The organism is Sinorhizobium sp. RAC02, from assembly GCF_001713395.1.
In the GTDB taxonomy this organism is placed as follows: domain Bacteria; phylum Pseudomonadota; class Alphaproteobacteria; order Rhizobiales; family Rhizobiaceae; genus Shinella.
In genome coordinates this window covers 57,672-167,515 of sequence record NZ_CP016452.1, presented here as the reverse complement: position 1 = coordinate 167,515, position 109,844 = coordinate 57,672, and the positions used below count along the sequence as shown (strand labels likewise).

Sequence of the window (109,844 nt, the reverse complement as noted above, 5' to 3'; positions counted from 1 at the left end):
AAAGAGGTCGTCGCCGAGACTGTCGCGCATGTGTCCGACCCACTCCTTGAAGAACCAGGCCGGAACATGTTTTGCAGCATCAAGCCGAAATCCTCCAACGGGCACCTGTTCGGCAAGCCATCGACCCCAGAATTTGAGCTCTTCTGACACTGCTTTGTTGCGAAACTCGACATCTGCACCGAGCAGGAAGTCGTAGTTTCCAAATTCCTGGTCCACATCCGCGTTCCACTGACCCTCGCCGTACGCGTTGACCAGTCTGTAGACACCGGATTCATCTGGCTCCTCGATCACATCCACGCCGCTGAAACAGGACTTGTCCCAGATGAATTTTGAGTGCTTGCCTTCCCGGCCAGGAAATGTGAACCGGGTGTGAGCGAAGGCCTCGAAAGCCTCGTCTTCGATCTGAGTTCTATCCTGCTCATTGACGCGGCGGACGGTTACGCGTTCCCGCTCATCCGCGCCCATCTTGTGGTTGAAAACGACATCATGAATAACGCGGATACCTTGGTTCCGGAGAGCAGTACAGGCCCTTTCCAGACTGGCGCGATCTCCATACTTGGTTGGCACGCTGCCCTTCTGATCAAACTCACCCAGATCAAACAGATCGTAGGTGTCGTACCCGACAGACTCTGCCCCCGCAGCGCCTTTATACGCTGGCGGCAGCCAAACGTGAGTGATCCCCATGGCCGCAAGATCACGCGACTTCGCGTCAATGTCCCTCCAGAGCGACCCTCCACCGTGAGTGTACCAGTGGAACGCCTGGAGAAGCATCGGAGCAGACATCGGTGACCTTTCATTTGTTTTGAATGGTCTCCTAACGGGCTTTTGCATGTTTTGTTTCCTGCTGCCAGTTCGCTTGCTTATTCTGTCCTCGCGCTGGCCGTCTCCAGGCTTGCGGCTCGATTGGGGCTTCACTCGGCCTCACTGTTCGCCCGCTAGTTCCGAAGACCCCGAGGCCCGGAAAATATCATTTCGATTAATTCCAAGACCGGCCGGAGCGGGTCTGTTGGTTGGTTGGTGCAAGCCATTCAAGAGGCGGCACATTCATCGCTTCGGACGATTTGGCGTGGGTCGCAGTTCGGATCCGCTCAAAGGCCATGCCCGCAGTCTGGGCCTCCACCACAAAAACTGCGTTTCTCACCAACGTGGGAATTTTCCGTAAAGCGCATTCTCGAGTCTAACCCTGAGTGTTGATTACCGTCTGAATTTGACCCATTTTTTCATTTCACGGTAATCCACTTAGACCGCGAAAAGTCGTTTGCGAACAATTTGCTGCGCCGGATTTTGTGGGTCACCGCGAAACGGAAAAATGGATCAAACGCGGCTGAAACTCGACCGCCGGGCCTTAGCGGGGTGCGGAATGATCGTTCAAAGTAGGATCGAAGCACAAGAACTAAAGTTTACTGCTGATCGTCATTAGTGGAAGCCCGCAATTCCGAAACCATGAGGTCTTCGGCCCGTTGTCACACTTTGCGCCTACAATTGACATGCCCGCGCTGGTTAAATCAGCCAACTGCTCTCAATATCGATTGCGTTCTTCTGGCGAAAGGTTCGACACATGGAAAGCGATGCTCAACTAGCCGAGATGTGCTTGTTGGTCGGCATTATCTCGTTTGCCGCCCTTCGTCATGGGGTGGTGGCTTATCCGCCGCCGCTAAAAAGCGTTTTACCGCACCGTGCGCCGCTAACTCCCTTGCCGGGTAGCGGGCGACCCCTCCACCACTGCGGTTTTTCGACGATCTGTGTAAGAGGACGTCTGCTTCGTCGTCCGTCGCCCAACGTCTCTCACCGGAGGAGCGCCAAACATCCGCGCATACTCCCTGCTGAATTGGGAAACGCTCTCGTAGCCTACCGCAAATGCCACACCGGCGGCATCCCCGGCCTTTTCGAGCAGCAGACGGCGCGCTTCATGCAGCCTGAAGCTCTTTTGGTACTGGATGGGTGTGAGCGACGTCGCGACCTTGAACTGTCTGTGGAAAACCGAGACGCTCATACCCGCCATCCGGGCCAGGTCCTCGACCTTGAAAGGCTCCGTGTAATTCTCGCGCATCCAGCCAAGCGCGCGTCGAAGGTTTGACTGGCGGCTTCCAGCATATGCGATCTGGCGAAGCTTGGTACCCTGCGGTCCTTGAAGGAGCCTGAACAGGATCTCCCGTTTTAACATTGGCGCAAGCACATGGATCTCGTCAGGTCTGTCAAGTAACCTGATCAACCTGAGAAAAGCGTCCGCGAGCTCCGGTTGGGTCGGACTGATGCCGAGACCGCACATGAGGTAGGGATCGTCGCTTTCGGGCATCTCGGCAATCAACTCGGCCAGCGCGGCCTGATCGAAATTGAAACCAATTCCGAGAAAAGGTTCCCTACCGCTCGCCCGCGAGATCCGGCCCACTACCGGGATTTCGATGGTGGCGACGAAATAGTTACCTTCGCCGTAGACGAGGGAGTTGCCGCCGCAGGAGATATCCTTTTCGCCCTGGAGCACTAGGCACATCGTCAGTTCGGTGATGCCCGCCGTTAGCTCGGTCGTGGTCCGCGACTGCAGGAGGGACACCCCGCAAATCGTCGTCTCCGTGCGTGGGCCGCGGGCGTGTTGCGTCACGAGCGCCTTGAGTTCGTCTACCGTGTCAGCCATCCGGTTTAGATCGCACCGCTTCAGGTCAACTGCAAGGGTCCGGCAGGAATAGGCAAAAAGTCAGCAGAATTCGGCACGCTCGCTGACGGTGCGGTCCCCATTCTCCTGGTGTCGAAACAATCTGGAGAATACGAATGTCGAAGAACGCGCTGATCACGGGGGCAAACAAGGGCATCGGCTACGAGACCGCCCGCCGCCTGGGGGAGCTTGGTTACAGGGTGTGGCTGGGCGCGCGGGATACGGACCGCGGCGAGGCTGCGGCAAAAAACCTGAGAGAGCTCGGTCATGATGTCCGCCATCTGTCGCTGACCGTGGATGACGAAGAGAGCGTCACGGCGGCCGTCGATCGCGTCGGACTGGAAGACGGCAGGCTTGACGTGCTGGTCAACAATGCCGCCGTGCCGGGCCAGTTCGTCGACCCAGCGGAGCAGGAACTGGCCGACATACGGCGGGTTTACGAGGTCAATGTCTTTGCACCCATACGCATTATACAGGCATTCCTGCCGCTCTTGCGGGCATCTCCGGCAGCCAATGTCGTCAATGTAAGCAGCGAGCTTGGCTCGCTCGGCGCGCTCTCGGACCCCACCAGCGAGTTCTACGGCGTCAACGCGCTGGGTTACAACAGCTCGAAGAGCGCGTTGAACGCGGTGACCGTCGCCTTTGCCAAGGCGCTGGCCGAAAGCGGAATCCGCGTGAATAGTGCGGATCCGGGATACACCGCGACAGATTTCAACGGGGGTGAGGGGCATAGAACCGTGGAAGAGGCGTCAGAGATTATCGTAAGACTTGCGTCGGCTGAGGGGGCGGGTTCTCCCAATGGGAGCTTCGCCAACGACAAGGGCAAGCTGCCGTGGTGATCGCGTTGGCCCTTGATCCGATGCCAGGTTTCGAGGTGTGACGTGTAGCACCGGCATGTTCGACCTGGACGAACATGCGGGTGCTCACCCTTGAAAGTGAGCGGCTGGGCGCGAACGGGATTGTCCACCATTGCTAGCTCGTAGGGATCGACCCAAGGGACCGGACGCCTGAACCAGAGATCTAGGATTGAGGGCCTGCCTATGCATAGCTCTATCTGGGAGAGACTAATCCAAAGGCTCATTGCGGATTCGCACGCGGTGCTGAGAGTGAGACTAAGTTCATTTCAAGTCGCTCTAAACCCATTCAATAAGCTCCCCACCATAGGCACACATAGTTGCGGCACGACCATCCCTCGACGGGCCGCTGCACCTCGGTTCGCTACAGTCACCAGCGCCTGATCGCGCTGAATGAATGGCGACAAGTCGATGGCGAATTCAAGCTGCAGTGAACCTTGAATTTGATTTTTTCACTTCCTAGCTCACCAGGCGATCGAGGCTCGATGACCCCGGTCGCGTGACCACATGTGAATGGAGTGAGACCCGAATGGAAGAGAACATCAAAATCATCAAGAGTGCGAGCGTCCCGGAAAGGGAGGAGATCATCGTGGATTTCGCCCGGTGGCTTGAGACCACCTCACGGGAAGCGCTCGTCCATGGCGAAGGGCGCTTTGCCGCAATGTCTGCGAATATGGCAGAAGCAATACGGGTCAATGCAGACGATCTTGCACGTGACAATCCAGAGGCGGCCGAGCGGGTCCTACAGCAAGCGTGCGCCATGATATCGCAATTCAAAGCTGCCAACCCTCATCGCGTTCTCAGTCGGTCAGTCCATTAAGTTGCGGTCTTTAAGCAAGACTAGTTCTAACGCTCGCGGCAGCCGATGAAACAACCTCGCCTCAAGCGATCGTTATGGCCGCAGGGGAAAGGGCTATCTGCCGTAGAACGGTGGGTGACCAGGCGTCTTTGAGAGCTGAATGCGCTTCCGGTAAAATCGGCCCCTTTAACCTCGCTACGCGGATAGAATGCTGAAGAACACAAGCCAAATTCTGACGCGCTGGTATGGCCTCGAAAGGGAGGCACATTTTTTCTGTCGCGGATCTTGAATCCGAATTCGGCAAAACCAAATCGAGTGTCGCCAGCCGCTGATAACGGGCTGGCATCGCCGGGAGCGCTACGTGTGGCATTCCCGTACCCATGTTGCTTCAAGGAGGATATGGCTATGGCAACATCTTACGATTACGCACCTCTCTACCGCTCGAGCGTCGGCTTCGACCGGGTATTCAGTCTCCTGGAAAATGCACAGCGCGCCCGCTCGACCAACGACTGGCCACCCTACGACATCGTCAAAACCGGTGACGACACCTACCGGATCTCGATCGCGGTGGCGGGCTTTGCCCAGGACGACCTCGACATCAGTTTCCAGTCCAATCTGCTGACTGTTACCGGCAAGAAGCAGGAGACCCCAACGGATGGCTACCTACATCGCGGCATTGCTGGCCGTCCGTTTGAACACCGGTTCGAACTAGCCGACCATGTCAGGGTGAATGGCGCGGATCTGAGCAACGGTCTCCTGTCGATCGAGCTTGTTCGTGAAATCCCCGAGGCATTGAAGCCGCGGAAGATCACGATCCAGAGCACACCTACTTTGACCTCGGTTGCTCCAACGCAGATCGAGGCGCAAAAGGCGGCTTGATATCTAAGCCTATCCACTAAATCAGGGCGCCGTCGGGACGGCGCCCGTCAACATTCCGGGTTGGGAAGGAGAGAGCAATGAAACCCGATATGTTCAGAAAACCTGTCACCATTCTCGTCGGTTTGGGTTTCCCTGCGGAAGTTCAAAGCGTCATGGACGCCTACCGACACCTTGTCGAGTGGCCGACCTCGTTCAGAGACACGGCACACACCATTGCCCTGAAAGCATGTCAGGCGGCGCTTGGCGGTGAAATCGAAGCCGAGACGGCGCGCGGCCTGTTCGCAGCCTTCGCGGAAAAGCATAAGATTCTTGCCCCTGAAACGCCCGCGATCACGGGTTCCCGCATGCGGGACGACAGTGGTCCCCACGCGCAGTGAGGTCGTTGAATGAAAGACATCAGGTTGCAGCAGTTGGTCGACAGTGCAGTGGCGATGGGACCGACAGTTCTGATGCGAGGCATGCAGCTTCGACGGCCGATCGATGTGGTGAAAGCCCCATCCCTGTCAATCGATGACAAACGGGCGATTCTTGCCGCATGGGCATCCGGTTTCTATGCGGTCGACTCGAAACCGACGCTTCGGCAATTGCCCGGAACGCCAGAGCCTGTCCCGATCGATGAGGTCCAGTCAGCCCTTATCGAACTCGATCGGCGCTGAGCCTGAGATGTTTCGCGTTGGCTCGGCGGCATTCTGCCTCGGTCGAAGGAAACGGGCCTCCCAGTTCAAGCGTCCACTTGTCGGGATACACACTAGGATTCTAAAATCTTACACCGCTGTTTTGCGATGATCTAATAAAGCAGCAAGGGAACAATTTCGGGCCCTGCGCATTATTTGGTTGAGTCGTGTAACCGTTCGCGCGTAAGAGGGGCGATAGTGATTTCGGCAGACAATTTGAACCTCGCTCAAGCTTCGGCGTCAAGGCGACGCGTGTTGATCGCCGAAGATGAAATCCTTATCCGCTTGGACGTTGCAGACACCCTCCGTGAGCAAGGTTGGGAAGTCGTGGAAACTGGAACGGCGGATGATGCCCTTGCCGTGCTGGCGCGCGACGAACAGTTCGAAGTGGTGCTGACCGATGTTCATATGCCCGGTGCCCATACGGGCCTGGACCTGGCAAGGATGGTGAAACAGTCTTATCGTCACATCAAGGTTGCCGTGATGTCCGGCCAGCATCGACCATCCGACGATGAGCGGCACTTGTTTGACCTGTTTCTGCAAAAGCCGATTCTAAACATCGCAAGCGCGTTATCTCCGCTGGCAGGCAACATCGATGACTGACACACCAGCATACGAAACGATCCTACTTGTCGATGCCGATCCTTTACAGCGCTCGACAGTTGGTCAATATTTGAGGGACTGCGGATACCGGGTTATTGAGGCGACTGATGTCGCAGAGGCAATCACTGCTCTGTCCCATCAAGATATCGAAATTTTGGTAACAGACATAGCATTACGGGATGAGTCCGGGTTTCAGCTTTCCGCCAAAGCCAGAGAAATTCGGCCAGATCTCAGGGTGGTGGTGACACACTCGGCCGAGAGAACGGCCAAGATTGCGGGCGACCTTTGCGAAGATGGTCCGCTGGACCACCCCTACCATCCCCAGCAGCTTGTCGAGCGCATCAAGCGATTGCGACGATCCTGACGGTGCAACTGCCATAGCATCAGATCCGTTAATGAATATGGTCGTGGTCGCTCCATTCCGTGTCGAGCGGCGCGCCGATCATGCAGTTTACGCCCAGAACATCGTAGTTGAGATCGACGTTGCCCCGAAGATGGCCAGATGACAGGGCTTCGATCAACCGGGATCCAAAGCCTTTACGGCTGGGCGGCATGACTTGTGGCCCTCCGGTTTCTTTCCACGACAGAGTAAGTTGCGCTTCTGATACGTTCCACGACACTGTCACCTTTCCGGAGTTCACTCCCAAGGCACCATATTTTGCGGCATTCGTGGCAAGCTCGTGCAATATTAGTGTTAGGGCGACCACTGCCTTGGGGGAGACGTCGACATTGGGCCCGCTGATCTCGAATTGTTCGGGCGGATAGGGAGACAGCGCCTCGCTGACCGCCGCGCGAAGGCTGGCTGCTTTCCAACTCCCTTTCGTCAGCAGGTCGTGCGCTCTGGCCAGGCTTTGTAAGCGGGCGTCAAAGGTTGTCCTTGCTGGTTCGACGTCCGGCAAGCCGGCAAACGTCTGACGAGCGATCGCGGCGACCGTCGCAAGGACGTTCTTGACACGGTGGTTCAGTTCGCCGACCAGGAGGTCCTGAACGCGCTCAGCTTCTTTTCGGGCTGTAATATCGCGGGCAATTTTTGAAGCCCCGACGATTTTGCCATCGGCGTCATAGATTGGTGAGACAGTCAAAGAAACGTCCAGGAGCCGTCCGCTGCTATGTCGCCGGACGGTCTCATGGGTTTCCACCCGTTCTCCCGCCTTGATGCGGGCGATGATGCGAGCCTCCTCGTCGATGCGGTCGTCTGGAACGAGGAGGGTGACAGGCCTACCCACGATTTCCTCGGCGCAAAATCCATAGAGCTTTTCGGCGCCACTGTTCCAATCGGTAACCGTCATGGCGAGGTCAATACCGAGGATCGCATCTTCCGACGAGGCGATGATTGACGCCAGGCGCTTGAGTTTTGCCTCGTAGCCAACCCGTTCCGTCGTTTCATTGACGATGCAGAGCACGGCGAGAACATGACCCTGTTCGTTAGAAATGGGCGAGTAGGAAATGTCGAAATAGACGGTTTCCGGCACGCCATGCCGCTCGATATAAAAGGGCCGATCCTTGGCGACAACTGTGTCGCCGGCCTCACGCACCCTGAGGAGAAGCGGTTCCAGGTCGTCCCAAAGTTCGGCCCAGTTTTCTTTCGCCGGTCTCCCTAAGGCTCTCGGGTGCTTGGTTCCGATCGATGGGGCGTATGCATCATTATAAATGGCGATGAAGTCATCCCCGCAAAACATCACGATCTGCGCGCCCGACGGAATTGCGATGTCAACCGCACACTTCAATTGAGGCGGCCACGACGACATCGGTCCGAGGCTAGTGCTTGCCCAGTCGTGGTTGCGAATAATGTCAGCCATCGAGCCGTGATCGGGGGTGGCCGGACCGTGATTGTGCATTGAAACCCCTCGCGCCTCCCTTTTATTTGAAGAATTCCGGCCAGCAAGTCAACGCATATCAAGGCTGAAAATTTATACGTTTCAGGCGTAAAGCCCATTTGCTACATGGTGTTAGCGCACCAACTCGGGTGGGACTTAGCGATTTGATTGCGTTGAAGACTGTCAGGTGGGCCGTGGCGGGGGGCGTGGCAGACCGCGCCGTTTGCAGCGGCGCTTCCATGCTTGGACACCCGGTAAAGCGCGGACATATGGGCGCATGGTTGTTCAGCCCTGATCGGCAATTGCGAAGATGCGAAGGTGAGGCGCTTCAGACCCGATCGTATGTGAACGATGTAAGAAGGCTTGTGACGAAATTGCTCGCCTTCTCTTTGACGAGGACTTCGGTCCACTCGTCGGTCCCCCGCAGCATCAGCCCGGTGTAAATACTGTCGACGGCAGCCTCTTCGATCCGCTTGATATGACCGTGAAACGAAGCCTCGTCGCCGGATCTATAGAGGTCGCGAACGACCATCCTCAGAATTTCCTGGATCGCAATTTGCCATGCTGTGTTGATGGCCTGAAGTTCACTGGTTTTCTCGGTAATTGGATCACTCGTGATTTCTGGCAGGTCTTGCCGCAGGCGTGTGGCCGTGGGTGTCAGGCACAAAAAAAGGCCAGGCAATCTGCCTGACCTCGGTTGGTAATTGCTTTCGACAGTGCCAGTACATCCGTGGTCAAAGGAAAGCAGTTACCGATTATACAGCTTGCAGGTTGCAGGCAGACATCTTGCCCGACTTGTTGTCGCGCTCAAGGTCGAAACCGATCTTCTGGCCTTCGACGATTTCGCGCATTCCAGCACGCTCGACGGCAGAGATGTGAACGAAGGCGTCAGCGCCGCCGTTGTCAGGCTGAATGAAGCCGAAGCCCTTCGTGGAATTAAACCATTTTACGGTGCCAGTGGTCATGATGAACCCTTTCATAGCAATATAGACGACCGCAACGCATTGCGGATGATGATAACGATCGTTTTAAAGGGAGGGTTCGTTCAAAACGCGGTGCTAGTCGCGTGGTAACCAAAGCTCGGCAAGAAAAAATCGATAACTCATCTTATAGGCATCATGGGTCGAGGCGTCAACTTTTAGTTTTCTACGGCACTATCCCACAGGCGCCTCCCTTTAATCCGTGGGAAAAACTAATCCGGTTACCGCAACTGGTTTCCTCATAATGCGAGGGTCATGTTTGCACCCTCCACAGGGATCATTGAAGTTTTTAGAAAGGCAAATATATGATCAAAGTGGCTCTTCCCTGGATGGCGAGCGCCATCGATTTTAATAAGCGCCGAGCATCTTAGCGGAAGTCGAACATGCCCAAACCGAAGAAATCCACCGTCGTTAGCACCGGAATCGCAGGATTGAACGAAATTCTGCGCGGAGGCCTTCCTGCATCGAACCTCTACATGCTTCAGGGTGCGCCGGGATCGGGCAAGACCACAGCCGCGCTGCAGTTTTTGCGCGCCGGTGTCGAGGCTGGGGAGAGCTGCATCTACGTCACGCTTTCGCAGACAGCTGCAGAATTGGAAGCCATTGCCGTGTCGCACGGCTGGACCCTTGAAGGCATCCGTGTTGAAGAGCTATCGACATCAGGGACCGTCAGTGAAGCCGACGACCAGAGTATATTTCTGACGGCCGATCTGCGGCTGGACGAGACTAGGAAAGCCATTGAAGCAGCGATCGAGGCGCACAAGCCTCGCCGCCTCGTCTATGATTCTCTGCTCGAAATCCGGCTCATCACCGGCGATTCCCCTCGCTTTCGCCGTGAATTGATCGGTTTCAAATCCTTCCTTGCGAAGCGGAACGTGGTCGCGCTGTTACTGGATACCCAGACGCCCGGCTACGACCGCAGCGGCGAGGAGGTCGAGGGGCTCGCCCACGGCGTTATCCGGTTCGACAAGTCGCTGGAGGAATATGGTGGCGTGCGCCGCCGTATCGAAGTCTCCAAGATGCGCGGCGTGCCGATCGCCGACGGTTATCACGATATGGCAATCCGCGAGGGGCAGGGGGTCGTCGTTTTTCCGCGTATCATGTCCAGCGCCGCCGTAGAAACGGCCAAGCCGCAGTTGATCAAATCCGGTGTCGCCGAGCTCGACGAGATGTTCGGCGGTGGCCAGGAGGCCGGGACCACGACGCTCGTCATCGGGCAGTCAGGTACTGGCAAATCGACCATGTCGTCCCTCTATGCCACCGCGGCGCTCAAACGGGGTGAGAGTGTGGCGCTCTTCCTGTTCGAGGAGCGGTTGGAAACCTTCTTCCGTCGTTCTGAAGGCTTGGGCATGGAACTCAGGCAGTTCCACAAGGATGGCAAGCTCATCCTGCGGGACTTCAATCCCAACGAAATCTCCCCCGGCGAATTCGGGCAGATCGTTCAGGACGCCGTCACGCAAAACAAGTCACGGGTTGTGGTCATCGACAGCCTGACGGGATACCTGAATTCTCTGCCCCATCGCGAGAAAGCGGTTCGCGACATCCAGTCGCTGCTGAAGTACCTTGCCCGCTCTGGTGTCCTAACCATGTTGATCGTTGCTCAGCACGGTCTGATCGGACAGAATGTCGGTATCGATGTGGATGTCAGCTTTCTCGGAGATACCGTTCTGCTTCTGCGGATCATGGAGCACGAAGGGCGCTTGCGCCGGAACATCACCGTGGTCAAGAAGCGTCACGGTCCCCACGATCTCAACATCCGTGAGCTGATCATAGAAAGCGGAGGCGTCAGCGTCGTCGCCTACAATCCTCTCCCAGACCCGAAATGAATGGCCTCCCGGTCGATAGCGAGCTGGACTGGGTGCTCGTCCTTGCTCCGTTTCGAAAGGACGCCGATTACGTCGCTGCTTTCCTTCGAGAACAGAAGATCGAGGTCAAGGCCGCCAAGGTCGACGGGGAGCTGGTCGAGCATCTCGCTTTATCTCCCGGCATCATCGTCATTACTCACGAGGCCCTCAACCCGCAGGTTATCGTACGGATTACCACGCATCTCGCGGAGCAGCCCGACTGGTCGGAAGTACCGATCATCGTCCTTTTGGAGCGGACAGCGCCGATTGAACGGATCCGCAGCCAATTGCTGACTTCATGGCCGGGCTCGCGTCTTTTGTTTCACACGCGTCCGATCGCGCCATTGGAACTCGTGAACGGAATCCAGTCAAATTTGCTGGTGCGGTTGCGCCAACGCCAGGTCCGCGATTCTATCGAGCGGGAACGGGAGCTACGTCTGGAGCTCAATCACCGGGTCAAGAATATCCTGGCGAGCGTCACGTCAATTTTTCAGATGACACGGCGCGGCGCCACGTCCGTCGAGGGGTTGGCAAGCGATTTTGCCGGTCGGCTGCAGGCCCTATCCAACGTCCACAGCGCCGTCTTTGAAGCCGGCGGCGAGGAGGTTTCGCTTTCATCCGTCATTGACCTGACGGTTTCTCCCTACAACAGCGCCGGCGATAGCCGCATTCATATCAGCGGGCCGGATATCGTTGTTAGCCGGGACGCCGGAACGACGATCGCGCTTTGCCTGCACGAACTTATCACGAACGCCATCAAATATGGCGCGCTTTCGCGTCCGGATGGGCATGTCGGTCTCTTGTGGTCTGTTGCCACAAACGGCAGTTCCGAACTCTCTTTGGACTGGACGGAAGTCGGAGGGCCGGTTGTGCGGGAGCCGACGCGGCAGGGTTATGGCACTCGATATGTGCGTTCGGCATTGGGATCGCTATTCGGCGCGGTTCCGGAAATCATATTCGCTCCAGGTGGGTTTCGCTTGTCAGTGAGCGGGCCTCTGTCACGCATTTCGGCGCGAAAATAGATTGCGCATATCCTTAATCATGGGTTCAAATAGCTTTCTGCTGTAACTTGCTGAAAGATAAAATAGTTCTTCTCGGATCAATCTGTTGTTCCCCGCGTTCATCAGGTTCGCATAATCGAAAAGACACATGGAACGCGTCAACTGCGGAGAGTTTGAGGGATGACGCAAAAGGGGATCACAGTCGTTGTCGTCGAAGACGAGGCGCTCGTAAGACTGGATGTAGTTATATCGCTTGAGAACGAAGGGTTCATTGTGCTCGAGGCCACAAATGCCGACGACGCCATCGACATTCTGAACGCCCATCCAGAGATCCGGTTGATGTTCACCGATATCGACATGCCGGGCAGTATGGACGGCTTGAAGCTGGCCTCTGCTGTTCGCGACAGATGGCCCCCGGTCAAGATCATCGTGGCTTCGGGTCACCGTCAATTGAGCGACGAACTTTTACCGGTTGAGGGCAGGTTTTTTAGTAAGCCATACGATCATGCTCGCGTCATCGCGACCATTAGGGAAATGCTAGCCGCAGCCTAAGCTTTCACCCGAGGGAGAGCCTGGCCTTCCCGAGGCTTTTACAGATGAATGCCTGAAATTTCCGCCGGATCCTCGTTTCCATGAACAGACAAGTGATATTGACTGGCCGTCGGTTCGAAACCTTTCAAGGCGGAGACGACCGGCAGGGCCCATACAGATGCGGGGCTTGGTTTGCATCTGTATGGGCGATGTGGATCAGCGATTTATCCGAGCGACTATGCGGCTTCCCAAACCTGATTTAGGATCTTCGCCGCAAGTGCAGCTTTGTCCTGCGGCAGGAAGCGACCGTAGTGCTGCTGAACGACATCTGGTGTGTCCTGGATTGCATAACTCGCCTGCTCGTATGACCCGGTCTGCTTTAGGATATGGGTTGCCAGAATATCCCGAAGATTATGCGGTCCGTGCGGCAGCAGGCCCTTGATGGCTCCGCGGCCGGTATAGGGATTGTAGATGCCGTAGCGTTGGACCACGGTCCGCCATGCTTCATAGAATTTGGTGGAATCGTATGCCGCGTCCAGACTGGTCGTCTTCACCGTCTTGACGAAAAAGGTGCCGGGATCTTTCGCTGAACCGAGTAGCACCCCGCGATGGCGATCGATATAGGCTTCGAGGTATTTGTAGAGGTCGAGCAAATCCGGCAGGATCAGGCGAAACGGCTTTTGTCCGAAGAATGATGAGCCTGAGTTCTTGAAGGCGATCGATGGGATGAGGACCTCCCATCCGTTTTCCCGATCGCTCCAGCATATCTCACCGCATTTCATGTCCTCCAGCCGCCGCTCCGATGTCGGAAAATGCCCGCGCGGGCACAAGCGAAGCTGGCGAAGGTTCTTTTGTCGAAGCCCAAGATGCAGGCCGAGGCGCAGCAAAAGGAAAGAGCGGACCGCTTCGGCTGCTGCCCGAGGATAGCGGTTTTCATCCGGCATACGCTTCAGGATCTCATCTGTGACCTTGCGGTATTCCGACAGTGGGCTGTCTGCTTCAAGGACCACCATGATCGGCTCGAACGGATCGCGGTGCACGCGCATGACACGCTGGATTTCCTTCGAACGATTGGCAGCGTGCCGGTGGAAAGCATCGCAGGCGCCGTGCCAGTCACGCTTCGCAAAGTCTATCTCCTCCTGCACGATCAGCCCTTCGATTGGCTGAACCTTCTTCAGGAGCTCCGGATGCTGGCGGATCCAGCCCACCTCTGCCCGCGTGAGAGCTTGCGCCACCATCAGCATGTCTTCTTCCCATTTGGTGTAGAAGCCGCGGCGCTGCTCCCGCCATTGGAGGTACCAGTCCCAGACGCCTGGGAAGATCAACAGGCCAAAGGTTAGTTGTCTGAGCGGCACACCGCGCCCTTTGACGACGCAGGCGGGTGAGGCAGCTAGTGCCCCGAACATGAGGCCGAGATGCTCGACCTTCTGGGATGCGGTTTCCTCTCCCCAAACTCCATTTCGTTGGAAGCCGATTGCGGTCAGCGTCGATGTCTTGAAACGGATCAGGTCGGCCATCTCCATACCCAGTTGCGGCGGCGCATCGACGACCCCGGACAGGATATCAGGATCTTCAAAGGCCTCGGGATTGTGGCTCGTGCTGTCCGGGTTCATTTGTGGTCGTGGAGACAGGGTGCCTCCGCCATAGGTGATCCCCGGAAATCATATTGCATAACGCTGTTTGGTTGCCGCCGCCTGATAGCGACGATAGTCGGTTGAGCCCGAGATGATGACCCGGCGCACCCATTCGATGATTTCCTCCCGCTTGGAGAACGGCAAGCTGCTGAAATTATCCGGAAGATGCCACGCAAGTCGTCGCCGTTCCGCCGCACTGATGTCACCCATATCATGGCCGTAGAGGGAGCGAGATTGGTGCGGCAGCTTCGCTTTGAAATACCTCTGTCCCAGTCGATAACGCCGTTCGATGCGGGAGAGGATCTCGAAGCTCGTCAGAGATCGTGGCACGCGCTCGCCCTGAACCCATGACAGCAGGGTCTTGTCATCGAACGTCTCGCCCAGGCGAATGACGGAACGGTAGAGTTGCCAGTAGCTCTCGCCGAATCGGCGCATGTGATAAACGAGTGCATCGTGAAAGCTCGCCGGATCATCGGTCGCCTCGAACAATGGCTCAGGAAAAGGACTGATCGGTTTCGGTTGTGGTCCCCTCGGCACTGACGAAGATGTAGCCGGGGTCTTGTCGCAAACGATCTGTCGCGGCCTGGAACGCGCCGCAGTTTCCGCCTTGCGCCGAGCGGTATTGCGCGATTTCGTGCGTGTTTTCATCGACTGTATGTTGTCGGCGGCAGGTGGTTCGCCGAGCCAGCGGATGATCGCGTCCAATCCCGGACGGAGCGCCTTCTTCAATTCGGCCGTCAATTGGTTTTCGATCCCGCATGCCTGGCCAAGGGCCGTCCAATCCATACGGCCACTAACGATCGGTGGTGGCCGGCGGTGGATGACAAGACCTATGAGATAAGGCCGAATGCTGTCCAGAACTCGCTGTGAGGCGATTGGCGCGATGCGCACCTCGCAGAAATCCGAGATTTTTCGTTGAAGATGATGAGATGAAAGATAGTGTTTTGCCATGCTCTTATTCCGTTTTCTCGGCACCAGTGCCGAGCGCGGGCGGAATAGAAACAGACGTTTAAAAATAGTTTTGCGGCGAACTGACTCCCAGTCGGGTTTAGGCTTAGGCCAAATTTCAAATGAAGCATCGAGAGGGCCATGCTACAGATTGCAGATGGGATTCGGGGTTTTCATTCACCGGTCAGATTCGATCTACGACGATAGCCCGGCTGAACAATACCAGTTCCCGGGCCAGTATCTCGGTCGTGTCCAGGCGTGTGTGGGTGACTGGATCGTCTACTACGAGCCTCGGAAAGTCGCAGCGACCCGCGGCTATTTTGCTGTCTCCAAGGTTGAACGGGTTATTCACCGGGAAGGCGATTGTGCCTGGCAGGGTTTTCGAGCGGCCACATCCCCAGTTCCTGAGATGGCACCGTGAGAACTGCTTCAAGCAGTAAACATTAGGGTAGTCCCGCGGTGGTGTAGATTCATCCTGAGCGGGTCTATTTCGGTCCGTTGGCGCCAATAATCCTAAAATCATCCCGATCGGTTCTTTTGACTTCCCTTCATGTCGTCTGGTGATATAATCATCCCGATAGGGGTGATTATGGAAAAGATCAAAGATACGAAAAGCCTTGGCCTGCTGATCCGTCAGGAGCGCAAAGAGCAAGGGTTAACCCAGGAGCAACTCGCCGGGGTAATTGGCGTGGGCGTACGTTTTCTGCGTGAACTCGAGGCCGGCAAAGAGAGCTGCCAGATCGGCCGTGCGATGCAAGTCCTAGCCGGTCTTGGTCTCGTCGTTTCCGTCGGCCGTCGCCAGGGTTCGCGATCATGACCCGCGTATTGGACGTCTATTTTCGCGAGACCAAGGCCGGCGTACTCAGCCGGCTCGAAGACAGCCTGCTGACTTTTGCCTATGACAGCACGTATCTCCTGGACCAAAAATCGCGGGCGATATCGTTCTCAATGCCCCTGCAAGAAGAATCATTTGGTGATCAGGTTGTGCGCCCGTTTTTCTCCGGGCTATTGCCGGATGAGGGCGCGCGGCAACGGCTTGCTGGGGCGCTGGGCCTTTCGGCAGGGAACGCCTTCGGACTGCTGGAAGTTATCGGGGGCGAATGTGCAGGGGCCCTGTCACTCTATCCTACAGGCACGGCGCCCGAACCTTCAGGCCAGTCCAACGCCGAAATTCTCACCTCAGAACGTCTGGATGAAATTCTCAGCAGGCTGCGGACCCGGCCTCTGCTTGGTGGAGATGAGGGCGTTCGTCTGTCGCTGGCCGGCGCGCAGGACAAACTGGCGGTCATTGTGGATGACGGTTACATTGCCTTGGCAAAAGACGGCAGACCAACGACCCATATCTTGAAACCAGTCATCCAGGCGTTGGAAGGCACGGTGGAAAACGAGTATTTTTGTATGCGCCTTGCTGCCCGCCTCAAGCTGCCAGTACCCCATGTCGAGATACGCCTTAGTGGAGCCACTGCTTTTCTCCTAGTGGAACGCTATGATCGGACGAAGGCTGCAGATGGCATCATCGAGCGCCTGCATCAGGAGGACCTCTGCCAGGCCCTTAGCGTACCGCCGGAGTTGAAGTATGAGGCTGAGGGCGGACCGGGAACAGAACGATCTCTCGGGCTGATCGACCAGGCCTGCGCGAGGCCCGTCGCGGATCGGTTACAGTTCATCCGCATGCTGATCTTTCATTATCTCGTGGGCAACGCCGATGCCCACGGCAAGAACTACGCCCTGCTTTACGGCTCCGATGAATCGGATCTGGCGCCGATCTACGATGTCGTTTGCACGGCCGTTTATCCCCGCTTGTCAAAGAGGCTCGCCATGAAAATTGGTGGCCGTGATGTGCCCGACACTATCCAGCTGAAGCATTGGAAGACATTGGTGCCCGAAACCAAATCTTCTCAGCGCATCCTGGTTCGCGATCTTGCCCAAATGGCGGAAAGGATTGTGAGCGAAGCCGATGCCCTTGTCGCAGAGTTGGCCGAAGACGGGATCAAGCACCCTATCCTGAGTGCAATTCGCAAGGTCATCTCAAGTCGGGCTGGTTCGCTGCAGAGGGTCACGGAGCAGGTGCCTTAAGAAACTGAATGTTCTCAAACATCATCGCTCTGTCCTTCGAACACGGGCCGGTGGTTCAGATCCCTTCAAGACCTCCGGCCGGAAGGGATGTCCTGCTGTGCCTCAGTGCAAGAGGTATATGCGTGCTTTCTCCATGACCTCTCGGGTGAGTTCGTGCAGCCGGTCTGCGGCGAGCCGGTTGATCTGCCAGTAGAGCGGAATGTCGAGCGGGGATTGCGGACACAATTCGACCAGGCGGCCCGCCGCGATGTGTTCTCGCACCAGGAGCGCCGGGTTCATGCCCCAGCCCATGCCGGCCAAACTCGCTTCGACGAAACTTTGCGTCGACGGCAGCCAGTGGGTCGGGCAGGTGACGTCCCTTCCGAGGGTTTGACGGATCCACCGGGTCTGCAAACGGTCTTTCTGGTTGAAGATGAGCGATGGTGCGCGCATCAGAGCTTCGGGCGACAATTCGTCGGGGAAGTGGCGTGCCATGAAATCCGGACTCGCCGTTGCATGATAGCGCAGCATGCCGAGGGACAGGCGGCGGCAACCTCGGACCGGCTTTTCGTGGCTGGTGACCGCCGCCAGCACCCTCCCGCGCTCAAGCCATTCGGCCGTATGGTCCTCGTCGTCGATCGCCACGTTCGCGAGATAGGATGTCTGTTTCGTGAACGTCGCGATCGCCGCCAGAAACCAGGTTGCGAGGCTGTCGGCATTGGTCGCGATGTGCAGTGTCACCCGCTGGCGGGATTCGTCAGGCGAAGCCAGGGCCGGCAGATGCCGCAGCAACTCGCCTTCCAGGATGCCGACATTTTCCATGTGCCGGCAGAGCCACTCACCCGTCTCCGTCGCCGCGCAGGGCGCACCGCGAACGATCAGCACGACGCCCAGGCGCTCCTCCAACTGCTTGATACGCTGGGAGACGGCCGAGGGCGTCACGTTCAGGAGACCTGCAGCCTTTTCGAAGCTGCCGGTCTGCACCACGGCCGCAACGGCGCGGAGAGCGGAATAGTCGAGCATGGATTAATTCTGCTTAATTTGAGTTAGTAGCATTAACTAGCCTGAACCTGCCCGCCGCGATACGGAAAAGCGCAGCGAAGAGGGAGCATTGCGCGGCACATGAGTTTTTCCGTTTATTTCACTGGGTTCACCATGGGCCTCAGCCTGATAGTGGCGATCGGAGCCCAGAACGCCTTTGTGTTGCGGCAGGGCCTGCGCAACGAGCATGTTTTTGCGATCTGCCTTGCCTGCGCGCTGTCCGATGGGGTGCTGATCCTGATCGGCATCACGAGTTTCCAGCAAATCGCCGCGGTGTTGCCATGGCTCGATCCTCTCATGCGCTATGGCGGGGCCATCTTCCTCGTCTGGTATGGCGCGAAAAACCTCTATTCCGCTTTTCGCTCGTCCGGCGCGCTGGCGGCGGGGGAGGGCAACGCCTCCAGCCTGCGCAAGGCGCTGCTCACCGGCCTTGCGCTCACCTGGCTCAATCCGCATGTCTATCTCGATACCGTGGTGCTGCTCGGCACGATCTCGACGCGCTTCCCGGGCCTTGAAGCGTCCTTCGCGGCCGGCGCGGTCACGGCTTCGTTCCTGTTCTTCTTCTCGCTTGGTTATGGCGCCACGAAGCTGCGGCCGGTCTTCGCCAATCCGGTGGCCTGGCGCGTTCTGGAGGGGATTGTCGCGGTGACAATGTGGCTGATCGCTTTCAAGCTCGCCAGTGGTCTATGATCGGTGGCGGCAGGAGAAGACCATGACCCTCTTCAACGGCCTTTCGGCCTTTTCCATCACACCGACGGATGCGGCGGGCCGCGTCGACACGGCGATCCTTGCGCGCCTGCTCAAACGCATCCTGCGGGCCGGCGCGAATTCCATCGGTCTTCTGGGCAGCACCGGCTGTTATGCTTTCCTGTCGCGGGATGAGCGGCGGCGCGCGGTCGAGGCCGCGATGGAGAGCGTCGGCGGCAGGATTCCCGTCATCGTCGGCGTCGGCGCGCTGCGCACGGACGAGGCGGAAGCGCTCGCCCGCGATGCGAAGGCGGCCGGGGCTGATGGCCTGCTGCTCGCACCCATGTCCTATACGCCGCTCACGGAGGAAGAGGTCTTTCAGCACATGTCCGCCGTCGCTGAGGCCGGCGGCTTGCCGCTGTGCATCTACAACAATCCCGGCACCACCCGGTTCATCTTCAGCGACAGCCTGATCGCGCGGCTTGCAAAGGTAGCCGGTATTGCTGCCATCAAGATGCCGCTGCCGGCGGATGGCGACTTCCGCGCCGAGCTTGCCCGGCTGCGCGCCGTGACACCTGCCGGTTTTTCCATCGGCTACAGCGGCGATTGGGGCGCGGCGCAATCGCTGCTGTCTGGCGGCGATGCCTGGTACAGCGTCGCCGCCGGCCTGCTGCCGGCCGAGGCCTTAGCGCTGACCCGAGCCGCCGTGGCCGGCGACAGGGAAGAAGCGGAGAGGCTCGACCAAGCGTTCCAACCGCTCTGGAGCCTGTTCAAGGAATTTGGGAGTTTTCGCGTGATGTATGCCATCGCGGATATTGTCGGTCTCTGCCGCGTCGTTCCACCACGGCCGATCCTGCCCCTGTGTCCTGTCGATATCCTGCGGGTGGAAGCGGCGCTCGAAAGCCTGGAAATCGAACCAATGGGACGTGCTGCGGATACCTGAAGCCATGCTTCGGCCTGCACCGAACTATTTTCGATATGCGTCCGCTAGGGTGTGCACGCAGATATAGGCAAGGACGAACCTGAATGAGATCAGAGCAAACAAACCGGGCGGCCGATCTATGCCTGCTGGTCCTTCTGTCGACGCTGTGGGGCTCGTCTTACACCTTCATCAAGATCGGTGTCGAAACGATCCCGCCGATAACGTTGATCGCGGCCAGAACGCTGATTGCAGGAAGCCTGCTCCTCGTTCTCGTGAAGGCACGCGGCCTCTCGCTGCCGCGGGACCGCACGAGTTGGGGCCGCTTTCTGTTTCAGGCCTGCCTCAACAGCGTCATCCCGTTCACACTGATTGCCTGGGCGGAGCAGACGACCGATGCCGGACTCGCGACGATCCTCAATTCGACCTCGCCGATCTTCACCTTCCTGCTGACGGTTCTCATCACCCGTCATGAGGCGGTGTCAGGTCGCAAGCTATTCGGGGTTTTCGCCGGTCTGTTGGGCGTTTGCCTCATCGTCGGCTTCGAAGCATTGGAGGGTCTCGGACAAGAAACCTGGGCACAGCTCGCCATCGTCGCAGCGACGATCTCCTATGCGGGCGCCGCGATTTTCGGGAAGAATTTCCGGGGAATGGATTCGATGCTGCCGGCTGCCGGGTCGATGATCTGCGGCGCGGTTCTCCTCATTCCCGCCAGCCTGATCGTCGATCGCCCGTGGACATTGACCCCCAGCAGTAGTTCCCTGGCCGCGCTCCTCGGGCTATCCGTTTTTTCGACGGCGCTCGCCTTCGTGATCTATTTCCGGCTTATCCAGACACTGGGCTCGGTCGGGACGACGGCGCAGGCCTATATGCGCGTGCCGATCGGCGTGGGGCTCGGCGTGCTGTTTCTGGAAGAGACGTTGATGCCGATGGCTTGGCTGGGCTTTGTCTGCGTTCTCGCGGGCGTGATCGCGATGACGTGGCCGGTGCGCCACATCGCCACGACCCCGTCCCGCTGAGAAGAAGCCTCCTGTTGGAGCGCATAATCGTCGTTTCAGCGCGATCCTGAAATCTTAAAGTACGACCGTCCCAAAATCGGTCCTTCAGCCCCAAGTTTTCGTGTGGGCGGGCAATTGAGTACAATTAGGCTTTTACCCACCAGGGTCAGCGGTTCAGATCCCATCAACGCCACCAGCCGGAACGCATGGCCTATTAATCCGTTCCGATGAAGCGCTCCACGCTGTCGGGATGACTGCAGGTCTTTCTCACGACCTCGCACTCTTGTTGGAAAAGCTGGAGGTGACCGCATCACGCTCTATCCAGTCCTCAATTCAATTTCTACGATCACCAGTCGTTAGGCGGTATACTCCCCTGCCTTATCCTCTGACAGGAGGCCTCATGCCATCCGAACCCGTTCGCCCCGCCTTGCCGTTCTCATCGATGCCGACAATGCTTCTGCGAAGATCGCGGATGGCCTGTTCGAGGAGATTGCCAAGATCGGCGAGGCCAGCGTCCGCCGCATCTACGGTGATTTCTCCAGCGCGCGCTCGAAGACCTGGGCCGAGATATTGGCCAAGCATGCGATCATCCCACAGCAGCAGTTCGCCTATACGACGGGCAAGAACGCCTCCGACATCACCCTGGTGATCGACGCCATGGACCTCCTCCATAGTGGTCGTTCCGACGGGTTCTGCCTGGTTTCCTCCGACAGCGATTTCACGCGGCTTGCCGCGCGCATCCGCGAGCAGGGTGCCGATGTGTTCGGTTTCGGAGAACAGAAGACGCCGGAGAGCTTTCGCCAGGCTTGCCGGCGGTTTGTCTATACCGAGAACCTTCTGCCTTCCGCGCCCGCGAATGAGGTGGAATCCACCTCCGCGGCGAAACCCCTGCAGCAGCCATCGGCCGCAGTGCCAATTATCCGCAAGGTTATCGCGCAGATGGACAGCGAGGACGGCTGGGTACCCCTTGGCGCGGTCGGGACGCAGCTTGCAAATCTCGCGTCCGATTTCGATCCGCGCACCTACGGCTTCCGGAAACTCAGCGACCTCGTACGTAAGACGAACGCCTTCGAGATCGACCATCCGCAGGGGGGAGTGGTGCGTATCCGGATCAAGCCACAGGCCAAGTCAAAACCAAAAGCAAATCCGTCGTAGAGCTGCCGGCGTCCCCATAAAGTGGGGGTGATTGGTGAAGAGCATTGCTGACGTAGTCGCGGAACTGACGAGGGCAGCCGACTAGGTGCAAACAGTCTCCGAAGGAGAAATGCTTCGACTGCTCGGACGTGCCTACGTGACGATCAAGGAGGGTTGGGATTTGCTCGGGGAGCCCGGGCGACTTCAGGAGTCCGCCGAGGCCATGGATCTCATTCAAGCCGGAGGGATGCCGTTGCATCTGAAGGAGGATGAGATGAAGGCAATCTTGCTCGAGGCGGCCAAAGTGATCAAGCAGATCGAAGCCGCGCTGAAATCGAAGAAAGCCGAGGGACGGCGCGCGATCCCGGCGACGGATTCCTGATGACGCATGTTGGCGCCCCAGCGAGTTTGGGCCCCTACTGTGCGTCGTCTGCCTTTGCTCGCTTGCGCGACGCGTAGATCCTCTTCCGTAACATGAAGGAGATTGGTGCCGGTCGCGCCGTCTCGACTGCCAGGGGGACCAATTCGTGATGCTTTTTGCATGCCAACATGAAACTATACCGCCTCGTGCCAAAAGAAATTGACTGAGGGTGCAGGAGCAAATCCATCGATTGCAGATCCCGAAGGATGCATGGCGGGCGACGGTCTTTGCCTTGAGGGATAGGGGATGGCGCCTGAATATGGGCGGCGGCCTTGATCATTCGTGGGCCGTGCTTGAGCGGGACGGCATGCGCATCGACATGGAATACGATATCTGGGGCGAGGGGGCGCTGGTCATGGCCGCGGGCGATGCGGCGAACGTTACCGCCGATCTTCCAGCCAACCTGATTGCCGAACTAGGCTTGCCTTGACCGAGGAACCGGGCGCCGGAATGCAGGAACGAAAGGACGATATCGTCACGGAGGCGCGCGCCGTGCGTCCTGCGCCTCGAAGCGGCATGCTTCTCCTTCTCGCCGCCGGCATTTCCTTCACGACGGGAGCGGGAACCGGCCTTTGGCATAGCATTATGTACGATGAGCATCACCCGGACCCCACCCTGGCGGTGCCGTTCAATTTGATCTTGGGCATATTGGTCAGCTTCGGCACCTTCATGGTCCTCCCCGGCATATTGTTCGCAGCGCGTTGGCTGTTCTGGCCATCGGCGCGTACGCCCTGGTTTCAAGCGCAAACTGCGTTGTTCGTGGTCACCGCAGGGGTTTTTCTGGCGATTTTTTTCGGTTGGTTCCGACACCTCGGTCGGGAAAAAACTTTCGGAATCCGAAGCGCTCAGAAGTAGAACCATTTCTTCACGAGCACGAGGAACAGCGTCCACAGGATGACGTTGATCCAGAGAGTGATTTGGCGTTTCCGCGCAACGCCCATCCTGCCCTTTAAGAATCCCCACACCGCGGCAGCGATGGTGGAATGCGCCAGGATGCCCGCCACCAGCCAGGTGGAGATGTATAGCAGAATGCCGGTGGGGTTCGGCCCCATCCCGTCTCCCCCGCGTGGGGACGTGTAGGTCGATAAGGCACAAATCCACAGCGCGAGAGCCGAAATGCTGATGGCAAGGCTGATCCGGCTGTAATACTTCATTTCCACCCTTTCGGTTCGATGGCCTGCCAGCGGTCGTCTTTACCTGTGACGGCCGCACGACGGTATTGCAGGCGGGAGTCCGCGCGATGCGCCAGGAAAGTGCGGGCCTGATCGAGCGGTGGGCGGATTTCGCTCAACCGCTGGGCCTCCTCGCTGTTGGAGAAGGTGCCCGGCCCGTCGTCGGGGGAGACATCGATACGGCCTTCCATGTGAACCAGGTAGAGTGCATGGTCGCTGAACGCCTGGAGCTGGGGGAGGTAAAATGTCTCCTCCACCCATTCGACCGACCCGGTTTCGGCATTCAGCACCCCAATGCGATGCGGAATGGAGGGCGCGGGATCATAGGCGACGAGGGCGGCGTGTGTGCGGTTGGCCGACAGGCGGTGATCCAGCAGCCATTCCCCATCCAGGGGGTGGTCGCCGAACGCGCAGCTATAGACATGGCGAGACAAATCCATATCTGTGCGCAGATAGCGCCAGGACAGCGTCAGGCCATTCCTCAGCGGTTCGCTTTCGAGGCGCTCGCGGTCCGGGTCGACCTCGTCCAGAAGTACATGCTGCCGGACGATCGGCTGAGGATGGAGCCGGCCATCGATCTCAAGGGCTGAATGCGTGTAGCCGTCGAGTTGGCCGAAGTCGTCATGGCTCAGTCTTGGCTGCGACAGCGACCACTGAACGGTCAGGCTCTCGGGACCGAGACCCGCGAACTTATCGCGGGCGGCATAAGGGATGTCGTCTTGCAGGCCGCGTCCTGGCGGGATCCTTCGCCATCCGGAGGATGAAACCCACAGCCAATAGCCAGCCTCGCCGCCATCGCTCTTGGGGGTCGCCTCGCAGACGAAGGCACCGGCATCCTGCCGCCATGCGAATTCCGCCTGCTCCGTGGCGATGAGCAAGCCGCTCGCCACGCCGTCGACGAACAGTTCCGCTTTCGGATAGTAGAGCGGATCGAGCGGTGCCTCGAGCGCCATGAGGCTGGGCGGGAGATACGGTGTTGCCGCGAGAACGGGGCCACCGGGCGGCGAGGAAGGGCAGGAAACATCCTGGCGCATGCGTATATATTGCCAGTCCCCTTCGGGAATCCATAGGTCGGCGACGCAGACCAGGCGTTCTGGGCTGGAACTGGTGATCAGGTCGTCGATCATGACCGTATAGGTCTGGTTCGAGGTGAGCGGGCTCCGCCGGCCGGTCACCGTATTGTCTCCGACAAGGTCGATTTCCCAGAAAGCGTTTGCCTCATGGCAGCGGTACAGCAGCCGGTGGTGACGGTCGAAGAGCAGCAAAGACCATTTCTCACGCGACGGGCTCGGCGAAACGAAATAGCGGCCATCGGGCGAAAAGCCGGTCGATGCGCCGGCGCCGAGGATGACGCTGCCGTCCGCAAACAGGTAGTCGCAGATGACCGGGCCGCCCATGGCGAATTCGCCGCAGGACAGAACCCGTAGCGTCTCGCCTTCCGGAGTGACCGGCGCGGGGCCGCCCCATGCGCTTGTCCCCGTGAAAGGCACCGGCTCCGTTTCGGTCAGGCGCGGTCCTGGCCGTTTTCGCACGATCCTAAGCTTTGCGAATTTTTCCCAGATCGTTTGCAGCCAGAGCAGGACGACAAAGCATGCAAGGCCGGCGATAAGGCTTAATATCGTCCACGGCACGAGTTGGGCTGTCGCATAGCTGAGGCCCCAGCAAGCACCAAGCATCCATAGGAAGGTATGGTTCACTTCACCGAAAAGCCTGTCCTCCACACATTCGATGATCATGGCCGCGACCCAGTACAGGGGGACGAGTTGCAGTGGAAGGTAAAGCGGGACGAGGAAGGGGACGACGAGAAGAGCAAGGCCGAACGACAGCCGCAGAACGATGAGGAGCATCCCACGGGCGGGGCGTTCGTCGCTCATGCCGCCACCAAGCGAATGCCGCGCGCGAAGAAACGGACGGGATCGGTCATGGGCATCGTCTGGTGGCCGTGCTTTTCCGGATAGGACGCTGAAATTCGATCATGCTTCAGCCACGCTGGACCAACAAGGCCCCAGCGACGATCAATACCAGAAAGAGCCCCGCCGCGGCCGCCGCTATGCCCAAGATGGCCAACCAGGTCTTCGCGCTGCCGAGGTTGGGCCGCTGGCCGTCGGCAGACTTTGTGCCGAGATACGCGAGAACGCCGAAGACGATCGGCGTGCCTCCTCCGACCGTCATAGCCATGGCACTTTCCGGGGCAGTGCGATGCCAGATTGTTGCGAACATGTAGATGCCGGCGACCGTTCCCACGATCAGGGAGCCGAGAATCATGAGAATGCGCATTATATGTGTTTCGGGACCGCCTGCTGGGACCGGGATCTCCGAGTTGACGTTGACATTCCGTCTACTCGAGCACGCGGAGACATTGTAACATGACGGTCGATTGAGAACTCCATCGTCCACGAACCCGCGGAAATTTGCGAGGTAACGACCGGCGATTGCGATGGGGGCGCCTACCACTCGTGGTCAGGGTCGACAAGGAACGTTGGGATTTCTGCGTCTCCTCCGTTTGCGCAGCGCAACAGTTCGACACAGCGCCTGCGCTCTTCCTGTATGCCCTCGATAATCATCGCGACAGGATCTTTATGGCCGTTCGCAAGATGGCGCGCGGCGATGTTCCACGCCATGCGCTCCGTACTCGATGCAAAAATGCTCGATCCATTGTCCAAGGGTTTCTCCGTGTCGGCACTGCGGCCGCGCAAGATGCCTCAAGGTCCTTGCGCGAAGATTGCAGGCTTGCTCAAGTACCGGCGCCGATCGCGTCGCCCGCTTGCGCGGCGCGGAGATCTTCATGCGTAATATGAAGCATATAGGGGCCGGTCACGCCGTCTCGGTCGAATTTCTCACTCGCGATGCTTTCCAGCAAAGTTCTATGCCGTTTTAGCAACCCGACCGGGCCAACCGAGTCCGGATCAAGCTGCTGCAGTGTGCTGGCATAGACGAAGACGTCGACGGTCATTCCGTCGGACGTCTGCATTGGCCAGAACAGCCCGAGTTCCTTTGGCGCCGATGCGCCCTGCTTTCTGATAAGCGGCATTTCGTGTCCTGCATGCATTCATGTTGATGGAGAGATCCGATGCAGCGGGGGCTGCGAGAACCTCCCCAGTTCCTCCGCTTGAGTCGGACGAACGGTGCTCATCTGGTGCGCTACGACAGGAAGTCAAACGACCGTCGCGATCATGGTCGGCATCCTGCCGAAATGACGAAGGGCGCTCGACCCTTTCGGGGAGCGCCCTTCGGACCCGGACGACTACGAACGTGCGACTGAGTTCAATCGCTGTAGGTAGTCATCGATGACGGGCAGTGAGCGAAAGATGGGGGGAGGATGTCGGGCATTCAAGGCCGTCCGAAGCATCGGTTGCTCGAATGGGTAAACCAAGGCACGCATCGCAAATGCCGCAGCCGTCGTCGTCCATCGGCTGGTCCGCCCGCTCGCAACAGAGGCAGACGACAGAGCATCGGAGCCGGCCTCTGTTTCCGCTCGGCATCAAGATTTCGACCGCATCATTCGATACGATATTTATGACGGATTCCTGCATCACAGCTACGCCAATGACCTCCGCAGCAAGAAATAAGAGCGGTGCGGCGCTTTGCAATAGCGCGCGCTCGCGAGATCACGCGCGAGCGCGCAAGGGGATGGACTCTCCCGGCTTCACATGCTGTTCTGGCGTTCGGAGGGACAGGGTATGGCGTATGAATGGGATCCTCGGCGCGCGAGACGCGCCCGCCTGATCAGGCTTGCGGCGGCGGTCGCGATCAGCGCGTCGGCAATCACGGTGCCCGTCGCGGTCCTCCTGGCCGCCGCACCGATCTGACGGCGTCATCCGAAAGGACGATCGATGGCGCAGGACGATCCTTTCGAGCTTTCCCGCTTCGTGCAGCACAAGACCGCATCTTCGAGACGGTGCTCGCTGAACTCAGGGCCGGACGCAAGCAAACCCATTGGATGTGGTTCATCTTCCCGCAATTGCGCGTACTGGGCAGGTCTCCCACCGCGGACTTCTACGGCATCGGCTCTCTCGAGGAAGCCCGGGCTTATCTCCGACATTCGGTACTTGCTGACAGATTGGCGCGGGCCACTGATGCGGTGCTTGGAGTAACCGACCGTTCCGCCCATGATATTTTCAGTTCGCCCGATGATCTGAAATTCCGCTCATCCATGACGCTGTTTGGCGAAGCTGCCGTGGAGGACGGGGAACGATTCCGGCTCACTCTGGAGCGCTTCTTTGCCGGCGAGCCAGATCGTCGTACTCTCAAACTCACAGGCGGCGGCAAATAGCCGCCGCGTGGCGCAGAGGTCGATCAGATCGCGCGAACGTCTTCCGCTTTCGACTTTCCGGCCTTGCGATCCTGGCCGATGTCATAGCTGACCTTCGTGCCATCTTTCAGAGGCCCGCCCGACAACACCGCCGAGACATGGACGAATACATCCTGGCCGCCATCATCGGGCGTGATGAAGCCAAAACCCTTATCCTGATTGAAAAACTTAACGGTACCAGTTGCCATTGTGATCCTCGCGACTGAGCGGCGTTCGCGCCGCCGGCGGTGTGTTTCGGCGTGGTGTTGACCCCACCATCGGCGCCGACGGTTGACCTCAGTCACATTTCCCAAACCACAAATTAATCAGCATGTTAATCTACCAAGACCGGGGTCATTCGTCCGCGCCGAAAGGGGTCAAACCTCAACGCTTAATCACACAGAAGGCGCGATTTAGTGTCGTCGAGATAGACCTTGATTTCCATTTGCGCACTCGTCCAGTCATTGGGTGACGGAATACTCCCAGGGGTGTCCCTCGGATCATTGACTCTGCGGTAGGAGCCGCCGGATCAAGGGTGCTGAGGCATGCACGAGGAAAATGGTCACACCGCCGACCAATATGGCCAGCACGGCCTGGAGCGCGGATGTCGTCGTCCAGTGCAGGGCCTCCGGGAGGTAGGCGGACACGGTGCTAACGCCCCCAGCTATCCTTTCGATGACGTGTTCCGGGCCGTGGTAGCCCAGTTCGGCCATGCCGTGTACGAGAATGCTTCCTCCGACCCAGAGCATGGCGGCCGTACCGATCATGGCGAGTATACTGAGGAACACCGGGACGCTGACGACGAGGCCACGCCCGAATGCTCGCAATAGGCCGACCGAGGAACCAGCAAGCGCCAGCCCCGCATCGTCCGCCTTCACGATAAGGGCGACGACGCCGTAGACGGCCAGGGTGATCAGAATGCCGACTGAAGCCAGGACCGCCGCCTGCGTGTAGATATTGGAGGCGGCGACGTTGGCGAGCGTCAACGCCATGATTTCGGCGGAGAGTATGAAATCTGTCCTTATCGCGCCCGACACTTTCTGGTTTTCCATAGCGACCGGATCGGAAGTTCCCGACACCGCTGCCTCGTGTTCGTGGGCGTCGTGAGGCATGACGGCCTCGTACAGCTTTTCGGCCCCTTCGTAGCAGAGATAGAGGCCCCCGACCATCAGGAGGGGCGTGATCGCCCATGGCGCAAAATAGCCCAAGAAAATTCCGGCCGGAAGAAGGTAGAGTAGCTTGTTCTTCAAGGACCCGAGCGCGATCTTGGCGATGATCGGCAGTTCCCGCGCCGGCGAAAGGCCGACCACGTATCTCGGCGTCACCGCCGCGTCGTCAATCACGACCCCAGCCGCTTTCGCTCCTGCCTTCGCGGTCTGGGCGGCGATGTCGTCCAGAGACGCGGCCGCGAGCTTCGCGATCGCGGCGACGTCATCGAGGAGTGCGATCAGTCCGGTTGCCATATGATTTCCCATTCGTTCAGCCGCAAGGGGATATCGGTTGCCTTGTAGGGATTGTCCAGTCCGACATCTCGTCAACCGTGAGATCAAGGTCGCAAATGCGTTAAACTTGTATCGGAGCCTCCGCTTTCCCTCGTCGCTGGTTCGATTCCCTTCAAGACCCGAGAAGTGTGCAATCTGGGCATGCCGATGTGCCGGTCAGCGTCGCTAAGTCGATTTCACTATTGAGCCTTTTGGTTCATTTTCTGGTTTCGAGGGAAGAGTGAAGACGACCAAACTTGCTGCGGCACATAGCCATACACCGAGTGCTCCGTAGAGCATGACCCAGCCAAAGCCGTCGCGCAAAGCGGCATGCACAACACTGTCTTCCAATCCATAATGGGATGCGATTGTGCTACCGGCCGAGATTTTTTCGGCGAGCATGCGCAGCTCCGTATCGAGAGTTTGCTGTGGAAGGGAACGTTTCAGCACGAAAAGCACACCTTCAACCAGTATGAGGCCCATGAGTGCGATGTTGATGGCTAGCGAAATCATCCGTGCGCTGGTGTCGATACCGGAAGCCATGCCAACGCGCTCGGACGTGACTGCGCCTGTCGCCGCATTGGTAACAGTTGTATTGGTGAACCCAAGGCCGATGCCCGCCAACACGCATCCCGGCAGCATTGTCAGCCAACTCGCATCAGAGACGCTGCTACCGATCTTCATGATGACAAAGCCGAGCCCGATCGTGAAAAGGCCAGCGGGGATGACGATTCCAGGGCTGAGGCGAAGCATCATACGTTCTGCCACGGGCGGCACGATAAGCGTGGGAAGTGTGTAAGCCAAAAGAGCCATGCTTGCGACAACGCCGTCGTAACCAAGCCCCGCCTGAAACCATATCGGTAGATAGATCATGAACGGCCAGAAGCTGATGTTCATGCCTATCGAACCGAACAGTGCGCCGGAGAAGCGGCGGATGCGAAACACCGAAAAGTCAAACATCGGCCGGGCGCTTGTTCTTTCGGCGATGACAAAACCAATCAGGCTGAGAATGGCAAAGCCCAGGATCGACAGTGCAGTTGGGCTGGTAACGCCGAGATCGGGGCCTTGAGTGATGTAATAAGCAAGGCTAAAGACCGCGGCAGCGAGCGTGACAATGCCGGCGATATCAAGGCTGTCGGCATTCGGATCGCGCGAGCCCTGCACACCGGCGAGCGCAAGCGCCGTCGTTACGCCTGAAAGCAAGACATGGACAAGAAACACCCATTCCCAACTCCAAAGCGCGACAATTGCCCCACCGACGATCGGGCCAAATCCGAGGCCTACGCCAAAGACTATTCCCCACCAGCTGAAAGCGATCCCGCGAAGCCGGCCAGATTGGAACTGGTGCGAGAGCACAGCGATCTGGCAGATGAGCATGACACCGCCGGCCATGCCCTGGACGAAGCGAGCGATGATCAAAACTTTAACGCTATCTGTCAGACCACAGATGAGCGAGGCGATACCGAACGTAACAATGCCAGTAACGAAGACCCGCTTTCGGCCATAGCGGTCGGCCAGTGCGCCAGCCCCCATCAGAACCGCGGTGACAGCGATGGTATAGGCGTTCATGATCCATTGTAGCTGCTTGAAGTCCGCTTTCAATACCTGTTCCAGCGTTGGCAGGATGGCCGGGATGCTCGAGATTTCCAATCCGAACATCAGAGACGAAAGACAGACGGCCGCCAGCGTCAGCGCGGTGCGGCGACTAAAGGATTCGTTCATTTATTGACCTTTCGACGTAATCGCGAGCCGGGAGGGAAACGTTTCCCAGTCCAAAGGCTCACCCAAGTGATTTCTCTTGGATCAGCGCACGATAGTCGGGACTTGATCACAACGTAATTGGATGTTTAAATATATCAGAGACAACAAAACGGGATTATTGAAGTGACGACGCTCGAAGTGGACGCAGTCCAGGCATTTGTCGCGATTGCCGATTTCCAGAGCTTTACGCGTGCCGCGCAACTCCTTGGCACCACACAAGGCGCCATAAGCGTAAAGTTGAAAAGACTGGAAGACCGGCTCGGTGTCAGGCTGGTCGAGCGGACCCCGAGACAGGTTCGTCTCTCGGCTCAAGGTGCCGTGTTCATCGAAGGTGCGCGCGAATTCCTCGCTGCCCACGAGAGAGCTTTGGCGGGACTGTTGTCGTCGCGGCGCCGCTTTGGTCTCGGTATTGCGGCCCATGTCGCTGGTCCGGAGCTTCCGACTTTGCTCACCCGGCTTTATTCTCATGATCCGGGCCTGTGCATCGAGGTTCGCCTCGAAACCTCGCGAAATCTTCTTGGCGCCTTCGATCGCGGCGAGCTTGATGCCGTTATCATTCGTCGTGAGGAAGACCGGCGCGACGGCGAGACACTTGGGCCGGAGCATTTTGGCTGGTTCGCTTCGCCGGGATTTCAGCAAGCTTCCGGGGAGCCGCTTCGGCTCGCAGCGCTTGCACCGCTCTGCGGTGTGCGCGGTATTGCGACCCAGGCCCTTGATGCAGTCGGCATCGCCTGGATAGAGGTGTTCGTCGGCGTATCGACCGCCGTTAACGCCGCAGTCTCGGCGGGACTGGCCATTGCCCCATTTTCCTGCCGCCTGGCGCCGGCCGATACGATTGAAGTCAGCAAGCGCTTCGGCTTGCCGCCTCTTCCGTCATCAGAGATTGTTCTCCATTCGTCGTTGACCGACATGCGGTCTCGCAAAGCCCTTCAAACACTTGCCGCCGCCTTTAGGGAGAAGAACACATCCGTGCGTGAAACCGCGTCTTCTGTTCACAACAACTGGCCTAAGATCGAGCTTCATGAAACCTGACCGGACGCTCCTCGATGTCAACGCGGGGCTTGCCTAACGGAAGTTTGGGGGTCCAGTTGGGGGGGGGGGGCTTTGGCGTTTAAAGGCGCGATGTTCCATAACAACAGCATACGCCTCAAATAGTCACTAAGCTATTGAATCTAATGAAAGACAGATCGTCTCGCGTTGTTCCGTAAGAGCGATTGCAGCTTTGATTCTGCTGGAGTACTGCCCGAGAGAGACACACTGCTTTTACAGCTTTTTCGGCCATTTCTGCGAGGCGTGCATCACCGTAATGATCTCGATGTCCTGGCGAACCCGATAAGGGATGATGTAGGGAATGTCGGACAATACGACTTCGCGCGTGCCGGTGATGCGACCGATGCGACCAACGGTCGGCAGCTCTGCCAACATGTCGACAGACGCTACTAGCCGGGCAACCACGCGTGCAGCGGCATCCGGGTCGTCTTTTTCAATGTACGCACCGATTTCATCAAGCCGCCGCAATGCTCGCACGGTCCAGCGGATGCGCCTCTGCGTCATGACCGAGATGTCGTCTTGAGATATTTACCGACCACGCGTGCCACGTCGTCGTCACTGGCGAATTCGCCGCGGTCTGCCTCGGCAATTCCGGCTTCAATTTCCGCTAGCTGCCATTCTTCGCGTGACACGAAATCTTCAATGGCTTGTGCTGCCATGTAAGAGCGGGAACGGTCGAGCTTTTGAGCAATCTGGTTCAGCCGGTCGGCCACTTCGTCCGGGACGCGGATGGTGAATGCGGTCATGAAAACCTCGCCTCTTGTTCACCTTGACTATCTTTGAACCATGCTGGTTCGTCAAGGTTCAATTGACGTCTGCCGCCGTTTGCTTAGTAGCGAAACTGCCGGGTTCCTCCGACCCAGAGCATTGCGGCCGTACCGATCATGGCGAGTATACTGAGGAACACCGGGACGCTGACGACGAGGCCACGCCATGTGTTCAATGTCAAAATTGGCATGCCTTCGGCATCCCGACCAACGATGCGGTCAGGGCCTATTGTCTGGACATGCGGTTCAAGTTTGAGCCTCAGACGCTCTTATCCTGCCGGAGCAGGAGCACACCTTCGGCCCTTATTCACGCCAGGTTATTGGACCCGGCGTAGACTTCAGGCGACACCGTCACGGCGCGCAATGCGTCTGACTTCGTCAGCCGCCGCATCAAGAATTCCTTGCGACATGGTCTCGTCTTCCATGATCCGCGATAGCGTCACGGCGCCCACCATGAGAGAAAGGATTGCCATGGCCTTGCTGCCTGGTTCGGAACTCTTGTCGTCGTCTGTCAGTTCATTCAGTACTTCGAAGTGGGCACGGATGCCGTCTTCGAAAGGTTTCCTGACCTCCGCGCTATGGCGAGCCGCATCCGATCCCAACGCCACCAGCGGGCAACCTTCCGCCTTTTCTCCCCTGTGGTCCGGGGAAAGATAGAACGCCATGACAGCCTCAAGGGGGGCGGCACTGTCATTCGCCGCCGCTGACCATCTGCGTGTGGCGCTTTCCATGGCGCGCCTTGACGCGAGAGCGGCGAGGTCGTCCTTCGACGCAAACTGCTTGTAAAACCCTCCTTGCGTGAGGCCGGCACCTTTCATCAGATCCTTGAGGCCGATGCCATCGAAGCCATGCTCGCGAAACAGACGGCTCGCGACATCAATCACCCTGTCCCGATTTTCTTCGGCTTGCGCGCGGCTCACTCTCATATTGACCTCCAATTAGATTTCATTTGACATCTATGCCTTGAATAGAGTTAGGTCGCAATCTAATTTGTTTGGATCGCTGGTCAAGAAGAGAACGAAAAAATGAAACGCAAACATGTCCTGTCTCTCGTAGGCCTCGTGGCAGCGGCTGGCGCTGCGGGAGTCTTCTCCCTGTTTTACGAACCGACAAGGCAGGAAGCTGTGGCTGCTGATCCAAGGACGGCCTCCCCCCTGGTTCGGGTTGCAGAGGCAACGACCACTGGAATGGCTGAGCGCTCTTTCACAGGCACGGTCGCGTCCCGTGTCCAGAGCAACCTTGGTTTCCGTGTTCCCGGCAAGATCGTCGAGCGGATGGTCGATGTGGGACAGCAGGTCAGCAAAGGCCAGGCGCTCATGCGCATCGATGAAACCGACCTTCAGCTGGCGCTCACATCCAGGCGCAACACCGTTACGGCAGCACGCGCCGTTCTGGTCCAGGCGCAGGCAGACGAGAAACGGTATGCAGCACTTGTCAAAAACGGCCTGGCAGCCACACCACAGCGATATGAACAGGCAAAAGCAGCGCTCGACACCGCCACGGCTCAGCTTGCGGCGGCAGAAGCAGACGCCAAAGTGGCTGAAAACGGCACCCTCTACACGCTTCTCGTTGCAGACGCTGACGGAACCATAGTCCAGACCCTTGGAGATCCCGGACAGGTCGTAGCAGCGGGCCAGACGGTCGTGCAACTGGCGCAGTCCGGGCCGCGTGAAGCGGTCGTCTGGCTACCTGAGACCCTGCGTCCCGCTCCCGGCTCCGAAGCTCGGGCCAGTGTCTATGGAGGCGGAAGTCTGAGTGGCAAAGCCAGGCTGCGGCAGATCTCCGATTCTGCCGATCCTCAAACCCGGACTTACGAGGCGCGTTATATTCTCGAGGGCGAGGCCGCCGCAGCCCCGCTTGGCTCGACCGTGACGATCAAAATTCTGGATGCTGACCGCCAGTCGGAAGTCGCCGTACCTGTCGGCGCAATTTTGGACGACGGAAATCGCACAGGCGTGTGGGTCGTGGACGGCACCACTTCGATTGTGAAGTTCACACCGGTCAAGGTAAGCCAGATTGGCGAGGAGACGGCATTTGTCACGGGGATAGGAACCGGAGAGCAGGTCGTTGCTCTGGGCGCACATCTTCTCGACGATGGCGTGACCGTCAGAATTGCCTCGCAACAAGAGGTGACGAAATAATGAACTTCAATCTTTCCGCCATCGCGGTTCGCGAACGCGCCGTCACCCTCTTCTTTATCGTGCTGCTAGCTGCTGCAGGCGCCTACGCCTTCGTCAAACTGGGACGCGCCGAGGATCCGTCGTTCACCATCAAGACCCTGACGGTCACGTCAGTCTGGCCAGGTGCCACCGCGCGAGAAATGCAGGATCTTGTTGCCGAGCCGCTCGAAAAGCGCATTCAGGAACTCACCTGGTACGACCGCGTCGAGACGACAACCCGACCCGGCTACGCTTTTCTGACGGTCACCCTCAAGGATAACACCCCGGCAAGCGCCGTCACAGATGAGTTCTATCAAGCGCGCAAGAAGCTCGGTGACGAAGCCCGCAATCTCCCGCCGGGCGTTATGGGCCCGTTCGTCAACGACGAATACTCCGATGTCAGCTTCGGTCTCTATGCATTGAAGGCAAAGGGAATGCCGATGCGCGATCTCGTGCGACAGGCAGAGGTCATCCGTCAGGACCTCCTGCACGTGCCTGGCGTCAAGAAAATCAACATCGTCGGCGAGCGTCCTGAACAGATTTTTGTCGAGTTCTCATACCCGAAGCTCGCGACACTCGGCATATCGGCACAAGATATCGCTGCTGCTTTGCAGCGACAGAACACGGTCACACCCGCAGGATCAATAGACACCAGAGGACCACAGGTCTTCATCCGCTTTGACGGAGCCTACAACAGTGTGCAGGCGATTGCCGACACGCCGATCGTAGCTGCTGGACGTACGCTCAAGTTGTCCGATCTGGCGGAGGTGCGGCGCGGTTATCAGGATCCTGCCACATATATCATCCGCCACGAGGGCGAGCCGACAATCATGCTGGGCGCCGTCATGCAGGCAGGCTGGAATGGCCTTGATCTTGGCAAGGCACTCGAGGCTCGTTCTGCCGCCATTTCACAGACACTGCCGCTGGGCATGACGCTGACCAAAGTCAGCGATCAGGCCGTCAATATCGATGAGGCAGTCGGCGAGTTCATGCTCAAGTTCGCCATGGCGCTCGGCGTCGTGCTCTTCGTAAGCCTGGTCGCTCTTGGCTGGCGCGTCGGCATCGTTGTCGCGCTGGCTGTACCGCTCACACTCGCTGTCGTCTTCCTGATCATGCTCGAAACGGGGCGTTTCTTTGACCGCATTACGCTCGGCGCTCTGATCCTTGCGCTCGGACTTCTGGTGGACGACGCCATCATCGCCATCGAAGTCATGGTCGTGAAGTTGGAAGAGGGCATGGACCGCATCAAGGCGGCCGCCTATGCCTGGAGCCATACGGCGGCGCCGATGTTGTCGGGAACCCTCGTTACGGTCATCGGCTTGATGCCCGTTGGTTTCGCTAAATCAACCGCCGGCGAATACGCCGGCAACATCTTCTGGGTCGTCGGTTTCGCGCTGATCGTCTCCTGGATCGTTGCCGTCACCTTCACGCCCTATCTTGGCGTCAAGATGCTGCCTGATATCAAGCCGGTAAAGGGCGGTCATCACGCCATCTATGACACGCCAAATTACCGTCGTCTGCGTTCCAGCATCGCTTTCGCCGTCCGGCATAAGTTCATGGTCTGCGCAGTGGTAGGCATTTCCATGGCCGTTTCGGTCGTTGGGATGGGCAGCGTAAAGCAGCAGTTTTTCCCGACATCGGATCGCCCGGAGGTGCTGGTTGAAGTGCGTATGCCAGAGGGTACCAGCATCGAAACCACAACAGCCGCAGTGGAGAAAGTCGAAGGCTGGCTGAAAACTCAGCCGGAAACCAAAATCGTTACCAGCTATGTAGGGCAGGGCGCTCCACGCTTCTTCTTCGCCATGGCGCCGGAATTGCCGGATCCCGCCTTCGCCAAGGTCGTCGTGCTCACACCCGATGCCCTTGCACGCGAAGAACTCAAGCACCGCCTCCGTGCCGCCATATCGGAGGGTCTTGTCCCCGAAGCGTCTGTGCGGGCGACGCAACTCGTATTCGGTCCCTACACACCGTTCCCTGTCGAATTCCGGATCATGGGGCCTGATCAGGACGAGCTCTACAAAATCTCCGAGCAGGCTCTGGCTATCATGAAGACCGTTCCCGATGTCCGGCAAGCCAACCGCGACTGGGGGAACCGGACACCAGTTCTGCGATTTGTCCCAGATCAGGAACGGCTCAATCTGATTGGTCTCTCGCCGTCTGAGGCAGCTCAACAAATGCAGATGCTGCTCAGCGGTATTCCCGTCACGCAAGTGCGCGACAACATCCGCAACGTGCCCGTCGTTGCCCGAAGTGCCGGCGACAACCGTCTTGACCCATCACGCCTTGCCGACTTCTCGCTGATGAGCAGGGATGGCCGTCAGGTTCCGTTGGATCAACTCGGGCACTCCGAGATCCGGTTTGAGGAGCCGATCCTGAAACGTCGCGATCGGATGCCGGTGATCACGATACGCTCCGACATCAATGAGGCAACGCAGCCCCCGGAGGTTTCCCAGCAGGTCATGAACGCACTCCAGCCATTGATCGCATCGCTCCCCGTTGGATACCGCATCGAAATGGGCGGAAACATCGAGGAGTCGTTGAAAGCCAATGTTGCGCTTGCGCAGGTTTTCCCGCTGATGATTGCTGCCATGTTGATCATCATCATCCTGCAGGTTCGCAGTCTCTCGACAATGACAATGGTGATGCTGACCGCACCGCTTGGTCTTGCCGGGGTGGTTCCGACCTTGCTGCTGTTCAATCAACCCTTCGGCTTCAACGCCATTCTCGGCTTGATCGGGCTCGCAGGCATCCTGATGCGAAACACGCTGATCCTCACGGAGCAGATCAAGGAAAATCAGGCGGCCGGGCTCGACGACTACCACGCTGTCATCGAGGCGACCGTCCAGCGAACGAGACCTGTTATCCTGACTGCGCTTGCAGCCATCCTGGCGTTCATACCTCTGACCTACTCGGTATTCTGGGGGTCGATGGCCTACACGCTGATTGGCGGAACGGCGGCAGGCACTGTGATGATCCTGCTCTTCCTTCCGGCCCTCTACGCTGTGTGGTTTCGGATCAAACCACCCAAAGCAGATGGGAAAGATGAAGCGGTCGAACATCGGGCGCCGCCAATGGCGCTGGCGGCAGAATAGGGGCGTCCGTGCCACGTATCGCAATCCCACAGGGCCGCTCGGGCACTGAAGTGAAGATTTGGCGCGAGCGTATGCTCGATGTGGCGGAGCAGCATTTTCGCCACATCGGTTTTCAGAAGACGACAGTGGCCGATATTGCGAAATGCCTGGAAATGAGCAGCGCGAATGTATACCGCTTTTTTCCCTCCAGGATGGCGATAAATGCTTCAATCTCTGGTCGGTTCTTCGAGGAATACATTCAAGTCGCAACGTTGACCGCGTGCATTCGTGGGTCGGCACAAACCAGGCTCGTAGAAACCCTGAAGCGACTGCATCAGAAGCGGAAGGCAACGTTTGTTGAAGAGAAGCGCATCCATGATCTGATGGTTGCCGCGGCGGGTGAAAAATTGGGAGATCAACAAGGCCCATACTGATGAAGTTGTTGGGATTGAAGCAATCGTAAGGGACGGAATAGATTCCGGCGACTTCAGAACTGAAGATCCAGAGCGCGGGGCCAGAAATGTCATGACTGCTTTCACGCCATTCTATCACCCTATGCTCGTCGAACAGGATGTCCGGGAGGGTAGTGATACCTCTTCACATCTTCTCGATCAGATAGAGTTTTACATCAGGGCTCTGGGTGGCTCGGCAACGAATGACCGCCACACCCATAAATAGAGGAAGCTAGCTGTGCGGAATTCGCCGCGACTTTAGGCCGTAAAGGCTGAGTTTCAACAGCCCATTGGTAAAACGGCGCGCGGGTCGATGGTTCACATCCCTTCAAGAGCAAACGGACGGGCCTTCTGCCTGCGAGCATGGGTGAGGTGCCAGTTTCTTGTCATCGTGGTCCGGTGTAGTACTTTGAACAGGGTAGCATCGCTTTTCCCGCTCAGCTCCCTGGAGCATCCCGCGTTGGAAGGGAGTTCGCGTGAGCAGCCGCTTCGCCAGAGTAAGGGAAATCATCTCCCATTTGACGGTCGCCCTCGTAGACCTTGAAGGTAGGGCCCTCGACTTCAATGATCTTGTATCCGTTCACGTATTCGATCTTTGGCGTTTTCCAACCCATGATGAGTTCTCCTATTCAAGGTCCTGTATTCTCTACCTGGGGAAATGCTATCGACAGCCCATGCCCGCCGATCTATCGGAGCACATTTGTGGTTGCAGGGTCTCAATGTGGTAACTCGCACTGCCGATTATAAGATGTTCGCGCAAGAGACTGACTTCCTGGAGTCGGGCCTGCGGTTCGATTCGGTTCAAGGCGTTAACAGCTCGCCTGTAATCCCCGGGGACACCGGCAGCTACTGGCCGGCAGGCCCCGCGCCCCTCAGGCACAACTTGCGCGAAGGGCCGCCAAACGACACACTTCGATCGTGACCGAAGCTTTGCTTCCGGGAAGCTGCCATAAGAGCCTGTCGCCATCGGAGCCCAGGTCATGACATCTTGCCAACCATCCAGGATAAAACCCTTTTTCGGCTGGCACGTGGTCGCCGCGACCTTCGTGCTGGCAGTCTTTGGCTGGGGTGTCGGTTTTTACGGACCACCGATCTACCTGCAAATGGTGGTTCAGCGAACGGGATGGCCCGTTACGCTTGTCTCGGCCGCCGTAACGCTGCACTTTCTGGTCGGTGCGATAGTCGTGGCGAACCTTCCTCGACTGTATCGGCTTGCGGGCGTTCCCGCGATCACCGTCATCGGCGCGATTCTCCTCGCAATCGGCGTCGTCGGTTGGTCTCTGGCCGATCGGCCGTGGCACCTGTTCGCCGCCGCTCTCCTGAGTGGAACAGGCTGGGTTGCGATGGGCGCTGCGGCAGTGAACGCCATCATCGCGCCCTGGTTTGTCCGGGCCCGCCCAGCAGCACTGTCCATGGCATATAATGGAGCAAGTGTGGGAGGTGTTATCTTCTCGCCCCTGTGGGTCGTGCTCATCGCGTCAAGCGGGTTTGCACAGGCAGCCGTCATCGTCGGGATCTCGATGGTCCTAACCGTGGCCGCCTTGTCTGTTGTGGCATTTTCCAAATCTCCCGACGTTCTCGGGCAATTTCCAGACGGAGCGTGGCCAGAGCAGGGGATGTCCCCGACGGCTCCGTCGCTCACTGAGCCCAGGGGAGGCGCTTCGCTTTGGCGCGATCGCCGCTTCCTGACGCTAGCGGCGGGTATGGCTGCCGGGTTGTTTGCACAGATCGGGCTGCTGGCCCATCTGTTTTCGATCATGGTGCCGGTCTTCGGATCAAAGGCGGCGGGCCTGCTGATGGGAGGGGCTACCGTTGCGGCAATCCTCGGGCGCACGGGCATCGGTTGGCTGATGCCGGTTTCCGCGGACCGCCGTCTGGTCGCATCCGCGAGCTACGGGGTCCAGATTATCGGCACCCTGATGCTTTTGGCGACGGACGGAGAAAATGCCGCCGCGGTGGTTATTGGAGTCCTGCTGTTCGGCCTCGGCATCGGCAACGCCACGTCGCTCCCGCCTCTCATTGCACAGGTGGAATTTACCAGGAGCGACGTCTCCCGCGTGGTGCCGCTGATCGTGGCTCTGAGCCAGGCGACCTATGCACTCGCGCCCGCGCTGTTCGGCATTGCCAGGACGATCTCTGACCCCGCCGTTTTCATTCTGGCGTTGGTGATTCAGTTTCTGGCGGTTTTAGCGTTTTTGACCGGACGGCATGGATGACCGCCAATCGGCGATCCCGGATTGCCGGTCTGGCGCGTCGGCGCTGGCGGTGGGCTCAGAGGGCGAGAGCACACAGACAGCCCGAGATCGCTGTTCCCGGCAGCTAAGTTGCTTACGCTTCCGTTTGTGGCGTGAGCAACTGCTGGCCACCACAGGTGAGGGACCGAGACGTACGCCGCGCCACGGTATTTCAGGATCGGGGGGCGTGGCTGGGATCTGGGAGGACTGGTTCTAGAGCTTGATCCGTTCCGAGCCGGCTGCTGGCGCGCGGCGCGGCACCTACTGCGGTTGCAGATGTTCTGCCATGAAGTCGATGAACACTCTGAGTTTGGGCGTGATCTGGCGGCTGGCCGGCCAGAGAACGTTGAACTGATCGGTTTCTTCCACCCACTCATCCAAAATCGACACGAGACGGCCATCAGCGATCTCGCTCCGGATCGCAAAGGGCGGCAGACAGGCAATGCCCATTCCTCGGATGGCCAACTCGATCAGCGGATCGACCGCCGTCGCGCTCATCCGTTCGGGCAGGACAATCTTCCCCTGCGGTTGTCCGCGAGCAAACGGCCAGGGTCGTAGCTTGCCCGTGCTCGGCGACCGTTGGTGTAGACACTGGTGATGCGTCAAATCATCAAGGGTTTCCGGCACGCCGCACCGTGCCAGATAGCCTGGCGAGGCGACAATCTTCAGTTTGAACCTTCCAACATTGCGGCTCATCAACCGGCTGTCCGAGGGCTGCCCGGTGCGAATGACCGCATCGAACCCTTCCTCCACAACGTCAACCAGCCGATCGCTGAAATCCAAATCGAGCTGCACCTCGGGCCAGGCGCGCATGAAGTTGGCCATCACCGGCGTCAGGAGCATGCCGACCAGCGGCAGACTGACGCGTAGCCTCCCTCTCGGCGTCCGATTGGATCGGGCAAGCTCGGCTTCCGCTGCCTCGACCTCCTCGAAGATGCGGCGGCAGCGTTCAAGGAACAGCCGCCCTTCCTCGGTCAGCGTCATGTTGCGCGTGTTGCGATGGAACAGGCGCACATCCAGCCGTTGCTCGAGCCGCACCACCGCCTTGCCAACCGCAGAGGCAGATAGGCCGAGCTTGCGACCAGCTGCAACGAAGCTGCCTGTTTCAGCCGATTGCACGAAGGCGTCGAACGCTGTGAGTTTGTCCATGCACTGACTATTATCGGAATTTTATTCTGTAGTCATCGGAATGACGGCCTGTTTTTCCGCAACAAACCGTCCGCTATCGCTTGGCCTTCCGAAACAAGGAGACGAACATGATCCCCGCCTTCACGATCCAGCCCGCCGCAACGACATTCATCGTCAATGTCATTCACGTTCATCCTGGCAAGCAGGAGGAAGCATTCCGATTGATCCAGGATGTCGTTCACTACGTCGCCGAGCAGAAGCCCGGTTTCCTGTGGAGCAACCTTGCCAAGAGCACGGATGGGCTGACCGTCGTGAACATCGAGGCGATTTCCGATGCTGGCGATGTCGGGATCTTCTTTTCCGATCCGGTATTCCTCGAAAAGTTCCGCAAGCTCGACACCGTCTCGTCGAGCGAGTTCCACACCTACACCGTTGCCGACCTGGTGCTGCCGAAGGCCTCAGCATGACGACGCAGGTCGGACGGCTGCCAGTCGCGGGGCTATGCGCGCTGGCGATTGCCGGTTTCCTCACCATCCTGACCGAGGCTCTGCCTGCCGGTCTGCTCCCGCAGATCGGGGGATCGCTGGAGGTGAGCGAGGCGATGGCCGGACAATGTGCTCTGATCCCCAAAAACTGGACCATTCATAGTTGGAGTTTTCCGCGATAATTTCCCGGCTGGGATAAGGAGCGGAAGCGATGAAGGCATCGAATTTTCGGGCGCGCAGAAGGCGTTCATATTGAAGCAGGGCGACGACGGCGTGCCGGTTGCGGAGATCTGCCGGAAGGCAGGTATCAGCCAGGCGACGTATTTCAACTGGCGCAAGAAGTATGCGGGCCTGTTGCCCGACGAGATGCGACGTCTGAAGGCTTTGGAGGATGAGAATTCCCGGCTGAAGAAGATTGTCGCGGACCTGACGCTTGACCGGGAGATGCTCCAGGACGTCATCCGCCGAAAGCTCTGAGGCCTGTCCAGCAGCGAAAGCTGATCGACGGGATGCTGGCGGACTGGGGCATATCGATCCGACGGGCCTGCAAGGTCCTGACATTCGATACATCGACTTATCACTACAAGTCCCGGCGCACCGGACAGGCCCCTCTCGAAAGACGGATCAGGGAGATTTGCGAGGCACGCGTCCGTTATGGATATCGGCGTGTCCATATCCTCCTGCGCCGTGATGGATGGAAGATCAACATGAAGAAGACACGCAGGATTTACAGTGAGTTAGGGCTTCAACTGCGCAACAAGCACCCCAAGCGGCGGGTCAAGGCAAAACTACGGGAGGATCGCCAGGAAGCCGCCGGGCCGAACGACGTGTGGGCGATGGACTTCGTTCACGACCAGCTTTCGACCGGCAAGAAGCTGCGCATCCTGACCATTGTCGATACCCATGCGCGTTACTGCCTCGCAACCGATGCGCGGTTCACCTATCGCGGTGAGGATGTTGTCCAGACGCTGGAACGCATTTGCAGGAAGACTGGGTCTCCGAAGACGATCAGGGTCGACAACGGCAGCGAATTCATCTCCCGAGATCTCGACCTTTGGGCCTATGCCAACAACGTCACGCTGGACTTCTCGCGGCCCGGTAAGCCGACGGACAACGGCTTCATCGAGGCGTTCAACAGTAAGCTCCGCGCGGAATGCCTGAACGCTCATTGGTTCCTGACCCTTGCGGATTCAAGCGAAAAGTTGGAGACTTGGCGTCGATACTACAACGAGGAACGTCCTCACTCGGCGATCGGTTACAAACCTCCGATCCTGCTGCATAATCCCGGTGGCGATACCAGCCAGCCATCGTGATAAGAGCCGGAAAACTCCAACTCCCGGCGGTCCAAGGTTTGGGCTCAGAGCAAGACCGCCGAGGCTCTAATCGCTGCCGGATGAAAGTTCAGGGGCAGGTCAACGTGACTTCAGGCGTTCGTGGGAAATCTCAAAGGGAGCTTCACCGGACGCTTACGAAGCTTCCTCGGCAAGTCATTGCCTTCATCCGGGTTAGGGTTCGGCAATTCGTCCGGAAGGACGTCCGGGTCCGGTTCCTTGATGGGCGGCTCGGGCAAATCCGGCGGCAGATCAGGAATGACATCCGGCGGTTGCTTGGGCGTAGGATCGATTGGGGCAATGGCCATTCTGGTCTCCTTGTCACGAAACCAACTTCGGCCGGCGCGGAAAGGTTCCAATCGGCGGGCGAGGTGGCAGCATGAACTGGCCATTTGGGAAGAGAGGCCGCAATCGCAGCCTCTCCCAATCGTTACAGACTCTACGCGGACAAGCGCCCGCCGCCGGAACGCGAACGGATCATCCACGGCATGACGCCTGGGGATTTCACCAATATGCCCTTCTTTTCCCCAAAGGAGCGGATGGCATCGCGTCCGATTTTTACGGGTTTGTGACCGTCAAAGGCCATGTAGCATGTCTTAAGGGCCGCATCGTGCACGATGTCACGATCTCTTTCCGGCCATTCTTCCAGAAAGTCGATGGCGTCTTCCAAGCACGTTATCTCTCGGATGAGTTCCCTGCGTTCCTTCAGATAGACGGGCTTATCAAATACCTTCGAGTTCATCTCTACCTCACTGAAAACGTTGGTGATCAACAAGGGTGGCGTCAGAATCGTGCGCCGGCCGGAAATGTATTTTCGAACTTTTTCGGTTTCAAGATTGGTCGCGGTCGGAAGGTCGAATTTTTTCAGAGGGCGGCCGCAGGATCCGCATCGCTCTTCCCATGCCTCCATCAATGGTCTCTTTGTCAATAAGAAGGCAGGAGGCCGAACGAAGACGGCCGAGTACAAAGCCTGGCAGCAACTCGCTGGCACCTTCATTGTGATTATGGAGTGCCCCCATTGCCGGATAGGCCCGTGTTCGAGAAAGGCAAGCATCGTCGGTCTCGACATAGAACCCCAGCGCGCCGCTCTTGATGAGGCGCCGCGGTCGCTTCGAGCTATCGCCCGACCACCGCTCGATGCTGCTCCGATGACGGCGGTTTCGTTGCAGGCGCGTGCGCCTTTTCTTCCATTGATAGCCAGCGTGTTCCAGTAGAGACGCGAAGATATTGACTCGATCTTCAAGCCGACGGACAAAGGCGATCAAGGCTTAGAGGGAGACAATTTATGGCTGATGTAAACAACACGATCGAGAACGGTGAAGTGGCATCGACAGAGGTGAATGCTCCGGTGCAGAAGAAGCAGCGAGCTCCTCGGCGCGCGAAATCTACTCCTGACTCGAAGGCTGCGTCGCTGGAGACTGCGACTGTTGCAAAACAGCGTAAGAAGCACGGTGCAAACGCTGGCATTGATACCAACGTCGCGGTGATCACGGAAAAGCCGATCAAAACCAGGGCCAAAAGAACTCCTGCCGCTGTCAAGCCGGCGAAGGCCATAGCGAAAGCCTCCGCTCCTGCTCTGGACGAGATGGCGGAACTTCTGCAGCTGGAAGAAGAGAACAAGCGTCTTCGCCAAACGCTGGCCGAGAAACTGCGTTCGGAAAACGCGGATCTGCGTAAACGGCTCGGTCTGGCCTGATGTAATGACAGGGTCGCGTCCGAGCCAGTTCGGTTGCAAGCGCGATAACACTTCTCGCGCCTCGGGTTCGCCGCGAACCCGCGGTAGAATACGTGACGTCATGCTGCGGACGCCAGAGGTTGAAGCACAATGAAGTCACCGTGGAAAATGATTGGACAACTGGTCTTCCGGCGGCGATCGCCGGAAGAGGCGCAGGAATTGGCCGATGGGCAGGAGACTTCCTCGTCTTCTTCGGCGCCGGTTCAGCCCTTCCTTGAACTCAAGCGCGAGAATGTTACGCACGCCGACGAAACGATCTTGGCGGACGCCAAAGCCGATGACGGCATTTCTCTTGCGAACCTCGACGCTATCGATCGTGTAGCGACGCGTTCATCCAAAAGATCCAATCAAGGTCTTGCTCAAAAGAGCAAAAGGGAGCCCGAAGCGGCGATCGCCAGCACACCGCCAGTTACGCGGCCGAGACGAGGCAAGAAGCCGGCTCCAACCGAGCCGGTGAACCAGGAGGTGGAGGCCGCGGCCGACCGTCAAACCTCCACCAGACCATCCGGCGCCAACATCCATGCGGAGGTCGCCGGGGTTGATGTGGAGATCCGGGCGTTAACGCGCCAGCTGGCGGAGAAACTGAAGCAGCAGAATGCTCAACTTCATAAAATGCTGGAGCGATTTGGCGGTCCTGACGCTTAAGGCGTGATCCCGAAGCGTTGGAGCGCAACCTAGATCGTACCTTGACGAGAAGGGTACGGAAGACAGCCTATTGAAAGCGCAGAAGCATGGCTGCTAGCTGTGCGTGTTCAGCAGAGAGATGTTCCCGCAACAGCGCTTTCAGCCGCCTGTTTTCCCCTTCAAGGGCGGCGAGATCGGTAGCCGAAGCGAATGCCTCCTGCGCATTGAGGCCGCCTGCTGGCGCCGTTCGTGGCGCGGCTTTGCGCTCGGATTGCACTGCGCGCGTTTTTATCTTGCGTACCGTCATGCGTTGAGGCGCAGGAGCCGCTGTTTCGGAAGCGGCAGGTGGCTGCCCGGCCGTTTCGGGCGGCCCATTTTTAACATCCTTCGCCATCGTGTTGTCTGCGAGCCGAACGTCAGTGACCTGCGATTTGGCCATTGGGGTCTCGGACTCCGAAGGTAAAGTCGAACACTGCAGCGCGGAGGGGACCTGAGGTGGCGCTTCCAACCGGGAAGCTGCAGCCTTGGCCGCCTCTCTATCCGCTGACTGATCGAACAGATGTGCGGATTGCTCTTCGACCTGCCGCGCGACTGCCTTCAAATCCGTGTCAGCCCAGATTGACGCGGGCTTGCTTGCTTTAGTTTGCCGGGAACGCGAGTTGAATTCAACGACGAAGCTGCGCTGCGGCATTCTCATGGGTCGATCTCACGTAAAGGATTGTGCGATCCCCCTACGGGAAACGCGTCCAAAAAGCAATTCGCCGAGCTTTAAATGCCTCGGGAGGTGATCGTCCGTTTGGATCAATGCGTTTGCGAGGCTCGTCGTTCTCAGCCGCAGCTTGCCGGTGAATCGGGAGCGCAAAGGCTCTAGTTTTCCGCTTCGAGTTAGCTGCCGGACCAACTCGGTCATTCGTACTCAAGGTCTTGTGTAGGCTGTGAATTTCCATATGAGTTGGGATTTTCACGGGGCCACCGGTTCTGATTCCATCAAGACCTAATGTAGCGGGCGAGAGACCGCGGAGTTTCCAGGCAGCTTGCTGCGCGGTCATGCCGCCGACAAGTTCGCGAATCGAATGCTACACCGCTCTCCTGTGGCTCCAGTGTCAAGCTCGTTAGCACTGCCCCAATGAACCAGGCACTTGATTGGTGCGGCGGAGAAATCTGTTGACCGCATGCTGATTTTCCGGAGCCTCTTCTGAGCAAGCGTGCGCCAACAACCAGCAATAGCTACTGCAATGAGTGGCCCCGCTTCAATTTCGGATAAGTAGATCTCACGATTCCGGGATGTTCTCTCGGAAAATGACCTGAAGTCGCGGCGGGTGGTGGTCGAATTTCCCGCCGAGGATCGTGTTTTTCAGCATGGAAATGGCTTCGCGCGCCTCTACGCGCGGATTTTGGTCGATGACGGCATCGATGGTGCCGTCGAGAAGAAAGCGCTTGGTGCTCTCCGTCAGTTCGTGGCCGACGAAGATGACCGAGGATGCGATGCCGGTCTCCTGTAGCGCCAGGCCAATCCCGGCATTGCCGGCGCCGATATTGTAGATCCCGGAGAGATCGGGGTGGCGCTTGAAAAGGGAGACCGCTTCCTCATAGGCGCGTTGGCGGTCGTCGCGGACTTCGCGCAGTTCGACGACATCGAGATCTGGGAATTCTTCCGTGATGACGTGACGGAAGCCCATTTCGCGCTCTTCGTGCCCGCGATAAGACAGCGACCCGGCGAACAGCGCGATCTTCCGCTTCGTACCACTGCCGAGGAAACGGCCAAGCAGATAGCCGGCAAGCCTGCCTGCCGCACGGTTGTCGATGCCGACATACCCTGCGCGAGGCACGTGAAGGATATCGGAGACAAGCGTCACGATCGGCACGCCAGATAGCGAGAGTTCGCGCATGGCCTCTCGTACGGTGGGATGGTCGAGGGCGATGACGCCGACGCCCTGCGTTAGGCCCACCAACGAATTGAGCGTGCGTGCAAGCGTATCCGGATTAAAGCCTTCAATTGAGTGAACGCGGATGTCGAGGTCTTCCTGAAGGGCGCCCTGATTGACAAGCTGCGTGAGAAGGTTAGCGACGAAGGTGTTCGTGCCGGCCGGAAGTACGAAGTCTAGCCGAATTTTCCCGGCCGCAGTCGTCACTTCCGAGAACGGTCCGGTGAGATAGCCTAGTTTGCGGGCGGTCTCGAGCACGGCGTCGCGGGTCCGATCCCGCACGCCCTGACGATTGTTGAGGACCCTATCCACTGTCGCCGGTGAAACGCCGGCTTCACGGGCAATGTCCGTCAATGTCGAGCGCAAAGCGTGTCCTTCCACAAAATGACGCGAAATGATGTATTTCTCTCCATCCGAAATACAAGGGGTATGCGTAGGCAAATCAGCTTTTCCTCAGAAAACCACGCGTGTGGCGCGGGCCTAGCCCATCATTTTCCGTCAGTTTTCGCTCCTAGACGCCTACTGACTTAAGCAATTGAAGCCAAAAGACGCAATATGAGGTAAAATGATGTTGACGCCAATCAATGATGCCGCCATTAATCATCACGCTGACGGGTGAGGAGACCTCTCGGCATGGAGGAGAACATCAATGAGCGAGTTTCTGACGGTCTCGCGCCGTGGCCTTCTGGCAGCCGGCGCGAAGACATTTGCATTGACTGCTGCGGTCGGAATTGCGCCGCAGTTCATCCGTCCAGGCCGGGCCTTTGCGGCCGACGCGCTCGCGCCCGGCATGATCGGCGGTCCGACCGGCTTCGAAGGGGCTGAGCGCTACCAGTACGGCGCCGACACGCCGGAAGGCCGCGCCGTCGAAGCTGCCAAGGCACTGAAGAGCGCCGGCAAGGCACCAGAGCGTATCGTGCTCGGTCTGTCCGACGGTTCGATCGGCCAGCTGACGCAGGCCTTCCCCGCCGGTGCGCCGTCCATCAAGGAGCTCTGGGAGAAAGAAACCGGCATCACCCTGGATATCGTCGGCGTGCCGAACGGCCAGGAATTCACCAAGACGATGCAGGATATCTCCACCAAGGGCGGAGCGTTCGACATTTATGCCGTGGAGTGGAACCGCCTCGGCGATCTCGTCGAAACGGCCGGCATCATCAAGCTCGACGACTATGTCGCCAAGCATAAGCCGGAATGGGACGATCCGGAACGCGGCTATGTCAACGGCGCCAAAGGCGTTTCGCTTCTCAACCAGTATCGCGGCTCGACCTACGGCGTTTCGCTCGACGGCGACTTCCAGACCTGGAACTACCGCACCGACCTGTTCAACGACGAGGCGGAGAAGAAGGCCTTCTCCGACAAATATGGCTATGCGCTCGCCCCGCCGCGCACCTGGAAGGAACACTCCGACGTTGCAGCATTCTTTCACCGCCCGGACAAGGGCCTTTTCGGCTCGACGGACCTGCGCAACCAGGGGTGGGGTTACACGAACTGGTACCAGCGCTTCGTTTCGATGGGTTCGCCCAACCAGTTCCTCTTCGGCGACGACGGCAAGGCTTTGATCAATTCGGAAGCCGGTTATCTCGCTACCCATGAGTATGTCGATTCGCTCAGCCACCATTCGCCGGACGCAATCTCGTGGGGCTGGCCAGAGCAGTACGGCAACTTCGCCTCGGGTGGTGCGGCGATGACCTGCGCCTTTTCGAACCTGCCGAAGTTCCTCGACAACAAGGCGAACGAGGGCTCCAAGGTCACCGGCAAGATCGGTTCCATGCTGCCGCCCGGCCGCGATGTCGGCGGCCAGCTCGTCAGCCGCTCTGTCCTGTGGCTCAACCTCTCGGCGTCAGTCTCGGCGCAGAGCAAACATCCCGAGGTCTGCTACCTGCTGCTGCAATGGCTGGGTTCCAGCCGCATCTATTCGTGGATGACGGCCAATCCGGGCGGCTACTTCGACCCGTTCCAGCTGTCGAACTTCGCCGACCCGCTGGTGCGCCAGACCTATCACGACTACCACATGGACGTCGTGCGGGAGACGGTGGCGCGCACCGTGCCCTCGATCAACTATCCGGGCGCGACCGCATTCCACAACGCGCTAGACGAAAACCTCATGGCAGCGCTGACCAAGGCGAAGACGCCGGAGGAGGCGATGGCCGATACCGAGAAGCAATGGCAGCGCATCGCGCGGCGCACGGGTGAGGACAAGCTGCTCGAAGCCATCAAGTCGAACAAGCAGGCGTGGCCGACGGTGCTCGATCCGCTGGCCGGCTGAGCCGGCATGACCCGATCGCCGGGCGGCCTGTTCGCCCGGCGCCTTCTTCCTGTTTTCGACAAGTGACCTTTGCGATCATGAACCGCTCGCTGACCTTCGAGATCTTCCGCTACACCACCATTCTTCTGGCGTTGGCGGTCACGCTCATTCCAACGCTCTGGATGGCCTCGATGGCCTTCAAGCCGATTGCCGAATGGTCTGCCGCCGGCGCCGACCTGACCTGGTGGCCGAAGAACCCGACGCTCGATAACTTCCGGTTCATCTTCGGAACCTCGACCTCGGATCTCATCGTCGCCCTCGATCGCACTGCGGGCAAGCCGATCCTCGCCTCGCTGTTTTCGGCCGTCTTCGGCACGCTGATTGCTATAACAGCGGGCACGGCGGGCGCCTATGGCCTGTCGCGGTTCGGTTCCGGGCGGAACTTGCCGTTGGCGCTCATCCAGCTGAGGCTCTTTCCCCCGATGGCGGTTATGATCCCCGTCATGATCATGTGGGCCTTCTTCGGCCTGGTCGATAGCTGGTGGGGCCTTGCGCTGATCTACGGCATTGTCACGTTGCCTTTCGCCTTTTGGCTGATGAAGACATTTTTCGACGATATGCCGCGCGAAATCGAGGATGCAGCACTCGTCGAGGGATGCTCTCGCCTGCGCGTTTTCCTGAAAATCACGCTGCCGATCATGCGCCCGGCACTCGCCAGCTCCGCGCTCTTCGTCTTCATCCTGAACTGGTCGGACTATCTCATCGCGCTACTTCTGACGACGCGCGAATGGGTGACCATCCCGGTCTACATGGCCTCGCTCTCGTCCTCCATGACCGGCCAGCTTTATGGCGCCAAGGCCGCGCTCGGCCTGATCGCCGCCGTCCCGCCTGTCATCATGGGCATCGCCATCCAGAAGCATCTGGTCCGGGGTCTGACCTTCGGAGCGCTCAAGCAATGAGCATACTCGCAACCGAGGAGAAAATCTCCGTGACCGGCGACCGTTCGACGCCTGAGACCCGCATCGAGGACGGTGGACGCCGCCTTGGCCTGATGCTGACGCTACCGGCCCAGCTATTGGTGCTCTTCATCGCGGTCTTTCCGCTCTTGATGCAGCTCTATATCAGCCTCACCGATTGGTCGCCGCTCGACGGCATCGGCTGGTGGCAGGCCTATGAACTGTGGAACAGCTTCGCCAACTATACCGACCTTGCAGCCGATAGCCGCTTCTGGGATGCCCTAGGTCGCACGGCGCTGGTTATGGCGATCTGCGTGCCGGCCGAATTCCTGCTGGGTCTCGGCCTTGCCATCCTCTTCATAGACAATTTCGTTGGCAAGCGCCTGTTCTATTCCGTCATGCTCATTCCCATGATGGTTGTCCCCGCCGTCGCCGGCTACATGTTCTTCATGCTGTTCCAGTCCGGCGGGCCGGTGAACGACATCGTCTCGACGCTGATCGGCCGCCCCTTCGCGCTCGCCTGGCTGTCGAGCCCCGGTACGGCGCTGATCGCCGTGATGATCGCCGATATCTGGCAGTGGACGCCGCTGATGTTCCTCATTCTGCTCGCTGGGCTCGTCGGCGTGCCTGAAGATCAGATGCGCGCCGCGACACTGCTCGGTGCGAGCTGGTCGCAGCGCTTCCGCACCATCGTCATGCCGAAGATGAAGACGATCATCATCATCGCGCTGTCGATCCGCGTCATCGAGAACTTCAAGATCTTCGACACGCTCTACATCATGACAGGCGGCGGGCCGGGTGTCGCGACGGAAACCATCTCCGTCTATATCTACAAGGTGACGCAGCAGGATCTGATCTGGGGCTATGTCGCAGCTATCGCGCTCGTCGTCCTGATCGCGCTTTCCATTCTCGTATCGCTTGCCATCAGCCGCATGAATGCGGCGAAGGAGGCTTGAGCCATGACCGCCATCCACCTTGAAAACCTGGTCAAGCGTTTCGGGGCCTTCACGGCGTTGAAGACAATGGATCTCGAAATCCGCGACGGCGAGTTCATGGCGCTGCTCGGCCCGTCCGGCTGCGGCAAGTCCACGACCATGAACATGATCGCCGGCATGGAGCAGCCGAGCGGGGGGCGTATCACCTTCGATGGCCGCGACATGAACGGCGTCGCCATGGGCCGGCGCGGCGTCGGCTTCGTGTTCCAGAACTACGCGATCTTTACCCATATGAACGTCTACGACAATCTGGCCTACGGCCTGAAAGTGCGTGGGACCTCCGCATCCGAAACCGACCGCCGCGTCAAGGCGATGGCCGATTTCCTGCAACTGACGCCGATGCTCGACAAGCCCTCGGCCAAGCTCTCGGTCAATATCCTCCAGCGCCTGGCGATCGGTCGCTCGGCCATCGTGGAACCGGCAATCTTCCTGCTGGACGAGCCGCTTTCCAATGTGGACGCGGCCTTCCGCGCCGTCATGCGCACCGAGCTCAAGCATCTCCAGCGCCAGTTCCGCCAGACCATGGTGTATGTCACGCACGACCAGCTCGAGGCGATGACCATGGCGGACCGCATCGCCGTTATGGATCACGGCGTTTTGCAGCAGGTCGGTACGCCGCTGGAGGTCTACAACGACCCCGTCAATCTGTTCGTCGCCGATTTCATCGGCTCACCGGGCATGAACCTGCTCAAGGGCGCGCTTGCCGATAGCGACCGCGGCCTAGTGATCGATCTCGGTGCGCTCGGTGTGACCGCGCCGCTCGATCCTGCGCTCTCTGCCGTGGCGCGGAGAAACGGCGTGCGTGAGATCGTCTATGGCTTCCGCCCGGAGCGTGTGGTGCTGGCGACAGCGGGGCAGGGACTTGCCATGCCCGTCACCTTCATCGAGCGCATCGGCGCGCGCACTGTCGTTCACTTCGGCGACGGGGAGCAGAGGGTGAAAGCCGTGTTCGACAATGATATCGCCGTCCAGACAGGCGAGACCGTCCATGTCGCTGTCGAGCCGGGCTTTGCCCGTCTGTTCGATGCCGCGACCGGCGTCGCGATCCGTGAGGTTTGAGCATGGCCGGTATTTCCTTCCGCAATGTCACGAAGCGTTTCGGCAAGACCCTCGCCGTAAACAATGCGAGCTTCGATATCCAGCCGGGCGAGTTCTTCTGTTTCTTCGGGCCGCCGCTTTCTGGAAAATCCACCGTGCTGAAGCTGATCCTCGGACTGGAGACGCCGGACGAAGGCGAGATCCTGATCGGTGGCAAGCCGGTCAACCGCATCTCGCCTGCCGACCGCAACGTGGCGATGGTGTTCCAGAACCTCGCGCTCTTTCCGCATATGACGGCGGGCGAGAACGTCCGCTTCCCGCTCGTCGAGCGCAAGGTGCCGGAGGACAAGATCCGTGCCCGTGTCGAGGCCGTCGCCGCGAAGCTTCATATTTCCCACCTGCTGCACAAGCCGCCGGCGCAGCTTTCCGGTGGCGAGCGTCAGCGCGTGGCGATTGCGCGCGCACTCGTGCGCGATCCCGTCGCCTATCTCATGGACGATCCGATTTCGGCGCTCGATGCGCGGCTGCGCGAGGAAACCCGCGTCGAGCTGAAACGCATCCAGCGCGATCTCGGCCAGACGCTGATCTATGTCACGCACGATCAGGAAGAGGCCATGTCGATCGCCGACCGTATGGCGATCATGGAAGAGGGCGAAATCCGCCAGATCGGTTCGCCGACCGACATCTACGATACGCCGGTCAGCCGCTATGTCGCCCGCCTGCTTGGCGCCCCCATGATGAACATCCTGCCCGCCGTGCGCGGCAAGGCGCTGGAAATGGCGGACGGCACGATCAGTTTGCCGCTCGAGGCGGTTCCGGATGGTGCCGCACATGTCGGCGTGCGCCCGGAAGACCTCAAGGTCGAGCCGTGGAACGATGCGCGTCCGGGGCGACCGGCCACGGTCTACGAGATCGAACCGCTCGGCGGCTACACCGTGGTCACGGTCGATACCGGGGCAGAAAAATTGAAGGCGCTGATGCGTGGCCAACCGGATATACGGCTGGAAAGTGCGGTGGCACTCAGCTGCAATCCGATCAAAGCCCATTTCTTCAATCAGGCGGGGGAGGCCGTCAGCCTGTGAACGAGCATATCAAACGGGAGGTTACCATGAGCGAAGCCAGGGGTTTTGCACCCGACCCGCAGGTGCGGGTGCGGGACTACAAGATCGGCTGCATCGGCGCCGGCATGATCATGGCGGAATGCCATCTGGCGGCCTACAAGGAGGCCGGCTTTCCGGTCGTCGCCATCGCCTCGCGCACGAAGGACAAGGCCGCGGCCGTTGCCGAGCGCTGGGGCATTGCGACCGTGCACGACACGCCGGACGCGCTGATCGCTGATCCCACCATCGACATTCTCGACATCGCCTTCCCGCCGGACCAGCAGCCGGAGCTGATCCGCAAGGCGCTCGCGCAGCCGCATATCAAGGGTATCCTCGCGCAGAAGCCGCTGGCGCTGACGCTGGAGGACGCCATCGAGTTGCGCGATGCCGCAGCCAAGGCCGGCAAGATCCTCTCGGTCAACCAGAACATGCGCTACGACCAGTCCATGCGCGTGCTCAAGCAGATCCTCGACAAAGGTGAACTTGGCGCGCCTGTCATGGCGACGATCGAGATGCGCGCCATTCCGCACTGGCAGACCTTCCTCGAAGACTATGACCGGCTGACACTGTCAAACATGAGCGTGCACCATCTCGACGTGCTGCGCTTCCTGTTCGGCGACCCCGAGACGATCACGACGCTGACGCGGGCCGATCCGCGAACGACATTCGCCCACAAGGACGGCATCACCGTCTCGACGCTTACCTTCCCGAGCGGCGTCATGGCCGTTTCCATGGAGGACGTGTGGTCCGGCCCGCGCGAAGAGGGTTTCGACAGCGACATCTACATCAAGTGGCGCGTCGAAGGCACGGACGGCGTTGCACAGGGCACCATCGGCTGGCCCGACGGTTCGCCCTCGACGTTGACCTATGCCTCGAAGACGACGACCGGCGGCAAGTGGGTCACGCCGACCTGGGACACGATGTGGTTCCCGCATGCCTTCGTTGGTGTGATGGAGCAGCTGCAATATGCGGTCAAATCCGGCGAGCCGCCGGCGCTCTCCGTCGCCGATAACGTCAAGACCGTGGCGCTGGTTGAGGCCGGCTACAAGTCGATCGACGAGGGCCGCACGGTCAGGCTTTCCGAAATTTCCATCAATTCATGAATAACGAGGGAGGATTCTCATCATGATGCAAACAGGTATTTTCACCGGCTATTTCCCCTATGCGCTGGAAGAGACGGCGAAGAAGATCCGGGCACTCGACTTCAACACCGTGCAGCTCGACATGCACTTCAAGGATATCGATCTCTCGGCGGGCCAGATCACCAAGGACAAGTGCGTCAAGATCCGCGAGACCTTCCGCGATCACCACCTGCCGATCTCCTGCATCTCGGGCTACACGAACATCATCCATCCGGACAAGGCCGAGCGCGAGCGCCGCGTCGGCTATCTGAAGGAAATCATCCGTAACGCGCGCCATCTCGGCACGCCCTATGTCATCTCGGAAACCGGCACCTACAACACGGAATCCGACTGGGTGCATCACCCGAAGAACAAGACGGAAGAAGGCTTCGAGGAATGCCGCAAGGTCATCGCCGATCTCGCCCAGCATGCCTATGACCACGGTGCGGTCTTCCTGCTCGAAACCTACGTGAACAACGTCGTCGGCTCCGTCGAGGAGACCGTCAAGATGTTTGCGCAGGTCGATCATCCCGGCCTCGGCTTGCTGATGGATCCGACCAACTATTTCGAGACGCACAATATCGACCGCATGGACCAGATCCTGAACCAGGTGTTCGATACGCTCGCCGACAAGATCAAGATCGGTCATGCCAAGGACGTGAAGCGGTCCGGCGACGACAAGTCGGAAAAGCATGCCGATATCGGCGATGCGGATGCGCTGGAAAGCCACACCTTCCGCGGCGTCGGCGAAATCGAACTGCCGGCCCCCGGCCTGGGTTCGCTGAACTACGATCTTTACCTCAAGCGCCTCAGTGAGAAGCACCCGAACATCCCCATGATCATCGAGCATCTCGACGAGAGCGACGTGCCGCGCGCCAAGAAATTCCTCGACGGCAAGCTGCGCGCCCAGGGCCTTTGACAATCCGGCGGCCGGGCTTCGGTCCGGCCGCCTCTCGAGACAGCATGACCTGCCTGGCAGGGAGAAGGAACAACACGATGGTCGAACTATTCGGGGAAGCGAAGTCGCGCCGCGATATCGCTGCCAGCGCAGGAAGTTTTTCGCAGTTTGCCGGTGTACGGCTGATGACCTTGTCCGACGGTCTCGAGCGCGGCATCCGCATGCTCGAGTTCCGCAGCGGCACGGGCCTGCGTTTCACGGTTCTGGTGGATCGCGCCCTTGATATTGCGGACTGCGAATATCGCGGCATGGCGATCGGCTGGCACTCGCCGTCCGGCTTCCGCCATCCGGGCCTGCACGAATACGAGGGCGAGGGCGGTCTCGGCTGGATGCGCTCCTTCTCCGGCCTGATGATCACCTGCGGCCTCGACCATATCCTCTTCATGTATGACGAGCCGGCCGACCACTATGTCTATGGTCCGAAGAAGACGGTGAAGCATTCCATCCACGGCCGCGTCGGCACCATCCCCGGCAAGCTGGACGGTTACGGCGAGCGCTGGGACGGCGATGATTGTTTTCTCTGGTGCGAAGGCACCGTCACGCAGGGCACGGTGTTCGGCGAACACCTCGAACTGAAGCGCCGCATCGAGATCAAGGCCGGCACCAACGATATCCGCATTTCCGACAGGGTGGCCAATCGGGGTTTCTACTGCACGCCGCACATGTTCTGCTACCACATCAATGTCGGCCATCCCGTGCTTGCCGAGGGCTCGCGCTATCTGGCACCCGTGCGCGACGTCGTGTGGGCGGCGCATGCCGGAGCGGATTACGAGAAGCAAGGTGTGGGCTACCGCGCCATGCCGGCGCCACAGTTCGGTTTCCACGAGCAGGTTTGGCAGCATGAAATGGCGGCGGATGAAAATGGCGAGGTGCCCGTGGCGCTGGTCAACGACCGTCTCGGCCTCGGCTTCGAAGTCATCACCCGCAAGGACCAGTTCCCCTGCATGTACGAATGGCAGAACCTGCAGGCCGGGCAATATGCTGTCGGCATCGAACCTTCGACCAACCATGTGCTCGGCCACGGTGCCGCGCGGGAGCGTGGCGAGCTGATCTGGCTAGAGCACGGCGAAGAGCGCCACTACGACACGACGTTCCGCATCCTTCCCGATGCCGCAGCGATTGCGGCGAGCGAGGCCAGGATTACGGCGATCGCCCGTCAGCCGGATGCCGATTTCCCAGAGCCTTCCGGCAACCATGTCCCTCTGGAGGGCCGGTCATGAACATGCAGGCGAAGCAGCTAGTGCAGAAGGAAACCCCCATGATCTCGGTTGCCGGCAAAGTCATTCTGTATACCGGCGCGGCTGGTGGGCTTGGTGCGGAAACGACGCTGAATTTCCTTCGGGCCGGGGCGACGGTTGTCGCGCTCGACAACGATCCCGCAAAGAATGCCGCCTTGCAGGCATCCGCCAACAAGGAGGGCCTCGAAAACCTGGTGATCCGGGCCATCGATCTTTCCGATCTTTCGGCCCTGCGTTCGTGCCTGGAAGATATTTCGCGCGAGGCCGGCGGGTTCGACGTGGTCATCAACAATGCCGCGATCTATCCTTCGAAACCCTTCGAGGACTATTCGATCGAGGAAATGCAGCGGGTCCAGCGCATCAATGTGGATGCGGGCATCGTCTGTGTTCAGGTCGCCTTGCCGCATATGCGCGATCGCGGCTGGGGTCGTATCATCAACATCGCCAGTGTCACGTCCAATGGCGGATGGGCCAATCTCTCGCCTTACGTCCAGTCTAAGGGCGCGCTCATCGGTCTTGCACGCGCCTGGGCGCGTGAATTCGGCGCCCATGGCATTACGGTCAATGCGGTGTCGCCCGGCGCTTTCCCGACGGATGCGGAAAAGATTCATCCCGATCCGGAGGGCTATACCCGCTTCGTACTGGATCATCAGGCGATCAAGCGGCGCGGCAGCGCCAGCGACATCGCCAACGCCCTGATGTTCCTCGCCTCCGACGCCGCCGGCTTCATCACCGGACAGACGCTGAACGTCGATGGCGGCTGGGTGATGAACTAGCGCTGCGGTTGCGAATATGCCATGTCGGGGCGCAGGGCATGGCCGTGCCCATGATGCCTATCGCCCTGGAGTTTTCGCGTGAGCCAGTCACTCTACCTTGCAGTCGGATCGCTCAATCGCGAGGCGCCCTATTTCCAGGGCGCACGCGGTGAGGGCCTTACCATCTTCTCCTTCGACGAGGACGCGTTGGAATGGGCGCGCCTTGCCGGCACGTCGACCATCGACAATCCCACATTCCTCAGCGTCGATGCGGTCTCCGGTGTCGTCTATGCCAATTCGGAGGTGTTCGGCTGGCATGAAGGCACGGTCAGCGCCTTCCGCTTTTCGCCTGAAACGAACGCACTGACCTATCTCAACAAGCAGCCGACGCTCGGCAGCATCGCGGCGCATAACATGGTGTCGCGTGACCGGCGCGTCGTGCTGGTCGCTAACTATTCGATGGGCGGTGATGGGCCGGACCAGTCGGTGGCGGTATTCCCGATCCGGGAGGATGGCGGTCTTGCGCCGGCGGTGGCATCGGTGCGGCTCGATGGTCCACTCGGCCCGGTCGCCGACCGGCAGGAACGACCGCATGCCCACATGGTAAGCGAGGTTCCGGAGGGCGGTGCGGTGCTGGTTGCCGATCTCGGCCTTGACCAGGTTGCAGAGTACAAGATCTCCGGTGACGGCAAGCTCGCGCAGGTCGCCAGTGTGGCATTGCCCGCAGGCGCCGGACCTCGCCATATCGCGCAACACGCGAACGGTCGTTTCGTCTATGTTTCCAACGAACTGGATTCCACCGTGACTTTCGTCCTGCGCCAGGCCGGCAAAATGACGGTGGAGCAGACGCTGCCGACCATCCGGCCCGGCGTGGAATCCCATGGTGCCGACATTCATCTGTCGCCCGACGGGCGTTTCCTCTATTGTTCCAACCGGGGCGAGGACAGTATAGCGTGTTTCATGGTCGATCAGACGACGGGACAGTTGGCGCTGCAGGACATCATCCCTTCGGGCGGCAAGACGCCCCGCAATTTCGCGCTCACGCCGAGCGGCCGCCATGTGCTGGTCGCCAACCAGAATGGTGATGCAATCGTGATCTTCCGGCGGAACGAAGAGACGGGTGCGCTGACGGACAGCGGAAAGCGCATCGAGATCGGCACCCCGGTATGCGTGAGGCCCTTCATCCTGTGACGGACGAAAAGCAGCCGGCAAAACGAGGCCGTCGAAAGGGCTCCGGAGTGACGATGGCGGATGTCGCTGCCGCTGCCGGCGTCTCCATGCAGACGGTTTCGCGCGCGCTGCGCTTTCCCGACACGGTAACGCCGGAAAACCGCAAGACAATCGACGACGCGATCCGGAAGACGCATTACGTCCACAATCTCGCGGCAAGCCACCTCGCTTCGCACAAGAGCAACACCGTCGCCGCCGTCATTCCGACACTCTCGGCCTCCGTCTTCGCCGAGACGATGCAGCATTTCTCCGAGGTCCTGCATCGCGAAGGCTACCAGATCTTTCTCGGCAATACCGATTACCGGCTGGACCGCGAGGAGGAAGTGATCCGCAGCCTGCTCGGGCGGCGGCCGGATGGTGTGTTTCTGATCGGCACGCACCATACCCGCGCCAGCGTGGCCATGCTGAAACGCGCCGGCATTCCGGTCGTCGAGGGGTGGGACATGACGGAAAAGCCGATCGACCGGCTCGTCGGCTTTTCCAATACGGCGGCCATTTCCGAGATGGCGCGGCATCTCGTGCGCTCCGGCCGGACGAACATCGTCTTTGCCGGCGTACTGCGCAAGGGCGACAGCCGCGCGGCCGAGCGGCGGGATGGCTTTGCCGCAGTCATGGAAGAACTCTTTCCCGGCAAGACGCCGCGCATTTCCATATCACGCGACCTGCCTTTGACCATGGCCTCCGGAGCGGACCTGCTGCGCAAGGCACTCGCGCGCTATCCCGAAGCCGATGCCGTGATGTTCTCGAGCGATATCATCGCCTCGGGCGCGCTACAGGAAAGCGTGCGCATCGGCCTGAAGGTGCCGGAGCGCCTTGCCATTACCGGCTTCGGCGACTTCGAACTTGCCCGGCATCTCATCCCATCGCTGACGACGGTCTCGGTGCCCTCGGCGGAAATCGGCCGCGAGGCCGGGCGTCTTCTTCTGGAGGGCATGCGCGGCATCGAATCCGAAACCACGCTCATCGATATGGGCTTCAAGCTGATGATCCGCGACAGCGGCTAGAATGCCGGAATTTCCGGCCGGTGCTCGAAATCGGTGAGCACCTCGCAGCCGGTTGCCGTCACGCGCAGCATATATTCGAGCCGCACGCCGCCGATTTCCGGATCAAGCGCGGTCGGCTCCACCATGATCACCATGTCTTCTTTCAGCGTCTCGCGTTCATAGGCGACGAGGCGCGGCCATTCATGCACGCCCGTGCCGATCGAGTGACCGGAATGGTGCGCATAGGAATAGCCATGCCGGGTGATCGCTGCCTGCAGGCTCTGGTCGAGCGCGTCGATACCGAGCCCCGGACGAACGGTTTCCATCGCCAGGTCCAATGCGGTGCGGGCGGCGCTGAAGAGCGTTTCGAAGCCGGACGACGGTTGCCCGATCATCGCTGATGCACAGCTGTCGCCCCAGTAACCGGCGACGCGCGGTGCGAGATCGCAGATCAGCGGATCGCCTCTTTCGAGGATGCGGTTGCCTGGCCACCCCATGAATCGCGACGTACGCTCGCGTCCGGAGATCAGGTCGCCGGTCACCGGCAGTCGTTCGCCGGCCCGGGTTTCCATGGCCAGGCGGACGGCGGCGAACACGTCAAGTTCACTCATCCCGCCACGGGTCGTTGAAAGGAACGCCTTCTGGCCCTCTGAGGCCGTCAGCCCCGCTTCGCGCAAGAGGGCGATTTCGGTTTTGGTCTTGATGGCGCGCTGGCGCCGGAAGGCCGGTTCTACGGGAACAATAGGATTGCCTTCCAGCAGCGGGAGGATCGAAGCGGGTAGAGCGTGGTGCTCGACCGCGATTTTTCCACCGACCTTGAGGCGTTGCAGCAGGGCCTTCGCCTCCGAAACATAGTTCGCGAAGATATTGGTCGGCTCCTTAAACGAGAAGCCCGTGTAGGTGACGACGAGATCGGCCCAACTGCCGGTTCCCGCCTCCAGATTGGTGACGAGCAGCCCGGTTTCACCGTTCACACCGACGATGCCGAGGCTGGGGCCTCCTGCGAAGGGCGAAGGGCCGGCCTCGATGCCGGAAATATGGCCAAGCGCATAGGCGACGCCGTCGGGACTGGTAAAGAGGCCCCAGTCCGCGCCGGACTGCCTGATCGCGGCGATGGTTTTTGCGAGCCGTTCGTCCATGGGCCTCTCCTCAGATCAGATTGCGGATATGCTGGTCGCGTCCGTAAGCCGCAACCAGCAGGAGGATCAACAGGCCGAGTGCGGACTGGACCAGCGCTTCCGACAGGCCAAAGCCGATCAGCAGCGTGCGCAGTTCGACGAGGACGATGGCGCCGGCGACCGTGCCGACGAAACCGCCGCGTCCGCCGATCAGCGCGGTGCCGCCGATCACCACCGCTGAAACCGTCTGGAACAGATAGGGCGTCCCAACGGTTGCGCTCGATGAACCGGTAAATCCGACAAGCAGGATGCCCGCAAGTGCGGCGAAGGCCGCGCTGAGTGCAAACGTCGTCGTCCACATCGCAACCGGTCGCACGAGGGCAAGTTCCGCCGCCTTCAGGTTGGAGCCGAGCGCATAGAGGCGACGGCCGTAGACCGTTCGCTGCAAGACAAAGACGCATCCGAGTGTCAGCGCGAGCGTGAACGGGATCAGCCAGGGAAAGGGCAGTGGGCCGATCGTTCCGCCGAGCGACACGAAGTCATTGATAAACGGCGGCGCCGAGCCAGTCGGAAGGCCGCGTGTCCAAAGCTGCACAACGGCTTGAACGATCGTGCCGACGCCGAGCGTGACGATCAGCGGGTGGATCGAGAGGCCAGCCGATAGCGCGCCGGACACCGCGCCGATTGCGCCAGCGCAGGCGATGACGATGAGAAAGGCCGGTAAAGCCGGCATGCCGCTGCCATAGAGGCTGGCGAAGACGACGTTGGCGAAACCGATCACGAAGGGGATCGAAAGGTCGATGCCGCCGAGGATCATGACGAGCGTCTGGCCCAGGGCGGCGATCGCCAAGAGCGATGCCAGGATCAGCATGGCACGCACCGAGAATGCGCTGCCGAAGCCCGGAATGAAGATCGTTCCGAGCAGGAAGACGACGACCACGCCGATGAAGGCGATCAGGGCGCGGTTGGAGAAGAGGGCGGTCGTCATCGGCTGGCCTTCCAGGTCTGGAACCGTGCTTTGAGCGTTTCGGAATTGAGGCAAACGGCGAGCACCAGCACGACGCCATAGGCGGCCTGCAGCATGAAGGTGGAGACGTTGAAGGAGGTCAGCACGTTCTGCAGCAGGAAGATATCGGCCGCGCCGATGAAGGCTGCCGCCAGCCCGCCGACGCCGCCGGCGAGACTGACGCCGCCGAGGGCGGCCGCCGCAATGGCGATCAGCGTATAGCCGGGCCCGATGTTCGGGTCGCCGGAACCGATCAACGCGGTTAGCGCAAGGGCCGCGACACCGGCAACCAGACCGGAAAACACATAGGCGAAGAACCGGATGACGGGCACGTTCACCCCGGCGGTAAACGCGGCGCGATCATCGCTGCCGACGGCCATCAGAAGCTCGTAGAATGGCAACCGCTTGAAGAAGAGCCAGGCGACGATGACGACACCGACGGGGATGAAGGACAATGGGCCTGATAGCGCAGACAGCCATCCCGGTACGGTGCCGGAGGGCGAGGGCAGAATGGAGAGCGCAAGGCCGCTATAGATAAGATAGGTGGCGAGGGTCGCAACGATCGGCTGGATGCGCAGGATCGCGGCCAGGAAGCCGTTCAGGGCACCGGAGGCAAGCCCGAGCAGGAGAGCGGCCGGAGCGATGATCCAGGGCGAGGATATGCCGAGATCACCGATGACCACCTTGATGAGGATGACGTTGATGAGGCCCATAAGTGGACCGACCGATACATCGATGGAGCCGCGACCGGCGAGGAACGGCAGCGTCGTCGCCATGGTTGCAAGGATCATCGGGGCGGCGAGGCCGAGCACGGTCGGCCAGTTTGCCGGCGAGAACCGAACGGGGTTGAGGACGGCGTTGAGCAGAATGAGTACAACGAAAAGGATCGCTGCGAGGCGTGTTTCGCTGCGATCCCAGAAGCGTGGTTTGTTAAATGTCATCGGATCGATGCTCATGCCTGTGCTCCTTCCTGGCCGAACATGGCGGCCATGACGCGGTCCATCGACATGGAGGCGCGGTCGAGAACCGTGCTGCATTCGAAATCCCGGAAGATCGAGACCGTGTCGCAAAGCGTGAGGATTTCCTCGATCTCGCTGGAGAGGATGACAAGGGCGATGCCGTTTTCGGCCGCAAGCTTGCGGAATGCTTCGTAGAATTTCAGGCGCGTGTTAAGATCGACACCGCGCGTCGGGTCGTTGAGCAGCATGACGCGCGGCTTGAGCGCGAGCAGGCGCGCCAGCAGTACCTTCTGCTGGTTTCCGCCGCTGAGTGCTGAAATCGGTGCATCGGCCGAGGGATAGCGGATCGACAGGAAGTCCGTATAGGCGGCGAGTTCGTCCTTCAGGCGCTTGCGGTTTAGAATGCCGGCCAGTGAAAAACGCGGCATGGACGGTATTGCGAAATTGTCCAGCACGGAGAGCACGGGGAAAATGCCGGTCGCCCGCCGGTCGCGCGGCAGAAAGACAACGCCGTGCCGCGCCGCTTCGTAGTGATCGCGATAGCCGAGCGGGCCGCGATCTGTCGTCTCGACGGTAATCGCGCCTTCGCGGATCCGGCCGAGGCCGGCCAGTGCCAACAGGAATTGCTCCTGCCCATGGCCTTCGAGGCCCGCGATGCCGGTGATCTCGCCGGCACGGATGGCACCGGACAGCGGCGCCCTTCCGGGCGCGAGGACGAGGTTGTCGTAGCGCAGAAGGGTGGTGTCGTCAGGCATGGATCGCCGCCTCCGGGGCCATGAGCTTCAGGAGCCTCTCGGCGGTAATGCCGTCCCGCTCGAGCGTTTCGACGATGTGTCCGCTTCTGAGCACGGTGACGCGGTCGGACAGACGGCGCACCTCTTCAAGACGGTGCGAAATGAAGATGACGATGTTCCCGGCAGCCGCATAGTTTTCGATCGCATTGAAGACGAGATCGCGGTCGGCATAGTCGAGGGCGGCCGTCGCCTCGTCGAGCAACAGGATGGACGGCAGGCGGACGAGGGCGCGGGCGAGAACGATGAGTTGCTGGCAGGCAAGCGGCAGTTCGCCGGCTGGCGCCGACAACGGAATGGGGAAGCGCGAGATTTCGGCAAGCAGCGCCTGGGCGAGCGGCGCGCGCGCGGATTTCGCGATCCGCCGCTTGAGCGGGCCGTCATAACCGAGAAAGATGTTTTCGATAACCGTGCGATGTGGCGCGATCAGCACTTCCTGGAAGACCGTGGAAAGGCCGAGATCGTGCATGTCGCGCGGCGTGCGCGGGTTGATCGCGAGACCGTTCAGGGAAACGGTGCCCTCGCTTTGCGCAACGACGCCGGAGAGGATCTTGAGCATTGTGCTCTTGCCGGAGCCGTTCTCGCCAAGGATCGTGTGGATGCCGGCCGTGAACGTTACGGATGCGTCGCTGAGGGCCAACGTCTCGCCATAGCGCTTGGTCAGGTGGCTGACCGAGAGCTCGACGCTGCCCCCGCGATGGGGCGTTGCCCCGCCGTTCTCGGCGACGACGCGATGGATCCGGGACGTCGCGACCGCCAGTCCGGATTGCGGATGTGTCGTAGCAAGCATTCACAGCAGCCTTCTCATTGCCGAACGCGGCGGGACCACCGCCGGGCATCCGGCGGTGGTCCTCGCACAGGCGATTACTTCGCGCAGGAGGCAGGGACCTTGGCGAAATCGTAGAGCGGCGTAGCCTGGCCGCTCGAGAAATAGCCGTTGAGCAGCTCTTCCGAGAACGGGTCCTGCGGCGGGATCGGGAAGATCGCGGCCGAATCCGGCTTCATGCAGTCCTTGTACCAGGTCGGCAGGTCGGCCTGCGTGATGGTGGGCATCGGGGCGATGATCGTGTTCACGATCGGCTTCTGGCCTTCGATGATGCGCAGGGCGACGCGGAACGCGTTCTGCGCGGCAACATGCGGCGAGACCTCGCCGCCGTAGAATTTAAAGGTGTCCTGGTTTTCGTGCCAGAAGCCGAGCGCATCGCCCGAAATGGAGCCTGCGATCAGCGGGAGAGGCCGGCCGGCCTGCTGAAAGGCCTCGGCAATGAAGCGGGCCTCGCTGCCGGTGGACCACACCGCATCGATCTGCTGCGGCGTCGTTGCCAGCGCCTGCAGAACGGCGGACTTGGTGGTCGTGCCGGTCCATTCGCCGCTCACCTTGCGGGCAATCGTCAGATTGCCGCTTTCGGCAACGGCCTTGTCGAGGCCTGCATTTTCCTGCTGCACCAGCGGGTGACCGGAAATGCCTTCGACCTGAAGGATGGTGCCGCCATTGGGCAGTGCCTCGGCTATGCCCTTGCCCATCTGGTAGCCCCAGAGGTTCTGGTTGTGCATGACATTGATGGCAGCGGGCGTCGTCACCGCGCCTGCGGACGTGATGACGGGAATGCCTGCCTTCTGCGCGTCTTCGATGACGGCATTGAGCGCCGTCGAGGAGCCGGCAATCGTTGTGATGACCGAGCAGCCGCGTTCGATGAAGGAGCGGATCTGCGAGATCTGCTGCGTGGCGTCGCCGTTGGAGTCGGAAACGATGAACTCCGAGACGTCGCCGGCTTCCTTGGCGCCGTTGACGAGACGGGCGAGCTCGTCATTGAAGGTCACGCGCCAGGGATTGCCCATATAGGATTCCGAATGGCACCAGCGCCACGGCTTGGCTGGTGCTTTGAAGTCGGCGAGTGCGCCCTGCGCCACATCGACGGCGTCGGTGTAGAGCGCACGCACGTTTTCCGGCAGAGCCTGCAATGCATCGGACCGGGCGTCTGAGTATGCGGGTACTGCGGCCGACGAAAGCAGCGCGGCGGCAAGCAAGCTCAGGCGAAAGCCTGATTGAAACGTCTTCATTGATTTCCTCCTCCAGCGGCACTTGGGCCGCTCCACCTTTACCAATGAATTATCTATTCATCATGTATCCGTTGGTCAATGTCAAAGTTAGCGCTCATTAGGTCGCGCTTGATAACTGCGATTATGATGCGATAATTTTGCCGGCGCAATTCAAAAATAGTTAGCGCTCACTCTGGACAGGCCAAATTTATCCGCTAAGTTCCCGCCAACTTAAAGACTTGCAGGAGAGCGACCGAATATGGGTGTTTTGTCGGGTATCAGAGTTCTGGATTGCTCTATCGCCATGGCGGGACCGTTTGCGGCCCAGCGGCTTGGCGATCTGGGGGCGGACGTGGTAAAGGTCGAGCCGACGACGGGTGAATGGCAACGCCATGTCGCGGCCGGCGGCGCTGGCGGTAATCGCGTCAACGTCTCGTTTTTGTCGCTCAATCGAAACAAGCGTTCGCTTGCCGTCGACCTCAAGTCGGACGACGGCAAGAAGGTCTTGCTGGATCTCGTGAAGACGGCTGACGTCTTCCTGCAGAACTATCGTCCCGGCGTCGCCAAGCGCCTCGGCGTCGATTACGAAACGCTGTCGAAGATCAATCCGCGACTCGTCTATGTGTCGATGTCGGGCTATGGCGAAGACGGCCCCTATGTGAACCGTCCGGGACAGGATCTCGTTCTCCAAGGTATGTCCGGCGCCATGCTGTCGGCCGGCCGTGAGGGCGAGCCGCCGACGGCCGCCGGTCAGTATCTCGTTGATGCGATCACAGCTTATACGGCCTTCGAAGGCGCGCTTGCCGCACTGTTTCATCGTGAACGGACCGGTGAGGGCCAGCTTGTGCAGGTCAACATGCTGGATGCCATCACGACGATCCAGATGCAGGAGCTTTCGGTCTTCACGGTGGGCGGCAAACCGCAGCAACGCTCCGCCGAGCCGCATGCCCATGTCTACATCCGCGCACCCTACGGCGCCTTCGCCACCAGCGACGGTTTTATCATCGTCGCCTTCCCGAAGCTGAAAACGCTGGGTGAGGTGATCGGTGAAGACAGTTTCCTGACGATGGACGACGAGGTCGATAGCTGGGCACGGCGCGACGAAATTTTCGCCAAGACCCGCGACCGGCTGAAGGCCCGGTCCTCGGCCGAGTGGCTCGAATTGCTGCGCGCCGCCGATATCTGGTGCGGCCCGGTCTACGGCTATGCCGATCTCGTCGAGGACGAGCAGATCAAGCACAACGGCACCTTCGTCGATTACGACCATCCGACGGAAGGCCGGGTCAAGACGCCGGGCTTCCCGATCAAGTTTTCTAAAACCCCGTCCACCGTCGAGCGGGGCGCGCCCGTTACCGGCCAGCACACGCACGAACTGCTGAAGGAGGCCGGCTACGACGATGCGGCGATCGCCGCGCTCGTGGCGAATGGCGCCGTCGCGACGGGAACGATCTGACCATGGCGACGATCAAGGCACTGACCTGGGAACATCCGCGCGGGTTCAACGCACTCGCCGCAGCCGCAAAGCGGGACGAGGTCATCGCGGCCGGCCTCGATATCCAATGGGAAAAGCAGCCGCTCGAAGGGTTCGAGTCGCATCCGATCGCCGACCTCTGCGCGCGTTACGATCTCGTCGTCCTCGACCATCCGCATGTCGGCGAAGCGGTCGGCGGTGAATGCCTGCAATCGCTCGAAAGCGTGTTCGGTGCCGATGTGGTCGAGGCGCTTGCCGCCGAAAGCATCGGTCCGTCCCTGTCGAGCTATCGCTATGCCGGCCAGCATTGGGCATTGCCGCTGGATGCTGCGACACAGGTAATGGCGCTGCGCGCCGATCTCGTCGAAGGCGCCGCACTGGAGACCTGGGCGGCCGTTGCCGATCTTTCCCGCCGTACCAGCAAGGTCGCCCTGTCGCTGGCAGGGCCGCATGCGGCCCTGAGTTTCCTGTCGATTGCCGCCGCCTATGGCGAGCCGCCGGCCGAAGCGGACCCGGATGTCCTGATCTCCGCAGAAGCCGGGACTGCGGTCTATGACCTGATGGCGGAACTGGCGTCGCGCAGCCCGCGTGTCGTCAGGGAAAAGAACCCGATCGGCATTCTCGGCCATATGGCCGCGTCTGATGACGTGGTGCTGTGCCCGCTCGTCTATGGCTATGTGAACTACTCGGCGCCCGATGTCGGAAAGCCGGTCGCCTTTGCGAATGCGCCGCGCCGTGTCGCGGGCGGTCGCCCCGGCTCCACGCTCGGCGGAACCGGCATCGGCATCTCGAAGCGTTGCGATCCAAGCCCGGAACTGAAGGCGCATCTGCTCTGGCTGATGAGCCGTGACGCGCAGATCAATTTCATTCCCGCCCATGACGGCCAGCCTTCGCGGCGGGAGGCCTGGTTCGACAATGGCGTCAACCGGCGCTGGAACGGCTTCTACCGTCAGACGGCGGAGACAATCGAGGTGGCTTACGTGCGCCCGCGCCATGAAGGCTACATCGCCTTCCAGAGCAAGGCATCCGCGCTCTTGCGCGACGCATTCGAAACAAACGCGGCGGCCGCGAGCGTGCTCGCCCAACTGCAGGACCTCTACCGCGCCCACAGGCGTGGCGGTGAGGAGCGATAGGAGACGACATGACGGAGGAGATCATTTTCGAGGTGGACGGCGCGATCGCGACGATCACCCTGAACCGCCCGGCCAAGCTGAACGCCGTCACGCCCGAAATGGCCGAGGCCATCGTGGCGGCGGTCGAGGAATGCAACGACAGTGACACGATCCGCTGCGTCATCCTGACGGGTGCCGGCACGCGCGCGTTCTGTGCGGGCTCCGATATCCGCGAACTGGATACTTACGAGACGCCCTGGCAGTTCCGCAACCGCGAGGACTATTGCGATGCCATTCACGCGCTGCTGAAGCCGACGATCGCCGCCGTCAACGGTTATGCCTTCGGCGGCGGGCTCGAAACGGCCATGGCCTGCGACATTCGCATCGCCTCGTCCAACGCGCAGTTCGCCGCGCCCGAAATCAAGCTCGGCTGGATCGGTGGCGGTGGCATGGCGGCAGGCCTCGCACATTCGATCGGCCCGTCGAATGCGGCATTGATGATCATGACGGGCGATCCCGTCAGCGCGGACAAGGCGCAGCAATGGGGCCTCGTCAGCGATGTGGTGAGTTCCGAGGACCTGCTGCCGCGGGCACGGGCCATCGCGGAAACGATCGCCTCCCGCGCGCCGATCGCGGCGGAAACCGCCAAGCTCAACCTCAAGGCCGCAGCCTCGATGCCACATGAAAAGGCTGTCGAATACGAGCGCGACCTCCAGACGATCTGCTTTGCGACCGCCGACGCCCAGGAAGGCCGCCAGGCCTTCAAGGAGAAGCGCCCGCCGGTCTTCCGGCGGCGATAGGAGCGCGCCATGAATACGGGACTTTCCACGCTCAAGCGTCTCGGGCGCCACCGCGAAGCATCGGTTCTCCTGATGCTTTTCGTAGTCGCCGCCTATCTTTCCTTTGCAAGCGAGTATTTTCTCGCGCCGCGCAATCTTTTGAACATCGGCAGGCAGGCGTCGGTCGTCGCCATCGTGGCGCTCGGCCAGGCGCTGGTCATCATCGGCCGCGGCATCGATCTGTCGGTCGGTTCGGTCATCGGCCTTTCTGCCGTGGTCGCGGCCGTCGTCATCAGGGATACGGGGCTGGAAAGCGTCGGCCTCATCGCGGGTCTTCTCACCGGCCTCGGCTGCGGCATCGTCAACGGCCTGCTCTATACGCGGCTGAAGATCAATCCGTTCATCGCCACGCTCGGCACCCTGTCGGTCGCGCGCGGTATCGCGCTCCTGATGACGGGCGGCATTCCGGTTCCGATGGGCGGCTTTGCCGAATTCGTCGGCGCGGGCCGCATCGCCGGCATCCCGGTCTCCTTCCTGCTGATGATTGTTCTGGCCGTCGTCGTGCATGTCTTTTCCGTGCGCACGGTGCGCGGCCGCGAGATTTACGCGATCGGCGACAATCCGAAGGCGTCGCGCCTCGCAGGCGTCGATCTGAAGGCGACGCGCCTCTTCATTTTCGCCTTCTGCGGCCTACTGGCCGGTCTCGGCGGAATCATCCTGTCCGGCAACCTGGCAAGCGCTGATCCCAATCTCGGCGTCGGCTACGAACTCGACGTTATCGCCGCAGTCATCCTCGGCGGCACGGCGCTCAGCGGCGGTCGGGGCTCGATTGCGGGCGTCGTCATCGGCGCGCTGCTGATGGCGCTGCTCAACAATGCTTTCGTGCTGCTCGGCATTTCCGCCTACTGGCAGGTCGTCACCAAGGGGTTGGTGATCATCTTCGCCGTGGCGTTGGACGGCCTGCAGCGCGGCAGCGAAGACGATTGATCAACCCAGTGGAGGAGATGAACATGATCAGAAAAATCACGAAATTGACGGCTGCGGCCGCATTCGGTGTCGCATCGGTATTTTCCGTGGCGAACGCGGCGGAACCGCCGAAGGGCGGCACGGTCGCCGCCGCCGAAAACACGAAGGGGCCGATCAAGATTGCCTTCCTGTCATTCCAGAACAATCCGTTCTGGACCCCGGTGACCGACGGCGCCAAGGCCGCCAACGACTATCTGAAGGGTTTCAACGCTACGGTCGATTTCGTCGATCTCGGCAACGAGCTTTCGGCCGAAGCGGTCGTCGCCGGTATCGAGGGCGCGCTGGCCAAGCAGTATAACGGCATCGTGGTCGTTCCGATCTTCGACGGCACGGCCCGCATCATCAACGAGGCGACGGAAGCCGGCGTGCCGGTCTTCAACATCGTCGCGGAAGGGGCCGCTCCCTCCGAGCGCCTCGCCTTCATCGGCCAGGATGCGACGTCCGCTGGCGAGCAGATCGGCAAGTTCATCCAGGAAAAGATGAACGGCAAGGGCAAGCTCGGCGTGATCACTGGCTATTTCGGCGCCACTCAGCACACCCAGCGCATGAACGGTGCTGTCGACTATCTGAAGGCCAATGCGCCAGATATCCAGATCGTCGGCCCGTTCGAGAACAAGGACAAGGCGGAAGAGGCCTATTCGCTCGTTCAGGACATGATGACGTCCAATCCCGATCTGTCGATGGTCTATGTCACGGCGGGTGGCCCGTTCGGCGCGGCGAAGGCCGTCAAGGACCTCGGCCTGACCGGGAAGGTTGGTGTCGTCGGCTTCGACCATACGCCTGACAACATGCAGTATCTCAAGACCGGCGAGATGGTCGGACTGCTCGACCAGGCGCCTTACCAGCAGGCTCTGGATGCAAGCGTGCTGCTCTATAACTACCTGGCCGCCGGCACTGAGCCGCCGGCCAAGGTCATCCCCGTCGTCGGTAACCTGCTGACCCCCGCCGATGCCAAGTAACGTCATTGAAAACACGACCGGCGCGCCTCGCGCCGGTCACGGTCAGCCGCTCGTTCGTGCCCGCGCGGTCGCAAAGGCCTTTTCCGGCAATGCGGTGCTGCATTCCGTCGATCTCGATCTCCATCCGGGCGAGGTGGTCGGGTTGCTCGGGGAAAACGGCGCCGGCAAATCGACGCTGATGCATATCCTGTCCGGCGGCCTCACGGCCGATTCCGGCACCTTCGATCTTGCCGGCGAGCCGGTGCGGTTCGGCAATGTCGGCGATGGCATCGCCGCCGGCATCAGCTTCGTCCACCAGGAGCTTTCGGTGGTCGGGGCACTTTCGGTCGCGGAAAATCTGTATCTTGGACGCTTTCCGCGTACACCGCTTGGCTTCGTCGACAAAGCGCTGATGCGCGCCTCGTCCAAGGCCTTGCTCGAAAGGGTCGGCGCCGGGGCACTCGACCCTGAGCAGGAAGCGGGCGGGCTTCGCGCCGGCGAGCAGCAGTTGATCGAGATCGCCAAGGCGGCCGGGCGCCAGCCGCGCCTGCTGATCCTCGACGAGCCGACCTCATCGCTGACGCCGCACGAGGTAGAGAGCTTCTTCTCCTACGTCCGCAATGCGCGGGATGCCGGCACGGCGATCATCTTCATCACGCATCGTCTCGAGGAGGCGCTGGGCCTCTGCGACCGACTGGTGGTTCTGCGCAACGGCGCCATCGTCAGCGAGCGCAGACCGGCAGAGACAAGCCGGGAACAGCTCATTGCCGACATGACCGGAAAGCCGGCGATTTATGATTACAAGCCGCGCGCCATCGATGAGAAGACCGTCGCGCTGTCGCTGAAGAACGTCTCTGATGGCACGCATCTCGAGGACATCAGCCTTGAGGTGCGGCGGGGCGAGGTCCTCGGCCTGTTCGGCCTGGTCGGGGCCGGACGCACCGAACTTCTCGATGTGATTCATGGCGTCAGATCCGTGAAATCAGGGCAGTTGACCCTCAATCAGCAGCACTTTGCGCCTCGTTCTCCGAGCGAGGCGGTGAAAAGCGGCGTGGTGCTGGTGCCGGAGGGGCGCAAGACGGCGGGCATCCTCCCGCAACATTCCGTGCGCGACAATGTGGCCATTTCTAGCCTGCGGCGTTTCGCCGTTCGGTTCCTCTCCGATCGCAGCGGGGAGGCGGACCGCATGGCGGCCTTCACCAAAAGCCTCGGCATTCGCATGGCGAGCGACACGCAACCGATCTCCACGCTGTCGGGCGGCAACCAGCAGAAGGTCATTTTCGCTCGCGCGCTCATGGCCGAACCGCAGCTACTGCTTCTCGACGAGCCGACCCATGGCGTGGACGTGGGAGCGAAGGCTGATCTGTACACCATCATCGCGCAGGCTGCCGAACGGGGCCTGACCGTGCTCATGGCCTCGTCCGAGGTACCGGAAATCCTTGCGCTCTGCGACCGCGTGGCGGTGCTGTCGAAGGGCCGGCTTGCCGGTATTCTCGAGCGGGCGGAAATGAGCGAAGACCGAATATTGACATTGGCTTTCAGGGAGCATTGATCGTCGTGACCGATACTATTTCAAGCTTTGCAACAGGATGTTTCGTCGGCCGGGTCTGGTCGCCGGAGGCCGAAGGGCCGGTCCTCGTGACGATCCGCGACGGCCGCGTCTACGATATCACGGCGAAGGCCTGCGCTACGGTGCGTGATCTTCTGGAGCTGGAGGCACCGGCGGATTTTGTCCGCAACGCGCAAGGCCGCGAACTCGGGCCGCTGGAAAACCTGCTGTCGCACAGCGAGCCGAGCCGCTCCCAGCTTCACCTGCTGGCGCCGATCGATTTTCAGGCGATCAAGGCCAGCGGCGTCACCTTCGCCCGTTCGATGATCGAGCGGGTTATCGAAGAACGCGCGGCGGGCAATCCCGAGCGCGCTGCAAACATCCGGGAAAAGGTGTCGCAGATCATCGGCGCCAGCCTTCGCGACCTGAAGGCAGGATCGGAAGACGCTCAGCGGGTGAAGTCCGCGCTGATCGAGGAAGGCCTGTGGTCGCAATATCTCGAAGTCGGCATCGGCCCTGACGCCGAGATCTTCACGAAATCGCAGATCATGTCTTCCGTCGGGACGGGTGCCGCCGTCGGCCTGCATCCGATTTCGAAGTGGAACAATCCCGAACCGGAAATCGTGCTTGCAGTCGATAGCGAAGGCCGCGTCAAGGGTGCGACGCTCGGCAATGACGTGAACCTGCGCGATGTGGAAGGGCGTTCGGCCCTGCTGCTCGGCAAGGCCAAGGACAACAACGCCTCCTGCTCGATCGGCCCGTTCATCCGCCTATTCGACGAAACCTATACGATCGACGACGTGCGCAATGCGGAACTGGACCTGCGCGTCGAAGGCAAGGACGGCTTCGTGCTGCGCGGCAAAAGTTCGATGAAGGAAATCAGCCGCGACCCCCTCGATCTCGTCGCCCAGACGCGCGGCGCGCATCACCAATATCCGGATGGCTTCGTGCTGTTTCTCGGCACGCTCTTTGCGCCCGTCGAGGACCGTGATGCGCCGGGCCAGGGATTTACTCACAAGATCGGCGACGTCGTGACAATTTCCAACGAGAAGCTCGGTGCTCTCGTCAACACAGTGAAGCTGTCCAACGAATGCCCGCCCTGGACTTTCGGCGCGTCCCATCTCATGCGCAACCTTGCCGCGCGCAAGCTGATCTAGACGGAGATCTATCATGACGATGCACCAGAACCTGATTGCCGGCGAATGGGTCGGCTCGGACGCAATTCGCAACATCAACCCGTCGAATACCGACGACGTGGTGGGCGAATATGCCCGCGCTTCGGTCGAGGACACCAAGGCGGCCATTGCGGCGGCGAAGGCGGCTTTCGCGGCCTGGTCGCGCTCCGGCATCCTCGAACGCCATGCGATTCTGCGCAAGACCGCCGACGAGATCCTCGCCCGCAAGGACGAACTCGGCCGCCTGCTGTCGCGCGAAGAGGGCAAGACGCTGGCCGAAGGCATCGGCGAGACGGTGCGCGCCGGCCAGATCTTCGATTTCTTCGCAGGTGAGTGCCTGCGCCTTGCCGGCGAAGTGCTGCCCTCGGTGCGCCCGAACATCGGCGTCGAGATCACCCGCGAACCGATCGGCGTCGTCGGCATCATCACGCCGTGGAACTTCCCGATTGCCATCCCCGCCTGGAAGATCGCGCCGGCGCTGTGTTACGGCAATACCGTCGTCTTCAAGCCGGCCGAACTGGTGCCCGGCTGTTCCTGGGCGATCGTCGATATCCTCGTGCGCGCCGGCCTGCCGAAGGGTGTGCTGAACCTCGTCATGGGCAAGGGCTCGGTTGTCGGCCAGACCATGCTCGACAGCCCCGACGTGCAGGCCATCACATTTACCGGCTCGACCGGCACGGGCAAACGCGTCGCACTCGCCTCCGTCGAACATAATCGCAAATACCAGCTCGAAATGGGCGGCAAGAATCCCTTCGTCGTGCTCGACGATGCGGACCTCACCGTCGCCGTGGAAGCCGCCGTCAACTCGGCCTTCTTCTCCACCGGCCAGCGCTGCACGGCCTCCTCGCGCGTCATCGTGACCGAAGGCATCCACGACAGGTTCGTCGCTGCCGTCGGTGAGCGCCTGAAGAGCGTCGTCATCGATGATGCGCTGAAGGCCGGCACGCATATTGGTCCGGTGGTCGATGAAAGCCAGCTGAAGCAGGACACGGACTATATCGAGATCGGCAGACAAGAGGGTGCAAAACTCGCCTTCGGTGGTGAGTTGCTGAAGCGCGACACGCCCGGCTTCTATCTGGCACCCGCGCTCTTCACCGAGGCGACGAACGACATGCGTATCTCGCGGGAGGAGATTTTCGGCCCGGTCGCCGCGGTCATCCGCGTCAAGGATTACGAGGAGGCGCTGGCTGTCGCCAACGACACGCCTTTCGGCCTGTCCTCCGGCATTGCCACGACGAGCCTCAAGCACGCGACGCATTTCAAGCGCAATGCCGAGGCCGGCATGGTCATGGTCAACCTGCCGACGGCGGGCGTTGATTTCCATGTGCCTTTCGGCGGCCGCAAGGGCTCGTCGCATGGCTCGCGCGAGCAGGGCCGCTACGCCAACGAATTCTACACAACCGTCAAGACCGCCTACACCCTGGCGTGAGACAAAGGCTGTCCGGCTTTTCCGGGTAGTGGTGAGTATACTTTTAACAAGGTGAGCAGATTGCCTCCCGATTCGGAATTATGCATTAGCATGGGATATCGGGTCGATGGTTCGGCTCCTTTCAAGAGTTTTGCAATTCTTGAAGCCTTGCTTATCACACCAAGTCGATAGGTTCAGTTTGGCCAGCCCGTCGCCATTCTCGTGAAAAGGCCGGGCAAAATCACCCGGCCGGTTTCTTAGTATGCGGTTGTTGGCGGAGTTCGTACTCCCAGTTCTACAATGGCGTACGCACCCGCTTGTTAAAATGGGAAGGGGATCACACCGCCGGCGGGTTCAGGCGCGCAAAGCCTTGCTGGAGGTGATAGGGGAAGTACGGGTAGGCGGCGGTCTTCTGGCTGGCCTTGTCCAGCCGCGCTGTCTGGTCCAGGGTCAAGGACCAGCCCATGGCGCCGAGGTTCTGACGTAGCTGCTCTTCGTTGCGGGCGCCAATGATGGCGCTTGAGACCGTCGGGCGCTGCAGCAGCCAGTTGATGGCGATTTGTGGGATCGTCTTGCCGGTTTCACCGACCAGTTCGTCAAGCACATCGACGATGTCGTAGAGCTTTTCGTCATCGACCGGCGGACCGAACGAGGCCGTATCATGCAGGCGGCTTCCGTCCGGCCAGGGTTGGCCGCGTCTGATCTTGCCGGTGAGGCGCCCCCAGCCGAGCGGGCTCCAGACGAGCGCGCCGACGCCCTGATCGAGCCCAAGCGGCATCAACTCCCATTCGTAGTCCCGCCCAACCAGCGAATAATAGACCTGATGTGCGACATAGCGCGGATAGCCGCCTTTCTCTGCCGCTGCCAGCGATTTCATCAGTTGCCAGCCGGCGAAATTGGAAACGCCGACATACCGGATTTTTCCACCGCTGACCAAAGTGTCGAGTGTCGACAACACCTCTTCGATGGGCGTGAAGGCATCGAAGGCGTGCAGTTGCATCAGGTCTATGTAATCGGTACCCAACCGGCGCAGCGCATCGTCCACTCCCTTGATCAGGCGTGAACGCGAGGACCCGGCATCGTTCGGGCCGTCGCCCATGGGCAACGCCATTTTGGTGGAGATCAGAACGTCGCTGCGCCGTCCCCTGATCGCCGCGCCGAGCACTTCTTCGGAGGCGCCGTCCGAATAGACATCTGCCGTGTCGAAAAGATTGACGCCCGCCTCCATGCAGATGTCGATAAGCCGGCGTGCCTCGGTGTCGTTGCTGTTGCCCCACGCGCTGAAAAGCGGCCCTTTGCCACCGAACGTTCCGGCGCCGAAAGACAGCGCGGGAACCTTCAACCCGGACGATCCAAGCCGTCTGTATTCCATTGTTCGAACTCCTTTGTGCGAGCATGCCTGCGTTGGCAAATGGAAGGTGGTGTCTTGGGGATTTGATAGATAGACCATTTGCAGGAACATCATTTGTGAGCTGAAGTCACATGGCGCGACAACAGATCAATCGCTCCGGCGAAATGGCCGTCTTTGTCAGGGCTGTCGAACTCGGCGGCTTCTCAGCAGCTGCTCGCGAATGCGGCATGACGCCATCGGCGGTGAGCAAGCTGGTGCAGAGGCTCGAAGAGAGGCTTGGCGTTCGGCTGATCAACCGGTCGACGCGTCAATTGCAGTTGACGCCGGAGGGATGCGCATTTCACGAGCGCGCGGCCAGCATCCTCGCCGATATCGATGATGCGGAGAGGCAGGCAGCGGCCGGCGACACCCCTGCCGGCCGCGTTCGCCTCAACGCCAGCGCTTCCTTTGCTACGCATGTACTGATGCCGCTTCTACCGGACCTTCTGGGTTCGTTTCCGGAACTCGCCGTCGACATTATCCAGACCGACGCCGTCGTCGACCTGATGGCCGAGCGCGTCGATATCGCGATCCGCGCTGGTCCGCTGAAGTCGTCGACGCTGATCGCGCGCAAGCTCGGCAGTACGTCGATGACGATCGTCGGGGCGCCGTCCTATCTCGAATGCCAAGGCAAGCCGGAAAGCTTGGACGACCTCAGAACCCACAACCGCCTGAGCCTGAACTATGCCAGGGCTGTGGATGGATGGCCGGTGCTGGAAAATGGTTTGCCGGTCCAGCTGCCGCCAAGCGAAAGGGTGCGTGTGAGCGACGGGGAGGGGTTGCGCCGGCTGGCACTTGCAGGTGTCGGATTGGCGCGGATGGCGACGTTCACGGTCCGCGACGATATCGCTGCCGGGCGACTGGTGCCGATTGCCGAGCACCTCAACCCAGGAGATCGCGAGACCTTCCATGCGGTGTTTCAGGGCCAGGGCGGTACGCTTCCGTCCCGGGTGAGGGTGATGCTTGACTTCCTGGCGGCGCGGGCGCGACTTTCTGACTGAGGCGGATGCTCAACTGAGCCAACAAGAGATCAGTGGTTCTGATCCCTTTATGACCAAGACTATCCATAGGTACTCGATCTCGCCCGTCATGGGTGATGGCACGTTAATAGGCAGCTTGCGCTTTTCGTCCTTGGGCTGAACTACTTTCCGCAAAGAGGGCGTCACGAAGGGATAGTTACGATTTACGTTGAAACTGAAAGACGCGCAATCGAGTGGTCATAACGCATGTTTGCTTCGCTATCCTGCTTGACGGGCTCCGGCCGAACGAATCGGTCATCAGACCATCTGGCGCTCGGCAGGAGTCTTGGCCTGAGGGTTGTCGTCGAGGGCATCGAACGGAAGCACAGCGAGTCCGCCTGACCGCTAAAGCTCCCGATCAGTTGCAGGGGTACCTGTTCGGACGTCGTGAGATCATGGAACGAAAATCTCCGCTTCAGGGCAGCAGCCGAACGACACCCACGCCGAGCCCAGGGTTAACGCTTCGTTACCCATGATCCGCTAGTATGGAATTTCCGACGCGATCTCCTCCCTACAGCCATTAACGCGGTTACGGCGCCTGGTTGCAAGATCGAACCCTAAAACCGCTATCCGTTTGCCGGGCATTAGCGCATTGATCAAGGGATCATCGAGCTCAGGCATGGCAGAAATGGACAGATGCCGCGGGTCCGGTGCACAGATGAAACGCTCTGGACGAAAGATGGCCGAAAAAAACCGTTTGCTGTTCCATCAGGAATTTACTGATCGCGGGGGGTCCGCGCTGACCGCTCTTTGAAGCCGAAGCGATCCTGGATAGCTTCCTCACCTATATGGAAAGGCGAGCTAACGTCGCCCTCGGTAGCCAGAACAGCCATCTTAGTTCTCCCTTGTCGTAGCAAGACGAACGAGTTCGACTGAACTGGTTCGGGCTCGGAAAAATTCGCCGGAATCGCCCATCGACGAGGCGACATTCGCCGCTGCCTGATACGCCACAAGCTCAAAAACCATCTGCTCGACATCCAGATGGGTCCGCAATTCATCCTCTTCCTGAGCAGCACGGATCAAGTCAGCGAAACGGGAGCGGATTTCTTTTCGATGCTCGTTGATGCGATCGCGAATACGTCCAGGGCGCGCTCGATATTCGCTGCTGACTGCATTGATGAAGCAGCCGCCAGGCAAAGTGCGCGCCTCGACAAAGCCGAACCATCCATCGACGAGTGCCTTAAGTCTTGTAGCAGGCGTGGGTTCCTGCATCGCGGGATCCACCACGTTTTGCTGATACAGAGCGACCGCACTCTCAATCGTGGCGAGTTGCAACGCCTCCTTGTCGCCGAACAGCACCTGGATATTACCCTTTCCCACGCCGGCCTCTGTGGCCACCCGACCGATCGAGAGGCCCGCGAGCCCTTCCGTCGACGCGATTGCTGTCGAATGTTCAAGGACTTGAGCGCGCGCCCGCTCTCCTCGTTGGCGCCTGCGATCCAATTCCATCATCTCAACGCCTCCAATTTGGGTTGACTTCCAAATCCATTTATATATACGGTCGTATGTATATCAAAACGAGTTCAGCCGGTCAAGGGAACGAGCGCTCCGCAGCAGTTCTAACGCCACCGTGCCGTCGAAAGGAAACCAATGAACAGGTCAACACCGAGCAATGTGCAAACGTCACAACTCACCCGTCACTGGGTCACCGTCTCTATGTTGGCCTTTGGCGTATTCGTAGTTGGCACAGGCGAATTCGTATTGGCGGGCCTCTTGCCACTTCTTAGTCGATCCCTTGACATATCTGTCAGCACGGCAGGACAGGTGATAACCGTATTTGCACTTACATGTGCTTTAGCGGGCCCCGTTCTGACAACCTTTACCCGTGGATGGCAACGCCGGCAGGTACTTTTGATCGCCATATTGGTCTATCTGACCGGGAGTGTCTGGACCGCGCTGGCGCCACACTACTGGCACGTTATCGCGGGCCAAATCCTGGCTGCGCTCGGTGTTGGTCTATTCGTGCCGAACGCAACAGTAACCGCGGCGGCTCTGGTTCCCGAGGCGCATCGCGGGAAAGCTATCGCTATTGTAGTCAGTGGATTCACGGCCGCCGCTTCGCTCGGAGCTCCGTTCGGTACGGTGCTTGGCGGCCTCTTCGGATGGCGGACAACATTGTGGCTGGCGGCCGCTCTTGCGATCGTTGGGGCGCTCGGCGTGCTCGCTCTGGTCCCAAACAAGACTTTGACAGCGCAGTCAAGTGGCATCCGCCAGCAGACACGCCTGCTTCGCGAGCCTCACATTCTTACGGTTCTTAGTGTCACGCTCCTTGCCTTCACCGCCGTCTATATTCCCTATACCTACATTGGCGTGATCTTCGAACCAGCGACGGGTGAAAGCAGCCTTAATCTGGCAGGATTGATGCTGACGCTCGGTATCGTCGGCACACTGGGCAATCTTACCGCAGGTATCTTCGCAGACCGTATCGGGGGCCCGAAAGTTGTGGCGATTGCACTCGTTTGGCTGATAGCCAGTTTGTTGGCTATCCCCCATGCAATCGGAAACCTGTCGTCGGCTTACGTCGTGGTTGCGTTTTTTGCGATTGCTGCATTCGCAATCACCACACCACAGCAGCATATGCTGATCGCACTGAAACCGGAGTCAGGAGCCGTTCTGATCTCGTTGAACCAAGCGATCCTCTATCTGGCTATCGCACTATCAGGATTGGTTGGCGGTCTCGGTGTCGATTGGATCGGAGCGGATCGTGTCAGCTATATCGCGGCCACCCTGGCTGCCATTGCCCTCGTGTTATCGCAGCTTGCAAAAAGGATCATCCGCTAGTGAAAGGATACATTGGTATTCGAAAAGCTAAAATCCTCAAGGAAGAGCTTGGACTTCAAACTGGCTATGTCGGGTGGCGATGAGGACCTCCCATGTAAAGGTTCGCAGCGCCATCCCCGCCGATCAGAAACAGTTGAATACCGTGATGCGTAACGCGTCGCTAGCTGTTGAGACGGGCGAGGTGCTTCGACGACTTATGGAGGAGAGGGAGTTACTCAACGTTGATGCCAAGCTTATATCGTCCGGTCAAGTTGTGCTGGCAGAAGCCGATGGCGTGGTGGTGGGTTTTGCTTCCTTCGTCATCGCCGAGAGCGCCTATACTGAGCTCGACGGCATGTTCGTCGATCCAAGTTATTGGCGACGGGGCATCGGGAGGATGATTTTCGAGGCCGCCCAGCGTGAGCTAATCGCACGCCACGCCACCGGTATCCGGGTGGTGTCCAGTGCCAGTGCCGTGCATTTCTATAAGTCCGTCGGCTTTTCGATAGTCGGTGAGGAGAAGACACCGCTGGGGTCAACCGTGCCGGTCATGACAAAGGTCTTGTAATAGCCATTCGCTTTGGCAAGCCGAACGAATGTGACGGAGGCATCCTGCGGAAGCCTTCTCTCGATTGACAATAGCTTCCTCGCGGCGGAGACGATGCCTGAAAGAAAAATCGCGCAATCGCCGCTGTCCCGGTTAGCTTTTCCGACACCGGGGAGTTTCGGGCGTTGCTATGTTAACCAATTCGCACGAGATTTATCCCCGCTAACACTGGTGGATGTAGGGTTTGATTGTGGATCGCATCCTCACCGTTTCAGTAACAGGAGCTGAGTTGTCCTTCGTCGTTGCGCCAATCTCAGTAGAACACGCGGAAAGTTTCCATTCGTGCCTTGATGTCGTTGCACGGGAGAGGCGGTATCTCGCTCAGACTAAGGTATTACCTCTGGAGAAAGTGCAGGAGTTCGTTGAAGCAAGTGTCATCAACGATAGCATCCAGTTTGTTGCTTTGGACGGCGACCGCGTCGTTGGTTGGGCGGATATCTTCTCCGCTTGGCAGGACGCGATCTCCCATCGAGGAAGCCTCGGAATGGGTGTCCTGCCAATCTACAGAGGCCAGAAAGTAGGCGAAACTTTGTTACATTCTTGTATCGAGAAGGCAAAGGTGAAAGGCATTACTTGTATCGAACTCGAGACGCGCGAGGACAATCTGCCGGCTATTCGGCTTTACGAGAAATTCGATTTCCGTCTTGATTGCGTGAAAAGCCATGGAATGAGGTTCGACGGTGTGTACTTTGCGACTGTTCAGATGAGCCTTATACTTTGATATGTGTTTCGGCGTGGTGTTTGACCCAACCATCGGCGCCGAGGGTTGACCTCAGTCACATTGCCTAAACCACAAATTAATCAGTATGTTAATCTACCAAGACCGGGGTCATTCGTCCGCGCCGAAAGGGGTCAAACTTCAACGCTTAATCACAGCTTTCAGCCAGCCAAGCTGTAAGGCTGTCCGTAATTTGCCGGAAAAATCCTGAAACCTGCAGCAAATATGATTCAATACGACAGGAACCTATATCGTCCGCCTTAGTCGTCTTCGTCTCGAATCATCGAACGGCCGCAATGGGGGCGGAAGCGGTCATAGAGGTCGCCCGCGCTCTATGCGCGCTTCTATAGCAGCTATGTCACCACGCTTCCAGGACCGGACGGTCTGCAACCGTGCCCAGAGCGTTCATTCCGGAGCGGAACTTGTTTCTCGGATTAGGAAATTCAAAGCGAACATAAGTCACCTGAACGACCGGGTCGGGGGGCCGAGTCCGTGTTCAAGAGCTTAAAAGGGAGCTCAAAGAACACGGTTCTTGTACAGCGACGGTGGCCGTACTCTTTCGGAACGAAAAAACTTGACCGGCGCGGCGCCGGTCACACTGCTTCTTCCTCTTCACGTTCCCCGGGGTTGGCTCGCCGCCAGCGAGCAGTGGGAAGGTGTGGCTTAATACCAACGCCCACGGCCATAAAAGCCGCCGCCCAATACGGCGACGATAAGAACGATGATGAGAAGGGTGGTGATGTCCATGGCAGGCTCCTGTGAGTGCTCGCTACCGTCTCCGCCGCGTTACCGTAGGTGGCAGGCTGCGGACGGATTGCACCTCACTTCGAACGAACGTTCCATGAGCGGTCTTGTTCGGTAGGAAAATCGGCGTGGCTGCGATGCGTCCGCCGCATTGCCCCGTTTGCCGCAGCGCGGAAAAAGGCGCAGAGTCGATCGCAGGCAGCGGGCATCTACCGCTGCGCTTTCCAAGGCAGCGATGCCAGGAGGTCGAAATGATTTTGCGGGATATGACAAGAGCGGAATGCGAGGCCGCGCTGTCGGCGAACAGCATAGGCCATCTGGGATGTATCTCGGGCAGCCGGCCCTATGTCGTGCCGATCCGCTACGTCTACCAGAAACGCGTTTTCTACAGTTTTTCCCTGCCGGGAAAGAAGATCGACAGTCTTCGCTTCAATCCACATGTCTGCGTGCAGGTCGAGCAGCTGGCGACGCTGGAAGAGTGGAAGAGCGTGCTTCTGGAGGGCGTCTACCGGGAAATGCCTGACGACGAACAGGACAATAGCGAACACATGCGTGCCTGGCGGCTCCTGCAGGAGCGCGGCAACTGGTGGGAACCGGGCGCCTACAAGCCCGAAGGAGTTGCGTATCCGGACGCGCAAACGCGGCCCATCTTCTATCGCGTGGAGATCGACACATTGTCGGGGCGGCAGGCCACGATGGCCTGACGTCAGGGGCGACATTCCTGTGAGCGAGCCTGAAGGCCTCGCCGTCTCGATTTGACATCCGCGGCGCCTGCCCCAGGTTTCCGCTTGCATCGGTTCGGGGAGATGAAGTCGCCATGCGCAGTCATGCCCGGCGAATAGGCGCATCCGTAAGAAGGCTGCTCGGCGGCGAGACGCGTGGCCCTGCAAGCCCGGTTTCCTCGATGCGCAGCTTCTGGGGCCTGATGCGCGCCTATTGGCTTTCCGAAAGCTGGCGCGAGGCCTGGGGACTGACATCCGCCATCCTCGTGCTGACGGCATTGTCCGCCCAAGCCAGCGTCTGGTTCGCCGTCACCTCGGGCGAATTGATCAACCGGATCGCCTACTTCCACCATCCGACCACCCGCACCACCCCCACGGCCCTGCTGACGACAGCGGCAACGCTTGCCGCGATCGCCATCCTGAAGGACGTGTGTTTCACTGCAGTCCGCCATTTCTTTTCGACCACGCTCCACCGCAAGTGGCGCGAATGGCTCGACCGGCGCTTCAACGAAGCCCTGCTCGATACCAACCACACGCATTTCCATCTTCAGCAATTCGGATCCGACGCGACCGGATCGGCTACCCCCGCGCCCGACAATGTCGATCAACGCGTCCAGGAATCGATCAAAGGCATGACCGGGGGCGCAATCGGGCTCGCGATGGGCATTGCCGGCGTCGTGCTGTCCCTTGGCTTCGTCGGCAGAAAGCTCATCGAGATGTCGAGCCATGTCAGAGGGCTCGCGTTCCTGGGCAGCTATGGCAGCGCGTTCCTGGCCTTCGCGGCGGTCGCGATTTACGTGTCGCTCAACACCGTCGTCGCGGCGAAGCTCGGTGGGATCCTCCAGCGCCTGTCGGTGCGCATGCAATGGGCCGAGGGCAGCTACCGCGCCGAATTGAACACCCTGCTGCATCGCAGCTTCCATGTTGCCGTCCTCCATGGCGAAAGGGCCCAGAAGGTCGTCAATGCGCGCCGGTATCTCGACATCGACAAAACCTGGGCTAGCCTGAACCGGGTGACTGCCGGCTATTTGGGGTTCGAACTCGTCCACAATTTCATCGGCTCGCGAATCGTCGCCTATGCGCCGGGCCTGATTCCCTACATGGACAACAAGGTCAGCCTGCAGCACTACGTTACGGGTGCCGAGCTGGCCAATGCGCTCATCAACGAATGTTCGTGGTTCATTCACGTCATGCCCGACATTGCAACGCTGAGGGCGAATGCCCGCCGCATAACCGATCTCGCGGAGGCGATCGAAACCGTTCAGCGACCCGAGGTATTCTATTCGCAAACCGGCCTGTACGAATTCCAGTATACGAAGCAGGATTCCGCGCTCGGTCTCGCTCTTCGGCAGATCGAGCTTCTGCATGCGGGCGCCGATCTTCCTTTTCTGGCCGCCACAAATCTACGGTTCCTGCCGGGCGAGTGGACCTTGGTCGTTGGCGAGTCCGGGAGCGGCAAGACCTCGCTTCTCAAGGCGATCAACGGTCTATGGGCGCATGGTCGCGGCAAGATCGCGATGCCGAGGCATGTCAGGACCCTGTATGCCGCCCAGGACGTCAAGCTTCAGGCAGTGTCCTTGAAGGATCTCGTCTGCCTTCCGGACGCGGCCGGGGACTACCCCGATACGCGCGTCGCGGTGGCGTTGCACGAGGCGGGGCTCGGCGAACTCATCGACGAACTCCTGAAGGAAGGCCGCGACGGCCAAAGCTGGGACCTGCTTTTGTCCGGAGGCCAGAAGCAGAAGCTTGTTCTTGCCAGGATCCTCCTGCTCCGGCCCGGCCTGCTGTTTCTCGACGAGGCAACGAGCGCGCTCGATACCCAGGCCGTGTACGCGTTCCATCAGGCGATCAGGGACCATTGCCCGGAGGCGACGGTGATCGCCGTCATGCATGACGTTTCGCCCATACGATCCGCGAGCGGTGCCGATTTCTTCGACAGCGTGCTCTCCGTTGAGAACGGCGTGGCGGAAAAAACACCCATCGCGGCGTGGCGTCAGGCGGCGGAGGGGTGACGACGGCGGGGCCGGCTCGACTGGAATCGCCCGCTGCCGTTTTGACCGTTCCGATTGGATGACGCCGAAGGGAACCTCTTCCAGCCCTGATGGGTTTCTCCTCGTTAGATCGGGCGCTACTGGCATTCCGCCGGCACTCCCGAATTGGAGAATGTCATGAGAACGATGTTGATTGCGATCGGCCTGGTGTCTGCTCTGTGCGGGTCGGCGTTCGCAGCCGAGCCTGCCAAGATGGTCGACACCAAGATGGGCAAGGCTTTGGCCGACGAGAAGGGGATGATCCTCTACACTTTCGACAAGGATGCCAAAGACAAGTCAAACTGCGATGCGGACTGCCTGAAGAAATGGCCGGCATTCCACGCCGCCGCGAGCGCCAAGGCTGAAGGAGAATGGTCTTTGGTCAAGGCGGCGGACGGCATGGAGATGTGGGCCTATGAAGGCAAGCCGCTCTACACCTATGTCGAGGACAAGAAGGCCGGTGAAACCAACGGCGACGGCGTCGGGGGCGTTTGGCATCTGGCCAAGTAACCAATCCGCAATCCCTTGAACGGGCGATCTTCGGATCGCCCGCTGTCCAGCGAAAGAATGACGGAGCCGGCAAATTTCTCAGTCGAGGGTGCCGGCTTTGCTGTGCGGACATGCCTCCGGCACGCGCGGGGACCCCTATGGGCTCAACAGCATACGGGCCATCGCGTCTGCGATCGCATGATCTTCATAGGGTTTCGCGAAGAACCGGCTCCCCGTCGGCAGGTTGCTCTCTTCGATGATTGCATTGCCGGACGCGACGATCAATTTCACCGGCGGCCATCGATCACGGATGTAGTGGGCCAGTTTGATGCCGTCCATCGTTCCCGGCATCTGTACATCCGTGAACACCAGGTCGATGTCCGCTCTCGCTTCCAGGATGCGAATGGCCTCGTCGGCGTCGCTCGCCTCAAGGGCCTCGTAACCCGCAGATCGCACCAGATCGATGGCGCTCATCCGAATGAGAGCACTGTCTTCGACCACGAGGATGACCGCCTTGCCGTTGAACATCTGACCCTCATCAGGGCATCGTTTGAAGCGGACCCTGTCCGCTCCCTGATAGAGCGTTCCAGCGGGGGATAAGTTCCTGGATCGTTTCCGCTTTTCTTCGAATCGCGAAAACGCTCCCTCTCTTTGTTTTTTGCAATTCCGGGCGCGAAACCGCTGCGCACTTTTGCTGGAATAGCTCTAGGCGGCGGCCGGAAGTCTGGTTTGGCGATCGGCGTCTCCCCGATGCCTGATGGTTATGGCGGTCCCGGGGTTCGCATCGCTCACCTGGATTTCGCCGTTTAGGTTCCTGGCAAGCGCTTCGACGATGCCGGTCCCAAGGCCGGACTTGGGGGCAACGCTACCGGTCGGCATGCCGATGCCGTCGTCAGTGACAGAAAGCGTCCAGTCGCCGCCCGTTGAGCAATAGTCGACAAGGATCGTGCCGGTTTGCTGCCCCGGGAAGGCGTGCTTGAGCGCGTTGATCACCAATTCGGTCACGATCAGCCCAAGGCTGATGGAAATGTCGGCTTCCACCGCGCTGTCATCCACTGTCACCGATATCGAAAGCCGGTCGTCGTCGGCGATCATCGACGCGCCAAGGCTTTCGCAAAGCTGCGTGAAGTAGGTGCGAAGCTCGACGCTGCCGCCGCTGGACGTAGAAAGCTGCCGTTGCACGGCCGCGATCGACATGACCCGGTGATGGGCGTTGTGCAGATGGCCGCGCGCTTCCTCGGACTGAACCCGGCGTGCGCTCTGCATGAACGCTGGCGATGATCTGAAGGCTGTTGGCGACGCGGTGCTGGACCTCCTGCATCAGGATGGCCTTCTCCCGGATAAGATCGTCTTTCAGTTTCGCTTCGGCGCGCGCGTCCGTGACGTCGGTGATGGCCAGCAGGAGCCGGATATGCGCCGTGTCGCCATCGTCGAGGATCTGCGCATTGACGATCAACTGTCGCGTCCTGCGGTTTGGCCGCTGGAGATCGATTTCGTAGGCCTCGATCCGCGCGCTTCCGGAAGCGGTCGCCTGCAGGAGCGAGGCGAGGTTGGGCATTGCCCATTCGCCGTTTCCAAGCGAACCGAGCGGTCTGCCGGGAATAGTCGCGGGATCGATTTCGAACGTCCGGCAGAACGATGTGCTCGCTGCAATGACCCTCTGGTCTTTGGAGAGGAAAAGCAGCGGCTCGTTCGATGAAACCACCACGGCAAGCGTACTCGCCGCTTCGAAATGAACTATCGGTGCGTTCGACATGGAAATGGCCCTCAAGGGCCGAAAACTCGCAGGGTACGAGCCATCACTCGGCAGGAACGCCGCCGGACGCAAATCACACTGACGTTCTAAGACAACATATCATATCGAGCCTGAACAGGCATTACACTTCGTTGGCATGGTCGTTGATCGAGCGGAAGGTAGGGTTGCCGGTTCGCATCCCTCAAGAAAACAACGAGGCGTTCAGCGTCGTCAACAATTGAGGAACCCAGCGGCTTCGATATGGTTACCGCAGCATGTCTTTTTCAGGAATCTGATGACTCATTTAGATGGGGCAACCTATGGATGAGGCGGCGCCCAGCAAAAACTAATCGTTGACGTGGTAATCTCAATACCCTATAGATGCGTTATCGATCTTTTGCTTGCCGAGCTTTGTCTACCGCGCGATTGGCACCGCGCTCTATTCGAACCTTCTCTCTCAAAAATAGTCGTATCACCGTCCGCGAAGCATTGCTTCCGCGGGCCCTCATTCTATGCTTTGAAAGGGTTCGTCATGACCACTGGCACAGTAAAATGGTTTAACTCCACCAAGGGCTTCGGCTTCATCCAGCCTGACAATGGCGGCGCTGACGCGTTCGTTCACATCTCCGCTGTCGAGCGCGCCGGAATGCGCGAACTCGTCGAAGGCCAGAAGATCGGCTTCGAACTCGAGCGCGACAACAAGTCGGGCAAGATGTCGGCGACCAATCTGCAGTCGGCATAGTTGAGATTCGCTTCCCTTTGACCACGGATGTACTGGCACTGCCGGAAGCTGTTTCATCGAGGCCAGGCGTTTTGCCTGGCCTTTTTCGTTTCGGTTGCCAGCCGAACTCCATTGAGGTTCCATGACAGAAACACACAGTAAATCCCGCCAGCAGGCGGAGATCGCCTTTAGCAACGAGCAGACGCAGTTCTTTGCCAAAAACAACGCGGTAGAAGAGCTGGATTCGGTTACTCGGGTGCGGGATGCCAAGACCGTCAGGCTGCGAGAGGCGCGTCTTGCCAAGGAATTGGCCGACCGCATGTCCGCGACATCCAATCTCATTGCCAAACGCGCCAAGTCGTGCTGATCGCTACGCCACTCAAGATCGGGATAAGAATGAAGAACGCCAGAAACAACGAAGTCGCCGACCGCCGCTCCTCATCCGGTGAGGCCAAAGCCGCTCTGCTCAATGCTTACCGTGCGGCAAAGGCCGCGGCAGAACCTGCCAGGATCGCAAGGCAGGCGGAACGCACAGCCATTTCCAACGCTCGTGAAGAACGACGTGTTGAACGCGAGCGCGTGAAGCTTGAGGAGCAGACGCGTATCGAGATCGAGGCCGCGGAGCGGCAGGCAGCCGCTGAGGCCGCGGTAGCCGCTGAAACCGAAGCGCGGGAGCGCGCCGAAAAAGCCCGGATAACGAGGGTGGTCGAAGATGAAGCGCTGCGAAAGGCCGAACGCGACAGACGCTACGCCAACCGCAAGGCAAGGCAAGCCTAGCCTTTGCCTGAACCAACCTAATCCATGACGCCCTTATTAGGGCTCCACTTCAAAGAAAGGAGCCCCAATGGCACCGAATGCGACCGAGCTCCAGGCGATCAACACGGCGTGGCAAATCGCAATCCAGGAAATTCTGCGCATGGTCATTCGCGACATGTACCACGCTGGCGGCGAGGCAAATTTCAAGGCACATATCAAACGTATCGAAGAAGCCGCCGTCGACAGCATCTATACCGATCTCAGACTTCGAGAAAGCGATGAATGGACCGAAGTGCTTGTCAAGGAAAGGGCCAGCAACTTCGTGACGACCTTGCTGACATCCTTCACCTACGATCGAGCCTGACTGCCCATTTGCAACGAGAGTTGGCCGGGGTTGCACCGACAGTGGCCCTGATGCACATTTTCTGACGTGTAACCCCGCCGCCAATCGAACTCAGATGCTCCTCGGAGCCAAAAGCCACTCTGAGGCTGGTCTCCAAAGCCCCCGGGTCTGAAAGCAGTGTCCTTTCCTTGGTAGACTGGGGCGGGTTTAAACCCACGGACAATGCTTTTATCGAAGCCTTCAACGGCCGCTTCCGAGCGGAGTGCCTGAACCAGCATTGGTTCCTGACCCTTGCGGACGCCCGCGAAAAGATGGAGGATTGGCGCAGAGACTATAATGAGTTTCGACCCCATGGTGCGATCGGCAACAAGGTACCGATTTCGCTGATGAATCCGGGAAGCGCCGCCAGCCCGCTTCCCTGAGATAGGCCGGAAAACTCTACCCTCCGCTGGTCCAGAAACTTGGGGCGGTTCAAAACCGCCGAGGCTCTAATCGCTGCCGGATGAAAGTTCAGGGGCAGGTCAAGGTAACTTCAGGCGTTCGTGGGAAATCTCAAAGGGAGCTTCACCGGACGCTTACGAAGCTTCCTCGGCAAGTCATTGCCTTCATCCGGGTTAGGGTTCGGCAATTCGTCCGGAAGGACGTCCGGGTCCGGTTCCTTGATGGGCGGCTCGGGCAAATCCGGCGGCAGATCAGGAATGACATCCGGCGGTTGCTTGGGCGTAGGATCGATTGGGGCAATGGCCATGCTGGTCTCCTTGTCACGAAACCAACTTCGGCCGGCGCGGAAAAGTTCCAATCGGCGGGCGAGGTGGCAGCATGAACTGGCCATTTGGGAAGAGAGGCCGCGATCGCAGCCTCTCCCAATCGTTACAGACTCTACGCGGACAAGCGCCCGCCGCCGGAACGCGAACGGATCATCCACGGCATGACGCCGGGGGATTTCACCAGTATGCCCTTCTTTTCCCCAAAGGAGCGGATGGCATCGCGTCCGATCTTTACGGGTTTGTGACCGTCAAAGGCCATGTAGCAGGTCTTAAGGGCCGCATCGTGCACGATGTCACGATCTCTTTCCGGCCATTCTTCCAGAAAGTCGATGGCGTCTTCCAAGCACGTTATCTCTCGGATGAGTTCCCTGCGTTCCTTCAGATAGACGGGCTTATCAAATACCTTCGAGTTCATCTCTACCTCACTGAAAACGTTGGTGATCAACAAGGGTGGCGTCGGAATCGTGCGCCGGCCGGAAATGTATTTTCGAACTTTTTCGGTTTCAAGATTGGTCGCGGTCGGAAGGTCGAATTTTTTCAGAGGCGGCCGCATGATCCGCATCGCTCTTCCCATGCGTCCATCAACGGTCTCTTTGTCAATAAGAAGGCAGGAGGCCGAACGAAGACGGCCGAGTACAAAGCCTGGCAGCAACTCGCTGGCACCTTCATTGTGATTATGGAGTGCCCCCATTGCCGGATAGGCCCGTGTTCGAGAAAGGCAAGCATCGTCGGTCTCGACATAGAACCCCAGCGCGCCGCTCTTGATGAGGCGCCGCGGTCGCTTCGAGCTATCGCCCGACCACCGCTCGATGCTGCTCCGATGACGGCGGTTTCGTTGCAGGCGCGTGCGCCATTTTCTTCCATTGATAGCCAGCGTGTTCCAGTAGAGACGCGAAGATATTGACTCGATCTTCAAGCCGACGGACAAAGGCGATCAAGGCTTAGAGGGAGACAATTTATGGCTGATGTAAACAACACGATCGAGAACGGTGAAGTGGCATCGACAGAGGTGAATGCTCCGGTGCAGAAGAAGCAGCGAGCTCCTCGGCGCGCGAAATCTACTCCTGACTCGAAGGCTGCGTCGCTGGAGACTGCGACTGTTGCAAAACAGCGTAAGAAGCACGGTGCAAACGCTGGCATTGATACCAACGTCGCGGTGATCACGGAAAAGCCGATCAAAACCAGGGCCAAAAGAACTCCTGCCGCTGTCAAGCCGGCGAAGGCCATAGCGAAAGCCTCCGCTCCTGCTCTGGACGAGATGGCGGAACTTCTGCAGCTGGAAGAAGAGAACAAGCGTCTTCGCCAAACGCTGGCCGAGAAACTGCGTTCGGAAAACGCGGATCTGCGTAAACGGCTCGGTCTGGCCTGATGTAATGACAGGGTCGCGTCCGAGCCAGTTCGGTTGCAAGCGCGATAACACTTCTCGCGCCTCGGGTTCGCCGCGAACCCGCGGTAGAATACGTGACGTCATGCTGCGGACGCCAGAGGTTGAAGCACAATGAAGTCACCGTGGAAAATGATTGGACAACTGGTCTTCCGGCGGCGATCGCCGGAAGAGGCGCAGGAATTGGCCGATGGGCAGGAGACTTCCTCGTCTTCTTCGGCGCCGGTTCAGCCCTTCCTTGAACTCAAGCGCGAGAATGTTACGCACGCCGACGAAACGATCTTGGCGGACGCCAAAGCCGATGACGGCATTTCTCTTGCGAACCTCGACGCTATCGATCGTGTAGCGACGCGTTCATCCAAAAGATCCAATCAAGGTCTTGCTCAAAAGAGCAAAAGGGAGCCCGAAGCGGCGATCGCCAGCACACCGCCAGTTACGCGGCCGAGACGAGGCAAGAAGCCGGCTCCAACCGAGCCGGTGAACCAGGAGGTGGAGGCCGCGGCCGACCGTCAAACCTCCACCAGACCATCCGGCGCCAACATCCATGCGGAGGTCGCCGGGGTTGATGTGGAGATCCGGGCGTTAACGCGCCAGCTGGCGGAGAAACTGAAGCAGCAGAATGCTCAACTTCATAAAATGCTGGAGCGATTTGGCGGTCCTGACGCTTAAGGCGTGATCCCGAAGCGTTGGAGCGCAACCTAGATCGTACCTTGACGAGAAGGGTACGGAAGACAGCCTATTGAAAGCGCAGAAGCATGGCTGCTAGCTGTGCGTGTTCAGCAGAGAGATGTTCCCGCAACAGCGCTTTCAGCCGCCTGTTTTCCCCTTCAAGGGCGGCGAGATCGGTAGCCGAAGCGAATGCCTCCTGCGCATTGAGGCCGCCTGCTGGCGCCGTTCGTGGCGCGGCTTTGCGCTCGGATTGCACTGCGCGCGTTTTTATCTTGCGTACCGTCATGCGTTGAGGCGCAGGAGCCGCTGTTTCGGAAGCGGCAGGTGGCTGCCCGGCCGTTTCGGGCGGCCCATTTTTAACATCCTTCGCCATCGTGTTGTCTGCGAGCCGAACGTCAGTGACCTGCGATTTGGCCATTGGGGTCTCGGACTCCGAAGGTAAAGTCGAACACTGCAGCGCGGAGGGGACCTGAGGTGGCGCTTCCAACCGGGAAGCTGCAGCCTTGGCCGCCTCTCTATCCGCTGACTGATCGAACAGATGTGCGGATTGCTCTTCGACCTGCCGCGCGACTGCCTTCAAATCCGTGTCAGCCCAGATTGACGCGGGCTTGCTTGCTTTAGTTTGCCGGGAACGCGAGTTGAATTCAACGACGAAGCTGCGCTGCGGCATTCTCATGGGTCGATCTCACGTAAAGGATTGTGCGATCCCCCTACGGGAAACGCGTCCAAAAAGCAATTCGCCGAGCTTTAAATGCCTCGGGAGGTGATCGTCCGTTTGGATCAATGCGTTTGCGAGGCTCGTCGTTCTCAGCCGCAGCTTGCCGGTGAATCGGGAGCGCCACATCGCCCGGACGCATAACGCCGACAAGGCGCGCAATGACACGGACCCATATATTGACAACGTCAAATAATCCATTACTCTGGATATATGGATAAGACTCAAACGATAGCGGCGCTCGCCGCACTTGCCCAGCCCACGCGTCTGCAGACCTTCCGCCTGCTTGTCGCGCGGGAACCGGACGGTGTCGCGGCAGGGGAGTTGGCGCGCCTTGTCGGCGTGCCGCAAAACACGATGTCGGCCCATCTATCGATCCTCGCCAATGCCGGACTGGTCCGCGGCGACCGCCAGAGTCGCTCGATCATCTATCGTTCCGACCTCGATCGGTTTCGTGAAGTTACACTCTACCTGATCAGGGATTGCTGCGGTGGCAATGCCGAGCTCTGCGCTCCGTTGATCAAGGAACTTACCCCATGCTGCCTGCCTGATGAGGCAGCCAACGCTAACTGAGCCAACGACGAGAACCACGATGACCGACAAGACATTCAACGTGCTCTTCCTGTGCACGGGCAATTCCGCCCGCTCCATCATCGCGGAGGCTATCCTTAACAGGGTCGGCCAGGGCAAGTTCAAGGCCTACTCGGCCGGCTCCCAGCCGAAGGGGGAGGTCCACCCTTATACGCTCCAGCTCCTGAAGACCTTAAATCACGATACCAGCTTCGCCAGATCGAAGAACTGGGAAGAGTTTGCGGTGCCGGGCGCTCCACAGATGGATTTCGTGTTCACTGTCTGCGACAACGCGGCCAACGAGGCTTGTCCCGTCTGGCCGGGTCAGCCGATGACCGCCCACTGGGGCGTACCCGATCCCACGGCCGCCGAAGGGACGGAGGCCGAGAAGCATCTCGCTTTCGACGATACCTACCGGATGCTCAACAACCGTCTCTCCATCTTCACCAGCCTTCCGATGACCAGCCTCGACAAACTGGCGCTCCAGAAGCGGCTTGACGATATCGGGCAAAACAACCAGAAGGCCGAGTGACGTGACTGTCGATCTCGGCCGTCGCCTCGTCGCGGAAGCGCTTGGCACCGCGATCCTCGTCGCCACCGTCGTCGGTTCGGGTATCATGGCTGACCGCCTGACCGACGACGTGGCCGTTTCCTTGCTGGGCAACACCATTCCGACAGGCGCGATACTGTTCGTCCTGCTTTCGATCCTCGGTCCGATCTCTGGCGCGCACTTCAACCCGGTTGTCACTATAGTGTTCGCGGTCAGACGCGAGTTCGAGGCATCCGCGGTTGCACCATATATCCTTGCCCAGATCGTCGGCGGCGTATTCGGAACGTTGGTCGCGCATGCCATGTTCGACCTTCCAATATTCCAGTTGTCCGCGACGGTGCGCACCGGGTCGGCCCAATGGATCGCGGAGTCGGTAGCGACCTTCGGCCTGCTGCTGACGATCCTCGGCGGCTTGCGCTTCAAGATCGACGCAATCCCGGCCCTGGTGGGCTTCTATATCACCGCCGCCTATTGGTTCACGGCGTCGACGTCATTTGCCAATCCGGCAGTCGCGATCGCCCGGAGCGTGACGGATACCTTTTCCGGCATTCGGCCGACCGATCTGCCCGGTTTCATCGTTGCACAAGTTTTCGGCGCGCTGATCGCCGCTGCCCTTGCAGGATGGCTCTTCGCAGAACGTCGCAACGAAATTCCCCCAATCACCGTTCAAGGAGCCGAATGATCATGGACGTCACCATTTATCACAATCCCGAATGCGGGACCTCCCGCAATGCTCTCGAATTGATCCAGCACGCAGGAATCGAGCCGACCGTTATCGAATACCTCAAGACCCCGCCGTCACGCGAGCAGCTTGTGAAGATGATTGCCGACGCCGGACTGACTGTGCGCCAGGCGATCCGAGAAAAGGGTACGCCCTATGCAGAGCTTGGCCTCTCCGACCCGCAACTGACCGACGACGAGCTTCTCGACGCGATGCTGAAGGACCCGATTCTAATCAATCGGCCGTTCGTCATCACGCCGATGGGCACGCGCCTGTCGCGGCCGTCTGAAGCAGTCCTCGATATCCTGCCCGCGGACGCGTTCAAGGGACCGTTTATCAAGGAAGACGGCGAACGTGTCCTAGACGACGAAGGAAAGCGCATTGTCTGAAGACTTTCCCGCGGCGTCGCCGGAGTATTTCCGCACTCCCGATCTCGACGCGTTGCGACCAGCGTTCTCCACGCACAAGCCGCGCATCCTTATCCTCTACGGCTCACTGCGTGAGGTCTCCTACAGTCGGCTGCTCGCGCACGAAGCACGGCGTCTGCTCGAGCATTTCGGATGCGAGGTGCGCGTGTTCGATCCCAAGGGACTGCCGCTTCCCGACGAAGCGCCTGTCAGCCACCCCAAAGTCCAGGAGTTGCGCGAGCTGTCGCAGTGGTCGGAGGGCCAGGTGTGGATCAGCCCCGAGCGCCATGGCGCGATGACCGGGATCATGAAGGCGCAGATCGACTGGATTCCCCTGGCGCTCGGTTCGATACGGCCGACACAAGGAAAGACGCTAGCGGTGATGGAGGTCTCCGGTGGGTGCCAGTCCTTCAACGCCGTGAACCAGATGCGTATCCTGGGACGGTGGATGCGGATGATCACCATTCCGAACCAGTCATCGGTGGCGAAGGCGTTTCAGGAGTTCGATGCCGACGGCCGCATGAAGCCATCGTCCTACTACGACCGTGTTGTCGACGTATGCGAAGAACTGGCCAAGTTCACCCTGTTGACGAGGGATGCGTCGGCTTACCTCACCGACCGCTACAGCGAACGGAAGGAAGACGCCGAGAAGCTCGAGCAGCGGGTCAAGCTGAAGTCGATTTGATTATTTCGATGGTTGTGGAAATAACCTTGACCGTTAGACGACTGTCGGGTAGCGTATTTCCATGATCATCGAAAAAGCAGCATCGCAACTTGAAGCCTTGGGGAACGTCACCCGCCTCCGGATTTACCGCGCTTTGGTTCGCGCGGGGGAGGAGGGGCTTCCCGTCGGCCGTCTCCAGGAAAAGCTGGATATCCCAGGATCGACGTTGTCGCACCATCTGAAGCGTCTCGTCGATACGGGGCTGGTCATTCAGGACCGCCAGGCAACGACGCTGATCTGCACGGCGAACTACAGACACATGAACGAGCTGATCGGCTATCTCGTGAACGAGTGCTGTGCCGATCAGGAATGCGCGCGGCCAGCGGCGAAGGTCGTTGCCTAACCGCGTTTTTTTGCGCTCTAATTTCGAAGTTTCTGGAAATATCGATGGAGGTTGAGATGAAGCCCAGTAGCGCTCTTCCCGTTGCGGTTATAGGCGCGGGCCCCGTTGGAATGGCCGCGGCGGCACGGCTACTGGAGGCGGGTATGCCGCCCGTAGTTTTCGAGCAAGGCAACTCCGTCGGCACAGCGCTTCTCGAATGGGGCCATGTCAGGGTGTTCTCGCCATGGAAGTACAACATCGATGACGCCGCGCGGCGGCTACTGGACGACAATGGCTGGACGTCTCCGCCTTCTGACGAACTACCGACCGGCCGCGACATCGTGCAAGATTATCTCGCGCCCCTGTCCCGCATTTCGGCCATTGAAAAGGCCTTGAGGCTTGGAGCGACGGTCACGGCCATCGCACGACAAGGGCTCGACAAGGTATCCTCGAAGAACCGCGCGGACGCGCCGTTTGTAATACGATACCGGGACGATGAGGGCGACCACGAGATCGAGGCACGCGCGGTGATTGATGCCTCGGGCACCTGGACGCAGCCAAACCCAATGGGCGCGAACGGTCTCCCGGTCCTCGGTGAACGGGCTGCAGCAGCCCGAATATCTTACGGCATTCCGGACGTTGTCGGCACCAAGCGGTCGAACTTCGTCGGCAAGCGTACGCTCGTGGTGGGAAGTGGCCACTCAGCAATCAATGTCGCCCTCGCGCTACTGGAGCTTCAGCAGTCGAACCCGTCTACGGAAATCTACTGGGTGCTTCGCCACCGGGGCGTCGCGAAGCTGCTCGGGGGCGGCTTGAACGACCAATTACCCGAACGTGGCGCGCTTGGTCTCGCGGCGAAAAAAGCGATGGACGCAGGTCACCTCAAGATGCTGACGTCGTTCTCGGCGAGCAAGGTCACATCGGTGAACGACAAGGTGATCGTGTCCGCGGTAGCGAACGGGGAACCGACGGAGCTGGAGATGGACCAGGTCGTGGTCGCAACGGGGTTCCGACCCGACTTCTCGTTCCTCCGGGAGGTGCGCCTCGATGTCGAACCCGCTGTCGAAGCCCCGCCTGCGCTTGCTCCCCTGATTGACCCGAACCTTCACTCCTGCGGGACGGTTCCGCCTCATGGCATTGATGAACTGTCGCATCCCGAGAAGGACTTCTACATCGTGGGTTCGAAGTCCTATGGGCGCGCGCCGACATTCCTCATGAAGACCGGATACGAGCAGGTTCGCTCTGTGGTCGCTGAACTCGCGGGTGACCACGACGGCGCGCGGCGTGTCGAACTCGTGCTGCCAGAAACAGGCGTCTGCTCCGCTACGCCGCAAACGTCGGCATCATCCGGATGTTGCGGAGGTCTGGCTCCGGTCGCCGTAGACGCCTGTTGCGTTGCTGACGCCGACGCGAAGGCGGACGGCAAGTCGGGTTGTGGTTGCGGATCGGCGAAAACCGAGGTCGAACGAGCGTGATGGGCAGCGAACAGAAGTTGCCGCTCTGGGCCCTGATCGGCTTGGGAGCCTCGCAGAATATCGGGTACGGTACGCTATACTATGCATTCAGTGTCCTGGTGCCGGACATAGCACGCGACGTCGGCAAATCTGAACAATGGGTTTTCGGCGCGTTCTCGATCGCGCTGCTGGCCGGCAGCTTGGCCGCGCCGTTTTCCGGCTCACTTGCCGACAGGATCGGCGCTGGACGGTTGATGGCCATCGGGTCCGTCCTTGCCGCCGCCTGCCTGTTGATGATGTCGATGTCGCCTGGGCCTTTGACGTTCGCGATCTCGCTGGCGTTGACCGAAGTGATTTCCGCGACGGTCCTCTACGCAACGGCGTTTACCGCAATCGTGCAGGCGGGAGGAAACAGGGCCCAGACCTCGATCGTTCACCTCACGCTGATGGCGGGTTTCGCTTCATCGATGTTCTGGCCGCTGACGTCGTGGATGCATGGCTTCCTGTCCTGGCGCGAAGTCTACATAGTGTTCGCGGTCATGAACCTCGCGGTCTGCCTTCCTGTCCATCTGGCCCTGGCCCGTCTGACGACGAGTGCAGTGTCGGTGTCCAAAGGAAATCCTTTGCCCGACGCGCCCGCTCGGGCCGTCTCGAATAGGAATCTCCTGTTCTTTCTGATGCTTTTCGGCTTCGCAATCGAAGGATATGCCCTGTCGGCCATCCTCGTTCACATGGTTCCCCTGACCCAGGCCTTGGGCATGGGAGCCGCAGGGCTTGTCGTCGCGTCGCTATTCGGTCCTTCACAGGTGGCGAGCCGCCTGATCAATCTGGTCTTCGGCGGAGAATTGCCCCAGAGATGGCTCGCGTTGATCGCCACTTTGCTCATTCCGTTGGGTCTCACGATCCTGATGCTAACAACGCCGTCGATTTCCGGCGCGGTCCTGTTTGCCATCTGCTTCGGACTTGGGTCCGGCCTGACAAGCATTGTGAGCGGGACGCTGCCGCTTGAGCTGTTCGGGAAGGCTGGTTTTGGCAGCCGCATGGGATGGGTTACGACTGCCAAGCAGATGACGTCCGCAGTAGCCCCGCTTGCCATGTCCATGTCGCTCGCACGGACGGGGGTCGTCCCGTCAATCTGGGCGACAGCGCTGATCGGAGGTATCGCCGCCATCGCATTCCTCGGCATCCTCGTTACAGTCCGTCTGGCTGCACGCCCGCCTCTCTCGGAGGCATATCGGTAATAGCGTTATGTGGGCACAACTTGATATCCTTGGCTCCCCGCAGAGACTTCGGCGCGCCTTTAACGACGGAACTGGTGTGGAAAGCGCAATCACCTCAACCTCCTTTGAGCGTCGCTCGTTTATGTGAACACGCGCAGCTGCAAACGGTGCTGTCCGAGCCAGCGTGGCACGGTCGTATGGCACCGGAAGATTACCGCGGCCTCACGCCGCTGATTTACGCCCCGTCAATCACTACGGCAGGTTCGACCTCGATCTGGACAACCGGATAGATTTCGGCAAAATCGCCGCGTGAGCAGTGGTGCAAAAATGCGCAAAGTTCATGTTCCTCGGCTCCTCAAGCGGCGGAAACTGCCAGGGAGCGGCGAACCCCCCACTTCAGCGTCACGCCGAGGCTTGCGATCAGAATGCAGCCTACTCCGACGTATTGCGCCGACCCAAGCCGATGGCCGTAGACGACGGCATCGACAATGATCGCAGTGGCCGGGTAGAGAAACAACAGTACGGCGGCCAAGGGCGTCGATAGTTTCGGTAGTGCGTCGTAGAGCAGCATGTAAACACCGCCAGTATGTACGACGCCGATAACAGCAAACCACCCCCATTGCACGGATGATACCTCCAAAGGTCCTGCCGGCACGACCAGCGACATGAACACGATGCCGCAAAGACACTGGACGAGGGCCAATTGAGGTCCAGTGATGCCCTTTAGTCCTTTGGCGATGATAGTCACCCACATCCAGGCGCTCCCCGGCAAGCCCTATGACGGCCACACGCTCGAAACCGTCATCCCCGCCATCGAGCCCGGGTCGGCGCAACGCTCACCCGCATCATCGCAGACGCCGGCTACAAGGGCCACAACGCCCCGCCGACCCACCGCTTCAAGGTCTATACCGCCGGCCAGAAGCGCGGAATGACAGATCAGATCAAACGTGAGATGCGCAGGCGCTCGGCGGTCGAGCCCGTCATCGGACATCTCAAGGCCGACCATCGCATGGGCCGGAACCAGCTCGCACATGCCAACGGCGACGCCGCCAACGCCATCCTCGCTGCCATCGGCTACAACTTCCGACGCATCCTGGCATGGCTCAGCATTTTGATGGCTATTCTATGGGCCAGCTTCAAGGTGCAAACCCGAGAAAATCCACTATTGCAAATCTGCTAAACGCGGTTCTTCACAGACGACTAATTCACCCACCTGTCGCTGGTCGGCAGGCTCAAGGGTATGTGTGTCATGCACATCCCTTGCTTTCTTCGCGGGCTTCTTCGAGGTGAGGCAAGAGCCTTCCAAGCTTCCAAGGTCGCTTCAACCCCGACAGTCCGCTCCACCATCCTCCCTCCGGGAGTGCGCCAGAGAAAGCCCATCCCGGTTTGTCACCCGGGGGTGGGCTTCTCAAGATTCTCTCAATTGAGCAGACGATAGCCGATGATGATCGCTGTCAAAGTTAGCGCCGCCGATATGAAGAAAATGACGGTATGACAAAGGGCTCTACCAACGGCCCATCCAAGTCGCCACGACAGCCGGGGCAAATGCACGTCCTGAAACCCTGACCTGTCTGTCGGCTCGTTCATACGCTACCCCGGTTTTCGTGCTTCTCTGATGCTTCTCTCTTATCCTCGGTGGAGGGTAGAGGCAGGGGCTTCAGCCAGCCTTCTCCAGAACTTCAGCCATCTTTGCCCGCCATTCTGGATCGCGCTTCCAGCGCTCAAGAACCGAACGTGGCAGGCGTAACGTGATTGCTTCCTTCGGGTCTTCGGTTTTGGGGCGCCCGCGGGACTTCACGATACTCTCGGCAAGTTCAGGGAATGCTTCCTTGAACGGCTTCGCCTGCTTCATCTGCTCTTTCGTGATCGGCGGGTTGTCGGCCACCTCGTCCCAATCCTGTTTTGTGAAGCCTTTCGGCTCCGGGACATCCTCGTATTTCCTGTATTTGATAGCCATCAGATCAGGTCCCTTTCGTCTTTCCGGGCCGGGCGCATCGAGATAACGGATACAGCCTCAGTGCCGAGAGTTGCGAAGATCACGACGATGGTTCCATCAGCGAGACGACCGATAGCCTGAAACCTGCCTAGCTTGGCAGGAACGACGGTCGCGTCCTCGAAGAACTCGACTGTAAGCGCGGCGAAGTCCATGCCGTGCTTGGCAATGTTGGCTTCGCGTTTCAGTTCGTCCCATACGATCTTCATGGGATTATTTGTACACGGAAAATAGACTGATGCAAGAATTATCGTACACGGGAAATGAATTTATGTGTACGGAAAAGGTTCGCCCATGTCAGTTCTGAAGGACAAGCTCACACATTCAATGGCAGTGAACTGAGCCAGTGCTGTTGTCCATGTGGCAACACTGACCAGGCGGCGAGCTTTTTCGGCAGCCGCCTCCGTGTGCAAGTGCCGCCGAAGCGGACACAACCATAGCCACTGCCACCGTCGCTAACTTTAGGTAAGTCATCAATTCCTCCATATGTGGTTACCAACCGCCGGCCCGATAGGACGCGGCTCGTCTCCCACACCGCCTGCCCCTCGAGTCATACTGCCATTCATATTGGCAGGAGCCGGAGTAGGCTGGGTAGTAGGGGCGACCGCAGTTGTTGTTGGCACAAACGGCAACGGCCGTGCCGATCAACGCAAGGCCGACGACGGCCGCAGCGGCCTGGTTCTGTTGTTGCACCATCTGGTGGCATTCGAGAGGGTTTATTCCTCGTCGTGCCAGTTCCGCGGTCAGGTCAATTAGATAGCCCTGGTCACGCGTTTCGATGAATGTTCGACACAGCGCGGCCTTGCTCACCTTGTGCGGGTTCTTCCGAAATTCTGAGTAGGACGTGGCACAGCCCATTAGGGCGCACGAAAGAAAAGTGGCGAACACAGTTCGCCACGCAAGATTGAATTCCATGATGATTGCCCCCACTCCAACGCGCATCATGGCACAACTTAGAAAAGAGTCGAGTCGATCTTCGATTGAGGAAAAGGAGCAGAACATGATCGGTATGAACCTTCGTTGCCCCATCGCCGGTATTGCCGGCACCGTCGATGCCCAGACCGTCCATGCGGACGGGAAGGCCTTCGTCCGTATCGAGGACCATTGGTTGGTCGCTGACGACCTCGTCGCGGCATAGCACGGCTGCGCGGCCTTAAACCCCACCAACTCAGGAGCCCGACCGATGACCATCCGTCGTCCCAATCCCCACAAGCTTATCGTCGGCCCGGACGATGTCGTCGATCTTGGCGGTGCCGTTGCGGACGCATCCATCGTCGTCGGCGCTGAAGCCACTAACGTTCGTGCCGTCACCATCCAGTTGAAGGACGGCCAGGGCAGGGACCTCGCCATGCGAGCCTCTGTCGATATCGCACTGTTTGCCGACGCCAATGGTGACGCGTTCGTTGCAACTGGCGGTTCGACCGGCATCGCCATCGGCACCGACGGCGCGCTGCTGCCGATCGTTGCCAAGAAGCTCTTCAAGGCGGTGTCTGAAGAGGATGGAGACATCGACCTGACCTGGACCGACACCGGTACCGAGGCCGCATATCCGCGGTGCGGCGGGCTCTGCCTATTGCTGCCCTTCGCAGTCCATGCCAAATGGCCCCATGACGCACGTTCTACATCGAGGCGATGGTTTGCAAATCCGGCTTTCACTAGATGAGGCCTTGGTCCTCTTTGATCTGCTTTCGCGGTGGTGCGAAGAAGGCAGAGCGCCTACGCCTGAAGCATCCTGTTTTGAAAGCACTGCCGAACTCGCTGTGTTGCGCGGGGTATTGGCTTATCTGGAAACGCAGTTAGCCGCCCCTTTCAAGGCGGATTATGCTGACTTGGTGAAAGAATCTCGCAATTGCCTGAAAGGATCTTGGGAGTATCCTACGTTGAGAGGTTGATGATCGGATGGCATTTCCAGCGGGAAACATAACCGTAGGGGGCGCCGGAAGCTCGCCAGCCTAAAATAGGATCGCCAGTCCCTACAGGCGGATGAACACCCTGCTTCTTCCGCCGCCGTGATAAACGCCTTCCGCGCCGCGACAGGCTCTGGCAAGGCGCGTTCCCGACTGCTCTTGACGCGTGATTGTTTTGATGTTTTCACAAGCGCGATTTTAGCGGTCTCGAATTTGAGGTCAGGTGAACATGAAGAATCTTCTCTACGCGCTTCTCGCAGGCTTCCCCGCTGGCCTCGGCGTGTCGATAGCTCAAAGTTTGGATGCTCCCGATTGGGTTACCGCCAGCTCGGCGGTAGTAGGAGGCTTTCTGGGTGCATTCATCTTGAAGAAACTAGCGGCTTAAGCGTGTCGAACTGACCCCAACCGATTGAGTTGATCTCTTCTCTGTCGTCAAAACTGCTGGCTCTGAGGTGTCGGCTTTGATGTTCCCGCACCAAAGCGTAGGGGCGCGACATTTCTTCGAATGCCCACCGGCCGAGGGCCGGGCAATCCATATAGTCGATACGGCAGTGTCGATCAAAAAAGAAGGCCGCTTCGGAGGGGGATCGAAGCGACCTTCTGTTGCGGCGGGCTGGGGAACCAAATATGAGCGTGGAAGCACATCAATTGCCGCGCACATCAAACGGCGTTGCCTGCCGCTTGTTCCGTTCGCCCCTTTTTATTCCATCTCGGGAGTTTGCCGGCCTAATACGGTATCACCCACTCACGAGATGCTAGGCGCGTCATCGGCCGGATCAGGATCCTCGGCATAGGAATGCGCCTGTTGGTCGACCACATTTTTCACTGCCTTGTAGACCACAGTCGGTGGCCCGCCGGCCTGGACGAAAGCCTCAATAAAACCCCGAACCGGATTTTCCAGCATCTCTTCGCATTCGAGTAGGGTATCAACGTCACTGAGCGGGCGGCTCGGCGGTGGGATCAGTTGCTGCATGGAAGTTCTCGTTCCTCGTGTTCAGCCTCCGAAGGCCGCAGAAAAACTTTCGAACCGACGCACTGTTCCAATGGATGCAATGGAGGAATATGCCAAGCGCAACGGGATTGTCGATCTCTACGGTTGGATAAACACGTCGGCCTCTTTCGCCGCCTTGATAGACGCCCCGCGGGCGACCGCTGGATCAGTCCTGCCCGCCCAGATCGTCGTCATTTTCGATGCCTCGCATTTGTTCGCGGTGCTTTATCAGTCGTTCAAGCAGCGTTTCCCCCCCGGTCGCGCGCCCATCAGCTCACGCACTTCGTTTAGGTCCCGCTCGTCCCGCGCGAACACTACCTCCGCGGCACGTCGAATGGTCAGCTTATTCAGGCTTTGCAGTTGTTCAATGTGGTTGCGAGCTTTAAACCGCTTGAGCGTCCCCTGGTTGTGCACCGCGCAGAACAGTAGCTTCGGCCCTATAGGGAGGAAAATGTATCCGTCCTGTTCTTTCAGGCTATAGGACTGAATAGCCCCTAGGGGCGATGTCACCTTAACCTGACTTCGGATGCATAGGAGACGCTGTGCCTTGGGGATTGTTCTCAGGCCATGGCTCCGGCCGCAGCTTTCCATTCTACGAGCGCGAGGATGTGGTGAGCCCGGGTTTGGAATGCGGAGCGTTGTGAGCGGGGTGGGACGAAGAGGTTACGGACAGCGGAGAAAACAGAGACGAAGCGCTGAAGGCCTCCCGGTGATCGGAAGCCTTGCATTATCCGCTCCCGTTTTCGCAGCGGCACATGAGAATTCTCGGCCCGGTTATTCAGACCCTTGTGGGATCGGTGTTCGACATGCGGCATGATCTGTCGTTGGGCTGCTCCATAAGAGCGCAACTTGTCAGTGATCATCCGCTTCGGTGCGATACCCTGCTTCTTCAGCAGACGGATCAGCAATCGCCTGGCGGCCTTGGTGTTGCGGCGGTTCTGGACGATTTCGTCAAGCACATACCCGTCCTGATCGACGGCCCGCCATAGCCAGTTTTTCCTGCCGGCAATGGTGATGACGACCTCGTCCAGATGCCACACATCGTTCCCGCTGGGCTTCTTTCGGCGAAGGCGACGCGCATAATCCGGGCCGAACTTCATTCCCCAGCGGCGGATCGTTTCATGGGAGACGGCAATGCCGCGCTCCAGCAGCAATTCCTCGACAAGGCGCAGGCTCAGCGGAAACCGAAAGTAGAGCCAGACCGTATGGGCGATGATCTGGGGTGGGAAGCGATGGCGCTTATAGCTGACTGGCGAGGTGTTCATGAACGGGCATCTATCGCAGCCGCTCATCACAAGGCGTTACCGTGACATCGCCAATCGTAACTGCTCGGCTTTGAATAATGTGCTGCAATTTTTGCGGACGGAGTCTCGCAATTAACTGCAAAACGGCGACAGCTTCGTTCGGCGGCATAAAATGAAATGAAGGGAATTGACCGGCGCAGAAGGCGCTGCCTCATGGTTCTTTTTGTGCACCTTTGGTGAAGTCGCAAATATTACGGCATATCTCTGCGATTTCTTCGAAGAAGGCGCCGTGATAATCGTTCTTGCAGGTTAGGAAGTATTCAAGTTTCGGCAGTTCGAACTCCGATTTCATGATGTGCAGACGGCCTTCGTTTACGTACCGGCTGAAAAAAGCCTTGGGTAATATCGTAATGCCCAGGCCATGGGCAGCCAACTCGGCCAGAGCAGACATGTTGTTGCACGATATCGTTTTGCTGAAGGGTAAACGTGGGTTGTCGATCACCTCGTGAAGGATCGGCCGAAGCATGGAGCCTGCCGACTGAGTGAGAAGTGGATATTTCAGCATTTCCTTTTTTTCGAGAATCCCGACGCCATTGTAGATAGTTGGACTGCACATCCAGACGAGCTCTATCTCACCGAGACGGCTGTGATCCGGGCATGACGAAGACAATCCTACAGACTGTCGGCATAGTAGGCTTTGTCTGCCAGGAGACGCTTTGTCGGCCGGCTTGCCTCCAGGAAAGGAATGGCCATCTTGATATCGGCGATGGTTCCCGGTGTCAGAGCGAAGGCGGCCGGTCTACCGCGACCATCGGCCAAAAAATGGATTTTGCTCGCTCTTCCGCCACGCGACGTGCCAATCGTTGCGCCCGCGCCCCCTTTTGAGCCTTGTGCTGAACGGTGCGCCTTGATGTGCGTGCCATCGATGGACAGTTCTTGCGGCACCGGACCGACCGCTGCCATCTTTTCGAAGATGCGTTGCCAGACATGACGCTGAGACCAGCGATTGTAGATCGTCTTGGCAGGCCCGTAGACTTCGGGCACATCGCACCAGCGCACCCCACCTTGAGCACGTGTAATATGCCGGAGATGACGCGCCGATCATCAACCCGAGGCGCACCGGGCTGTTTTTTCGGCAGGTGTGGCTCGAGTGCTTTCCACGCATCATCTGAAAGCCAGCGCTATGACTTCGTCATATCCTTGATCCTCATCGGCCCAATCGAAGAGAAAAAATGCCAGCAGAACCAAGTTACTGGGTCCCAGCCTAGCTTGGCATCTATAGGCCTCGCCCCAAAGACTACGACAACGTTGGTAAGCACTACCCAGCTGGGTGTAGGAGGCTACCATGTCGGACAATGTAATCATACTTGAGCTGTTTGGGATCGATCAGATCATGGCGACTTTCCCCTTGTGCGGTTAGGTCAGCCAGATATGGGAAACTGCATTTCGCCAGCGCCTTCTGACGATGCTTGCGCAGAACAACTACCGCTGCATTGCGGCATATATCGGCGAGCATTTGGTAGGCACGTCGGGCTTCTGGATCGGCCCGCAGCTGTGGTGCGGAAGAATTTCCGGAATATACCGTTCGGCGCATCTAAGCGGTCACGTCTCTGCAGATCATTTGACTGAGATTGGATCGCGGATCAGCGGAGTGCTGGCCTCGTCTTGGGGCGATGTTGTGGTGCCGCAAGTGTCGTTGTTGGATTGTTTGTCGTTTGATCCTGTCGCGTCGTTCGATAGTGGTATAGTCCCCGTCGACTAGGTGCGCGCTTGGGTCGCCGGGTGCCCACTTTCGTGCTTTGCTTGCATCTTAATTCTGGCTGCGCAAAATTTGTCCGATATTTGCCATATCCGCAGCTAGGATGCGGCTTCGTCAGCTCAGTTCGAGTGGAACATGGTAGATAAGAAGCGTGTGGTTGCCGAAGATCATTCGTCGCGGTTCGTCCGACTGCTCCTGACATATCGGCTCTATGTCCTCGGGTTGGCGAGCCTCTTCGTGTTCGCTCTCGTCGCCTTCGCCATTTACCGGCTGACGGCGGAGGTGCGCTACGAGGAGGTGCTGGCAGCACTTTCGGCCACCTCCTGGAGCGCCATTGCGCTCGCGGTGCTGTTCACCGGCCTCAGTTTCCTCGCGCTGATCTTTTACGACGCCAACGCGCTCGACCATATCGGCCGCCGTATACCCCTCCCTACAGTCGCCGTGACGGCCTTCATGGCCTATGCGGTCGGCAATACGGTGGGTTTCGGGCCGCTCAGCGGCGGAGCGATCCGCTTCCGCGCCTATTCCCGCCTTGGCTTGGCCCCTGGCGAGATCGCCCGCGTCATTGCCTTCGTGACACTCGCCTTTGGTCTGGGTCTGCTTTCCGTCAGCGCGCTGGCGGCGCTCGCCGTCGCCCCGCGTGTGGCCAGCATTCTCGGCGTCAATGCTCTGTGGCTGCGCGTCATAGCGCTGCTGATCCTCGCTGCGCTGGTCGGCGTATTCTATCTCGGCCGCAACGGGCATGTGATCAGCCTCAAAGGCTTTCAGCTTCGGTTGCCGGACAGCCGCACCGCCTCCCGCCAGTTCCTCGTCTCAGCCTTCGATATCGCAGCCGCCGCCTCGGTGCTCTACGTGCTGCTGCCCGATACCCATGTCGGTTGGCAGACCTTTCTTGCCGTCTATGCGGTGGCGATCGGCTTCGGCGTGCTCAGCCATGTTCCAGCCGGTCTTGGCGTCTTCGAGGCGGTCATCATAGCGGGGCTTTCCAATGCTATCAGCATCGACCAGCTGCTGGGCAGTCTCGTGCTTTACCGGCTGGTCTACTATGTGCTGCCGTTGTTGTTTGCGACCGTGCTGCTGCTGGTCACCGAGATGCGGCAGCTTGCGCTGAAGCCTGGCATCGCCGAGGCCGCACAGCTTGCCGGCAAGCTCGCCCCGACACTGATCGCCACGCTCTCGCTGGTGCTCGGCACCATGCTGATCTTTTCGAGCGTGGTGCCGACGCCCAACTCGGATCTCGATTTCCTGTCGAGCTACCTGCCGTTGCCGATCGTCGAGGGTGCACATTTCCTGTCGAGCCTGCTCGGCCTGCTGTTGATCGTCGCCGCCCGTGGGCTTGGACAGCGGCTGGACGGCGCCTGGTGGGTGGCGCTGGCAGGCGCATCGGTCGCCTTCGCCTTCGCCTTCCTCAAGGCCATAGCCGTCTTCGAGGCGGGGCTGCTTGTGTTGTTCATCATTGCGCTGCTCGCCAATGCCCGTGCCTTCCACCGGCATTCCTCGCTGCTCCGGCAGGCGCTCGGACCGTCCTGGCTTGCCGCCATCGCGGTCATCATCGTCACCGCGACGCTCATCCTGCTCTTCGTCTACCGGGATACGGACTATGCGCATGAACTTTGGTGGCAGTTCGAGTTTTCGGAAGAGGCCCCGCGCGGCCTGCGTGCCCTGCTGGGGCTTGCCATAGCCTCCTCGGCGCTTGCGCTATTCAGCTTGCTGCGGCCGGCGCATTTCCGCACGGAAGGCCCGACGCCGGAGGAGCTGGTGCAAGCGGCCACCATCACAATGGGCCAGGATTTCGCCGATGCCAATCTCGTGCGCATGGGCGACAAGCGGTTGTTGTTTTCGCCGTCAGAGAAATCCTACATCATGTATGGCATTCACGGTCGCTCCTGGATCGCGCTCGCCGACCCGATTGGTCTGCAAGAGGAATTCGCTGAACTCGTCTGGCAGTTTGTCGGCGCGGCGCGGGCAGGCGGGGGGCGTGCGGCCTTTTATCAGATCTCTCCGGCCCTGCTTTCGGCCTGCGCCGATGTGGGGTTGCGCGCCTTCAAGCTGGGAGAACTAGCCATCATCGACCTGGTACAGTTCGAGATGAAGGGCAGCCGTTTCGCCAATCTGCGGCAATCCTACAATCGCGGCCAGCGCGATGGCCTCTCCTTCACCGTCGCGCCACCTGATGAGGTCGCCGTGATCCTGCCCGATCTCCAGGCGGTTTCCGATGGTTGGCTCGATCACCACAATACCAAGGAAAAGACTTTTTCGCTCGGTGCCTTCGACGGTGCCTATGTAA

The 109,844-nt window shown here is 59.6% G+C and carries 113 protein-coding genes and 11 pseudogenes (2 of these 124 cut by a window edge); 79 read left to right on the top strand and 45 right to left on the bottom strand.

The features are described from left to right. Positions 1-783, bottom strand: the 5' portion of a protein-coding gene (amyA, locus tag BSY16_RS21950) for an alpha-amylase (protein WP_069062006.1). It extends 717 nt beyond the left edge of the window; 783 of the gene's 1,500 nt are visible here — the first part of the coding sequence; the start codon lies at positions 781-783; its stop codon lies off the left edge, out of view. A gap of 901 nt (positions 784-1,684) precedes the next feature. Beyond that, positions 1,685-2,632 carry an AraC family transcriptional regulator gene (locus BSY16_RS21945; protein ID WP_069062005.1) on the bottom strand — a complete coding sequence of 316 codons (948 nt, stop codon included), beginning with the start codon at positions 2,630-2,632 and terminating at the stop codon, positions 1,685-1,687. Positions 2,633-2,766: 134 nt separating this feature from the next. On the opposite strand from BSY16_RS21945, the gene BSY16_RS21940 reads away from it, so the two are divergent. The 8 genes and pseudogenes from BSY16_RS21940 to BSY16_RS21910 all read left to right on the top strand — a co-directional run bounded on the left by BSY16_RS21940 (position 2,767) and on the right by BSY16_RS21910 (position 6,823). Next, positions 2,767-3,489 carry an SDR family oxidoreductase gene (locus BSY16_RS21940; RefSeq protein WP_069062004.1) on the top strand — a complete coding sequence of 241 codons (723 nt, stop codon included), beginning with the start codon at positions 2,767-2,769 and terminating at the stop codon, positions 3,487-3,489. Between the two features lie 349 nt (positions 3,490-3,838). Continuing rightward, a pseudogene (locus BSY16_RS32115) lies at positions 3,839-3,938 on the top strand (aspartate-semialdehyde dehydrogenase); the annotation flags it as partial. Between the two features lie 95 nt (positions 3,939-4,033). After that, positions 4,034-4,324: a hypothetical protein gene (locus tag BSY16_RS21935; protein WP_069062003.1), complete on the top strand. Its 291-nt coding sequence runs from the start codon at positions 4,034-4,036 to the stop codon at positions 4,322-4,324. A gap of 384 nt (positions 4,325-4,708) precedes the next feature. Beyond that, entirely contained in the window at positions 4,709-5,182 is a 474-nt protein-coding gene (locus BSY16_RS21930) for an Hsp20 family protein (protein WP_069062002.1), read from the top strand. 77 nt (positions 5,183-5,259) lie between these two features. Beyond that, positions 5,260-5,559 (top strand): DUF982 domain-containing protein, encoded by a 300-nt coding sequence (locus BSY16_RS21925; protein ID WP_069062001.1) that lies wholly within the window; start codon positions 5,260-5,262, stop codon positions 5,557-5,559. Positions 5,560-5,568: 9 nt separating this feature from the next. Next, the gene (locus BSY16_RS21920; RefSeq protein ID WP_069062000.1) at positions 5,569-5,838 is read left to right on the top strand and encodes a hypothetical protein; all 270 of its coding nucleotides are present in this window, start codon (positions 5,569-5,571) and stop codon (positions 5,836-5,838) included. Between the two features lie 270 nt (positions 5,839-6,108). Beyond that, positions 6,109-6,459: a response regulator gene (locus tag BSY16_RS21915; protein WP_286157379.1), complete on the top strand. Its 351-nt coding sequence runs from the start codon at positions 6,109-6,111 to the stop codon at positions 6,457-6,459. Further along, positions 6,452-6,823, top strand: coding sequence for a response regulator (locus BSY16_RS21910; protein ID WP_069061999.1), 372 nt, complete (start codon positions 6,452-6,454; stop codon positions 6,821-6,823). Before BSY16_RS21915 ends, BSY16_RS21910 begins: the two co-directional genes overlap by 8 nt. Positions 6,824-6,851: 28 nt before the next feature. On the opposite strand, the gene BSY16_RS21905 is transcribed toward BSY16_RS21910, so the two are convergent. The 3 genes from BSY16_RS21905 to BSY16_RS21895 all read right to left on the bottom strand — a co-directional run bounded on the left by BSY16_RS21905 (position 6,852) and on the right by BSY16_RS21895 (position 9,241). After that, positions 6,852-8,297 carry a sensor histidine kinase gene (locus tag BSY16_RS21905; RefSeq protein ID WP_069061998.1) on the bottom strand — a complete coding sequence of 482 codons (1,446 nt, stop codon included), beginning with the start codon at positions 8,295-8,297 and terminating at the stop codon, positions 6,852-6,854. A gap of 307 nt (positions 8,298-8,604) precedes the next feature. Then, positions 8,605-8,880 carry a hypothetical protein gene (locus BSY16_RS21900; protein WP_069063625.1) on the bottom strand — a complete coding sequence of 92 codons (276 nt, stop codon included), beginning with the start codon at positions 8,878-8,880 and terminating at the stop codon, positions 8,605-8,607. 151 nt (positions 8,881-9,031) lie between these two features. Then, the gene (locus tag BSY16_RS21895; protein ID WP_027687039.1) at positions 9,032-9,241 is read right to left on the bottom strand and encodes a cold-shock protein; all 210 of its coding nucleotides are present in this window, start codon (positions 9,239-9,241) and stop codon (positions 9,032-9,034) included. Positions 9,242-9,639: 398 nt separating this feature from the next. On the opposite strand from BSY16_RS21895, the gene BSY16_RS21890 reads away from it, so the two are divergent. The 3 genes from BSY16_RS21890 to BSY16_RS21880 all read left to right on the top strand — a co-directional run bounded on the left by BSY16_RS21890 (position 9,640) and on the right by BSY16_RS21880 (position 12,653). Continuing rightward, positions 9,640-11,082, top strand: coding sequence for a DUF7125 family protein (locus tag BSY16_RS21890; RefSeq protein WP_069061997.1), 1,443 nt, complete (start codon positions 9,640-9,642; stop codon positions 11,080-11,082). Further along, complete coding sequence (locus BSY16_RS21885; protein WP_069061996.1) at positions 11,079-12,122, top strand: sensor histidine kinase; 1,044 nt, start codon at positions 11,079-11,081, stop codon at positions 12,120-12,122. The genes BSY16_RS21890 and BSY16_RS21885 overlap by 4 nt, the downstream gene beginning before the upstream one ends. A gap of 159 nt (positions 12,123-12,281) precedes the next feature. Next, the gene (locus BSY16_RS21880) at positions 12,282-12,653 is read left to right on the top strand and encodes a response regulator (RefSeq protein ID WP_069061995.1); all 372 of its coding nucleotides are present in this window, start codon (positions 12,282-12,284) and stop codon (positions 12,651-12,653) included. 215 nt (positions 12,654-12,868) lie between these two features. On the opposite strand, the pseudogene BSY16_RS21875 reads toward BSY16_RS21880, so the two are convergent. After that, a pseudogene (locus tag BSY16_RS21875) lies at positions 12,869-15,217 on the bottom strand (hypothetical protein). 154 nt (positions 15,218-15,371) lie between these two features. Between BSY16_RS21875 and BSY16_RS32855 the strand changes: the two are divergent. From BSY16_RS32855 to BSY16_RS21865, 3 genes and pseudogenes are all read left to right on the top strand, one after another. Further along, a pseudogene (locus BSY16_RS32855) lies at positions 15,372-15,563 on the top strand (HNH endonuclease); the annotation flags it as partial. 240 nt (positions 15,564-15,803) lie between these two features. Then, positions 15,804-16,031 carry a helix-turn-helix domain-containing protein gene (locus tag BSY16_RS21870; protein ID WP_083243213.1) on the top strand — a complete coding sequence of 76 codons (228 nt, stop codon included), beginning with the start codon at positions 15,804-15,806 and terminating at the stop codon, positions 16,029-16,031. Next, on the top strand, positions 16,028-17,290 hold the full coding sequence (locus BSY16_RS21865) for a type II toxin-antitoxin system HipA family toxin (protein WP_069061994.1): 1,263 nt from the start codon (positions 16,028-16,030) through the stop codon (positions 17,288-17,290). Before BSY16_RS21870 ends, BSY16_RS21865 begins: the two co-directional genes overlap by 4 nt. Before the next feature lie 102 nt (positions 17,291-17,392). Here the strand turns inward: BSY16_RS21865 and BSY16_RS21860 are convergent, their stop codons facing one another. Further along, entirely contained in the window at positions 17,393-18,292 is a 900-nt protein-coding gene (locus tag BSY16_RS21860; protein ID WP_069061993.1) for a LysR family transcriptional regulator ArgP, read from the bottom strand. 99 nt (positions 18,293-18,391) lie between these two features. On the opposite strand from BSY16_RS21860, the gene BSY16_RS21855 reads away from it, so the two are divergent. The 7 genes and pseudogenes from BSY16_RS21855 to BSY16_RS21830 all read left to right on the top strand — a co-directional run bounded on the left by BSY16_RS21855 (position 18,392) and on the right by BSY16_RS21830 (position 23,324). Continuing rightward, positions 18,392-19,000: a LysE/ArgO family amino acid transporter gene (locus BSY16_RS21855; protein WP_069061992.1), complete on the top strand. Its 609-nt coding sequence runs from the start codon at positions 18,392-18,394 to the stop codon at positions 18,998-19,000. 22 nt (positions 19,001-19,022) lie between these two features. Beyond that, complete coding sequence (locus tag BSY16_RS21850; protein WP_069061991.1) at positions 19,023-19,940, top strand: dihydrodipicolinate synthase family protein; 918 nt, start codon at positions 19,023-19,025, stop codon at positions 19,938-19,940. An 83-nt stretch (positions 19,941-20,023) separates the two neighbouring features. Further along, positions 20,024-20,935: a DMT family transporter gene (locus BSY16_RS21845; RefSeq protein WP_069061990.1), complete on the top strand. Its 912-nt coding sequence runs from the start codon at positions 20,024-20,026 to the stop codon at positions 20,933-20,935. A gap of 379 nt (positions 20,936-21,314) precedes the next feature. After that, a pseudogene (locus BSY16_RS21840) lies at positions 21,315-22,069 on the top strand (NYN domain-containing protein). Between the two features lie 109 nt (positions 22,070-22,178). Continuing rightward, positions 22,179-22,430 carry a hypothetical protein gene (locus tag BSY16_RS21835; RefSeq protein WP_069061988.1) on the top strand — a complete coding sequence of 84 codons (252 nt, stop codon included), beginning with the start codon at positions 22,179-22,181 and terminating at the stop codon, positions 22,428-22,430. A gap of 229 nt (positions 22,431-22,659) precedes the next feature. Continuing rightward, entirely contained in the window at positions 22,660-22,899 is a 240-nt protein-coding gene (locus BSY16_RS32105) for a hypothetical protein (protein WP_150130099.1), read from the top strand. Between the two features lie 20 nt (positions 22,900-22,919). Further along, positions 22,920-23,324 (top strand): hypothetical protein, encoded by a 405-nt coding sequence (locus BSY16_RS21830; protein ID WP_069061987.1) that lies wholly within the window; start codon positions 22,920-22,922, stop codon positions 23,322-23,324. Here BSY16_RS21830 and BSY16_RS21825 read toward each other — a convergent pair. The 5 genes from BSY16_RS21825 to BSY16_RS21805 form a co-directional block, all read right to left on the bottom strand. Further along, entirely contained in the window at positions 23,315-23,623 is a 309-nt protein-coding gene (locus BSY16_RS21825; RefSeq protein ID WP_069061986.1) for a hypothetical protein, read from the bottom strand. The genes BSY16_RS21830 and BSY16_RS21825 overlap by 10 nt on opposite strands. Then, entirely contained in the window at positions 23,620-25,515 is a 1,896-nt protein-coding gene (locus tag BSY16_RS21820) for a DUF2062 domain-containing protein (protein WP_150130098.1), read from the bottom strand. Before BSY16_RS21820 ends, BSY16_RS21825 begins: the two co-directional genes overlap by 4 nt. A 106-nt stretch (positions 25,516-25,621) precedes the next feature. Then, entirely contained in the window at positions 25,622-25,918 is a 297-nt protein-coding gene (locus tag BSY16_RS21815; RefSeq protein ID WP_069061984.1) for a hypothetical protein, read from the bottom strand. Positions 25,919-26,088: 170 nt separating this feature from the next. Beyond that, complete coding sequence (locus BSY16_RS21810; RefSeq protein ID WP_069061983.1) at positions 26,089-26,304, bottom strand: hypothetical protein; 216 nt, start codon at positions 26,302-26,304, stop codon at positions 26,089-26,091. Positions 26,305-26,375: 71 nt separating this feature from the next. Beyond that, entirely contained in the window at positions 26,376-26,672 is a 297-nt protein-coding gene (locus BSY16_RS21805; protein ID WP_069061982.1) for a hypothetical protein, read from the bottom strand. An 802-nt stretch (positions 26,673-27,474) separates the two neighbouring features. Between BSY16_RS21805 and BSY16_RS21800 the strand changes: the two are divergent. Further along, a pseudogene (locus BSY16_RS21800) lies at positions 27,475-27,914 on the top strand (DUF1810 domain-containing protein). 23 nt (positions 27,915-27,937) lie between these two features. Here the strand turns inward: BSY16_RS21800 and BSY16_RS21795 are convergent. From BSY16_RS21795 to BSY16_RS21785, 3 genes are all read right to left on the bottom strand, one after another. After that, positions 27,938-28,141: a cold-shock protein gene (locus BSY16_RS21795; protein ID WP_069061981.1), complete on the bottom strand. Its 204-nt coding sequence runs from the start codon at positions 28,139-28,141 to the stop codon at positions 27,938-27,940. 291 nt (positions 28,142-28,432) lie between these two features. After that, positions 28,433-29,395, bottom strand: coding sequence for a DUF808 domain-containing protein (locus tag BSY16_RS21790; protein ID WP_069061980.1), 963 nt, complete (start codon positions 29,393-29,395; stop codon positions 28,433-28,435). A 204-nt stretch (positions 29,396-29,599) separates the two neighbouring features. Continuing rightward, on the bottom strand, positions 29,600-31,135 hold the full coding sequence (locus tag BSY16_RS21785) for an MFS transporter (protein ID WP_069061979.1): 1,536 nt from the start codon (positions 31,133-31,135) through the stop codon (positions 29,600-29,602). A gap of 162 nt (positions 31,136-31,297) precedes the next feature. Between BSY16_RS21785 and BSY16_RS21780 the strand changes: the two genes are divergently transcribed. Further along, positions 31,298-32,206, top strand: a complete 909-nt coding sequence (locus tag BSY16_RS21780; RefSeq protein WP_083243057.1) for a LysR family transcriptional regulator — start codon at positions 31,298-31,300, stop codon at positions 32,204-32,206. Between the two features lie 231 nt (positions 32,207-32,437). Here the strand turns inward: BSY16_RS21780 and BSY16_RS21775 are convergent, their stop codons facing one another. The 4 genes from BSY16_RS21775 to BSY16_RS21760 form a co-directional block, all read right to left on the bottom strand. After that, positions 32,438-32,728 (bottom strand): type II toxin-antitoxin system RelE/ParE family toxin, encoded by a 291-nt coding sequence (locus BSY16_RS21775; RefSeq protein WP_069061977.1) that lies wholly within the window; start codon positions 32,726-32,728, stop codon positions 32,438-32,440. Continuing rightward, on the bottom strand, positions 32,725-32,970 hold the full coding sequence (locus BSY16_RS21770; RefSeq protein ID WP_069061976.1) for a CopG family ribbon-helix-helix protein: 246 nt from the start codon (positions 32,968-32,970) through the stop codon (positions 32,725-32,727). The genes BSY16_RS21775 and BSY16_RS21770 overlap by 4 nt, the downstream gene beginning before the upstream one ends. Positions 32,971-33,053: 83 nt before the next feature. Beyond that, positions 33,054-33,182 (bottom strand): DUF808 family protein, encoded by a 129-nt coding sequence (locus BSY16_RS32100; RefSeq protein ID WP_150130097.1) that lies wholly within the window; start codon positions 33,180-33,182, stop codon positions 33,054-33,056. Between the two features lie 147 nt (positions 33,183-33,329). Continuing rightward, the gene (locus BSY16_RS21760) at positions 33,330-33,917 is read right to left on the bottom strand and encodes a TetR/AcrR family transcriptional regulator (RefSeq protein WP_069061974.1); all 588 of its coding nucleotides are present in this window, start codon (positions 33,915-33,917) and stop codon (positions 33,330-33,332) included. A 99-nt stretch (positions 33,918-34,016) separates the two neighbouring features. Between BSY16_RS21760 and BSY16_RS21755 the strand changes: the two genes are divergently transcribed. From BSY16_RS21755 to BSY16_RS32845, 4 genes are read left to right on the top strand one after another with little or no spacing between them, the layout of a single operon-like run. After that, a complete protein-coding gene (locus BSY16_RS21755; RefSeq protein ID WP_069061973.1) occupies positions 34,017-35,132 on the top strand; it encodes an efflux RND transporter periplasmic adaptor subunit in 1,116 nt (371 codons plus the stop codon). Beyond that, entirely contained in the window at positions 35,132-38,242 is a 3,111-nt protein-coding gene (locus tag BSY16_RS21750; RefSeq protein WP_069061972.1) for an efflux RND transporter permease subunit, read from the top strand. The genes BSY16_RS21755 and BSY16_RS21750 overlap by 1 nt, the downstream gene beginning before the upstream one ends. Positions 38,243-38,250: 8 nt before the next feature. After that, the gene (locus tag BSY16_RS32850) at positions 38,251-38,655 is read left to right on the top strand and encodes a TetR/AcrR family transcriptional regulator (RefSeq protein ID WP_286157311.1); all 405 of its coding nucleotides are present in this window, start codon (positions 38,251-38,253) and stop codon (positions 38,653-38,655) included. Continuing rightward, on the top strand, positions 38,621-38,899 hold the full coding sequence (locus BSY16_RS32845) for a hypothetical protein (RefSeq protein WP_286157310.1): 279 nt from the start codon (positions 38,621-38,623) through the stop codon (positions 38,897-38,899). The genes BSY16_RS32850 and BSY16_RS32845 overlap by 35 nt, the downstream gene beginning before the upstream one ends. A gap of 211 nt (positions 38,900-39,110) precedes the next feature. Here BSY16_RS32845 and BSY16_RS32520 read toward each other — a convergent pair whose 3' ends face one another. Next, entirely contained in the window at positions 39,111-39,287 is a 177-nt protein-coding gene (locus BSY16_RS32520) for a hypothetical protein (protein WP_171902470.1), read from the bottom strand. Positions 39,288-39,653: 366 nt separating this feature from the next. Here BSY16_RS32520 and BSY16_RS21740 point away from each other — a divergent pair, with 366 nt between their 5' ends. Continuing rightward, positions 39,654-40,889: an MFS transporter gene (locus BSY16_RS21740; protein WP_069061971.1), complete on the top strand. Its 1,236-nt coding sequence runs from the start codon at positions 39,654-39,656 to the stop codon at positions 40,887-40,889. Between the two features lie 279 nt (positions 40,890-41,168). Here BSY16_RS21740 and BSY16_RS21735 read toward each other — a convergent pair whose 3' ends face one another. Beyond that, positions 41,169-42,056 carry a LysR family transcriptional regulator gene (locus tag BSY16_RS21735; protein ID WP_069061970.1) on the bottom strand — a complete coding sequence of 296 codons (888 nt, stop codon included), beginning with the start codon at positions 42,054-42,056 and terminating at the stop codon, positions 41,169-41,171. 107 nt (positions 42,057-42,163) lie between these two features. Here BSY16_RS21735 and BSY16_RS21730 point away from each other — a divergent pair, with 107 nt between their 5' ends. The 3 genes and pseudogenes from BSY16_RS21730 (at position 42,164) to BSY16_RS21715 (ending at position 43,833) form a co-directional block, all read left to right on the top strand. After that, complete coding sequence (locus tag BSY16_RS21730; RefSeq protein WP_069061969.1) at positions 42,164-42,502, top strand: antibiotic biosynthesis monooxygenase; 339 nt, start codon at positions 42,164-42,166, stop codon at positions 42,500-42,502. Continuing rightward, a pseudogene (locus tag BSY16_RS21725) lies at positions 42,499-42,660 on the top strand (MFS transporter); the annotation flags it as partial. The gene BSY16_RS21730 and the pseudogene BSY16_RS21725, both read left to right, overlap by 4 nt. A gap of 79 nt (positions 42,661-42,739) precedes the next feature. Further along, a protein-coding gene (locus BSY16_RS21715; protein WP_502696039.1) for an IS3 family transposase occupies positions 42,740-43,833 on the top strand; the annotation gives its coding sequence in 2 pieces (ribosomal slippage) (positions 42,740-42,983 and positions 42,983-43,833; 1,095 coding nt in all). A 110-nt stretch (positions 43,834-43,943) separates the two neighbouring features. On the opposite strand, the gene BSY16_RS31565 is transcribed toward BSY16_RS21715, so the two are convergent. Together BSY16_RS31565 and BSY16_RS33140 are read right to left on the bottom strand one after the other, a co-directional pair. Further along, on the bottom strand, positions 43,944-44,159 hold the full coding sequence (locus BSY16_RS31565; RefSeq protein WP_083243050.1) for a hypothetical protein: 216 nt from the start codon (positions 44,157-44,159) through the stop codon (positions 43,944-43,946). 131 nt (positions 44,160-44,290) lie between these two features. Then, positions 44,291-44,593, bottom strand: coding sequence for a DUF982 domain-containing protein (locus BSY16_RS33140; protein WP_069063615.1), 303 nt, complete (start codon positions 44,591-44,593; stop codon positions 44,291-44,293). Between the two features lie 543 nt (positions 44,594-45,136). Here BSY16_RS33140 and BSY16_RS21700 point away from each other — a divergent pair. Next, positions 45,137-45,547 carry a hypothetical protein gene (locus tag BSY16_RS21700; protein ID WP_069061932.1) on the top strand — a complete coding sequence of 137 codons (411 nt, stop codon included), beginning with the start codon at positions 45,137-45,139 and terminating at the stop codon, positions 45,545-45,547. Between the two features lie 129 nt (positions 45,548-45,676). Further along, positions 45,677-46,231 carry a hypothetical protein gene (locus BSY16_RS21695; RefSeq protein ID WP_069061931.1) on the top strand — a complete coding sequence of 185 codons (555 nt, stop codon included), beginning with the start codon at positions 45,677-45,679 and terminating at the stop codon, positions 46,229-46,231. Positions 46,232-46,298: 67 nt separating this feature from the next. Here BSY16_RS21695 and BSY16_RS21690 read toward each other — a convergent pair whose 3' ends face one another. Together BSY16_RS21690 and BSY16_RS21685 are read right to left on the bottom strand one after the other, a co-directional pair. Further along, positions 46,299-46,907 carry a hypothetical protein gene (locus tag BSY16_RS21690; RefSeq protein ID WP_069061930.1) on the bottom strand — a complete coding sequence of 203 codons (609 nt, stop codon included), beginning with the start codon at positions 46,905-46,907 and terminating at the stop codon, positions 46,299-46,301. Positions 46,908-47,481: 574 nt separating this feature from the next. Next, the gene (locus BSY16_RS21685) at positions 47,482-48,501 is read right to left on the bottom strand and encodes a LacI family DNA-binding transcriptional regulator (protein WP_069061964.1); all 1,020 of its coding nucleotides are present in this window, start codon (positions 48,499-48,501) and stop codon (positions 47,482-47,484) included. A gap of 283 nt (positions 48,502-48,784) precedes the next feature. Between BSY16_RS21685 and BSY16_RS21680 the strand changes: the two genes are divergently transcribed. The 11 genes from BSY16_RS21680 to BSY16_RS21630 all read left to right on the top strand — a co-directional run bounded on the left by BSY16_RS21680 (position 48,785) and on the right by BSY16_RS21630 (position 60,775). Then, positions 48,785-50,401, top strand: coding sequence for an extracellular solute-binding protein (locus BSY16_RS21680; RefSeq protein ID WP_069061963.1), 1,617 nt, complete (start codon positions 48,785-48,787; stop codon positions 50,399-50,401). A gap of 77 nt (positions 50,402-50,478) precedes the next feature. Next, complete coding sequence (locus BSY16_RS21675) at positions 50,479-51,339, top strand: carbohydrate ABC transporter permease (RefSeq protein WP_069063623.1); 861 nt, start codon at positions 50,479-50,481, stop codon at positions 51,337-51,339. Between the two features lie 92 nt (positions 51,340-51,431). Then, positions 51,432-52,292 (top strand): carbohydrate ABC transporter permease, encoded by an 861-nt coding sequence (locus tag BSY16_RS21670; RefSeq protein ID WP_493108226.1) that lies wholly within the window; start codon positions 51,432-51,434, stop codon positions 52,290-52,292. A 3-nt stretch (positions 52,293-52,295) separates the two neighbouring features. After that, positions 52,296-53,390, top strand: a complete 1,095-nt coding sequence (locus tag BSY16_RS21665) for an ABC transporter ATP-binding protein (RefSeq protein ID WP_069061961.1) — start codon at positions 52,296-52,298, stop codon at positions 53,388-53,390. Positions 53,391-53,392: 2 nt separating this feature from the next. After that, complete coding sequence (locus tag BSY16_RS21660) at positions 53,393-54,451, top strand: ABC transporter ATP-binding protein (protein ID WP_069061960.1); 1,059 nt, start codon at positions 53,393-53,395, stop codon at positions 54,449-54,451. Positions 54,452-54,477: 26 nt separating this feature from the next. Beyond that, positions 54,478-55,572, top strand: a complete 1,095-nt coding sequence (locus tag BSY16_RS21655) for a Gfo/Idh/MocA family protein (protein WP_069061959.1) — start codon at positions 54,478-54,480, stop codon at positions 55,570-55,572. Between the two features lie 22 nt (positions 55,573-55,594). After that, the gene (locus tag BSY16_RS21650) at positions 55,595-56,509 is read left to right on the top strand and encodes a sugar phosphate isomerase/epimerase family protein (RefSeq protein ID WP_069061958.1); all 915 of its coding nucleotides are present in this window, start codon (positions 55,595-55,597) and stop codon (positions 56,507-56,509) included. Between the two features lie 77 nt (positions 56,510-56,586). Beyond that, positions 56,587-57,768: an aldose 1-epimerase family protein gene (locus BSY16_RS21645; protein ID WP_069061957.1), complete on the top strand. Its 1,182-nt coding sequence runs from the start codon at positions 56,587-56,589 to the stop codon at positions 57,766-57,768. Positions 57,769-57,770: 2 nt separating this feature from the next. Beyond that, a complete protein-coding gene (locus BSY16_RS21640) occupies positions 57,771-58,562 on the top strand; it encodes an SDR family NAD(P)-dependent oxidoreductase (protein WP_150130206.1) in 792 nt (263 codons plus the stop codon). Positions 58,563-58,640: 78 nt separating this feature from the next. Next, the gene (locus BSY16_RS21635; protein WP_069061955.1) at positions 58,641-59,732 is read left to right on the top strand and encodes a lactonase family protein; all 1,092 of its coding nucleotides are present in this window, start codon (positions 58,641-58,643) and stop codon (positions 59,730-59,732) included. Between the two features lie 53 nt (positions 59,733-59,785). Continuing rightward, entirely contained in the window at positions 59,786-60,775 is a 990-nt protein-coding gene (locus BSY16_RS21630) for a LacI family DNA-binding transcriptional regulator (RefSeq protein WP_069061954.1), read from the top strand. Here BSY16_RS21630 and BSY16_RS21625 read toward each other — a convergent pair. The 6 genes from BSY16_RS21625 to BSY16_RS21600 all read right to left on the bottom strand — a co-directional run bounded on the left by BSY16_RS21625 (position 60,772) and on the right by BSY16_RS21600 (position 66,689). Further along, on the bottom strand, positions 60,772-61,893 hold the full coding sequence (locus BSY16_RS21625; protein WP_069061953.1) for a M24 family metallopeptidase: 1,122 nt from the start codon (positions 61,891-61,893) through the stop codon (positions 60,772-60,774). The two genes, BSY16_RS21630 and BSY16_RS21625, sit on opposite strands and share 4 nt — an antisense overlap. Positions 61,894-61,903: 10 nt before the next feature. Continuing rightward, a complete protein-coding gene (locus BSY16_RS21620; RefSeq protein ID WP_069061952.1) occupies positions 61,904-62,860 on the bottom strand; it encodes an ABC transporter permease in 957 nt (318 codons plus the stop codon). Beyond that, the gene (locus BSY16_RS21615; RefSeq protein WP_286157308.1) at positions 62,857-63,834 is read right to left on the bottom strand and encodes an ABC transporter permease; all 978 of its coding nucleotides are present in this window, start codon (positions 63,832-63,834) and stop codon (positions 62,857-62,859) included. The genes BSY16_RS21620 and BSY16_RS21615 overlap by 4 nt, the downstream gene beginning before the upstream one ends. Next, positions 63,831-64,592 carry an ATP-binding cassette domain-containing protein gene (locus tag BSY16_RS21610; RefSeq protein WP_069061951.1) on the bottom strand — a complete coding sequence of 254 codons (762 nt, stop codon included), beginning with the start codon at positions 64,590-64,592 and terminating at the stop codon, positions 63,831-63,833. The genes BSY16_RS21615 and BSY16_RS21610 overlap by 4 nt, the downstream gene beginning before the upstream one ends. Beyond that, entirely contained in the window at positions 64,585-65,418 is an 834-nt protein-coding gene (locus BSY16_RS21605) for an ATP-binding cassette domain-containing protein (RefSeq protein WP_083243055.1), read from the bottom strand. Before BSY16_RS21605 ends, BSY16_RS21610 begins: the two co-directional genes overlap by 8 nt. 74 nt (positions 65,419-65,492) lie before the next feature. Beyond that, complete coding sequence (locus BSY16_RS21600; protein ID WP_069061950.1) at positions 65,493-66,689, bottom strand: substrate-binding domain-containing protein; 1,197 nt, start codon at positions 66,687-66,689, stop codon at positions 65,493-65,495. Positions 66,690-66,927: 238 nt separating this feature from the next. Here BSY16_RS21600 and BSY16_RS21595 point away from each other — a divergent pair, with 238 nt between their 5' ends. Genes BSY16_RS21595 through BSY16_RS21560 form a run of 8 tightly spaced genes read left to right on the top strand, consistent with a single transcriptional unit; the run spans position 66,928 to position 76,147 of the window. Beyond that, the gene (locus BSY16_RS21595; RefSeq protein ID WP_069061949.1) at positions 66,928-68,121 is read left to right on the top strand and encodes a CaiB/BaiF CoA transferase family protein; all 1,194 of its coding nucleotides are present in this window, start codon (positions 66,928-66,930) and stop codon (positions 68,119-68,121) included. 2 nt (positions 68,122-68,123) lie between these two features. Next, on the top strand, positions 68,124-69,272 hold the full coding sequence (locus tag BSY16_RS21590) for an extracellular solute-binding protein (RefSeq protein ID WP_069061948.1): 1,149 nt from the start codon (positions 68,124-68,126) through the stop codon (positions 69,270-69,272). A gap of 8 nt (positions 69,273-69,280) precedes the next feature. Next, positions 69,281-70,051 carry an enoyl-CoA hydratase/isomerase family protein gene (locus BSY16_RS21585; protein WP_069061947.1) on the top strand — a complete coding sequence of 257 codons (771 nt, stop codon included), beginning with the start codon at positions 69,281-69,283 and terminating at the stop codon, positions 70,049-70,051. A 9-nt stretch (positions 70,052-70,060) separates the two neighbouring features. Then, complete coding sequence (locus BSY16_RS21580; protein ID WP_069061946.1) at positions 70,061-71,017, top strand: ABC transporter permease; 957 nt, start codon at positions 70,061-70,063, stop codon at positions 71,015-71,017. Positions 71,018-71,040: 23 nt separating this feature from the next. After that, complete coding sequence (locus BSY16_RS21575; protein WP_069063620.1) at positions 71,041-72,015, top strand: sugar ABC transporter substrate-binding protein; 975 nt, start codon at positions 71,041-71,043, stop codon at positions 72,013-72,015. Further along, on the top strand, positions 72,005-73,546 hold the full coding sequence (locus BSY16_RS21570) for a sugar ABC transporter ATP-binding protein (protein ID WP_286157307.1): 1,542 nt from the start codon (positions 72,005-72,007) through the stop codon (positions 73,544-73,546). The genes BSY16_RS21575 and BSY16_RS21570 overlap by 11 nt, the downstream gene beginning before the upstream one ends. A 5-nt stretch (positions 73,547-73,551) precedes the next feature. Then, complete coding sequence (locus BSY16_RS21565; RefSeq protein WP_069063618.1) at positions 73,552-74,700, top strand: fumarylacetoacetate hydrolase family protein; 1,149 nt, start codon at positions 73,552-73,554, stop codon at positions 74,698-74,700. 13 nt (positions 74,701-74,713) lie between these two features. Beyond that, complete coding sequence (locus tag BSY16_RS21560) at positions 74,714-76,147, top strand: aldehyde dehydrogenase family protein (RefSeq protein ID WP_069061945.1); 1,434 nt, start codon at positions 74,714-74,716, stop codon at positions 76,145-76,147. A gap of 316 nt (positions 76,148-76,463) precedes the next feature. Here BSY16_RS21560 and BSY16_RS21555 read toward each other — a convergent pair whose 3' ends face one another. Next, positions 76,464-77,498 carry an aldo/keto reductase gene (locus BSY16_RS21555; protein ID WP_069061944.1) on the bottom strand — a complete coding sequence of 345 codons (1,035 nt, stop codon included), beginning with the start codon at positions 77,496-77,498 and terminating at the stop codon, positions 76,464-76,466. 110 nt (positions 77,499-77,608) lie between these two features. On the opposite strand from BSY16_RS21555, the gene BSY16_RS21550 reads away from it, so the two are divergent. Beyond that, positions 77,609-78,517: a LysR family transcriptional regulator gene (locus BSY16_RS21550; RefSeq protein ID WP_069061943.1), complete on the top strand. Its 909-nt coding sequence runs from the start codon at positions 77,609-77,611 to the stop codon at positions 78,515-78,517. An 852-nt stretch (positions 78,518-79,369) separates the two neighbouring features. On the opposite strand, the gene BSY16_RS21545 is transcribed toward BSY16_RS21550, so the two are convergent. Continuing rightward, positions 79,370-79,987 carry a TetR/AcrR family transcriptional regulator gene (locus BSY16_RS21545; protein ID WP_069061942.1) on the bottom strand — a complete coding sequence of 206 codons (618 nt, stop codon included), beginning with the start codon at positions 79,985-79,987 and terminating at the stop codon, positions 79,370-79,372. 204 nt (positions 79,988-80,191) lie between these two features. On the opposite strand from BSY16_RS21545, the gene BSY16_RS21540 reads away from it, so the two are divergent. From BSY16_RS21540 to BSY16_RS21515, 6 genes are all read left to right on the top strand, one after another. Next, entirely contained in the window at positions 80,192-81,316 is a 1,125-nt protein-coding gene (locus BSY16_RS21540) for an MFS transporter (RefSeq protein ID WP_069061941.1), read from the top strand. Positions 81,317-81,395: 79 nt separating this feature from the next. Beyond that, positions 81,396-81,863, top strand: coding sequence for a GNAT family N-acetyltransferase (locus BSY16_RS21535; RefSeq protein WP_069061940.1), 468 nt, complete (start codon positions 81,396-81,398; stop codon positions 81,861-81,863). A gap of 229 nt (positions 81,864-82,092) precedes the next feature. Continuing rightward, positions 82,093-82,623: a GNAT family N-acetyltransferase gene (locus BSY16_RS21530; protein WP_171902469.1), complete on the top strand. Its 531-nt coding sequence runs from the start codon at positions 82,093-82,095 to the stop codon at positions 82,621-82,623. Between the two features lie 878 nt (positions 82,624-83,501). Then, the gene (locus BSY16_RS21525) at positions 83,502-84,068 is read left to right on the top strand and encodes a pyridoxamine 5'-phosphate oxidase family protein (RefSeq protein ID WP_083243052.1); all 567 of its coding nucleotides are present in this window, start codon (positions 83,502-83,504) and stop codon (positions 84,066-84,068) included. Between the two features lie 200 nt (positions 84,069-84,268). Next, complete coding sequence (locus tag BSY16_RS21520) at positions 84,269-86,098, top strand: ABC transporter ATP-binding protein/permease (RefSeq protein ID WP_069061939.1); 1,830 nt, start codon at positions 84,269-84,271, stop codon at positions 86,096-86,098. 156 nt (positions 86,099-86,254) lie between these two features. After that, positions 86,255-86,626, top strand: a complete 372-nt coding sequence (locus BSY16_RS21515) for a COG4315 family predicted lipoprotein (RefSeq protein WP_069061938.1) — start codon at positions 86,255-86,257, stop codon at positions 86,624-86,626. 135 nt (positions 86,627-86,761) lie between these two features. Here BSY16_RS21515 and BSY16_RS21510 read toward each other — a convergent pair whose 3' ends face one another. Beyond that, positions 86,762-87,133, bottom strand: a complete 372-nt coding sequence (locus BSY16_RS21510; protein ID WP_069061937.1) for a response regulator — start codon at positions 87,131-87,133, stop codon at positions 86,762-86,764. A gap of 177 nt (positions 87,134-87,310) precedes the next feature. Continuing rightward, positions 87,311-88,361, bottom strand: a pseudogene (locus tag BSY16_RS21505) (sensor histidine kinase). A gap of 511 nt (positions 88,362-88,872) precedes the next feature. Between BSY16_RS21505 and BSY16_RS21500 the strand changes: the two are divergent. The 5 genes and pseudogenes from BSY16_RS21500 to BSY16_RS21480 form a co-directional block, all read left to right on the top strand. Next, entirely contained in the window at positions 88,873-89,082 is a 210-nt protein-coding gene (locus tag BSY16_RS21500) for a cold-shock protein (RefSeq protein ID WP_034806062.1), read from the top strand. A 121-nt stretch (positions 89,083-89,203) separates the two neighbouring features. After that, a complete protein-coding gene (locus BSY16_RS21495) occupies positions 89,204-89,428 on the top strand; it encodes a hypothetical protein (protein WP_069061936.1) in 225 nt (74 codons plus the stop codon). 29 nt (positions 89,429-89,457) lie between these two features. Continuing rightward, on the top strand, positions 89,458-89,838 hold the full coding sequence (locus tag BSY16_RS21490) for a DUF6481 family protein (RefSeq protein WP_069061935.1): 381 nt from the start codon (positions 89,458-89,460) through the stop codon (positions 89,836-89,838). 67 nt (positions 89,839-89,905) lie between these two features. Continuing rightward, positions 89,906-90,181: a hypothetical protein gene (locus tag BSY16_RS21485; protein WP_069061934.1), complete on the top strand. Its 276-nt coding sequence runs from the start codon at positions 89,906-89,908 to the stop codon at positions 90,179-90,181. A 188-nt stretch (positions 90,182-90,369) separates the two neighbouring features. After that, a pseudogene (locus BSY16_RS21480) lies at positions 90,370-90,582 on the top strand (integrase core domain-containing protein); the annotation flags it as partial. A gap of 110 nt (positions 90,583-90,692) precedes the next feature. Here BSY16_RS21480 and BSY16_RS31560 read toward each other — a convergent pair. Next, positions 90,693-90,908, bottom strand: a complete 216-nt coding sequence (locus BSY16_RS31560; protein WP_083243050.1) for a hypothetical protein — start codon at positions 90,906-90,908, stop codon at positions 90,693-90,695. A gap of 131 nt (positions 90,909-91,039) precedes the next feature. Continuing rightward, entirely contained in the window at positions 91,040-91,342 is a 303-nt protein-coding gene (locus tag BSY16_RS33135) for a DUF982 domain-containing protein (protein ID WP_069063615.1), read from the bottom strand. 543 nt (positions 91,343-91,885) lie between these two features. Here BSY16_RS33135 and BSY16_RS21465 point away from each other — a divergent pair. Further along, on the top strand, positions 91,886-92,296 hold the full coding sequence (locus tag BSY16_RS21465; protein ID WP_069061932.1) for a hypothetical protein: 411 nt from the start codon (positions 91,886-91,888) through the stop codon (positions 92,294-92,296). A gap of 129 nt (positions 92,297-92,425) precedes the next feature. Beyond that, positions 92,426-92,980, top strand: coding sequence for a hypothetical protein (locus BSY16_RS21460; protein WP_069061931.1), 555 nt, complete (start codon positions 92,426-92,428; stop codon positions 92,978-92,980). A 67-nt stretch (positions 92,981-93,047) separates the two neighbouring features. Here the strand turns inward: BSY16_RS21460 and BSY16_RS21455 are convergent, their stop codons facing one another. Next, entirely contained in the window at positions 93,048-93,656 is a 609-nt protein-coding gene (locus BSY16_RS21455; RefSeq protein WP_069061930.1) for a hypothetical protein, read from the bottom strand. 252 nt (positions 93,657-93,908) lie between these two features. Between BSY16_RS21455 and BSY16_RS21450 the strand changes: the two genes are divergently transcribed. The 9 genes and pseudogenes from BSY16_RS21450 to BSY16_RS33290 form a co-directional block, all read left to right on the top strand. Beyond that, a complete protein-coding gene (locus BSY16_RS21450) occupies positions 93,909-94,268 on the top strand; it encodes an ArsR/SmtB family transcription factor (protein WP_069061929.1) in 360 nt (119 codons plus the stop codon). Between the two features lie 19 nt (positions 94,269-94,287). After that, complete coding sequence (locus BSY16_RS21445) at positions 94,288-94,797, top strand: arsenate reductase ArsC (RefSeq protein WP_069061928.1); 510 nt, start codon at positions 94,288-94,290, stop codon at positions 94,795-94,797. Position 94,798: 1 nt separating this feature from the next. After that, entirely contained in the window at positions 94,799-95,497 is a 699-nt protein-coding gene (locus BSY16_RS21440; RefSeq protein ID WP_069061927.1) for an aquaporin, read from the top strand. Between the two features lie 2 nt (positions 95,498-95,499). Beyond that, the gene (arsC, locus tag BSY16_RS21435; protein ID WP_171902468.1) at positions 95,500-95,925 is read left to right on the top strand and encodes an arsenate reductase (glutaredoxin); all 426 of its coding nucleotides are present in this window, start codon (positions 95,500-95,502) and stop codon (positions 95,923-95,925) included. Next, positions 95,918-96,628, top strand: a complete 711-nt coding sequence (gene arsH / locus BSY16_RS21430; RefSeq protein ID WP_069061925.1) for an arsenical resistance protein ArsH — start codon at positions 95,918-95,920, stop codon at positions 96,626-96,628. The genes arsC and arsH overlap by 8 nt, the downstream gene beginning before the upstream one ends. Positions 96,629-96,689: 61 nt before the next feature. After that, a complete protein-coding gene (locus BSY16_RS21425) occupies positions 96,690-97,010 on the top strand; it encodes an ArsR/SmtB family transcription factor (protein WP_069061924.1) in 321 nt (106 codons plus the stop codon). A 44-nt stretch (positions 97,011-97,054) separates the two neighbouring features. Further along, entirely contained in the window at positions 97,055-98,464 is a 1,410-nt protein-coding gene (locus BSY16_RS21420; protein ID WP_353652393.1) for an NAD(P)-binding domain-containing protein, read from the top strand. Then, the gene (gene arsK / locus BSY16_RS21415) at positions 98,464-99,684 is read left to right on the top strand and encodes an arsenite efflux MFS transporter ArsK (protein ID WP_069061923.1); all 1,221 of its coding nucleotides are present in this window, start codon (positions 98,464-98,466) and stop codon (positions 99,682-99,684) included. The genes BSY16_RS21420 and arsK overlap by 1 nt, the downstream gene beginning before the upstream one ends. A gap of 108 nt (positions 99,685-99,792) precedes the next feature. Next, positions 99,793-99,976, top strand: a pseudogene (locus BSY16_RS33290) (Tn3 family transposase); the annotation flags it as partial. Between the two features lie 42 nt (positions 99,977-100,018). Here BSY16_RS33290 and BSY16_RS21410 read toward each other — a convergent pair. Further along, positions 100,019-100,411 (bottom strand): EamA family transporter, encoded by a 393-nt coding sequence (locus tag BSY16_RS21410; RefSeq protein WP_286157377.1) that lies wholly within the window; start codon positions 100,409-100,411, stop codon positions 100,019-100,021. 1 nt (position 100,412) lies between these two features. On the opposite strand from BSY16_RS21410, the pseudogene BSY16_RS32830 reads away from it, so the two are divergent. Further along, positions 100,413-100,843 (top strand): annotated as a pseudogene (locus BSY16_RS32830) (transposase); the annotation flags it as partial. 477 nt (positions 100,844-101,320) lie between these two features. Here the strand turns inward: BSY16_RS32830 and BSY16_RS21400 are convergent. Then, complete coding sequence (locus BSY16_RS21400) at positions 101,321-101,620, bottom strand: BrnA antitoxin family protein (RefSeq protein ID WP_069061921.1); 300 nt, start codon at positions 101,618-101,620, stop codon at positions 101,321-101,323. Then, a complete protein-coding gene (locus tag BSY16_RS21395; RefSeq protein ID WP_069061920.1) occupies positions 101,620-101,865 on the bottom strand; it encodes a BrnT family toxin in 246 nt (81 codons plus the stop codon). Before BSY16_RS21395 ends, BSY16_RS21400 begins: the two co-directional genes overlap by 1 nt. 791 nt (positions 101,866-102,656) lie before the next feature. Here BSY16_RS21395 and BSY16_RS32515 point away from each other — a divergent pair. Together BSY16_RS32515 and BSY16_RS21385 are read left to right on the top strand one after the other, a co-directional pair. Next, entirely contained in the window at positions 102,657-102,794 is a 138-nt protein-coding gene (locus BSY16_RS32515; RefSeq protein WP_171902467.1) for a hypothetical protein, read from the top strand. Between the two features lie 45 nt (positions 102,795-102,839). Continuing rightward, on the top strand, positions 102,840-103,319 hold the full coding sequence (locus tag BSY16_RS21385) for a hypothetical protein (RefSeq protein WP_069061919.1): 480 nt from the start codon (positions 102,840-102,842) through the stop codon (positions 103,317-103,319). Positions 103,320-104,308: 989 nt separating this feature from the next. On the opposite strand, the gene BSY16_RS21380 is transcribed toward BSY16_RS21385, so the two are convergent. The 4 genes and pseudogenes from BSY16_RS21380 to BSY16_RS21360 form a co-directional block, all read right to left on the bottom strand. Further along, a complete protein-coding gene (locus BSY16_RS21380) occupies positions 104,309-104,536 on the bottom strand; it encodes a hypothetical protein (protein WP_069061918.1) in 228 nt (75 codons plus the stop codon). Between the two features lie 578 nt (positions 104,537-105,114). Continuing rightward, the gene (locus tag BSY16_RS21370; RefSeq protein WP_069061916.1) at positions 105,115-105,819 is read right to left on the bottom strand and encodes an IS6 family transposase; all 705 of its coding nucleotides are present in this window, start codon (positions 105,817-105,819) and stop codon (positions 105,115-105,117) included. Positions 105,820-106,009: 190 nt separating this feature from the next. Further along, positions 106,010-106,414: a LysR substrate-binding domain-containing protein gene (locus BSY16_RS21365; protein WP_083243048.1), complete on the bottom strand. Its 405-nt coding sequence runs from the start codon at positions 106,412-106,414 to the stop codon at positions 106,010-106,012. A 59-nt stretch (positions 106,415-106,473) separates the two neighbouring features. After that, positions 106,474-106,937 (bottom strand): annotated as a pseudogene (locus BSY16_RS21360) (IS5 family transposase); the annotation flags it as partial. 755 nt (positions 106,938-107,692) lie between these two features. Here BSY16_RS21360 and mprF point away from each other — a divergent pair. Further along, positions 107,693-109,844 carry the 5' portion of a bifunctional lysylphosphatidylglycerol flippase/synthetase MprF gene (gene mprF, locus BSY16_RS21355; protein ID WP_069061913.1) on the top strand. The gene runs 446 nt beyond the window's last position, so only the first 2,152 of its 2,598 coding nucleotides appear in the window; the start codon lies at positions 107,693-107,695; its stop codon lies beyond the right edge, outside the window.

Bases quoted from the DNA above. Each gene is read 5' to 3' on its own strand.
- BSY16_RS31565 (WP_083243050.1), bottom strand. From the start codon at position 44,159: ATGGCCATTGCCCCAATCGATCCTACGCCCAAGCAACCGCCGGATGTC.
- BSY16_RS21460 (WP_069061931.1), top strand. From the start codon at position 92,426: ATGAAGTCACCGTGGAAAATGATTGGACAACTGGTCTTCCGGCGGCGA.
- BSY16_RS21930 (WP_069062002.1), top strand. From the start codon at position 4,709: ATGGCAACATCTTACGATTACGCACCTCTCTACCGCTCGAGCGTCGGC.
- BSY16_RS21920 (WP_069062000.1), top strand. From the start codon at position 5,569: ATGAAAGACATCAGGTTGCAGCAGTTGGTCGACAGTGCAGTGGCGATG.
- BSY16_RS21400 (WP_069061921.1), bottom strand. From the start codon at position 101,620: ATGGCTATCAAATACAGGAAATACGAGGATGTCCCGGAGCCGAAAGGC.
- BSY16_RS21925 (WP_069062001.1), top strand. From the start codon at position 5,260: ATGAAACCCGATATGTTCAGAAAACCTGTCACCATTCTCGTCGGTTTG.
- BSY16_RS32515 (WP_171902467.1), top strand. From the start codon at position 102,657: ATGATCGGTATGAACCTTCGTTGCCCCATCGCCGGTATTGCCGGCACC.
- BSY16_RS21545 (WP_069061942.1), bottom strand. From the start codon at position 79,987: ATGATGGAATTGGATCGCAGGCGCCAACGAGGAGAGCGGGCGCGCGCT.
- BSY16_RS21755 (WP_069061973.1), top strand. From the start codon at position 34,017: ATGAAACGCAAACATGTCCTGTCTCTCGTAGGCCTCGTGGCAGCGGCT.
- BSY16_RS21500 (WP_034806062.1), top strand. From the start codon at position 88,873: ATGACCACTGGCACAGTAAAATGGTTTAACTCCACCAAGGGCTTCGGC.
- BSY16_RS21865 (WP_069061994.1), top strand. From the start codon at position 16,028: ATGACCCGCGTATTGGACGTCTATTTTCGCGAGACCAAGGCCGGCGTA.
- BSY16_RS21775 (WP_069061977.1), bottom strand. From the start codon at position 32,728: ATGACGCAGAGGCGCATCCGCTGGACCGTGCGAGCATTGCGGCGGCTT.
- BSY16_RS21665 (WP_069061961.1), top strand. From the start codon at position 52,296: ATGACCGCCATCCACCTTGAAAACCTGGTCAAGCGTTTCGGGGCCTTC.
- BSY16_RS21630 (WP_069061954.1), top strand. From the start codon at position 59,786: ATGGCGGATGTCGCTGCCGCTGCCGGCGTCTCCATGCAGACGGTTTCG.
- BSY16_RS32520 (WP_171902470.1), bottom strand. From the start codon at position 39,287: ATGGGTTGGAAAACGCCAAAGATCGAATACGTGAACGGATACAAGATC.
- BSY16_RS21740 (WP_069061971.1), top strand. From the start codon at position 39,654: ATGACATCTTGCCAACCATCCAGGATAAAACCCTTTTTCGGCTGGCAC.
- BSY16_RS21815 (WP_069061984.1), bottom strand. From the start codon at position 25,918: ATGCGCATTCTCATGATTCTCGGCTCCCTGATCGTGGGAACGGTCGCC.
- BSY16_RS21625 (WP_069061953.1), bottom strand. From the start codon at position 61,893: ATGGACGAACGGCTCGCAAAAACCATCGCCGCGATCAGGCAGTCCGGC.
- BSY16_RS21835 (WP_069061988.1), top strand. From the start codon at position 22,179: ATGCTTCGACTGCTCGGACGTGCCTACGTGACGATCAAGGAGGGTTGG.
- BSY16_RS21590 (WP_069061948.1), top strand. From the start codon at position 68,124: ATGGCGACGATCAAGGCACTGACCTGGGAACATCCGCGCGGGTTCAAC.
- BSY16_RS21490 (WP_069061935.1), top strand. From the start codon at position 89,458: ATGAAGAACGCCAGAAACAACGAAGTCGCCGACCGCCGCTCCTCATCC.
- BSY16_RS21555 (WP_069061944.1), bottom strand. From the start codon at position 77,498: ATGGAATACAGACGGCTTGGATCGTCCGGGTTGAAGGTTCCCGCGCTG.
- BSY16_RS21850 (WP_069061991.1), top strand. From the start codon at position 19,023: ATGACCCTCTTCAACGGCCTTTCGGCCTTTTCCATCACACCGACGGAT.
- BSY16_RS21655 (WP_069061959.1), top strand. From the start codon at position 54,478: ATGAGCGAAGCCAGGGGTTTTGCACCCGACCCGCAGGTGCGGGTGCGG.
- BSY16_RS21670 (WP_493108226.1), top strand. From the start codon at position 51,432: ATGCTGACGCTACCGGCCCAGCTATTGGTGCTCTTCATCGCGGTCTTT.
- BSY16_RS21600 (WP_069061950.1), bottom strand. From the start codon at position 66,689: ATGAAGACGTTTCAATCAGGCTTTCGCCTGAGCTTGCTTGCCGCCGCG.
- BSY16_RS21580 (WP_069061946.1), top strand. From the start codon at position 70,061: ATGAATACGGGACTTTCCACGCTCAAGCGTCTCGGGCGCCACCGCGAA.
- BSY16_RS21820 (WP_150130098.1), bottom strand. From the start codon at position 25,515: ATGAGCGACGAACGCCCCGCCCGTGGGATGCTCCTCATCGTTCTGCGG.
- BSY16_RS21455 (WP_069061930.1), bottom strand. From the start codon at position 93,656: ATGAGAATGCCGCAGCGCAGCTTCGTCGTTGAATTCAACTCGCGTTCC.
- BSY16_RS21570 (WP_286157307.1), top strand. From the start codon at position 72,005: ATGCCAAGTAACGTCATTGAAAACACGACCGGCGCGCCTCGCGCCGGT.
- BSY16_RS21640 (WP_150130206.1), top strand. From the start codon at position 57,771: ATGCAGGCGAAGCAGCTAGTGCAGAAGGAAACCCCCATGATCTCGGTT.
- BSY16_RS21750 (WP_069061972.1), top strand. From the start codon at position 35,132: ATGAACTTCAATCTTTCCGCCATCGCGGTTCGCGAACGCGCCGTCACC.
- arsK (WP_069061923.1), top strand. From the start codon at position 98,464: ATGGGCAGCGAACAGAAGTTGCCGCTCTGGGCCCTGATCGGCTTGGGA.
- BSY16_RS21385 (WP_069061919.1), top strand. From the start codon at position 102,840: ATGACCATCCGTCGTCCCAATCCCCACAAGCTTATCGTCGGCCCGGAC.
- BSY16_RS21610 (WP_069061951.1), bottom strand. From the start codon at position 64,592: ATGCCTGACGACACCACCCTTCTGCGCTACGACAACCTCGTCCTCGCG.
- BSY16_RS21675 (WP_069063623.1), top strand. From the start codon at position 50,479: ATGAACCGCTCGCTGACCTTCGAGATCTTCCGCTACACCACCATTCTT.
- BSY16_RS21785 (WP_069061979.1), bottom strand. From the start codon at position 31,135: ATGAACGAATCCTTTAGTCGCCGCACCGCGCTGACGCTGGCGGCCGTC.
- BSY16_RS21790 (WP_069061980.1), bottom strand. From the start codon at position 29,395: ATGGCAACCGGACTGATCGCACTCCTCGATGACGTCGCCGCGATCGCG.
- BSY16_RS21620 (WP_069061952.1), bottom strand. From the start codon at position 62,860: ATGACGACCGCCCTCTTCTCCAACCGCGCCCTGATCGCCTTCATCGGC.
- BSY16_RS21845 (WP_069061990.1), top strand. From the start codon at position 20,024: ATGAGATCAGAGCAAACAAACCGGGCGGCCGATCTATGCCTGCTGGTC.
- BSY16_RS21595 (WP_069061949.1), top strand. From the start codon at position 66,928: ATGGGTGTTTTGTCGGGTATCAGAGTTCTGGATTGCTCTATCGCCATG.
- BSY16_RS21525 (WP_083243052.1), top strand. From the start codon at position 83,502: ATGCGTCCGCCGCATTGCCCCGTTTGCCGCAGCGCGGAAAAAGGCGCA.
- BSY16_RS21550 (WP_069061943.1), top strand. From the start codon at position 77,609: ATGGCGCGACAACAGATCAATCGCTCCGGCGAAATGGCCGTCTTTGTC.
- BSY16_RS21420 (WP_353652393.1), top strand. From the start codon at position 97,055: ATGGAGGTTGAGATGAAGCCCAGTAGCGCTCTTCCCGTTGCGGTTATA.
- BSY16_RS21910 (WP_069061999.1), top strand. From the start codon at position 6,452: ATGACTGACACACCAGCATACGAAACGATCCTACTTGTCGATGCCGAT.
- BSY16_RS21465 (WP_069061932.1), top strand. From the start codon at position 91,886: ATGGCTGATGTAAACAACACGATCGAGAACGGTGAAGTGGCATCGACA.
- BSY16_RS21895 (WP_027687039.1), bottom strand. From the start codon at position 9,241: ATGACCACTGGCACCGTAAAATGGTTTAATTCCACGAAGGGCTTCGGC.
- BSY16_RS21885 (WP_069061996.1), top strand. From the start codon at position 11,079: ATGAATGGCCTCCCGGTCGATAGCGAGCTGGACTGGGTGCTCGTCCTT.
- BSY16_RS21585 (WP_069061947.1), top strand. From the start codon at position 69,281: ATGACGGAGGAGATCATTTTCGAGGTGGACGGCGCGATCGCGACGATC.
- BSY16_RS33135 (WP_069063615.1), bottom strand. From the start codon at position 91,342: ATGAACTCGAAGGTATTTGATAAGCCCGTCTATCTGAAGGAACGCAGG.
- BSY16_RS21615 (WP_286157308.1), bottom strand. From the start codon at position 63,834: ATGAGCATCGATCCGATGACATTTAACAAACCACGCTTCTGGGATCGC.
- BSY16_RS21495 (WP_069061936.1), top strand. From the start codon at position 89,204: ATGACAGAAACACACAGTAAATCCCGCCAGCAGGCGGAGATCGCCTTT.
- BSY16_RS21425 (WP_069061924.1), top strand. From the start codon at position 96,690: ATGATCATCGAAAAAGCAGCATCGCAACTTGAAGCCTTGGGGAACGTC.
- BSY16_RS21760 (WP_069061974.1), bottom strand. From the start codon at position 33,917: ATGAGAGTGAGCCGCGCGCAAGCCGAAGAAAATCGGGACAGGGTGATT.
- BSY16_RS21825 (WP_069061986.1), bottom strand. From the start codon at position 23,623: ATGAAGTATTACAGCCGGATCAGCCTTGCCATCAGCATTTCGGCTCTC.
- BSY16_RS33140 (WP_069063615.1), bottom strand. From the start codon at position 44,593: ATGAACTCGAAGGTATTTGATAAGCCCGTCTATCTGAAGGAACGCAGG.
- BSY16_RS21450 (WP_069061929.1), top strand. From the start codon at position 93,909: ATGGATAAGACTCAAACGATAGCGGCGCTCGCCGCACTTGCCCAGCCC.
- BSY16_RS21520 (WP_069061939.1), top strand. From the start codon at position 84,269: ATGCGCAGCTTCTGGGGCCTGATGCGCGCCTATTGGCTTTCCGAAAGC.
- BSY16_RS21645 (WP_069061957.1), top strand. From the start codon at position 56,587: ATGGTCGAACTATTCGGGGAAGCGAAGTCGCGCCGCGATATCGCTGCC.
- BSY16_RS21695 (WP_069061931.1), top strand. From the start codon at position 45,677: ATGAAGTCACCGTGGAAAATGATTGGACAACTGGTCTTCCGGCGGCGA.
- BSY16_RS31560 (WP_083243050.1), bottom strand. From the start codon at position 90,908: ATGGCCATTGCCCCAATCGATCCTACGCCCAAGCAACCGCCGGATGTC.
- BSY16_RS21735 (WP_069061970.1), bottom strand. From the start codon at position 42,056: ATGGACAAACTCACAGCGTTCGACGCCTTCGTGCAATCGGCTGAAACA.
- BSY16_RS21700 (WP_069061932.1), top strand. From the start codon at position 45,137: ATGGCTGATGTAAACAACACGATCGAGAACGGTGAAGTGGCATCGACA.
- BSY16_RS21880 (WP_069061995.1), top strand. From the start codon at position 12,282: ATGACGCAAAAGGGGATCACAGTCGTTGTCGTCGAAGACGAGGCGCTC.
- BSY16_RS21370 (WP_069061916.1), bottom strand. From the start codon at position 105,819: ATGAACACCTCGCCAGTCAGCTATAAGCGCCATCGCTTCCCACCCCAG.
- BSY16_RS21905 (WP_069061998.1), bottom strand. From the start codon at position 8,297: ATGCACAATCACGGTCCGGCCACCCCCGATCACGGCTCGATGGCTGAC.
- BSY16_RS21870 (WP_083243213.1), top strand. From the start codon at position 15,804: ATGGAAAAGATCAAAGATACGAAAAGCCTTGGCCTGCTGATCCGTCAG.
- BSY16_RS21730 (WP_069061969.1), top strand. From the start codon at position 42,164: ATGATCCCCGCCTTCACGATCCAGCCCGCCGCAACGACATTCATCGTC.
- BSY16_RS21690 (WP_069061930.1), bottom strand. From the start codon at position 46,907: ATGAGAATGCCGCAGCGCAGCTTCGTCGTTGAATTCAACTCGCGTTCC.
- BSY16_RS21940 (WP_069062004.1), top strand. From the start codon at position 2,767: ATGTCGAAGAACGCGCTGATCACGGGGGCAAACAAGGGCATCGGCTAC.
- BSY16_RS21510 (WP_069061937.1), bottom strand. From the start codon at position 87,133: ATGTTCAACGGCAAGGCGGTCATCCTCGTGGTCGAAGACAGTGCTCTC.
- BSY16_RS21560 (WP_069061945.1), top strand. From the start codon at position 74,714: ATGACGATGCACCAGAACCTGATTGCCGGCGAATGGGTCGGCTCGGAC.
- BSY16_RS32100 (WP_150130097.1), bottom strand. From the start codon at position 33,182: ATGCCAATTTTGACATTGAACACATGGCGTGGCCTCGTCGTCAGCGTC.
- BSY16_RS21770 (WP_069061976.1), bottom strand. From the start codon at position 32,970: ATGACCGCATTCACCATCCGCGTCCCGGACGAAGTGGCCGACCGGCTG.
- BSY16_RS21485 (WP_069061934.1), top strand. From the start codon at position 89,906: ATGGCACCGAATGCGACCGAGCTCCAGGCGATCAACACGGCGTGGCAA.
- BSY16_RS21805 (WP_069061982.1), bottom strand. From the start codon at position 26,672: ATGCCGCTTATCAGAAAGCAGGGCGCATCGGCGCCAAAGGAACTCGGG.
- BSY16_RS21660 (WP_069061960.1), top strand. From the start codon at position 53,393: ATGGCCGGTATTTCCTTCCGCAATGTCACGAAGCGTTTCGGCAAGACC.
- BSY16_RS21855 (WP_069061992.1), top strand. From the start codon at position 18,392: ATGAGTTTTTCCGTTTATTTCACTGGGTTCACCATGGGCCTCAGCCTG.
- BSY16_RS21540 (WP_069061941.1), top strand. From the start codon at position 80,192: ATGTTGGCCTTTGGCGTATTCGTAGTTGGCACAGGCGAATTCGTATTG.
- BSY16_RS21575 (WP_069063620.1), top strand. From the start codon at position 71,041: ATGATCAGAAAAATCACGAAATTGACGGCTGCGGCCGCATTCGGTGTC.
- BSY16_RS21830 (WP_069061987.1), top strand. From the start codon at position 22,920: ATGCAGGAACGAAAGGACGATATCGTCACGGAGGCGCGCGCCGTGCGT.
- BSY16_RS21680 (WP_069061963.1), top strand. From the start codon at position 48,785: ATGAGCGAGTTTCTGACGGTCTCGCGCCGTGGCCTTCTGGCAGCCGGC.
- BSY16_RS21890 (WP_069061997.1), top strand. From the start codon at position 9,640: ATGCCCAAACCGAAGAAATCCACCGTCGTTAGCACCGGAATCGCAGGA.
- arsC (WP_171902468.1), top strand. From the start codon at position 95,500: ATGGACGTCACCATTTATCACAATCCCGAATGCGGGACCTCCCGCAAT.
- BSY16_RS21795 (WP_069061981.1), bottom strand. From the start codon at position 28,141: ATGGCAACTGGTACCGTTAAGTTTTTCAATCAGGATAAGGGTTTTGGC.
- BSY16_RS21860 (WP_069061993.1), bottom strand. From the start codon at position 18,292: ATGCTCGACTATTCCGCTCTCCGCGCCGTTGCGGCCGTGGTGCAGACC.
- BSY16_RS21945 (WP_069062005.1), bottom strand. From the start codon at position 2,632: ATGGCTGACACGGTAGACGAACTCAAGGCGCTCGTGACGCAACACGCC.
- BSY16_RS21935 (WP_069062003.1), top strand. From the start codon at position 4,034: ATGGAAGAGAACATCAAAATCATCAAGAGTGCGAGCGTCCCGGAAAGG.
- BSY16_RS21380 (WP_069061918.1), bottom strand. From the start codon at position 104,536: ATGCAGCAACTGATCCCACCGCCGAGCCGCCCGCTCAGTGACGTTGAT.
- BSY16_RS21605 (WP_083243055.1), bottom strand. From the start codon at position 65,418: ATGCTTGCTACGACACATCCGCAATCCGGACTGGCGGTCGCGACGTCC.
- BSY16_RS21515 (WP_069061938.1), top strand. From the start codon at position 86,255: ATGAGAACGATGTTGATTGCGATCGGCCTGGTGTCTGCTCTGTGCGGG.
- BSY16_RS21535 (WP_069061940.1), top strand. From the start codon at position 81,396: ATGAGGACCTCCCATGTAAAGGTTCGCAGCGCCATCCCCGCCGATCAG.
- BSY16_RS21445 (WP_069061928.1), top strand. From the start codon at position 94,288: ATGACCGACAAGACATTCAACGTGCTCTTCCTGTGCACGGGCAATTCC.
- BSY16_RS21365 (WP_083243048.1), bottom strand. From the start codon at position 106,414: ATGTGCAGTCCAACTATCTACAATGGCGTCGGGATTCTCGAAAAAAAG.
- BSY16_RS21650 (WP_069061958.1), top strand. From the start codon at position 55,595: ATGATGCAAACAGGTATTTTCACCGGCTATTTCCCCTATGCGCTGGAA.
- BSY16_RS21395 (WP_069061920.1), bottom strand. From the start codon at position 101,865: ATGAAGATCGTATGGGACGAACTGAAACGCGAAGCCAACATTGCCAAG.